Raw genomic sequence first — 86,887 nt, forward strand, 5'->3', positions numbered from 1 at the left:
CATCCCGCAGATCCTGGCCTTCATCCGGGAACTGGCCGAGTACGAGCGGGCCCTGGACGACGCCAGGGCCACCGCGGAGCAGCTGCACACCGCCCTGTTCGGCCCGCATCCGGCGGCCTTCGCCCACATCGCCGAGGACGACAGCACCGGCGAGCCGGTGGGCTTCGCGCTCTGGTTCCTCAACTTCTCGACCTGGAAGGGCGTCCACGGGCTCTACCTGGAGGACCTCTACGTCCGCCCGGAGGCCCGCGGCGGCGGCCACGGGAAGGCGCTGCTGGCCACCCTGGCGCAGATCTGCGTGGAGCGCGGCTACGGACGGCTGGAATGGTCGGTACTGGACTGGAACGAGCCCTCGATCGGCTTCTACAAGTCCCTCGGCGCCGTCCCCATGGACGAGTGGACCGTCTTCCGCCTTACCGGTGCGCCGCTCGCCGCACTGGGCACGGCAGGGAATTGACCACTCCCGGGCGATATCCTCACCCGCACTGCCACGCTTCGCAGCTGACGACTTACCATGAGTCATCCGAAGGGCGTAACGGACAAGCCGGTTCTCTGTGTGGCGACATCGCACCGAGGATCGCGATAGCGTCACCTCCCGGGCGGAATACGCCCGCACGAGCTGCACTTGCTGAGAACAACCGCTCGGCGGCGGTGTCCGCCGCGGCGGCGCAACACCAACGGAGGTGAGGGTGTCCCAGATCGACGGCGAGCCCGACGCGAAGGACTTCGTCGAAGTCCGGCTGCCCGCGGCGGGTGCCTACCTCTCGGTCCTGCGAACCGCGACAGCGGGTCTCGCGGCCCGGCTCGACTTCACCCTCGACGAGATCGAGGACCTGAGGATCGCGGTCGACGAGGCCTGCGCCATCCTGCTCCAGCAGGCGGTACCGGGCAGCGTGCTGCGCTGCGTGTTCCGCCTGGTCGGCGACTCGCTGCGGGTGACCGTGTCGGCGCCGACCACCGACGGCCGCGCCCCCGAGCGCGACACCTTCGCCTGGACGGTGCTCTCCGCACTGGCCGGCGAGGTGGAGTCGACCGTGGAGGAGGACCGCACGGTCACCATCAGCCTGCACAAGAAACGCGGCGCCGGGCCGGGCCAGCCTTGAGGGTCTTGCAGGTCGTGAGGGTCTTGAGGGTCTTGAGGGTACGGACAAGTTGATCCCGGAACGGAACGGAACGGGGGATCGCCGTGAGTGATCTGGACCGCGGCAGCGGCGCCGGGCTGCAGTCCGGTACGGGTAGGAGCGCCGGGAAAACCGTGCTGCCGGCACAGTCGGTGGGCGCGGCGTCAGAGCAGGCGGAGGACAGGGTGTTGGCAGACGATCCCGACCGTCCCGACGAGGTCCCGCCCCCGGTGGTCGGGGAGACGGACGGTCTGGACAAGGTCGAGGCGAAGGCGGAGGCCGAGGCCGACGGGGACAGCGACGAGCTGGACCCGGACGCCGCCGAGCTGGTCGCGGACATCGTCGGCGACCTCGCCGACACAGCGGCGGACGAGGACGCGGAGCACGCGGCCGCGCCCGAGCCGCATGTCTGGGGCGGCGGCCGGCCGACCCCGCAGCGGCACGGCGCGCCGGACCGCGAGGCGGCCAGGGCGCTGTTCGTCCAGCTCTCCGCGCTGGAGAAGGACTCGCCGGAACGGGTGGAGCTGCGCAACCAGCTGGTCCGGATGCACATCCCGCTGGTGGAGCACCTGGCCCGGCGGTTCCGCAACCGCGGCGAGCCGCTGGACGACCTGACCCAGGTCGCCACCATCGGACTGATCAAGTCGGTGGACCGGTTCGACGTGGACCGCGGCGTGGAGTTCTCCACCTACGCCACCCCCACCATCGTCGGCGAGATCAAGCGCCACTTCCGCGACAAGGGCTGGGCGGTGCGGGTCCCGCGCCGGCTCCAGGAGCTGCGGCTCTCGCTGACCACGGCCACCGGCGAGCTCTCCCAGCAGCACGGCCGCTCGCCCACCGTGCACGAGCTGGCCGAGCGCCTCGGCATCACCGAGGAGGAGGTGCTGGAGGGGCTGGAGTCCGCCAACGCCTACAGCACCCTCTCCCTGGACGTCCCGGACACCGACGACGAGTCGCCGGCCGTGGCGGACACCCTGGGGGCGGAGGACGACGCGCTGGAGGGGGTGGAGTACCGCGAGTCGCTCAAGCCGCTGCTGGCCCAGCTGCCGCAGCGGGAGCAGCGGATCCTGGTGCTGCGCTTCTTCCGGAACATGACCCAGTCCCAGATCGCCTCCGAGGTGGGCATCTCCCAGATGCACGTCTCCCGGCTGCTGGCCAGGACGCTGGCCCAGCTCCGGGACAAGCTGCTGCTGGAGGAGTAGGCCGGCCCGCGGCGAGGACAGCGCGGGCGGCGCGGACTGCTACTTGCCGTACCCCGCAGGCCACAGCGTCTCCGTGGTCCGCGGGTGCAGCAGCAGGACGATGCCGCAGATCCCGGCCAGGCCGACCAGGACGCCGACCGGGATCTGCAGGCCGCCGTTCTGGAAGGTGAAGTAGGTGACGGCCAGGCACAGGGTGTCCACCAGCACCGCCGGGCTGCGCCCCCAGCGCTTCAGCCGCAGCAGCGCCCGCCCGGCGAACAGCGGCAGCAGGCCGAGCAGCAGCACGATGAACCCGCCGAACTCGGTGAGCCCGACCCCGGTGTGGGTGTGCGTCACCAGCCCCTCGATCATCAGGTAGACGCCGTAGGCGGTGAGCAGGACTCCCTGGGCGACCGCTATGGCCGCACCGGCCGTCAGCGTCCAGGGTCGGGCCGCCGCGGAGGCCGGGGCGGCGGAGGCGGTACGGGCATTGAGCGGGGCGTCGGCAGTCACCTCACCAGGCTAGCCGCCCCGGCGGCGGCCCCGGTCGGGCCCTCCCCCTTCCGGCTCCCCCTTTCCGTTCTCCATACCTGCCGGTAGGTAAGCTGACGGTATGCGTGCGCTCCTGGTCGTCAACCCGAAGGCGACCACCACCAGCGGCCGGACCAAGGACGTGCTCGCCCACGCCCTGGCCAGCGACCTGAAACTGGAGGTCGTGGCCACCGAGTACCGGGGCCACGCCCGCGATCTGGCCCGGGACGCCGCCGCGTCCGGCAGCGTGGACCTGGTGGTGTCGCTGGGCGGCGACGGCACGGTGAACGAGGTCGTCAACGGACTGCTCTCGGACGGACCCTCCGAACACCTGCCCAGACTCGCCGTGGTGCCCGGCGGCAGCACCAATGTGTTCGCCCGCGCCCTCGGTCTGCCCAACGATCCGGTGGAGGCGACCGGAGTACTGCTGGACGCCCTCGCCTCCAAACGGGAGCGGACCGTCGGCCTCGGCCGGGCGGTGACCGAGGGCCTCCCGGAGCGCTGGTTCACCTTCACCGCCGGCTTCGGTTTCGACGCCGGCGTGGTCGGCCGGGTCGAGCAGCACCGGCGCAGCGGCAAGCGGTCCACTCACGCGCTTTACATCAACCAGGCGGTCCGCCACTACTTCGGTGAGCGGGAGCACCGCAAGGCGGGCCCGATCACTCTCCGCATCCCCGGCGCGGAACCGGTCGAGGGCTTGGTGGTGTCCATAGTGGCGAACACCTCGCCCTGGACCTTCCTGGGCAACCGCCCGGTCTACGCCTCACCCGAGGCGACGTTCGACACGGATCTGGACCTCTTCGGGATGACGAAGATGTCACTCCTGCAGACCCTTCGAACGATCCCCCAGCTCCTGGACGGTTCCGGGAGGGGTCCGCGGGGCAAACACGTGGTCGCTTACCACGACCTCCGGGAATTCACCTTGCATTCGCAGGAAACGCTGCCATTTCAGGTCGACGGAGACCACCTTGGAGAGCGGAACCAAGTCAGCTTCTCAGGCGTACGTCGCGCACTGCGTGTGATTGTGTGATCAGAAGGGCCTTGCGCCCTTCTTCTCGAACGCGCGACCCGCTTCACTCCATAGAAGTACAGGGTGTGACCTAGCAGACACCGACGAATCAAAAATTCCTTCCCGATAGGGGTTGTATCCGGAGTCGAGGTTTGCGAACCTTTACATGGCGATCGGGACGGACCGTTACCGGAGACCCGCCTGATTCGCCCGAATCCACTGCAACGTCGCAGGCATCCGCACGCCGACCCACCCGTTGGCCGCGCACCTGCCACAGGGTTCGTGAAAGCGTTCACATTCACAAGCCACCGATGAGCCGCGGGACATCCCCGTCGGCTGGAGGAGTTGGATCATCATGGACTGGCGCCACCGCGCTGTCTGCCGGGAAGAAGACCCCGAGCTGTTCTTCCCCATCGGCAACACGGGGCCCGCCCTGCTGCAGATCGAGGAAGCGAAGGCCGTCTGCCGTCGCTGCCCGGTCATGGAGAGCTGCCTGCAGTGGGCCCTGGAGACCGGTCAGGACGCCGGCGTCTGGGGCGGAATGAGCGAGGACGAGCGTCGTGCGATGAAGCGTCGCGCCGCCCGCAACCGCGCACGCACCGCCTGACGCACCGTCCGGCAGACAGAACTTCCTGCCTGGGGGACGCACCACCGCACCGCCCGCACCACGCACCACTTCTCGATCAGCACGTGATCAGGTGCCGAACGGCACTTTCCGAGGCAACGCACCGATCGCGGCGCTCGTCGGCCCCGACAGTTTGATACCGTCGGAGACGAGGGCAGCCGCCCGTGCGAAGCACGCGGGCACCGCCCGCACCCAGAGCCCCTGCTCCGGCCGACTCCCCCCGACGGCCGGAGCAGGCTTGAGAGGCCCTGTCGACCCTCCCCCCCGGTCGGCAGGGCCTCGTTCTGTCTCCTGCCCAACTGCTCAACTCCACTGCGCCACAGGGTTTCCCAGCCAGCGGGTGCCGGTCGGCAGGGTCTCGCCGCGCATCACCAGGGAGGCCGGGCCGACCACCGCGCCGTCCCCCACCGCCGCACCCAGCAGCACGATCGAGTGCGGTCCGACGGTCGCCCCGGCCCCGATGTCAACGCCGTCCATCCGCATCAGCCGATCGTGGAAGAGATGCGTCTGCAGCACCACCCCGCGATTGACCGAGCAGCCCTCCCCCAGACGGACCAGGTCCGTCTCCGGCAGCCAGTGGGTCTCGCACCACACCCCGGGGCCGATCCGCGCACCCAGACTGCGCAGCCAGACGGTGAGGAAGGGCGTCCCCAGCAGGGAGCCGCCGAGCCAGGGCATCGCCAGCTCCTCGACGAAGACGTCGAACAGCTCGTTGCGCCAGACGAAGGAACTCCACAGCGGCTGCCGCCCCTTGCGGAACCGGCCCAGCAGCAGCCATTTGGCCGCAGTGGTGAGCAGGCAGGCACCCACGCCGCAGCACAGCAGCAGCACGCCGCAGCCGAGCGCACAGACCGTCAGACCGTCCCGGCCCAGCAGTTCCTGGAGTCCGGCCACGGCCAGGTCGCCCAGCAGCACGGTCAGCGCCAGGGGTCCGAGGCGGCACAGTTCCACCGCCGCCCTGGCCAGTACCAGCCGGCGCGGCGGGTCGTAGGTGCGGGCCGCGTCCCCGGACTCGGCGACCCGCGGGATGCCGAAGCCGGGCCGCCCCAGCCAGGAGGCCCCCGTCTCGACCCGGCCCGCCGGGGGGACGTCGGAGAGCACGCCCACCAGCGAGTCGGCCGGCAACTGCCGTCCCGGGCCGACGATCCCCGAGTTCCCGACGAAGGACCGCCGCCCGACCGAGGCGGTGCCCAGCCGCAGCCAGCCGCCGCGGACCTGGAACGGGGCGAGCAGGGTGTCGTCGGCCAGGAAGGCGTAGTCGTCCACCCGGGTCAGCCCGGGCAGCGCGAGCACGGTGGACGCCTCCACCCGGTGGCCGACCCTGGCGCCGAGCAGCCGCAGCCAGGCCGGCGTGGCCAGCGAGGCGTACAGCGGGAACAGCAGCGAGCGGGCCGAGCCCATCAGCTGGTGGACCGCCCAGACGCTCCACCCGGTGCGGCCCACGGCGGGGTGCAGCCCCTGGGTGACGGACCGTGAGAGCAGCCGGACCAGGCCGGCCAGCAGCAGGGCGTACAGGCCCAGGGTGAACAGGGCCAGCGGCACCGAGGAGAACAGCAGCCGGTCGAACACGCTGGTCCAGCTGGGGTCCCGGCCCATCAGCAGGTAGAGCAGCAGCGCCCCGGGCGCGGCTGCGGCCACCGGCAGCAGTTGCAGCAGCGGCAGCGACAGCGCGTACGCGGCGTGCCAGCGGCGATGGTGGCCCGGGGGGAGGGCCGGGGCGGCGGCCGGCCAGCCCGGCCCGTCGGACCCCGGGGCCGCGCCGTCCGGACGGGCCGGCGAGCCGTGCCAGCGGGCCCGGGCGGGAACGGCTCCGGTGACGCAGCTGCCGGCGGCGACCTCGGCTCCGGGGCCGACCTCGGCACCGGGCATCAGCGTGGACCTGGTGCCGATCCTGGCGCCCGCGCCGACCGAGACGGCGCCCAGGTGCAGCCGGTCCCCCTCCAGCCACCACCCCGCCGCGTCCACCTCGGGTTCCAGCGAGCACCCCGGGCCGAACTCGGCCAGCCCGGTGACCGGCGGCATGGTGTGCAGATGGACGTCCTCGCCGACCCGGCAGCCGAGCATCCTGGCGTAGCGGCCGGCCAGCGGGGTGCCCAGCACGGCGGCCACGTTGAAGACGCCGACCAGGCGTTCGGCGGTCCACAGCCGCAGGTGCGCCGGGCCGCCGCGCGGATAGGTCCCCGGGCGCAGGCCCCGGGTCAGCAGCCGGGCGCCGGCCGCCCCGATCACGGTGCGCCCGAGGGCGCTGGAGAGCAGCAGCCAGCCGCCGGCGATCAGCCACCAGGAGGTGCGCTGGGTCCAGGGCAGCGAGGAGGGCAGCAGATTGTCGAGGGCGGCGAGGGCGAGCACCCAGCGCAGTCCGCCCAGGGTGTGCAGCAGCACCAGGACGGCCCCCTGGTAGAGACCGGTCCAGCCGCGGCCGGCAGTGGGGGCGGGCGCCGGTGCGGGCCGGGCGGCACGGCCGGAACGGTCCGGGGCGGGATCCTCCGCAGGCCGGTCCTGGCCCGCCCCGGTGCCGCCCCCGTCCAGGTACGCGGCGAGTTCGTCCAGCCGGGGCTGCCGGTAGAGGTCGGCCACCGAGAGGCCGGGGTGCCGCTGCCGCAGCAGCGAGACCAGCTTCGCGGCGGCCAGGCTGGTGCCGCCCAGCGCGAAGAAGTCGCTGTCCGGGCCCGGGTCGACGCCGAGCAGGTCGCGCCACTGCCCGGCGAGCCGGGCGGCGGTGCCGTGCAGCGCGGCCCTCGGGCCGGGGTCCTCGGTCCGGGGCAGCGGCCAGGGCAGCGCCTTGCGGTCCACCTTGCCCGAGGTCCTGGTCGGCAGTTCGGGCAGTTCCGCCAGCACCGGCACCAGCGCCGCCGGCAGCCGCCGCCGGACCAGCTTCCGCAGCAGCGCCAGATCCAGCAGCCCCGGTCCTGACCCGTCGTCAGCACCGGTGTCCCGTCTGGCCGCCGGCACCAGGTAGCCGACCAGCAGCTGGCCGCCGGCCGCCGTCTCCCGCACCGCCGCGGCCGCCGCGCCGACGCCGGGGAGGGCGGCCAGTGCGGCGTCGACCTCGCCCAGCTCGATCCGCCGGCCGCCGAGCTTGACCTGCTCGTCGGCGCGGCCGACGAAGGCCAGGCCGTCCGGATCGGCCCGGACCAGGTCGCCGCTGCGGTAGACCCGGGCCCCCGGGATGGCCGGGTGGGACTGGAACTTCTCCGCGTCCCTGGACCGGTCCAGGTAGCGCGCCGTGCCGACCCCGGCGATCAGCAGTTCTCCGGTGCCGCCCCAGGGGACCGGGCGTCCGGCCGGGTCCACCACCGCGATCTGCCAGCCGTCCAGGGGGGTGCCGATGCGCACCGGCTGTCCGGCCCGCATCCGTGCCGCGCAGGCCACCACGGTGGTCTCGGTCGGACCGTAGGTGTTCCAGAACTCCCGCCCCGGCACGTCCAGGCGCTGCACCAGTTCGGCCGGGCAGGCCTCGCCGCCGACGATCAGCAGCCGGACCGCGTCCAGGTCCTCGGCCGGCCAGAGCGCGGCCAGGGTCGGCACCGTGGACACCACGGTGATGCCGCGCCGGACCAGCCAGGGACCGAGCTCGGCCCCGGTCCGGACCAGCGCCCGGGGCGCCGGCACCAGGCAGGCGCCGTGCCGCCAGGCCAGCCACATCTCCTCGCAGGAGGCGTCGAAGGCCACCGAGAGTCCGGCCAGCACCCGGTCGCCGCGGCCCAACGGCGCGTCCCGGAGGAAGAGTTCGGCCTCCGCGTCGACGAAGGCCGCCGCCGAGCGGTGGGTGACGGCGACGCCCTTGGGACGTCCGGTGGTGCCGGAGGTGAAGATCACCCAGGCGTCGTCCCCCGGCGTCGGCGGGCCGCTCCGCGCCCTCGGCGCGGCGGCCCCGGGCCCGTCCAGCAGCGCGCCGCCGGCACCGAGGACCACCCGCACCCCGGCGTCCTGCCAGATGGACTCGGCCCGCTCGTCCGGGTCGTCCACGTCCACCGGGACGTAGGCGGCGCCGGCTCTGAGCACGCCGAGGATGGCCAGGTACAGCTCCGCCGTCCCGGACGGCACCCGCACACCGACCCGGTCGCCGGGGCCCACCCCGCGCCGGACCAGCCGGGCCGCCGTCGCGTCGGCCGCCTCCCGCAGCGTCCGGTAGTCCAGGACGGTGCCGTCCGCGTCCAGGGCGGGCGCCAGCGGCGAGCTCCGCACGGTGGCGTCGAGGACGTCCAGCAGGGTGCGGGCCGGCGCCGCGGGCCGCACCGGCCAGGCGGCCTGAGGGTGCGGCAGCGCTGCCGCGGGGGGTGCCACAATCTGGGGTTCCACGTGCCGCGCTCTCGTCAGGTGCCAGAGGGTCCAGGCTCATAGGGACTGACGAGCGGAGTGGGCTTTGAGTATGGAAGAACCGCGCAAAAAAACGGTAAATCCAGTTTTATCGTTACGAGTAGCACTCAAATGTACGATTACGGCGCAGCACTTCCGACCGGGACCTCCAGCACCACCCGGGTCCCGCCGGTCTCCCCCGGCACCATGTCGAAGCTGCCGCCCAGCTCCCCGACCACCAGCGTCCTGACGATCTGCAGCCCGAGGTTGCCGCCCCGCTGCGGGTCGAAGCCCTCCGGCAGGCCGACGCCGTCGTCGACCACCGTGATCAGCAGCTGCTCCTCGCCGCGACTGCCGCCGGCCGCCCAGCTGTTGCCCCAGCCGGCATCGGCCGCCGGCATCCGCCCCCGCACCGCACGCACCGTCACCTGGCCGCCGGCCTTGGGCCCGTAGGCGTGTTCCAGCGCGTTCTGCAGGATCTCGGTGAGCACCATCGCCAGCGGGGTGGCCACATCGGCCGACAGGATGCCGAAGCTGCCGCTGCGGCGCGCGGTCACCCGACCGTCCTGGGACAGCTCCATCACCATCGCCAGCACCCGGTCCGCGATCTCGTCGAAGGCCACGTGCTCGTCCAGGTTCTGCGACAGCGTCTCGTGGACGATCGCGATGGAACCGACCCGGCGCACGGCCTCGTCCAGCGCGCCGCGGGCGGCGTCGTTCTCCATCCGGCGGGACTGCAGCCGCAGCAGGGCCGCGACGGTCTGCAGGTTGTTCTTCACCCGGTGGTGGATCTCCCGGATGGTGGCGTCCTTGGTCATCAGCTCGCGCTCGCGCCGCCGCAGCTCGGTGACGTCGCGCAGCAGCACCAGCGAGCCGATGTGGTCGCCCTTGGGCTTCAGCGGGATGGCCCGCAACTGCACCACCCCGTCGCCGGACTCGACCTCGGTCTGCCGCGGCGCCCAGCCGCTGGCCAGCTTGACCAGGGCCTCGTCGACCGGGCCGCGGGACGGCGGGGCCAGCTCGGCGGTGGTCTTGCCCAGGTGCAGGCCGACCAGGTCGGCGTTGAGGCCGAGCCGGTGGTAGGCGGAGAGGGCGTTCGGGCTGGCGTAGGTGACCACCCCGTCCGCGTCGAGGCGGATCATGCCGTCGCCGACCCGGGGGGAGGCGTCCATGTCGGTCTGCTCGCCGGGGAACGGGAACGACCCCGCGGCGATCATCTGGGCCAGGTCGGAGGCGCTCTGCAGGTAGGTGAGCTCCAGCCGGCTGGGGGTGCGCACGGTCAGCAGGTTGGTGTTGCGGGCGATCACGCCCAGCACCCGTCCCTCGCGCCGGACCGGGATCGACTCGACCCGGACCGGGACGTCCTCGCGCCACTCCGGGTCGCCCTCGCGGACGATCCGGCCCTCGTCCAGCGCCACGTCCAGCATCGGGCGGCGGCCCCGTGGCACCAGGTGGCCGACCATGTCGTCCTGGTAGGAGGTCGGACCGGTGTTGGGGCGCATCTGCGCCAGCGACACGTACCGGCTGCCGTCGCGGGTGGGCACCCACAGCACCAGGTCGGCGAAGGAGAGGTCGGAGAGCAGCTGCCACTCGGACACCAGCAGGTGGATCCACTCCACGTCGGCGCTGTCCAGGTTGGTGTGGTGGCGCACCAGCTCATTGAGGGAAGGCATTCACCGAGCGTATCCGGTTCCTGCACCGATTCCGCTGCTCAGTGGGGATGGACAACGCAATTGGTCTAGTCCACAATGGAACTGCACCAAGGGAGGACCCACCGCGCTATCTGCCCTGACCGCGCACCGGGACCTTCCGCTTGATGAGAGTCGGCCTGACCGTCCCGCGCCTCCGGGCCCGCACACCCGCCGCGCGGAGACACCAGCCACCGACCATGCCTCGGGCCGCGGTGCCGGACAGGTTGAGGGTCCTGTCCCGGCGCCACGGCCCTTGTGCGTTCCCGGCAGCTTGCGTCCCCGGCAGCGGTGCCGGCGCGGTCAGCCCTGGCTGAGCCGCGAGGCCAGCTTGGCGTCGGCCGCCTTGGCAGCCCCCTGCGGGTCCTTGCCCTGCAGGATCGGGGTGAGGAACAGTGTGGTGATCGGGTTCGGCGTGTTCTCCACGTTCCCCCAGTTCGGGACGAGCGGGGTGAAGCCGGCGTTGGCCGCCTCCTCGGACGCCGCGGCGGCGTAGGCGTTGCCCTTGATCGCCGGGTAGAGCTTCGCCTTGTTCGGCAGGAACCCGGACAGCTTGGCGAAGAGGCCCTCGTTGGTGTCGTTGAGTGCGATCTTCAGAAAACCCAGGGCCAGGTCGGGGTTGACCGAGTTGGTCGCGACGGCGAGGTTGGAGCCGCCGAAGAAGGTCTTGGCCGGCTTGTCCGGGGTGGCGCCGGGGATGGGGAACCAGCCGATCTGGCCGGCCAGCTTGGGGTTGTCCTTGATCGCCGCGCTCTCCTCGTACCCCATCGCGATCATCGAGGCGACATCGCCCTTGGCGAAGACCCCGGACTCCAGCGGATGCGACTCGTCCTGGTCCACCGGGGCCGCGCCGAAACCGTTCAGCGTCTTGAACAGCTGGGCGGCCTGGAGCGCCTGGGGGCTGCCCAGGTCGCCGACCCAGCGGCTGTTCTGCTCGGTGAGGATGTCCGCCCCGGCGTCCTGGAGGAAGCCGTCGAAGGCGTACCAGTTCTGGCCGGGCAGGTAGAGCGCCGACTTCACCCCGGTGGTCTGCTTCAGCTTGGCCAGGTCGGTCAGCCACTCGGACATGGTGGTCGGCGGGGTGACCCCGGCGCGCGCCCAGAGCGTCTTGTTGTACATCACCGCGCGGCTGCCGGCGTACCAGGGCGCGGCGAACTGCTTCCCGCCGACCAGCGTCGACTTGTTCATCGACGGGGTCCAGTCCGCGCCGCCCAGCTGCGCCTTGTACTTGTCGAGGTCCATCAGGCCGCCGGTGGAGGCGTAGTACGCGGTCTGGGTGTTGCCGATGTCGAAGATGTCCGGCGGATCCACCAGCGAGAGCGCGGTGGTCACGGTCGCCTGGATGTCGGTCCACTGCTTGGTCTGGAAGTCCACCGTGGCGCCCGGGTACTGCTGCTCGAACTGCGCCTTCACCGAGGCCATCCAGCTCGGCAGGTCGTCCCCGGCCATCAGCCAGACCACCAGCTTCTTGCCCTGGTTCGAGTCGGCCGCACTCCCGGCCCCGCCCGAACCTCCCCCGCTGCACGCACTCGCGCCGACCATGACCACGGCCGTACCCAGTGCGGCGACCAACCGCCGACGGTTCACGCCATCCCCTCCTCGGACCCCAGGCTGCCCGGACCCCGCGCGCGGCAATTCACCCCGGGTTGGCCCCCGCCCCCGGACGCAACGGTGTCGGCGCCGATGAAATACACCAAAGGCCTTGCATAATGCGCGCGCCCAATTCACGGCCGAATCGCACTTGGCATAGACCAATTTCCGGAGTCTGGACCTCGGCGCGCACTCCGGTCAAGGAAAGGCAACCCCTGCGCGGCAAGGTGTTACCGGACCGACACCTCAGCGGCGATGCGCCCCGACTGTCCCTGTTTGCAGGGGTTTTGTGATCCTGACTGGTCCAGTCCTACCCCTGGCGTCCATCTGCGGCCACCCCGCTTGTCAAGCGTTGGTAACGGCTTGGCTCAGGCTGTCGAGAACTCTTGACGCTCCACATTGGTCCATGCCAATCTCCGATCACTGGTCTACACCAATCAGGTAGCTGCGTCGGAGCGACTGGCGCGGAATTCACAATTCCGCGCGGTCTCGGGCCGGTGCGGAAGCCACAGCTCCACCAGCACCACGCGAAGACGGCACAACCCCCATTGAGCACCTCACTCCAGGCACGGTCAAGCTCAGGAACACCTCCGAGACCGAACCGGTGCCCTCTCTCGCTCATCCCTCAGGAGGATGTTTTGAAGCGCAAGATCGCAGTCGCCGCGGCACTCGCCAGCGTGCTCACGGCCGCCGCCTGTTCCTCTTCTTCGACCGCCGGAAGCTCCAAGCAGGCCACCCTGAGCACGGACGGCAAGGGCAAGACCATCAACGTCTGGCTGATGCAGGACGCCCAGAAGGGCTGGCCGGGGGTTGTCGACGCGGCGAAGAAGCAGTTCACCGCCGAGACCGGTGCCAACGTCAACATCCAGTGGCAGACCTGGACCAACTACAGCACCAAGCTCGACACCGCGCTGCTCTCCGGCAACGCCCCCGACGCGCTGGAGCTGGGCAACACCCAGACCGCCAAGTACATCGCGGCCAACTCCTTCGTGGACCTGACCAGCGTCAAGGACAAGTTCGACAACTCGTCCAGCTGGCTGGACTCGCTGGCCGCCTCCGGCCAGAGCGCGGACCACACCAAGACCTACGCGATCCCGTACTACGCGGGCGCCCGCATCATGATCTACCGCAAGGACCTGTTCGCCGCGGCCGGCGTCACCACGCCGCCCACCACCCTGGACGAGCTGACCGCCGACCTGACCAAGGTCAAGGCCGCCAACTCCAAGGTCCCGAACTTCTCCGCGCTCTACCTGCCGGGCAAGAACTGGTACACCGCCGTCTCCTTCGGCGCGGGCACCTACGGCGTCAACAACGTCATCGCCAAGTCCGACGGCTCCAAGTTCACCGGCACGCTCACCGACCCGACGTTCATCCAGGGCATCCAGACCTGGGACACCCTGCAGAAGAACTTCTCGTCCGGCGGCACCACCGTGGACGAGACCACCCAGGACGCGCTGATGGCCAAGGGCAACATCGCCGCCATCATCGGCAACGGCTGGGAGGTCGGCTCGGTCACCGACCCGAAGACCGGTGACCCGTCCCTGGCGTCCAAGCTCGGCACCATCGCCGTCCCCGGCACCACCGCCGGCCAGCCGACCCCCGCCTTCCTCGGCGGCTCCGACCTGGCCGTCCCGACCCACGCCGCCAACCCGGGCCTGGGCGCCGAGTTCCTGCGCATCTTCACCAACACCGCGCAGCAGACCGCGCTGGCGAAGTTCGCCATCCCGAACAACAAGACCCTGCTGCCGACCTACGAGGCCGTCAGCGACGTCAACAAGGCCGCCGGTGCGGCCGCCAACGGCAAGACCTGGTTCATCCCGAACTCCCAGTTCTGGAGCCAGGCCTCCGACGAGGTCGCGCTGCAGACCGCCTTCAGCGCCATCGCCGCCGGCGGAGACCCGACGGCTGCCCTGACCACCGCCCAGACCACCATCATCGGTGACCTGAACGGCGGCTGAAACGCCTGATCGCGGGTCCGGCCCCCTCGGGCACCTCCGAGCGGGCCGGGCCCGCGGCCACTGAGCGCACCCAGGGCAGCCGGTGGAGCGTCTACCGGCTGCCCGCCCCATGCGCGCATGCTCCTTCAGTCAGCACCACGTCGGTGAGCAAGACCCAGTTTCAAAGGCTCCGGGGAAGGACCCTGATGAGTGTGATCGATTCCGACCGTCCAACGGCGAGCGCCGGTCGGCAGGACGCGTCCCCGAAGTCCCGATGGCTGAGCAGACGGGGTGTCGCCGACGGCTACATGCCGTACGTGCTGATCGTCCCGGCAGTCGTGGTGATGCTGGGCGTGATCGGCTACCCGATCTTCAAGCTGATCCAGCTGTCGTTCCAGAACGTCAACGCCTACCTCTACCTGGCCGCGCCGGCCCTGGTCCGCTACATCGGCTTCGACGGGTTCACCAAGGTCCTCAGCGACCCGACCTTCTGGCAGTCGGTCGAGCGCAGCGTGCTGCTGACCGTCGAGGTGGTGGTCCTCTCCATCGGCCTCGGCCTGGCCTTCGCGGTGCTGCTCAACCGGGTGTCCAACTGGGCCAAGGTCACCGTGGTCACCGTGCTGATGTTCGTCTGGGCCATCCCCGCCCTGGTCTCCGGAACGGTCTTCTCCTGGCTGTTCAACAACACCGGCGGCGTCGTCGACTACATCTGCTACGAGCTCGGCGGCAAGGGGATGCTGGACCACAACTGGTTCGCCAACCCCACCCAGGGCCTCTACGTGGTGGTCGCCGCCTGCGTGGTCTGGGGCGCGCTGCCGTTCCTGGTGATCGGCCTGAACGCGGCGATGACCCAGGTGCCCAAGGAACTGGTCGAGGCCTCCAAGATCGACGGCGCCTCCCCGTGGCAGAGCTTCCGGCACGTGGTGATCCCGGTGATCCGGCCGTTCCTGCTGCTCTCCACCGCGCTCAGCTTCATCTGGGACTTCCAGGTGTTCGCCCAGATCTGGGCGCTCCGCCAGAACTCGCCGGAGCCCGGCTACCAGACCATCGGCGTCTACCTGTACGCGCAGGGCGTGGCCAGCAGCCACTACAGCCGGAGCGCGGTGGTCTCCATCGCCATGATCGTGCTGATGCTCGGCGTCCTGGTGTTCTACATCCGCCAGGTCATCAAGATCGGAGAGCAGGACTGATGGCTTTCACCTCGTCGCAAAAGGCCGTGTCCACCCGGCTCCCCAAGCCGCTCAAGGCGTCCAAGGAGAGCCGCTCCGAACGGCCCGCCAACCAGAACCGCTGGATGACCGGCGTGTGGAACACCGTCGCCATCGGCTTCGCCGTGGTGATGGGCTTCCCGATCTACTGGGCGGCGCTGACCACGGTCAAGTCCAACCGGGACCTGCTCTCGCAGAACCCGACCTTCTGGCCCAGGCACTTCGACCTCGGCAGCTACAGCACCATCTTCAACGACCCCGACCTGCCGACCGCGCTGGAGAACACCGCGATCATCACGGTCGGCGCGGTGATAGCCGGTCTGCTGGTGGGCCTGCTGGCCGCCATCGCGGTGGCCCGGTTCCGGTTCCGCGGCCGCAACTTCTTCATCGTCACCATGCTGGTGGTGCAGATGGTGCCGCTGCTGTCGCTGATCATCCCGCTGTTCCTGATCCTCAAGAACATCGGCCTCTACAACACCCTGTTCGGCGTGATCATCGCCTACCTGGTGTTCACCATCCCCTACGTGGTGTGGACGCTGCGCTCCTTCATCGTCAACATCCCCAAGGAGCTGGACGAGGCCGCCATGGTGGACGGCTGCACCCGCTGGGGCGCCTTCTTCCGGGTGGTGCTGCCACTGACCGTCCCCGGCCTGGTCACCACCGGCGTCTACTGCTGGATCCAGGCGTGGAACGAGTTCATCATCGCCAACACCATGCTGTCGGACAACAACACCCACACCGGCATGGTCTGGCTGACCGGCTACTCCGCGGGCCCCACCCACGCCGCCGACTACGGGGCGCAGATGGCGGGCTCGCTGCTGATCTCACTGCCCGTGATCATCCTCTTCGTCATCTTCCAGAAGCGGGTGGCCTCCGGTCTCACCGCCGGCGCCGTCAAGGGCTGACCGGACCGTCGGCCCCACCGACCGACACCCGTATCTGCACGCACCTGAGCTGTACGCATCAAGACATGCAAGGAAGGAACCATGACGAATCCCGGCCCGGACACCGTCCAACTCCTCGCGGACGCCGGCGCGGTGCTCCAGCCGGGGTTCACCGGCCTCACCGCTCCCGACTGGGTGCGGCACCGCCTGGAGACCGGTGAGCTCGGCGGTGTCGCCCTGTTCGGGCGCAACATCGCCGACCACGAGCAGGTCGCCGCGCTCACCTCCTCGCTGTACGCGCTCAACCCCGACCTGCTGATCGCCACCGACGAGGAGGGCGGCGACGTCACCCGGCTGGAGGTGATGACCGGCTCCTCCTACCCGGGCAACCAGGCCCTGGGCGCGATCGACGACATCGAGCTCACCGAGGACGTCGCCCGCTCCATCGGCATCGACCTGGCCGCGGCCGGGATCAACCTCAACTACGCGCCGGACGCCGACGTCAACTCCAACCCGGACAACCCGGTCATCGGGGTGCGCTCCTTCGGCGGCGACGGCGAACTGGCGGCCCGTCACACCGCCGCCTACATCCGGGGCCTGCAGTCGGCCGGTGTGGCCGCCTGCGCCAAGCACTTCCCCGGCCACGGCGACACCGCCGCCGACACCCACCTCGGCCTGCCCAGGATCGACCTGCCGCTGGACGTCTTCGGCGCCCATCTGGCGCCGTTCCGCGCCGCGGTCGCCGCCGGGGTGAAGTCGATCATGACGGCGCACATCCTGTTCCCGGCCTACGACACCGACCTGCCGGCCACCATGTCCCGGGCCATCCTCACCGACCTGCTGCGCAAGGACCTCGGCTACGACGGGCTGATCGTCACCGACGGCATCGAGATGGGCGCCATCTCCGGCACCCACGGGATAGCCGAGGGCACCGTCAAGGCCATCGCCGGCGGCGCCGACGCCATCTGCGTCGGCGGCGGGCTCCAGGACGAGGCCACCTTCCTGTACCTCCGCGACGCCCTGATGTGGGCGGTCCGCGAGGGCCGGATCGCCGAGGAGCGGCTGCACGAGGCCGCCGAGCGCAACCGCGCGGTGGCCCGCTGGTCCGCCGGGGTCAGGGCGCAGCACGCCGCCACCGCCGTGCCCGACATCGGCCTCACCGCCGCCCGCCGCGCGCTGCGGGTCAGCGGCGAGCTGCGCCCGGTCGACGGCGTACCGCACGTGGTCGAGTTCTCCCCGGCCGCCAACTTCGCGGTGGGCGACGAGACCGCCTGGGGCCTGGCCGCGCCGCTCGGCAAGCTGATCCCCGGCACCACCGTCACCCGGGTCGGCGCACCGGCCTCGACGCTGCAGAGCGCCGGGCTGCTGCGGGCCACCGTGGACGACGCCGAGGGCCGGGTGGACACCACCCCGCTGCTCGGCGCCGCGGTCGGCCGCCCGCTCGTCATCGTGGTGCGCGACCTGCACCGCTACGCATGGATGAAGCGCGCGGCACTGGAGTTGACGGCGGCCAGGCCGGACGCGGTGGTCGTGGAGATCGGCACCGCCTACGGGCTGGAGGAGACCTTCTCGGGACGCGGAGTGACCGTGCTCACCACCTACGGCGGAGCCCGGGTGTGCGGCATCGCCGCGGCCGAGGCCCTTGCCGGACCGGGCACGGGCGCGGTCCGGGTCGCCTGAACACAGCGGACACCGGAGCCGCGGGGACACCTTCGGCGGACCCGGCATGTCACCATGAGTGCCGCAGCCGTACGGCTGATTCAGTAGTGGGCGGATCCAATGGCCATGACGCCGGTACGGGTCGGAGAACTGGGAGTAGGAGCGGCGATGACGACCGAAGGGGGTCCGGACGTGGAGACGTCTGGGGAGGGCGCCGTCACCGCACGCGTCCCCAAGTACTACCGGCTGAAGCGGCACCTGCTGCAGATCACCCAGACCCAGGCGCCGGGCACCCCGGTCCCGCCGGAGCGCACCCTCGCGCTGGAGTTCGAGACCTCGCGCACCACGGTGCGCCAGGCCCTCCAGGAACTGGTGGTCGAGGGCCGGCTGGAGCGGATCCAGGGCAAGGGCACCTTCGTCGCCAAGCCCAAGGTCTCCCAGGCCCTGCAACTCACCTCCTACACCGAGGACATGCGGGCCCAGGGCCTGGAGCCGACCTCACGGCTGCTGGAGGTCGGCTATGTGACCGCCGACGACCGGCTGGCCGCGCTGCTGGACATCCGCCCCGGTGGCAGGGTGCTCCGGGTCGAGCGGCTCCGGCTGGCCAACGGCGACCCGATGGCCATCGAGGCGGCGCACCTCTCCGCCAAGCGCTTCCCTGCGCTGCGCCGGAACCTGGTGAAGTACAACTCCCTCTACTCGGCCCTCAACGAGGTGTACGGGGTGCACGTGGCCGAGGCCGAGGAGACCATCGAGACCTCGCTGGCCACCCCGGCCGAGGCCGGCCAGCTGGGCACCGACGTGGGCCTGCCGATGCTGCTGCTGTCCCGGCACTCCTTCGACGCCGACGGCGAGCCGGTGGAGTGGGTCCGCTCGGTCTACCGCGGCGACCGCTACAAGTTCACCGCACGGCTGCGCCGCCCGGACTAGACGACGCACCGCGGCCGTCGCCAGTTCTACGTGGGGCCCCGGGGGTCGCCCCCGGAGTATTGGAGCACCGCGAGGCTGCGCCGCCCGGACCAGTGAGCCGGCCCGCGCCCGGCCCGGCTGTGTCCGGACTGTGGGACGGGGCACGTCCGTTCTGATGTGTTCCGCCCCACTGCGCGCCCTCTGCCCACCACCGCAGGCCGACAATCTGTGTATCCACCCGTGACGTGGACCGATCAACGGTCTACATTCCGTCTGGTCACCTGTCCGATTCCGGTGGCGCCTGGGGGAGGGCCGTCCTCGCGCGCGCCGTCGGCCTGCCTCCGGAGCCGCACCCATGGCCGAGCCCGCGACACCGCCCGCACCACCCCCGCCCCACCTGCCGCTGGTCACCCCGACCCGGGTGGTCTGCGCCTTCCTGCTGGGAGTGCCCTTCGTGGCGCTGCTCTGGGTCAGCTCCTACTCCCGGCTCACCCCGACGTTCATCGGGATCCCCTTCTTCTACTGGTACCAGCTGGCCTGGGTGATCGTCTCGGCGCTGTTCACCGCCGCGGTCTTCGTCCTGATCCGCCGTGAGGAGGCGTCCCGCAGGGCGCTGCTGACGGAGCGTGAGCCGTCATGATCCGACTGGCCTCCGGCGGCACCAACGCCGTCTCGCTGACCGTCTTCCTGATCCTGTTCGTGGCCGTCACCGGGGTCGGCTTCGTGGCCTCGCGCTGGCGCCGCGCCGAGAACGCGCTGCACCTGGACGAGTGGGGGCTGGGCGGCCGCGGCTTCGGCACGGTCGTCAGCTGGTTCCTGCTCGGCGGGGACCTGTACACGGCGTACACCTTCATCGCCGTCCCCGCCCTGGTCTACGGCGCCGGCGCGGCCGGCTTCTACGCGGTCCCGTACACCATCCTGGTCTGGCCGCTGGTCTTCCTGTTCCTGCCCCGGCTGTGGTCGGTGGCGCGCAGCAAGGGCTACGTCACCCTGGCCGACTTCGCCCGCGGCCGTTACGGCTCCCGCAGCCTGGCGCTGGCCGTGGCGCTCACCGGCATCCTGGCCACCATGCCCTACATCGCGCTGCAGCTGGTCGGCATCCAGGCGGTGCTGGACACCATGGGCATCGGCGGGTCCAGCGGCTTCGGCAAGGACCTGCCGCTGCTGATCGCCTTCGCGGTGCTGGCCGCCTACACCTACTCGTCCGGGCTGCGCGCCCCGGCGCTGATCGCCTTCGTCAAGGACACCCTGGTCTACATCGTGGTGATCGTGGCGGTGATCTACATCCCGATCCGCCTCGGCGGCTACGGCCACATCTTCCACGACGCCGCCACCTCGCTGGCGCAGACCAGCCCGGCCACCGGCAAGCCCAAGGGCTCGCTGATCACCGGCCCCAAGGCGCAGTGGTCCTACGCCACGCTGGCGCTCGGCTCGGCGATGGCGCTGTTCATGTACCCGCACTCGGCCACCGGCGTGCTGGCGGCCAAGAGCCGCACCACGGTCCGCCGCAACCTCGCCGTGCTGCCGGCCTACTCGCTGATGCTGGGCCTGCTGTCGCTGCTGGGCTTCATGGCGATCTCGGCCGGCGTGGGCAAGGGCGTGAAGGGCTTCAACGCCCAGCTGGCCGTCCCGGAGCTGTTCCAGCAGATGTTCCCGTCCTGGTTCGCCGGGGTGGCCTTCGCGGCCGTCGGCATCGGCGCCCTGGTCCCGGCCGCGATCATGTCGATCGCCGCGGCCAACCTGTTCACCCGCAACATCTACCGCGAGTACTTCAAGCCCGACGCCACCCCGGCGCAGGAGACCGCGGTCGCCAAGATCGTCTCGCTGGTGGTGAAGCTGGGCGCGCTGGGCTTCGTCCTCGGCATCGACAAGCAGTTCTCCATCAACCTGCAGCTGCTGGGCGGCATCTGGATCCTGCAGACCTTCCCGGCGATCGTCGCGGGTCTGTTCTCGCGCTGGTTCAACCACTGGGCGTTGCTGGCCGGCTGGGCCGCCGGGATGGCATACGGGACGTACGAGGCCTACAACGTCGCGGCGGCCGGCAAGCCGCACTCGCACTTCGGCGGCAGCGCCGCCAACATCCCGGTCATCGGCCAGATCGGCTACATCGGGGTGACCGCCTTCGTGCTGAACCTCGCCGTCTCGGTGGTGCTCACCCTGGCGGTCAGGGCGGCCAAGCCGCGGGAGCTGCCGGACGAGACGGTCCCCGGCGACTACCTGGTCGAGAGCGCGCCGCTGGCCCCGCTCACGCCGGAGATCACTCCTTCCGCGCCCTGAATTCACCCCCTTTGCGCCCCCTGCACGGGCCGCCGCTCCCGCACACTGGGACCGGCGGCCCGTGCGCAGTCCCGCGCCGGGCCGGGCCGAAGAACCGCTCAGGGGGACTCGTGGAGCTCACCGACCACCACCTCAGCCCGTCCGAATCCGGGTCCGACCGACCCGTGGAATCCGTTCCCGTCCCGCCCCGCCCGCTCTCGCTGACCGTCACCCGGCACGGACAGTCCACCGCCAACGAGGCGTTCGCCGCCGCGGAAGCCGTCGGCGCCCTGGACACCGGCATCACCTGCCGCGACGCCGACCTCTCGCTCACCACGCTGGGCCGGGCCCAGGCGACCGCCCTGGGCCGCTGGCTGGCCTCCCGCGCCGACGGCCCGCTGCCGCACAGCGTGTGGGTCTCCCCGTACCTCCGGGCCCAGGAGACGGCGGAGCTGGTCCTGGTCGAGCTGGACCGGGCCGGGCTGCCGCTCCCGGTGGTGCGCACCGACGAGCGGCTGCGCGACCGCGAGCTGGGCATCCTGGAGATGGTCACCAAGGCGGCCATCGAGCTGCACCACCCCGAGGAGGCGGCCCGCCGCCGCCGGCTCGGCGAGCTGCGCTGGCGGCCCCCGGGCGGCGAGTCGCTGGCCGACGTCGCGCTGCGGCTGCGCAGCCTGCTGCGCGACCTCTACGAGACCGAGGCGTCCCGTCGGGTGCTGCTGGTGGCCCATGACGCGGTGGTGGTGATGCTGCGTCACATCCTGGACGACCTGGACGAGGAGGCCTACCTCGCCCTGGAGCGCGAGGGCGCCGTCGGCAACGCCTCGATCACCCGCTGGTCCCGGACCTCCTCGGGCCAGCTCAAACTGGACTGCTACAACACCGTGGCGCACCTCGGCCTGGACTGACCGCCACGCCGCCGGCACCCCGCCGCGGATGACCCAAGCGGTCGGGCTCACTACCGAGAGCGATCCTGCGCGACACAACATGTAGGGGTGCTTCGAGAAAGCACCCCTACATGTATGCTCACTCTCGCTGTCGACGCAGGGGAACCCGGTGCGATTCCGGGACTGCCCCGCAGCGGTGAGCGGCTTCTGCCGCGAGTCCGAGTACCTGCCGACAGCGCGCTCCGCGCTGCCCTTCCGCCGCGCCCGGAGCGCTGCACGTCCGGGCCTCGCGGGTGGGCCGGGGACGCGCTCCGTGCTGCCTTCGCATGCCCGGATGCGCCCCCGCTCCTCCAGCCGCCGGCCCGCCGCCGACCGGCCGCCAACGAGGAGCGCACAGTGACAGTGATCGACACGACAGTCCCCCAGCAGACCGCCGTCCCCCGGCCGGTGCCGGGCGACGGCCCCGGAGCTGCCCTGCTGCGCACCCTCACCGAGCGGTCCACCGACCTCGCCAGCGTCGACCCCGGCCGGGTCGCCGCGGCGGCGCTGCGCGGCCGCAGCTCCGTCTCCGACTACGCCGAACTCCGCGGCCTGGCCGTCGAGGCCTCGGCCGCGCTGATCGCCGAGGACCCGGAGTACTCCCGGCTGGCCGCCCGACTGCTCGCCGAGGAGATCCGCGAGGAGGCCGCCGGCCAGGGCGCGACCTGCTTCGCCGCCTCCATCGCGGTCGGCCACCGCGAGGGCCTGGTCGGCGACGCCACCGCCGCCTTCGTCGCCGAGCACGCCGCCGCCCTGGACGCGGTGGTCGACGTCTCCGCCGACGACCGCTTCGAGTACTTCGGCCTGCGCACCCTCTACTCCCGCTACCTGCTGCGCCACCCGATCACCCGTCAGGTGATCGAGACCCCGCAGCACTTCATGCTGCGGGTGGCGTCCGGGCTGCAGGTCGGAGGAGACGCCGCGTCGGTGGCGGAGGTGGCCTCGCTCTACGCGCTGATGAGCCGGCTGGAGTACCTGCCCTCCTCCCCCACCCTGTTCAACTCCGGCACCCGGCACCCGCAGATGTCCTCCTGCTACCTGCTGGACTCCCCGCTGGACGAGCTGGACTCGATCTACCAGCGCTACGCCCAGATCGCCCGGCTCAGCAAGCACGCCGGCGGCATCGGCCTCTCCTACAGCCGGATCCGCTCCCGCGGCAGCCTGATCCGCGGCACCAACGGCCAGTCCAACGGCATCGTGCCGTTCCTGCGCACCCTGGACTCCTCGGTCGCGGCGGTGAACCAGGGCGGCCGGCGCAAGGGCGCGGCCTGCGTCTACCTGGAGACCTGGCACGCGGACATCGAGGAGTTCCTGGAGCTGCGCGACAACACCGGCGAGGAGGCCCGGCGCACCCACAACCTCAACCTGGCGCACTGGATCCCGGACGAGTTCATGCGCCGGGTCGACGCCGACACCGAGTGGTCGCTGTTCTCCCCCGGCGACGTGCCCGAGCTGGTCGACCTGTGGGGCGCCGAGTTCGACGCCGCCTACGCCAAGGCCGAGGCGGCCGGCCTGGCCATCCGCACCATCCCGGCCCGCACCCTGTACGCCCGGATGATGCGCACCCTGGCGCAGACCGGCAACGGCTGGATGACCTTCAAGGACGCCTCCAACCGCGCCGCCAACCAGACCGCGCTGCCCGGCCGCACGGTCCACTCCTCCAACCTCTGCACCGAGATCCTGGAGGTCACCGACGACAGCGAGACCGCCGTCTGCAACCTCGGCTCGGTCAACCTGGGCGCGCACCTGGGCGCCGACGGCGAGATGGACTGGGACCGGCTGGACGCCACCGTCCGCACCGCGGTGACCTTCCTGGACCGGGTCGTCGACATCAACTTCTACCCGACCCCCGAGGCCGGCGCGTCCAACGCCCGCTGGCGCCCGGTCGGCCTGGGTGTGATGGGCCTTCAGGACGTCTTCTTCAGGCTCCGGCTGGACTTCGACTCCGCCGAGGCCAAGGCGCTGTCCACCAGGATCTCCGAGCGGATCATGCTGGCCGCCTACGAGACCAGCGCCGACCTGGCCGAGCGGCTGGGCCGCCACGTCGCCTACGAGGAGACCCGCGCCGCCCGCGGCCAGCTGCACATCGACCACTTCTCCACCGAACCGACCTGGCCCGAGCGCTGGGACGCGCTGCGCGCCCGGATCGCCGCAACCGGCCTGCGCAACTCGCTGCTGCTGGCCATCGCGCCCACCGCCACCATCGCCTCCATCGCCGGCGTCTACGAGTGCATCGAGCCGCAGGTCTCCAACCTCTTCAAGCGGGAGACCCTGAGCGGGGAGTTCCTGCAGGTCAACCCCTACCTGGTGGCCGACCTCAAGGCCCGCGGGCTGTGGAACGCGGAGACCCGGGAGTCGCTGCGGGCGTCCAACGGCAGCGCCCTGGACATCCCCGGCCTGCCCGCCGACCTGGCCTCGCTCTACCGCACCGCCTGGGAGCTGCCGCAGCGCGCCCTGATCGACCTGGCCGCGGCCCGGATGCCCTACCTGGACCAGAGCCAGTCGCTGAACCTGTTCCTGGCCTCGCCCACCATCGGCAAGCTCAGCTCGATGTACGCGTACGCCTGGAAGGTCGGCCTGAAGACCACCTACTACCTGCGCTCCCGCCCGGCGACCCGGATCGCCCGGGCCGCGGCGGCAGCGCCTGTCGTCCCCGTCATCGAGGAAGAGGCGGTCATCGCCTGCTCCCTGGAGAACCCCGAGTCCTGCGAGGCCTGCCAGTAATGAGCTCCACCGAAAAGAATCTTCTCGACCCGGGCTTCGAACTGACGCTCCGTCCGATGCGCTACCCGGACTTCTACGAGCACTACCGCAACGCCATCAAGAACACCTGGACCGTGGAGGAGGTGGACCTGGTCTCCGACGTCGCCGACCTGCCCAAGCTCAGCGCGGACGAACGGCACATGCTGGGCCGGCTGGTCGCCTTCTTCGCGACCGGCGACTCCATCGTGTCCAACAACCTGGTGCTGACCCTCTACAAGCACATCAACTCGCCCGAGGCCCGGCTCTACCTCTCCCGCCAGCTGTTCGAGGAGGCCGTCCACGTCCAGTTCTACCTGACCCTGCTGGACACCTACCTGCCCGACCCGGAGGACCGCAACGCGGCCTTCGCGGCCGTGGAGAACATCCCCTCGATCCGCGAGAAGGCGCAGTTCTGCTTCCGCTGGATGGACCAGGTGGAGCAGCTCGACAGCCTGCAGACCAAGGCGGACCGGCGCCGCTTCCTGCTCAACCTGATCTGCTTCGCCGCCTGCATCGAGGGCCTGTTCTTCTACGGCGCCTTCGCCTACGTGTACTGGTTCCGCAGCCGCGGCCTGCTGCACGGCCTGGCGACCGGCACCAACTGGGTGTTCCGCGACGAGTCCATGCACATGGACTTCGCCTTCCAGGTGGTGGACACCGTCCGCGCCGAGGAGCCCGACCTCTGGGACGAGGATCTCGGCAAGCAGGTCACCGCCATGCTGGAGGAGGCCGTCGAGGCCGAGCTGCAGTTCGCCCGCGACCTCTGCGGGGACGGCCTGCCGGGCATGAACACCGAGTCCATGCGCGAGTACCTGCAGTGCGTGGCCGACCAGCGGCTGGCCCGGCTGGGCCTGCCGGTCCGCTACGGCTCGGAGAACCCCTTCGGCTTCATGGAGCTCCAGGGCGTCCAGGAGCTCACCAACTTCTTCGAGCGCCGGGTCTCCGCCTACCAGGTCGCCGTGGAGGGCTCGGTCTCCTTCGACGACGACTTCTAGAGCGGCATGTTCTAGAGCAGCGTCTTCCAGTACGACCAGAACCTGATCAGCACCATCCCGCCGACCACCAGGTACCACAGCAGCGGCCCGAACCAGTGCAGCGTCAGCACCGCGTCCAGCCCCTCCCGCCAGCGCTCGGGGAAGGGCAGGACGCGGTGCTTCAGGTTGTGCAGGGTGACGTACCAGAACATCGGGAAGATGATCACCCAGACCACCATGCAGTACGGGCAGAGCGCCCCGATGCTGTAGAGCGACTGGGTGATCAGCCAGCAGATCAGCACCAGCCCCAGGGTGACCCCCAGCTGCAGCCCGGCCCAGAACCACGTCCGGTAGCGCGCGCCGGCCAGCAGGCCCGCGCCGACGGCCAGCACCACCGCGAAGCCGGCGATGCCCATCAGCGGGTTGGGGAAGCCGAAGACCGCCGCCTGCGAGGTGGTCATCACATTGCCGCAGCTGATGATGGGGTTGATGCTGCAGCTCGGCTTGTAGCCGGGGTCGGTGAGCAGCTTGAAGCGCTCGTAGGTCAGCGTGAAGGAGGCGATGAAGCCCAGCACCCCGGTGACCACCAGGAACCAGGTCATCGCCCGGCCCGCACCGATGCCCGTCCCGTCCTGGTCGGCGTCGTCGTTCATGCCTCCCAGCATCACCTACCGGCGCTTCCGCCGCTCAGTCATTGGGCTGGACCTCGTAGCGGGGCGTGAGCTCCGCCATCTGCCGCAGCGCGTCCTTGCGGTCGCGCTTGGACAGCCGGTCGATGTAGAGGTAGCCGTTCAGGTGGTCGGTCTCGTGCTGGAGGCAGCGGGCGAAGAAGCCGGTGCCCTCGACGACGACGTCCTGACCGTCCTTGTCCTGGCCGCGCACCACCGCGTAGTCGGGGCGGGCCAGGTCCGCGTAGGCGCCGGGGACGGAGAGGCAGCCCTCGGCGGACTCGTCCAGGGTGCGGCGCGCCGGGTCGAGTTCGTCCAGCACCGGGTTGACCACCACGCCGACGTGGCGCACGCCGTCGTCGTCCGGGCAGTCGTAGACGAACACCCGCTGGGCCACCCCGATCTGATTGGCCGCCAGGCCGACGCCGTCGGCCCCGTACATGGTCACGAACATGTCGTCGATCAGCGCGGACAGCTCCGCGCCGAACTCGCTGACCGTCTCGCACGGGCGGTGCAGCACCGGGTTGCCGACGACGGTGATCGGGCGCACCGAGCCCCGGCTGGTGTCCGGCTCCTCGCCGATCACCGTCATCGGGGCCCGCTGCTCCTCGACCTGCTCCTCGCCCTGTTCCTGGTCGCTCCGTACCGCCTCGACCTGCTGCTCCGACATGCGCTCGCCTTCAGTCCGTACCGGGGTCAGCCACCAGGGTACGGGCTGCGGGCCTCAGCAGACCTCTTCAAGATCCCGGTAGGCCCGCCCGGACCGGTTCCCGGCCACCCAGCGGTCCAGCAGGGTGCGGACCACCCCGCTGGGCGCGGCCACCCCGCACTCCCGCTCCGGGATCCACAGCGCCCCCGCGCTGCGGTGGCTGAGGTGCCCGTCGTCGTGCGGGTCGTGGTGCTCGCTGTGGCCGTCGTCGGCCGGCATCCGGCTCTCCGAGCAGTCCCGGCAGAGCAGCCGCACCGACGAGGTCCAGTCCTCGGCCGCGTAGCCGGCCTCGGAGACCAGCCGCTCCAGGGCGTCCCGATCGGCCTCGGTCTCGGCCTGCAGCAGCACCACGTACGTCGGTACCGGGGACGGCGCCCACAGCTCGATCTCGTCGAACACCGGGTACGGGACGCCGCCGGCCACCCGTTCGCCGTGCGGGCTGCCGTCGTGCAGCACCACCTCGCCCCAGCGCCGTCCGGAGGAGGGCAGCGGGATGGAGAGCACCTCGACCCGGGCCGGGTCCAGCCGGCGGCCCCAGACCACCTCGGACTCGCCCTCCGGGGAGAGCCGCACCGGGGTGGTGCCGTAGTCCAGGCTGACCGGCCCCTCGCCGGGCGCCAGCCGCAGTCCGTAGGCCTGCCAGCAGCGCCGGGCCAGCGCCCAGTCCTGCAGCGCGGTGGCGGCGATGCCCAGGTTCCACCAGTCGGGGGCACCGGGGTTGCGGTCCAGCAGGGCCACGGCGCGCAGGCCGGCGGCGCGCGCCTGCTCCCAGTCCCTGCGGAACTTGTGCAGCAGCGCCAGGTTGAACCAGGAGTCGGAGAGCCAGGGCTCGAGATCGGCGGCCCGGACCAGCAGGGCGCCCGCGTCCTCGAAGCGTCCGTTGCCCATGAGCGTGAAGGCCCGGTCGGTCGTCTGCCGCCAGCTGGCGGACGGCCTCTGCCGTGCCCGATTGAAGATCTTCACCTCGGCCTGCCACTTGTCCGATTCCACCCGGCGGTCCGGGCTGGGTTCCTTCGGTGCGGTGCTCTTCCCCTGCGACGGCGCAAGGGACGATGGCGCTGTGAACGGTGGGGCCCGATGCTGCTGCCCCCGGATGCACGCTACGTCCCCCCGCGCCCCGACGCCATGCGCAGCCGTCCGCCCTTGCGGCCCGACGTCCGTCATCGACTCCATGCCCACTGGGCGGCGCACCACACGCCCGCTGCCCGCCCTTCTGCTGCATCCAACCACGACTGGGGCCCGCTCCACTCCGCACCTGCGGATTCACCCCCGGAGGTGCTATGGATCGGCCGGTTCGCGCAGGCACACCCGTGCCAATGCCTCCACCGCGTGCGGTTCGTACTCACGGGCGGTGTTCCGTCGCAGCTGCTCCACCACCTCCTCGTGCTGCTCCCTGCCCCCTCCGTCACAGCCGAGGTCGTCGAAGGCGTTGGCGACCCGGATGATGGCGGCGGCGCGCGGCAGTGCGGGGTCCCGGCTGCCGTCCTCGCGGCGGTACGGCTCCGGGATCGCCGCCACGATCTCGGCGACCTCCGGCGGTACGCCGGTCTGCCGGATCACCTCACTGCCCAGCCTGCCGATCCGGCGCTGCTCCGGCAGCGGAAGCAGCGCGGTGGCCCCGCCGGGGACCGGGTCGACCAGCGAGAGCTGGCCGATGTCGTGCATCAGCGCGGCGCATTCCAGCAGTTCCAGTTCCTTTGCCCCGAGACCGAGTTCGCGCCCGATCCCGGAGGCCAGGTCGGCGACCCGGCGGGCGTGCCCGGGGAGGGTGTATCCGGCCACCTCGGTGGAGCGGGCCAGCGAGGCCACGGTCTGCCCGCGGGTGGCCCGGATCGCCCGGTAGCGGCGGAAGGACAGCTGGCTGAGCAGCAGCGGCAGCGAGAACAGCGGCAGCGCCCACCAGCCCGCCTCACGCACCGCCAGACCGACGCAGACCACCGCCACCACCGCATGCACCACCCGCACCACGGCAACCCCCCGGGAGGCCCCCAGCACCGGCCCTACCGCCCCCGCCGGGCCTTCCGGCTCCGCTGACCCGGGCCCCCGCCCGGTCACCGCCGCCACCACGGCGACGCCGGCGGCGTGCGCCCGCCCGCACCGCCACCCACGCGCCCCGCGCCCCGCACCCCTGAGAACGCCGCCCCCGCGGCGGGTGCGGGCACCCGCGGCAGCGGCTCGCGGGCGCCCAGCGGCACCTCCGGGGCCTGCTCGTCGCCCTCGTGCCCCAGCAGCGTCGGCTGCCAGCGGGTCCGTTCCAGCGCCCGGACCAGCGCGGTCACCATCGCCGGGTCGAACTGGCTGCCCGCGCACCGCTCCAGCTCGGCCAGCGCCTCGGCGACCGGCCGGCCGCGCCGGTAGGAGCGGGTGGAGGTCATCGAGTCGAAGGCGTCGGCGACCGCGATCACCCGGGCGAACTCGGGGATCTCCGCCCCGGCCAGGCCGTGCGGGTAGCCGCGTCCGTCCATCCGCTCGTGGTGGTGCAGGATCCCGGCGCGGGCCTCGCCCAGGAAGCCGATCCCGCGGACCAGTTCGTGGCCGTACTCGGGATGCAGCACCACCTGCCGGTACTCCTCGTCGGTCAGCGGCCCGCTCTTGCGCAGCAGCCGGGTCGGCACCCCCAGCTTGCCGACGTCGTGCAGGGTGCCGGCGACCCGCAGCGAGGCCACCCGCTCGGTGCCCATCCCCAGCTCACCCGCCATCAGGACGGCGGCGTGGCCCACCCGTTCGCTGTGGCCGCGGGTGTAGCCGTCCTTGATCTCGACCGCCTGCACCAGCGCGCGCACGGTCGCCTGATGCGCCGCCCGCTCCCGCTGCGACTGCGCCGCCATCCAGCTGGAGACGCCCAGCGGCAGCAGCGCCAGCACCCCGGCGAAGGCGCCGTAGGGACCCTCCCAGAGCACCGCCATCATCAGTCCGACCAGGCCGTGGCCGAAGGCCGGGAGCGGGGAGTGCAGCAGGCTCCGGTACCAGTGCCGGCGCCGTCCCCCGGGCTCCGCCGCCGCCAGGATGCCCGCCATCAGCGCCCCGTTGACCAGGCAGAAGGCCAGCGCGGCCACCCCGGCGGGCAGCAGCAGGGCCGGCAGCCGGACCCCCATCAGCAGCCGGTGGCCGTCCAGCGCCCGGAACACGCAGGAGGCGACGAAGGCGGACAGGCCCAGCTGGGCCGCGTTCCAGCACCTGCGGACCGCCCGCGGCGGCGCGGCGGGCGCGAGCAGCGTCCCGGGGAGCGCGACCAGCGCGGCGGCGGCGGGCGGCAGCAGCACCACGCCCGCGAGCAGCACCGGGAAGTGCGCCGCGGGGGCGACCCCCTCCTCCCCCTCGCCGGCGTTGCGGGCGGTGATGTCGCAGCCCAGGAAGAGCAGCGCGAGCACGGCGACCCGGGACCAGGCCTCGGCCGTCCGCACCTGCGGCAGCGCGGGCAGCACACAGCCGAGCGCCGCCGCCAGCACCAGGGCGACGTACGCCCGGGCGACGGTCGGAAGCGCGCGGCGGCGCTGCTCCACTGCTGCGGTAGAGATCTCGGCCTCCGCGCTCGTCCGGTACCCGTCACGGAGGATATGTCCCCGAACCCGTCATAACCGGCCTTCAACGGTACTGCCGCGTTCGGCGGAGGCAGACTCACACGATCAGGTGACGCATCTGTGATTCGCCCCGTCAATACCCGTGGCCCCGGGGGATCAAGCCCCGGGGCCACGAATTCATGCCTACCTTTTTGTGACGCAGCGTCAGCGACTCTCGGCCTCCGCCGGCGCCGCGCCGGCGCCCACCGGGTCGTCCCCGACCAGGTCGCCCTGGACCGGGACCCCGGCGCGGATCTGCTCGATCCGCGCGAGCACCTTGCCGCGCAGGTCGGACGGGGCGGTGTCGCAGCAGGAGCGCTTGACCAGCGCCTTGATGGCCTGTTCCAGGCCGTACTGCGCGAGGCACGGGGAGCACTCGTCGAAGTGCTGCTTCAGCTTGGCGCAGTCCCCCTCGCCCATCTCGTTGTCGAGGTACTCGTACAGATGATCGAGCACCTCACCGCACGCGGTGTCGTGGTGGTTGCCGCAGCTCATGAGCCCGAGCCTTTCGCCTGGTCCTGCACGCCCCGGAGAATGGGAGTACCGGTCCCGGCACCGCTGCCGGCCGGGACCAGCCCACGGTCGCGGGCGTAGTCCTCCAGCAGGTCGCGCAACTGGCGGCGACCGCGGTGGAGACGGGACATCACCGTACCGATGGGTGTCCCCATGATGTCGGCAATCTCCTTGTAGGCGAAGCCCTCGACGTCCGCGAGATACACGGCGATCCGGAACTCCTCCGGAATCGACTGCAGCGCGTCCTTCACGTCGCTGTCCGGGAGGTGGTCCAGCGCCACCGTCTCGGCGGAGCGCAGACCGGTCGACATGTGCGACTCGGCGCGCGCCAGCTGCCAGTCCTCGATCTCCTCCGCGCCGGTCCGCTGCGGCTCGCGCTGCTTCTTCCGGTAGGAGTTGATGAAGGTGTTGGTCAGGATGCGGTACAGCCACGCCTTGAGGTTGGTGCCCTCACGGAACTGGTGGAAGGAGGCGAACGCCTTGGCGAACGTCTCCTGCAGCAGGTCCTCGGCGTCGGCCGGGTTTCGGGTCATCCGCAGCGCGGCGGAGTACAGCTGGTCCAGGTAGCCCAGGGCGTCCCGCTCGAAGCGCGCCGAACGCTCGGACTCGGTCTCCTCGGCGGCAGCCCTGAAGGTGTCGCCGTCGAAGTCGTCGTCCGGCTTCGGGTCGACCACGGCCCCCGTCTCGTCCTCGGTCCCGGTGACCGGACCCACCTCCTCAGCGACAAACGGACGGTCCACAAGAGTGGACCCGCTCGCAAGGGAGACTATCGGGCCCGCGCTCTTGTCGCCCGCCACCGGCCACTGCGGCCAGGACAGAACGGAGCTCGCCACGCCCTCGGACCGGGCGGGGCATGCGGCTGAAACCATGAGCACTGCCTTCCACTGACGCTTTGATGCCGACAATGGTGTGAACCGGGAGAGGCCTGTGCGCATTCCCGGGTCTGTGCACATGCATCAAAAAAAGTGCACACGCGTCAGAAAAGGTCAGAAAAGTCCGTCGGGCTCCAGCTCACGGGTCAGTTCCGGACCGTTGTTGCGGATGTTGCCGACCGCCGCCCCCACCGGGCGGGCCTCCATCAGCCCCGGCGGCGGGGGCGCCAGCAGGGCGCGGGCCTCCTCCGGGTCGGTGAGGCCCGGGTCCAGCCAGTCGTCCCAGCGGTCCCGGGGCAGCACCAGCGGCATCCGGTCGTGGATGCCGGCCAGCGCGGGCTCGGCGGCGGTGGTGACGACCGTGCAGGTGCACAGCCAGGCGGCCGGGTCCTCGGAGGGGATGTCGCGGTTCCGCCAGAACTCGTAGAGGCCGGCCATCGCCATCACCGAGCCGTCGGCGGGGGTGATAAAGAACGGCTGCTTCCGCACCCGGGACTTCGGGGTACCCGGGGGGACCTCGGGTGTGAACCACTCGTAGTAGCCGTCGGCGGGGAGCAGGCAGCGGCGGGCGGTCAGGGAGCGGCGGTAGGCGGGCTTCTCGTGGGCGGTCTCGGCCCGGGCGTTGATCATCTTCGCGGCCGACCCGGGCGACTTCGCCCAGGAGGGCACCAGGCCCCAGCGCAGCGCCCGCAGCTGCCGTACCGTCCCCGCTTCCCCCTTCTCCCCCCTGGGCGCCCGCTCCAGCACCGCGTACACCGGGTCCGTCGGCCCGATGTTCCAGTTCTGCGCCAGGGCCTCGGTCGGGTCCCAGGAGGCGACGTCGAAGAGGCCGGCCAGGTCCTCCGGCTTACGACTCGACGCATAGCGACCACACATGCCCCAACCATGCCACCGGTCTCTGACAGCCGTGGTCCGAACCGGTGACTACCCGTTCCGCGTCCCTCCGTGCGAGGCTTCCACCTCTCGCTCCGAATCCTGTCCGTCGACGGCCCACCGAAGGCACTCCACTCCATGCATCCGCAGAGCATCAGCCAGGTCTGGGACCAGGTCACCGGTGTCCAGGCCGCCCCGTCGGGGCCCATCGTCTGGGCGACGGCGGCCATAGCCCTGCTGGCCGTCTGGCCACGCTTCAGCTGGCACTACACCCGCAATGTCGTGACCATCGCGCACGAGGGCGGCCACGGCCTGGCCGCCGTGCTGACCCGGCGCAAGCTGCACGGCATCCGGCTGCACTCGGACACCTCGGGACTCACCGTCTCCTCCGGCAAGCCGCACGGCCCCGGCATGGTGCTCACCGCCGCCGCCGGCTACTCCGCACCACCGCTGCTGGGCCTCGGCGGCGCCTGGCTGATCTCCGGCGGCCACATCACCGCCCTGCTGTGGGCCGTGGTGGTGCTGCTGATCGCGGTCCTGGTCATGATCAGGAACGCCTACGGGGCGCTGACCGTCGTGATCACCGGCGGCATCTGCTTCGCCGTGTCCTGGTTCGGCAGCGAGCAGGTCCAGGGCGCCTTCGCCTATCTCAGCGTCTGGTTCCTGCTGCTCTCCGGCGTCCGGCCGGTGGTCGAGCTGCAGCGCAAGCGCCGGCACGGCGGAGCGCCCGACTCCGACGCGGACCAGTTGGGCCGGCTGACCCGTACCCCGGCACTCCTCTGGGTGACCCTGTTCTTCATCATCGGCCTGGCCTGCCTGGCCGCCGGAGCCCGCTGGCTGCTCACCCGCTGAGCGAGCCGATAGGCTCGGGACCCATGACCGGCACTCTGGAACCCCTGTGGCCCGCACCGACCGCGACCGACCCCGTCGACGCGGTCGTCACCGTTCCCGGATCCAAGTCGGCGACCAACCGCGCCCTGATCCTGGCGGCCCTGGCCGACCAGCCCGGCTATGTCCGCCGTCCGCTGCGCAGCCGGGACAGCCTGCTGATGGCCGAGGGGCTGCGAGCCCTGGGCGTGGGCATCGAAGACACGCTCAACAGCAGCAGCGGCGTGTCCGGCGGCGGTGACGCCTGGCACGTCTTCCCCAGTCAGGGCGCCTTCCCGGGCAAGTACAGCCTGGCCGGTCCGCTCGGCGGCACGGCCAGGGTGGACGTGGGCAACGCCGGCACGGTCATGCGCTTCCTGCCGCCGGTCGCGGCCCTGGTCGACGGCGAGGTGCAGTTCGACGGCGACCCCCGTTCGTACGAACGCCCGCTCGGCGGTGTGATCGGCGCGCTGCGCGCACTGGGCGCGCGGATCGAGGACGAGGGCCGGGGAGCGCTCCCGCTCACCGTCTACGGCACCGGCGGCCTGGTCGGCGGAACCGTCACCGTGGACGCCTCGTCCTCCTCCCAGTTCGTCAGCGCGCTGCTGCTGTCCGGACCGCGCTTCCAGCAGGGCGTGGAGGTCAGGCACTCCGGCGACCCCGTTCCCTCGCTGCCGCACATCCGGATGACCGTGGAGATGCTCCGCGCCGCCGGCGCCCAGGTGGACGCCCCCGAGGACGGCGGCGAGCCGGACGTCTGGCGGGTCACCCCCGGCGCGCTGCTGGGCCGGGACGTGGTGGTCGAGCCGGACCTCTCCAACGCCGCGCCCTTCCTGGCCGCCGCGCTGGTCACCGGCGGCACGGTCACCGTCCGCGACTGGCCGGAGCGCACCAGCCAGCCCGGGGACCAGCTGCGCGGGCTGTTCACCCGGATGGGCGGCACCTGCGAACTCACTCCGGACGGCCTGCGCTTCACCGGCACCGGACGCGTCCACGGACTCGACGCCGACCTGCACGACGTCGGCGAGCTCACCCCGGTGATCGCCGCGGTCGCCGCGCTGGCCGACTCCCCGTCCAGGCTCAGCGGCATCGCCCATCTGCGGATGCACGAGACCGACCGGCTCAAGGCCCTCGCCGACGAGTTCAACGCCCTGGGCGGCGACGTCACCGAGACCGAGGACGGCCTGGTGATCAAGCCGCGGCCGCTGCACGGCGGCGTGTTCCACACCTACGAGGACCACCGGCTGGCCACCGCCGCCGCGGTGATCGGCCTCGCCGTGCCCGGGATCCAGGTGGAGAACGTCGCCACCACCGCCAAGACCCTGCCGGACTTCCCGGGGCTCTGGAACGCCATGCTGGACAGCGCCCCGATGTCGGCGAAGGGCTGAGCCGCCGCCATGCGCCGCTACGGCAAGGACGCCGACGAGGACGACATCCGCGCCCGCCCCTCCCGCAAGGGCTCCCGTCCGCGGACCCGGACCAGGCCCACCCACGAGGACGCCGCCGAGGGCATGGTCCTCACCGTCGACCGGGGCCGGTTCACCTGCCTGGTCGAGGCCGACACCAAGCGCGAGCGGGAGATCTCCGCGATGAAGGCCCGGGAGCTGGGCCGCAAGGGCGTCGTCGTCGGGGACCGGGTCGGCCTGGTCGGCGACCTGTCCGGCGAACCGGGCGTGCTGGCCAGGATCGTCCGGGTCGAGGAGCGCGCCTCGGTGCTGCGCCGCACGGCGGACGACGACGACCCCTACGAGCGGATCGTGGTCGCCAACGCCGACCAGCTCGCCATCGTCATCGCCCTGGCCGACCCGGAGCCCCGGGCCCGGCTGATCGACCGCTGCCTGGTCGCCGCCTACGACGCCGGGCTGCGGCCGCTGCTGGTGCTCACCAAGTCCGACCTGGCGGCCCCCGAGCCGCTGCTGGACATCTACGCCCCGCTGGGCGTCGACCACGTGGTCACCCGCAGGGACGACCTGGCCGGCGAGGGCGCCGAACGGGTCCGCGAGCACCTGCGCGGGCTGTCCACCGTGTTCATCGGCCACTCCGGGGTGGGCAAGACCACCCTGGTGAACGCCCTGGTGCCGGAGCACCAGCGGTCGACCGGCCACGTCAACGCGGTCACCGGACGCGGACGGCACACCACCACCTCGGCGCTGGCGCTGCGGCTGCCGCCGGCCCCCGGCGCCAAGAAGGGGGACCCGCCCGGCTGGGTCATCGACACCCCCGGTTTCCGCTCCTTCGGCCTCTCCCACATCGAGCCGGGCCGGGTCATCCTGGCCTTCCCCGACCTGGTGCCCGGTACCGAGGGCTGCCCCAGGGCCTGCAGCCACGACGAACCCGACTGCGCGCTGGATGCCTGGGTCGCCGAGGGCCACGCCGACCCGGCCCGGCTCTACTCCCTGCGCCGGCTGCTCTCCACCCGGGAGACCCGCGAAGGTGACTGACGACTCGCAGCAGCGCCCACTCTGACCGACGATGGTGATCACCGAGCGACCTTGGGAGGAACCGTGGCCTGGCTGATGGTGGTCGTCGCCGGCTTCCTGGAGACCGGCTTCGCCGTGTGCCTCAAGCTCAGCGAGAACTTCACCAAGTTCTGGCCGGTGGTCGGCTTTGCGCTCTTCGGCATCGGCAGCTTCGGCCTGCTGTCCCTGGGCCTGAAGACCCTCGACATCGGCCCCGCCTACGCGGTCTGGACCGGGATCGGCGCGGCCGGTACAGCGATCTACGGCATGGTCTGGCTGGGCGACGTGGTCTCGGTGATGAAGATCCTCTCCATCAGCTTCGTCCTGATCGGCGTCGTAGGACTCCAACTCAGCGGATCCACCCACTGACGACGCAGCACCCCCGCGCCCCTATGGGCTGCAACTGAACCACCGCGAGCAAGTTGCAGCCCCCCAGGGGCGCGGGGAACTGCGCGGCCAACCACCCCCGACCCGCACCCGAGAATCACACAGCCCCCCGCTGCGCCTCACTCGCATCCCGCAACACCCGCATCAACGAAGCCAACTCCCCCGCCCGCCGCACCCCCAGCGGAGCGAGAAAGTGCTGCCGCAGCGCCACCACGTGCAGCCGCTGCGCCTCCTCCCCAACCGCGACCCCCTGCTCGGTCAGCACCGCGAACACCACCCGGCGGTCCTCCACCGACACCTGGCGCTCGATCAGACCGGCCCGCACCATCCGGTCGGCCAGCTTGGTGAACCCGCCGCTGCTCAGTGCCACGTCATGGGCCAGCTGGGTCATCGGCAACTGCCGCCCCGGCGTCCGCAACAGCCGCAACAGCACCTCGAACCAGGGTCCGGGGATGTCCACCCCGGCCACCGGCCCGACCTGCAGCAGCGGAGTCGTCCGCGCATAGGCCTCGACCACAAGACCCCACCAGGTGACCAGTTCCCGGTCGTCCACCGCTGATTCAGCTGCCATACGGCCAGAGTAGAGGTGCCGACGCTGCTGGCCCTGCCCCCTCCTGATCGTTACTGTGCAGGGCATGGCCGACTACCACGACGATCTCCGCCTCGCCCATGTCCTCGCCGACCACGCCGACTCGGTGACGCTGGAGCGGTTCAAGGCGCTCGATCTGAAGATCGACACCAAGCCGGACCTGACCCCCGTCAGCGACGCCGACAAGGCCGTCGAGGACCTGCTGCGCAACGACCTCAAGCGGGCCCGCCCGCGGGACGGGGTGATGGGCGAGGAGTTCGGCAGCACCGGCCACGGTCCGCGCCGCTGGGTGATCGACCCCATCGACGGGACCAAGAACTACATCAGGGGCGTCCCGGTCTGGGCCACCCTGATCGCGTTGATGGAGCTCGGCGAGGGCGGTGAGCGCCCGGTCGTCGGGATGGTCTCCGCACCCGCCCTGAACCGCCGCTGGTGGGCCGCCAAGGGCACCGGCGCCTTCACCGGGCGCAGCCTGACCAAGGCGTCGCGGATCCAGGTCTCCGACGTGTCCGGCCTGGAGGACGCCTCCTTCGCGTACTCCTCGCTCACCGGCTGGGAGGAGCGCGGCCGGATCGACGCCTTCCTGGAGCTCTCCCGCACCGTCTGGCGCACCCGCGCCTACGGGGACTTCTGGCCCTACATGATGGTGGCCGAGGGCTCCGTGGACATCTGCGCCGAGCCCGAGCTCAGCCTCTGGGACATGGCCGCGACCTGCGTCATCGTCGAGGAGGCCGGCGGCCGCTTCACCGGCCTCGACGGCGTGCCCGGCGTCCACAGCGGCAACGCCGCGGCCTCCAACGGCCTGCTGCACGGCGAGTTGCTGCAGCGACTGGGCTGACCCCGGCGGAACCATCCGCCCTTCAGGTGACGTTGCCCAGGTACGGTTTGGACTGCTCTTTACCTTCCCCCGCCTGGAGGCTCACCGGTGTCCTGGATCAGCGACCATCTGCTGGCGCTCAACGGCACCCTGGTGCTGCTGGCCGTTTTCCTGCTGCCGGCCCTGGAGTCCTCGGTCTTCCTCGGCTTCGTGATCCCCGGCGAGACCGCCGTGGTGATCGGCGGGGTCACCGCCTACAACGGCAGGAACGAGCTGTGGGCGGTGATCGCAGTCGCTATCGCGGGAGCGATCATCGGCGACAGCATCGGCTACGCGGTCGGCAAGCGCTGGGGGGACAGCCTGCTGGGCCGGATCCCGCACCGGCTGATCAAGCCGGCCCATGTGAACCAGAGCAAGGACATGATCGCGCGGCTGGGCGGCCGGGCGGTCTTCGCCGGCCGCTTCGCCGCGGCGCTGCGCGCCCTGGTCCCGGGCCTGTGCGGGGTCTCCGACATGCGGTACCGCACCTTCGCGCTGTGGAACGTGCTCGGCGGGGCGTTCTGGGCCACCGGCTTCGTCCTGCTCGGCTACTTCGCCGGCGCCGGCTGGCACCAGGTGGAGCACTACGCCAGTGTGGCCAGCTGGATCTTCGTCGGCGTCATCGTGGTCGTCATCGGCGGGCTGCTGTACCTCAAGCACCGCGCCGAGAAGCGCGCCTCGGCCCGCTTCGAAGAGGCTCCGGAGGCCCAGGAGGCCGTGCTCGACACGGCGCAGCAGACCAATTAGACCGGGTCCAATTCAGTACATCCACTAACTTCAAACCTGCTCCGACCCCCTGTTATCCTTCCGGGTATGAGTGACCTGCTGGAACGACTCCGGGATCGAGGCTGGCGGCTCACCGCGCAGCGGCGAGTCGTGGCCCAGGTACTCGACGGGGACCACGTCCACTTCACCGCCGACGAGATCCACGCCCGCGCGGTCGCTCTGCTGCCGGAGATCAGCAGGGCGACGGTCTACAACACCCTCGGCGAGCTGGTGACCCTGGGCGAGGTGCTGGAGGTCAGCACCGACGGCCGGGCCAAGCGCTACGACCCCAACGCCCACCACGCCCACCAGCACCTGGTCTGCTCGTCCTGCGGCTCGATCCGCGACGTCCACCCCACCGAGGACCCGATCGCCGCCCTCCCCCCAGCGGAACGTTTCGGCTTCACCATCTCCACCGTGGAAGTGACCTACCGAGGCCTCTGCCCCGACTGCACCTGATCGCGTCGCGCCCCGTCAGGGGCGCGGGGAACTGCGCGGCCGACCACACACCAACCTGACCGGTTGCGAAGACCCACGCCCGACACCCCGCCCAGGTTCCTCCCCCTACGCCGTCAGATCAGCCCGCAACGCCTCGATCAACCGCACCGCCCGCTCGGTGACACCCCCGGGCCCGTACTCCGCCGCCCGCTCGCACCACCGGTGCGCCTGCGCCAGCTCCCCCCGCCGCGCCGCCACCAGCCCAAGCCGCAGCGCCGCCCGCCCGTGCCCGGCGTCGGCCGCCCGGGTGTACCAGAGCATCGCCTCGGACTCGCTCCCCTCCCGTGCCAGCAGCAGCCCCAGGTTGAACGCCGCACTGCGGCTCCCCCCCTCCGCCGCCCTGCGGTACCACTGCTCGGCCGCCACGGTGTCCCCCCGCTCCGCGGCCCGCACGCCGACCCGGACCTGCGCCCGTCCGTGCCCGGCCTCCGCCGCCACCGCGTACCAGCGGTCGACCTCCTCGTCGAACCGCTCCTCCGCGGCCCGCTCCAGCAGCACCGCCAGCCGGAAGGCCGCCTCGGCGGACCCCCGCTCGGCCGCCTGCCGGTACCGGGTGGCGGCCGCAGAAACGTCTCCGCGCCGCTCCTTGGCGACGGCCAGCTGCAGCGCCGCCTCGGCGTGCCCCTGTCCGGCCGCGCGGGCGTACCACTCCTGGGCGTCGTGCTGCTCGCCGCGGCCGGCGTGCAGGATGCCCAGGTTGAAGGCGGCGTCCACGCTCCCGGCCTCGGCCGCCTTGGAGAACCACGGCTCGGCGCCGGGGGTGTCCCCGCGCTGCAGCAGCATCACCGCCAGCGCGTTGCTGGCCTCCCGGTGCCCGGCGTACGCGGCGCGCCGGTACCACTGCTCGGCCTGGGCCTCCCGGCCCTCCGCGGCGCAGAGCAGGCCGAGGTTGAAGGCCCCGTTGTGGTCGCCTGCCTCCAGCGCCACGCGGTACCACTGCTCGGCCATGTCGGTCTCGCCCCAGGACGCGTGCAGCGCGCCCAGCGCGTTGGCGGCGTTGCCGTCGCCGGCCTCGGCGGCCTCGCGCCACCAGTCGGCCGCGGCGACCTCGTCCCCGCCGTCGCGCAGCAGGAAGCCCAGCGCGCAGGCGGCCCGCGGCTCTCCGCCCTGCGCCGACTGCCGGTACCAGCGCGCGGCCTCCTCACGCTCGCCGCGCCGCTCCAGCTGGACGCCCAGCCGCAGCGCGGCCCGGGCGTGGCCGCGCGCCGCCGCCTGGCGGTACCACTGCTCGGCGCCCTCGCCCTCCTTGGACGTCTCCTTGAGCCGGCCCAGGCGGTAGGCCGCCTCGCGGTGCCCGGTCTCCGCCGCGGCGCGGAACCAGCGCTCGGCGCGGACCGTCTCCCTGCGGTGCTCCAGCAGGTCCGCCAGGGCGTAGGCACCACCGGTGTGGCCCTGCTCGGCGGCCTGGTGCAGCCAGTACTCGGATCCCGGCTCGTCGCCGTGGTCGCGCAGGTGCAGGCCGAGGGCGTGCGCCGCCGGCGCACTGCCCGCGACCGCGGCGGCCCGCCACCACTGCGCGGCCTCCTCGCGGTGGCCGCGCTGGTGCAGCAGCACGCCGAGGTTGTTGGCCCCGGCCCTGATCCCGGAGGCGGCGGCGCGGCGCAGATAGGGCTCGGCGTCGTCCGGGTCCCCGCGCCGCAGCAGCATCGCGCCGAGCAGGCTGCTGGCGCCGGGGTCCTCCTCGGCGGCCAGCCGGAGGCGGGCCTCCAGCGCCGCCTCCTCCTGGGCCTCCAGGGCGGACTCGAAGCTGTGCCGGTCCGCGCCGTCGTCCCCGGCGGCCGCCTCGGTCCCGGTCGCGTCGTACGGCGACCGCTCGGGACGTGACGGCTCCGGGCGCGACAGCTCCGGCCGCAGTCCGGCGGCCTCCTGCTCGGCCTCCTCCGCGGCGCCCCGGATGCCCTCGTCGGGACCGTTCGGCACCTCGTCGGGGACGCGTTGCAGGGGCAGCCGTCCGACCTGCGGGTCGTCCTGATCGACGCCCGCTCCTCCTCCAGCGACTACCGACATGTCGACTCCTGCGTCAGCCGGATTCCTGGGCATCCCTGGTACGCATCGGAGCTGACGGCCGTTTTCCGGCCACGCACCGTCCCCCATGGGGTTCATCGTCGCACCACCCGCAACCCGCGTACACCTGGTATACCCCAGCTGATGAGGTTACTTCAGCGCTTTGTCGATATCGCGACACATCAACCTCGCACAGTCGCTACCAGGGCCCGGTGCTGACTCCGTCTCACCGGCGTCACCTGCCCCTCGGGCCCCAGTCTCCCCACTTGAGGCAGTAGTAGACAGACCGTCAGATTCACTACCGGATCGGACGATTGAAGCGACAACCAGATTGCCCTACGGGTCCCGAGCGCCCCGCACCGACCCCCTCGGCACCCTAGTGCTTCGCCTCGTTCCCGCCGATCACCCGTAGGAGTGAGACGCAGGACACACCGTCAGAAATGCGGCCAGGACGCACAGGAGGCCCGGTGCGCTATGCACCGGGCCTCCTGACAAGGAGTAGCGGGGACAGGATTTGAACCTGCGACCTCTGGGTTATGAGCCCAGCGAGCTACCGAGCTGCTCCACCCCGCGTCGTTGTGCCCTCACCCTAGATCACTGGCGACCGGCACCGCAAATCACTTCCGCGGCTGCGGCCTCCGGCCCCGGCCGCAGTCCCGGCAACGGCAGAAGGCCCGGCACCTGGGTGCCGGACCTTCTGACTTCGCGAGTAGCGGGGACAGGATTTGAACCTGCGACCTCTGGGTTATGAGCCCAGCGAGCTACCGAGCTGCTCCACCCCGCGTCGTTGTGTCCTCACCGTAGCACGGGGTGACCCGGCCCGAAGAATCCCTGCTCAGCGGCGGCTGCCCAGCATGTCCTGCTGCAGCGCGAACAGCTCCTGCGGGTACCGCAGCTCGGACTTGAGCTCGTCGTCGAGCGTGGCGTAGGGACGGACCGTGCCCGGGAAGGCCCGCATCCAGGTCCGCAGCACCGGGTCGACGGTGTCCCACTGGTACAGCGCCACCGCCCCGGTCGAGACGTCGACGGTGGCCTTGACCGAGTCGCGGATGTAGTCGACCGCGCCGCCGCCCATCGCGGTGCCGGTCCGCGCGGCGAAGGGATAGCTGTCGCTGGTCGTGTAGCCGTCCACCACCCACTCGGTCCGGCCGCCCACGGTGACCTGGTACGGGCTGGCGCCGGTACGGAGCCAGGGGGCGACGGCCTGCACCCGCTGCCGTGCGTCGTCGGCGGCCACCCGCACCGCCGCCTCCGAGGAGGACCCTGCGGAGGACCCATCGGACGCCCCGGAGGCCGACGGCGACGCCTGCAGCGCCCCGGCCCTGGGCGCGGCCGCCGCGACGTAGCCGCTCATGCCGTACGCGGCCGCGGTTGCGGCGCTGTTCCGGGCCACGTACGGCGCCTCCTTGGCCTGCTCGTCCGGCTTGACCTGGAACTGCTGGACCAGGGCCGGGCAGATCGAGCCGATCAGCACCGAGGAGAAGGCCATCAGGGCCAGCGCGGCCAGCGGCAGCGCCCAGGTCCGGCGCAGCGGGGTCGCCAGGAACAGCACCGCGCAGATGACCGCGATACCGCACATCACCGCCTTGGCTGGCAGCACCGCGTTGGCCTCGGTGTAGCCGATGCCGTTCCAGCCGCCGGCCGCCCGGTCCGCCCCGGCCTTCACCGCCAGCGAGTAGCGGTCCAGCCAGTACGCCACCGCCTTCAGGCCCACCAGCAGGCCGAGCAGCACCCCCAGATGGCCCTGCGCGGGGTAGGACAGCAGCCGGCCCGGGCCCTGCGTCCGGATCCCGCCGTACAGGTAGTGCACCAGCGCCGCGGTGAACGCCGAGACCGCCAGCGCGACCAGGCCGAAGTCGACCAGGAAGCGGTACCAGGGCAGCCGGAAGACGTAGAAGGAGAGGTCCCGGTGGAACTGCGGGTCGGCGCTGCCGAACGAGGTGCTGTTGGCGGCCGCCAGCCAGGTCTTCCAGGCGGCGGCGGCCACCGTCCCCGCCGCCAGCCCGGGCAGCATGGCCACGGCGACCAGCGCCCGGGCCCGGTGCCGGGCCACCGAGGTGCGGTAGCGCTCCAGATGCCGCTGCTCGAAGGACATCGCGCTCAGCGGCGGCCGCAGCCGGTACGCCAGCCAGGCGTTCAGCGCCGTGGCCAGGGCCATCAGCAGGCCGAAGGTCACGAAGAGCATGCCCTGGGTCCGCAGCCGGACCGTGTAGACGCTGGAGAAGCCGACCGACCGGTACCAGACCCGCCCGGTCCACAGGTCGAAGGCGATCAGCGAGAGCAGGAACAGCAGCAGCAGCACGAACACGGTTCCCAGCAGCACCCGGGCAGCAGCACGCACGCCGGTACGTCCACGGAGGACGCCCGGCGGCCTGCAGCCGCCGTGGTCGGGCATCTGGAAGACCAACGCACGCACCTCACGACAGTTCACGACAACGGGTCCTACCGGGCGCGGCGGGAGCAGCACCCCAGAAGGCAACTGAAGGGACCCCGCTTCTGGTTCCCGGCCGCGGCCACCGGCGGCGGTCCGTGATGAGGTCGTAGCCTCCGGCGTGTGAGGATGGATGCCATGTCGGAAACCCTCGAGGAGAGCCTTCCTCCCGCCGCCCGCCCGATCACCCGCGCCGTCCTGGAGATCGACGAATACGCCTCCGGTCTCGGCTGGGACCAGCCCGCGCGGCTGTTCGCCCTGGTGGACACGGCCGCGCTGCTGAAGAACGAGCCGGCGCTGGCCCGCCAGCTCGGACTGGAGCCGGGCACCACGGACCAGTTCACCCCGATCGAGCAGGACGAGGTGCCCAAGGGCACCCCGCTGGACACCTTCCTGGGCACCATCGCCTGGCCCGACGCGGTGGCCGGCTGCGCGCTGGTGGTGGAGCGGCTGATCCTGCCGCCGACCGCCGAGGCCAAGCTGCCGGAGGGCGTCTCGGAGAAGGAGCTGACCGCCTGGGTCGCCAAGCACCCGGAGCGGCAGGAGGTCCGGATGACCGTCGCGGTGCTCCGGGACGGCACCAGGGAGACGGCGCTGCGGCTGCGCCAGAAGGACTCCCCGCGCGAGGTGCTGACCGGCCCCTCGCTGGTCCCCGGACTGGCCGAGGCGCTGCTCACCACCTTCGCCTGATCCGCCGCCGACCCGCTGCCGACGCGCTGCCCGCCCGTCCCGCCTGCGCGGAGCTACTTGCTGCAGGCGGGCAGCGCGGACAGGTCCCCGGAGCGGATGTCGGCCAGGTCCTGCACCGCCTGCGACAGCTTGTCGACCTTGATCAGCCGCAGTCCTGACGGAGTGTCGGCGGCGGCCTCGGAGCAGTTGGACGACGGGGTGAAGAAGTACTGGGCGCCCGCGTTGCGCGCCGCGATGATCTTCATCGAGATGCCGCCGATCGGCCCGACCGTGCCGTCGGCGTCGATGGTGCCGGTCCCCGCGATGAACTTCCCGCCGGTCAGGTCGGTGGACTGGAGCTTGTCGACGATGCCCAGCGAGAACATCAGCCCCGCGCTGGGGCCGCCGACGTCACCCAGGTTGATGTCGATGGCGAACGGGAAGGTGTGCTCGGTGCCCGGCTGGATGCCGACCATCGCCTTGCCGGTGTCCGGGTTCTTCGCCGTGGTGATGGTGACCTGCTGCAGGTCGCTGCTGGTCTTCCCGGGCGGGATGACCGTGAAGACCACGTCCTGCCCCGGCTGGTGCTTGGTGACCTGCGTCGCCACCTGGTCCGGGTCGGTCACCTTGGTGCCGTCCACCGCGACGACGACGTCGCCGGCGTGCAGCTTGCCCACCGAGGGACTGCCCTCGACCACCGCGGACACCACCACCTCGGTGCCGACCGGGATGCCCAGCTGGGTGAGGGCCGCCGCCTTGGCACTGTCCTGGGAGGCCGAGAACTCCTCGGCGTTCTGCGCCTCGGCCTGCTTCTCGGTCTGGTTGTCCGGGTACAGGTTGCTGTGCGGGATCACCGCCTGGTCGTGCCGCAGCCAGCCGGTGACCGCCTCCACCAGGTTCAGCGTGTAGTCCGCGCTGGTCACCTCGACCGTGGTCATGTTGAGGTTCCCGGAGGTCGGGTAGGTCTTGCGGCCGCTGATGGTGATCACCTGCTTGCCGTTCTGGGTGCCCAGCGTGTTGTACGTCGGGCCCGGACTCATCTCCGAGTAGGGCACCTTGATCAGCACGGCGGCACAGAACAGCGCTATCAGCAGCAGCGTGGAGGCGAGCATCGTCGCGGAGCGGCGTGGCATGGCACGACACTACGGGACGTGATCCCCGGCCCGCCCGGCGGACTGCTGCTCCCGGGTACGGCCCGGACCCGGAACCGGGCACCGCGCCTAGGACTTGGGCGGGTTGGTGCCCCGTTCCATGGCCTCGCGGAAGCGCTGATGCCCCGCCAGCGAGTCGTGGTCACCGGTCGTCCTGGTCCTCCCGGACCAGATCACCCAGAGGGTGGCGAGGACCCCGGCCACTACGGGGATGACCAACCATGCGAGAGCGCCCATGTCGTACTCCCAGCTCATCGTCTGTCAGAGCAGACTATCCGCTCATCGTGACAACGATCGCGGGGCCGTTCGGGTCACGTCCCAGCAGCCGCCCGGGCCGGCGGCGACGCGACCGGTCCGGCAGGGGGACCGTTCGGGTGACGACGCGTCACCGGTCGGCGGCCCGCAGGCCGGACGGCGGGCGGCGTCAGCAGGAGGCGACCCACTCCTCGGTGCCGTCGGCGAAGTGCTGGTGCTTCCAGATCGGGACGGTGTGCTTGAGGTCGTCGATCAGCCGGCGGCAGGCCTCGAACGCCTCGCCGCGGTGCGCGCAGGACACGGCGACGATCACCGCGGCATCCGTCACCTGCAGCCTGCCGACCCGGTGCACCGCGGCCAGGGCGACCACCGGGAAGTCGGCGACGACCTTCTCGGCGACCCGGCGCAGCTCCTGTTCGGCGCTGGGATGGGCGCTGTACTCCAGCGCGGTGACCGGCCTGCCGCCGTCGTGGTCGCGCACCGTTCCGACGAACAGCGCCGTACCCCCGGCGTAGGCGTCCCCCACGGCGGCGTGCACCTCGTCCAGGGAGAGCGGGGTCTCGCGCAGCGCGAGCAGGCGGATCGGGTCGGCGGCAGCGGCTTCCTTCATACCGTCCATCATGACCGATCGCGGCAACACCCTCCGCATCGATTCCGCATCGCGGATATTACATTCCACGTAAGAATTGGTTCTGGGATCTAGATCCGCCGCCGCTTGCGCGCCCTGCGCACCAGGGCCGCCGTGCCGACCAGCGCCACCGTGGCACCCGCGGCGCCCAGCGTGGTGGCTGCGTCCTTGCCGCCGAGCCTGCGCCCGGCCACCGCGTGGTTGCCGGAGACCTGCTCCAGCAGCTCCCCCAGCACCTCCTCGTTGGTGTGCAGCGGACGCCACCCCGCTTCGTGCAGCCTGCTGCCGGACACCACCCAGGGGTACATGGTGTAGGCCAGGTCCCCGGCCGGGGCCGGGGTCAGCCCGAGCCGGTGCAGCCGGGCCGCGGTGCCCAGGGCCAGCGAGGCCGGGAGCTCCATCCGGCGGATGCCGGTGATCTCCTCGACCTCCTCCTGCTCCAGCCAGCCGTCGCAGCCGACCGTGACCTCGCCCTCGACCAGGCCGAGCGCCGCGTACTCCAGTGCCGCCGTCAGATCGTCCACGTGGCAGAACTGCCAGCACGGCCGGGAGCCCGCGACCACCAGCAGCCGGGGGGCCTCGAAGTGGCGGGTGAGCACGGTGTCCACGCCGGGGCCCACCACGACCGCGGGGCGCAGCACGGTCACCGACAGGCCGGGGTGCGCGTGCGGCGCGCGCCGGCCGAGCCGCTCGATCTCCAGCAGGTCCCCGACCAGGGAGGCCTCCTCGGTGGCGCGCAGCGGAGCGTCCTCGTCCAGCGGGACCTCGTTGTCGTCCAGCGCCCCGTAGACCATGGCGGAGGTGCACAGGACCACCCGGTGCACCCCGGCCGCGGCCGCGGCGGTGAGCACCGTCTGCGTCCCGCGCACGTTGTAGGCGCTGCGGGTCTTGGGGTCGGTGTCCATGCCCAGGTCCTGGGCCAGGTGCACCACCACGTCGACGCCGGTCAGCCGCTCGGCCACGGCCGGGTCCCGGACGTCCAGGACCCGCCACTGCACTCCGGGCACGTCGCCGCGGCGCTCGTCGATCGCCAGCACCCGCTTCACCGCGGTCGAGGCGGCGAGCCTGGCGGCCAGCCTGCTGCCGATGCCGGAGGCCGCGCCGGTGACGGCGACCACGAGCGGCGGCCCGTCGTACTCGGGCGCCGCGACCTCCGCGTCCGCCGGGCCGTACTGCTCGACGGTCGGCCCATCGGCGGTCAGCCCAGAGCGAACGTGCGAAGGTGGGGAACTCACCGGCTCTCCTTCACGGTTAATTTTGATGCGTACGTGTGATGCGTACGTGCGTGTCACGTATCGACCATCCTGCCCGAGGCAAGGGTGCGGCGGTGCACCCGGCACGGTGGTGCCCGGCAGTGACCGGAAACCACCCGCCCCGTTGCAGCCGCCGCGGGCCCGGGCGCACCCTCCCCGCCGCTCGGACGCGACGGCCGACGAGATCGAGGCAGCTCGTGAACGACTTCCCCTTCGGCTTCGGCCCCACAGGCAGCAACGAGCCTGATGAGGGACCCGAGGACGGCAAGGAGAGCGGCAAGGGCTCCGGCTCGGGCGGCTCAGGATCAGGCTCGGGGTCGGACTCCGGATCGGGGTCGGGCTCCGGATCGGTACCGGGTTCGGGTTCCGGCGGATCGGGCCCGGGCGGCCCGGCCAACCCGTTCGGGTTCTTCGGCGGTCTGCCCGGGATGCCCGGCGGCGGATCGGGCAATCCGCTCGAAGGCCTCTTCGGCGCGATGAACCCCGGTGACCTGGGGGCGGCCTTCCAGCAGCTGGGCCAGATGCTCTCGTTCGACGGCGGCCCGGTGAACTGGGACCTCGCCAAGGACCTGGCCCGGCAGGCGGTGGTGCAGGGCGCCGAGGACGGCTCGAAGGACCGTTCGGTGGGTGAGGCCGAGCGGACCGCGGTCGCCGAGGCGATGCGGCTCGCCGAACTCTGGCTGGACTCCGCCACCTCGCTCGCGGTGGGCGCCAACAGCGCGGTCGCCTGGAGCCGGGCGGAGTGGATCGAGGCCACCCTGCCGGCCTGGAAGGAACTGGTCGACCCGGTGGCCGAGCGGGTCGCCAACGCCATGGGCGGGGTGGTGCCCGAGGAGATGCAGGCCATGGCCGGCCCGCTGCTCGGGGTGATGCGCAGCATGGGCGGCGCGATGTTCGGCTCGCAGATCGGCCAGGCGCTGGGCGCGCTGGCCGCCGAGGTGGTCGGCTCCAGCGATGTCGGCCTGCCGCTCGGCCCGGCCGGCAAGGCCGCGCTGCTGCCGCAGAACATCGAGGCCTTCGGCGAGGGGCTGGAGGTGCCGGCCGACGAGATCCGGCTGTACCTGGCCCTGCGCGAGGCCGCCCACCAGCGGCTCTTCGCCCATGTCCCGTGGCTGCGGCAGCACCTCTTCGGCGCCGTCGAGGCCTATGCCCGCGGGATCAAGGTCGACGCGAGCCGGCTGGAGGACCTGGTCGGCCAGATCGACCCGAGCAACCCGGAGTCCATGCAGGAGGCGATGGCCGGCGGTCTGTTCCAGCCCGAGGACACCCCCGAGCAGAAGGCCGCGCTGGCTCGCCTGGAGACCGCGCTGGCCCTGGTCGAGGGCTGGGTGGACGCGGTGGTGCACGCCGCAGCGGCCCCGCACCTGCCGCACGCCGCCGCGCTGCGGGAGACCCTGCGCCGCCGCCGGGCCACCGGCGGGCCGGCCGAGCAGACCTTCGCCACCCTGGTCGGGCTGGAGCTGCGGCCGCGCCGGCTGCGGGACGCCGCCCGGCTGTGGGCCTCGCTCGCCGACGCCCGGGGCACCGACGGCCGGGACGCCCTGTGGGAGCACCCCGACATGCTGCCGACCACCAAGGACCTGGACGACCCGGACGGCTTCGTGCACCGCGACGACCAGTCCGCCGCCGAGGACGGCATCGACTTCAGCAAGCTGGACGAGATGCTGGGCAAGGCCGCTGCCGCCGACGACAGGAACGCCGGCAAGGACGAGCACGGCGACGACGGCGGCAAGGACGACCAGGGCGACGGGGGGAAGGCGTGAGCGGTCAGCTGCATGCCGACACGGTCCGCACCCTGCGGGAGTGGGCCGCTCCCGACGACGAGGAGGAACTGCTCCGGCGCGACTACCTCGACCACCTGGAGGCCCGGCCGGAGGGGGTCTGGCGGTCCTGCCGCCCGGCGCACATCACCGCGAGTGCGCTGGTGGTGGACGTCGAACGCGGGCGCGTGCTGCTGACGCTGCATCCGAAGGTGGGGCTCTGGCTCCAGCTCGGCGGCCACTGCGAGCCCGAGGACGACACGCTGGCCGGGGCGGCCCTCCGGGAAGCCGTCGAGGAGTCGGGGATCGCATCGGGCCTGACGCCGTATCCGGTCGGCGCCCCCGCCCCGGTGAAGCTGGACCGCCATGCGGTCCGCTGCGCCGGCAAGGACCAGCCCGAGAACACCCATCTCGACGTCCAGTACCTGGTCCTGGCCCCGCCGGACGCGGTGGAGCGGATCAGCGAGGAGTCACTGGAGCTGCGCTGGTTCGGCTACGACGAACTGCCCGAGCTGACCGACAGGTCGGTGCGGGTCCTGGTGGCACGGGCCCGCAAGCTGCTGGGCTGAGCCGGCCGGGGCACTGAACCGCCCCGGTCCGGAGTCTCAGCCGCAGTCGCCGAGGCCCTGCGGCTCGGACTCCTGCCGGGGTCCGGGCACGTGCGGCAGGCGGGCCGCCGCCACCACGCCCTCCAGGTATCCGCGGGCCCGCTCGGTACGCGGATACCCGGCGAGCAGCGCCCAGAACCGGGGGCCGTGGTCGGCCACCAGCAGATGCGCCAGCTCGTGCAGCAGCACGTACTCGACGACGTACTCGGGCATCCCCTGCAGCCGGTGGGACAGCCTGATGGTGCCCTCCACCGGGGTGCAGGAGCCCCAGCGGGTGTTCTGGTTGGTGACCCAGCGAACGCTCACCGGGACGGCCCGGCCGTCCAGGTAACGGGACGAGAGGTCGGCGGCCCGGGTCACCAGGGCGTCGTCGCCGAGGACCTGGCGACTCTCCTGAGCTGCGAGTTTGTCCAGCATCTGGGCGACCCAGCGCTTCTCCTCGGCCGCCGACATCCGGGCCGGGATCAGCACCACGGTCCGGTCGCCCTCGCGATAGGCGGACACGGTGCGGCTGCGGCGTGCGCTCCGGCGCACCTCTACGTCCTGCGCCGCGGCGCTCTCCCCCGAGGCTTCCGGAGCGCGCCGACGCGGCACAGGAGGACGGGAATCCGGTCCGGCTGCCACCCGCCAGACGTTACCCGGTGGCAGTGACAGAAGTCCTCCCTCCTGGCCGAATTGAGACCCCAGCGTCGGCGGTCTCACACCCTTAAATCCGGACAGATCTCGCCAGATCCGACAGACCGGTCCACAGTTCCTCCGATCATCATCCCGAGGCTGTGGATAACTTTCCGCACGATCGAGCCGTCCCGGGCATGCTCGGGGCACCGAAGAACCGCCGCGAACCACGGAGGAGTGCCATGCGCCCCTGCCTCAAACCCGCTCTGCGCCGGGCCTGGCGCGACCGCAGCACGCTGCAGTTCGGCGTCGGCCGGGCGCACACCTCCCTGGTCACCGCGGCCGATCCGGGCGAGGCCGCTTTCCTGGACCTGCTCGACGGCACCAGGGAGCTGCCGGCCCTGGCCGACGAGGCGGCCAGGCTGGGGATCCCGCCGGAACGGGTCGACAGTCTGCTGTCCGAGCTGGGCGCCTCCAGCGTGCTGGACGACACCTCGGCCCATCGCGACCTGCTGGAACTCCCCCCGCCGGAACTGGCCCGGCTGCAGCCCGACCTCGCCGCGCTCTCACTGGCGCACCCGGCCCCCGGCAGCGCCCCGGCACTGCTGCTGGCCCGGCGCAGGGCCAGGGTCCAGGTCCGCGGGGCCGGCCGGATCGGCGCGGCCGTCGCCGCGGTCCTGGCCGCGGCCGGGGTCGGCCAGGTGGAGGTGGTGGACGGGGGTCGGGTCAGGGAGCAGGACACCTCGCCCTGCGGACTGCTGGTCGGCGACACCGGCCGCTACCGGGCCGCGGCCGCCCGGGCGGCGGTGCGCCGGGCCGCCCCCGGGCGCCCGGACGACCGCAGCGGCGGCGAGGACGGCGACCGCGCTCCCGACCTGGTCGTGGTGGCGCCGCGCGGGGACTCCGCCGGGCTGCTCGCCGACCCGGAGGTCGGCCGGGAACTGCTCACCTCCGGCATCCCGCACCTCTACGCCGGGGTGCTGGAGACCCTGGGCACGGTGGGCCCGTTCGTCCTGCCCGGCAGCACCGGCTGTGGCCGCTGCCTCTCCCTGCACCGGGCCGACGAGGACCCGGCCTGGCCCCGGCTGCTGGCGCAGCACTGCTCGGGGCGGAACGGCGGACCCGGCAGCGGGGGCAGCGGCGGCAGCGCCCCCTGCGACACCGCTCTCGCCACGACGGTGGCCGGGCTGGCCGCCCTGCACTGCCTGATGTTCCTCGACGGCGGATCACCCCCTAGCCTGGGCGGGTGGGCCGAGGTCTCCATGGTGGACGGCTCGATGCGGCGCCGACCGCTCGACCCGCACCCGGACTGCGGCTGCCGCTGGGCCGACCGAAGCACTGGGGGACAATGATGGCAACCCTCGCCCATCGACTGGGAGGCATGCGTGAGCGATCTTCCGCGTAAAGCCGTGACCCGTACGGCCAAGCTCGCCGCCCTCCCGCTGGGGATGGCGGGTCGGGCCACGCTGGGCCTCGGCAAGCGCATCGGCGGTCGCCCGGCCGACGTCGTCGCCGCCGAGATGCAGCAGCGCACCGCCGACCAGTTGTTCCGCGTCCTCGGCGAGCTCAAGGGCGGGGCGATGAAATTCGGCCAGGCCCTGTCGGTCTTCGAGGCCGCGCTCCCCGAGGAGGTGGCCGGACCCTACCGGGCCGCGCTGACCAAGCTGCAGGAGGCCGCGCCGCCGATGCCGGCCGGCTCCGTCCACACCGTGCTCGCCGAGCGGCTCGGTTCGGACTGGCGCGATCTGTTCCTGGAGTTCGACGACAAGCCGGCCGCCGCCGCCTCGATCGGCCAGGTGCACCATGCGATCTGGCACGACGGCCGCGAGGTCGCGGTGAAGGTGCAGTACCCCGGGGCCGGCGACGCACTGCTCTCGGATCTGACCCAGCTCGGCCGGGTGGCCCGGCTGATCGGGCCGCTGATCCCCGGGCTCGATGTGAAGCCGCTGATCAGCGAGCTGCGCAACCGGGTCACCGAGGAGTTGGACTACGGCCTGGAGGCGCAGTCCCAGCGGATCCACGCCGAGGAGTTCGCCGACGACTGGGACATCCGGGTCCCCGGTGTGGTGGCCCAGGGCGACCAGGTCCTGGTCACCGAGTGGATGGACGGCGTCCCGCTGTCCGAGGTGATCAGCAACGGCACCCGGGAGCAGCGCGACCGGGCCGGGCAGCTGCTGGCCCGCTTCCTCTTCGCCGGACCCGCCCGTACCGGACTGCTGCACGCCGATCCGCACCCGGGCAACTTCCGGCTGCTGGTCGACGACGGCCCGGCCGAGGACTGGCGGCTGGGCGTGCTGGACTTCGGCACCGTGGACCGGCTGCCCGAGGGGCTGCCGCTGCCGATAGGCACCGCCCTGCGGATGGCGCTCGCCGGGGACGCCGCCGGGGTGCTGGAGATGCTGCGGCAGGAGGGCTTCGTCAAGGCGTCGATCGACCTCGACCCGGCGGCCGTGCTCGACTACGTGCTGCCGATCATCGAGCCGGCCGCGGTCGACGACTTCCACTTCACCCGCAGCTGGATGCGCTCGCAGGCGGCCCGGGTCGGCGACCCGCGCTCGCCCGCCTACGCCCTGGGCCGCCAGCTGAACCTGCCGCCGGCCTACCTGCTGATCCACCGGGTGACCCTGAGCACCATCGGCGTGCTCTGCCAGTTGGACGCGACCGCACGGCTGCGCGGCGAGCTGCTGGAGTGGCTGCCGGGCTTCGCCGAGGCCGAGGACTGGGCCGAGGCCGACGCCTGAGGGCTCGCCGACAGCCCGCAGGCCCGGAACCGCGGTGGGTTCCGGGCCTGCTCGGTAGTGATGTGGTGTGTGTCGTGCGTACTGCTCTTCTGACTGCTGTTCTCGTGGGTACTGCTGTTACTGCATGACCACGGCGGCGAGCGCCTTGCGCGCCTTCAGGGTCATCCGCTCGGCGCGCTGTCTGAGCTGGACGGCGCGCACCAGCCGTTCGTGCTCGGCCTCCTGGAGGCGTTGCTGAGTATGGAGACGAGCCAGGGCTTCGGGCATGAGTTGCATGTGGAGGGTCCTCAGGGGAGTGGTGGCCGGGTCGGTACCCGGGCGGGTGTCGGTGGCGGAGCTGCTGGGCTGGGACATCAGGGCCTGCTTGTCGGACGTCGGATCGATGGACGGATGGAAGGCTGCGGGTGCGGCCTGGTCGGACTTGGCGGTTGCCTCCCGCACGGACCTCCGCAGAGCGTTCGCGGGGGTGTGCCGGGCGGTCACGCGACGACCTCGTTCTTGCGCGGACGGCCACGGGGCCGCTTCCGGGCGACCACGACGCCCTGGACGAAGAGCTCGCCGCCCCAGACGCCCCAGGGCTCGCGGCGCTCGAGCGCGCCCTGCAGGCAGGACGCCTTGACCGGACAGGTCCCGCAGAGGGACTTGGCGTACTCGACGTCGGCGGGGGTCTCGGCGAAGAAGACCTCGGGGTCGAGCGAGTGGCACGGGATGGGGGCGCCGAGGGTGTCGGCGTCGTCGAACGCGGTGAGCTGCATAGGTGGTACCTCCGGGGGGTGAGCCTGCTCGGTGGGCGAAGCGGTGGGCGCGTACGGGGCGGTCGGGCTGGTCACCGGTGACACGTTGTCCTCTTTCTCGTTGCTCAAAAAACAGAAGGGCCGCGGTTCCCGAGTGGGAATCCGCGGCCCTGGAAGGCGACCTGACACATGATCAGGGTCGATCTCTCCAGGGTTCAGGCCCGCGGAAGGCCTTGCTTGCGTGGTACTGCTGGTGGTTTCCGGCACCCGCTGCATAGACGCGACCGTTATTGGCCTCGACTGCTGCTACGGATGCCGACATCGGTCGCTCATCGCGCATCGTCATCCACGTCGCCAGTCCGCCTTCGACACCGGTGGTGTCGGAGCCGGCGCCAAAGCCACCAAAACCGCCCAGAATCGGGGCAGGGATGGACAGCAGGGCGGCGGGCACGCCAAGGCAGGCGGCGGTCATGGGCCGACCAGTCAGTTTGATCAGGGTTGTCTTCACAATGTCCGCCTCCTCTCGGCGTGCTCGGATCCGGGCGGGCCAGGATCCTCGATGGTCAGTTGTCTTGGTGGTGCGATGGTGCTGTGGTGCGGTGTTACTGGTGGTGCCAGTGGTGCTGGTGACGGCTTCGTTCTCAACCGTCTCCGGCACGCTAGTGTGCTCCGCGCTGCGGGCGCAAACTATTTTTCCGGCGAGTTCTCTCCGGTGTCTTTCTCGTCCCAGAGGTCCGGAATGTCGTCCGATTCGTCTGGTTCTTCCGGCTGCCCCTCAACGGGCGCGGAGGCGTCCGGAGACTCCCCGCGACACAACGACAGCACGGCGGCCCCGTACTTGTCCAGCTTCGCCCGGCCCACTCCTGCGATTCCGGCCAGTTCGGCGACCGATCCGGGGGCGTCCTCGGCGATGGCGACCAGCGTCGCGTCGGTGAAGACGCAGTAGGCCGGGAGGCTCTGCAGCCTGGCCTGCTCGCCGCGCCAGTCGCGGAGCCGCTCGTACAGGCCCTCGTCCAGCTCGGACGGGCAGCCCTCGCAGCGGCGCAGCTTGCGCTCCACCGCCTCGGTGAGCACCCGGCCGCAGACCCGGCACTTCAACGGGGCCCTGTTCCGGCGGACCGCGGCCGGACCGCGCCCGTTGCCGCCTTCGACGATCGACCCGCGGCCGCCGCCGACCCCGCGCGCGGCCCGCGCCGGAGTGCCGGGGCGCAGCCCGTCCAGGAAGCGCGACGGCTGGCGGCTGGCCCGGCCGCCGGGCGAGCGGGCCAGGGCCCAGGACAGGCCGAGGTGCGCCCGGGCCCGGGTCACCCCGACGTAGAGCAGCCGGCGCTCCTCCTCGATCTGCTCGTCGGTCCTGGCGTAGGTGATCGGCAGCATGCCCTCGGTGAGTCCGACCAGGAACACCGCGTCCCACTCCAGACCCTTGGCCGAGTGCAGCGAGGCGAGGGTGACCCCCTCGACGGCCGGGGCGTGCTGGGCCGCGGCCCGGGCGTCGAGCTCGGTGACGTAGGCCGACAGGTCGGCGGGCAGCCCGGCCGCCGACTGGGCCGCCTCGAACTCCTCGCCGAGCCGGACCAGCGCGGCCAGGGACTCCCAGCGCTCGCGCACCGCGCCCGACCCGCTCGGCGGCTGGGCGGTGAAGCCCCGGGTGGAGAGCACCGCACGGACCTGCTCGGCCAGGCTCTCCGGGGCGCCGTCGAGCAGCGGATCGGTGCTGCCCCGGGCCGCGCCGCGGAGCAGCATCCCCGCCTCGCGCACCTCCGGGCGCTCGAAGAAGCGCTCCGCCCCGCGCAGCTGGTAGGCGATGCCGAGGTCGGCAAGGGCCTGCTCGTAGACCGCGGACTGCCCGTTGATCCGGAACAGCACCGCGATCTCGCTGGCCCGCACCCCGGCGGCGAGCAGGGCCTGGACCTTCCTGGCGGTGCCCTCCGCCTCGGCCGGCTCGTCCTGGTACTCGCTGTAGACCGGGTCCGGGCCGGCCTCGCGCTGCGAGACCAGCTCCAGCCGGCCCGCCGCGGCCCGCCCCCTGGCCTGGGCGAGCAGTCCGTTGGCGAGGTGCACCACCTGCGGGGTGGACCGGTAGTCGCGGACCAGCTTCACCACCGTGGCGTCGGGGTGCTTCTCCCGGAAGCCGAGCAGGTAGGACGGGGTGGCGCCGGTGAAGGAGTAGATGGTCTGACTGGCGTCGCCGACCACACAGAGGCTGGAGCGCGGGCCGAGCCAGAGGTCCAGCAACCGCTGCTGCAGCGGCGAGACGTCCTGGTACTCGTCCACCACGAAGTGCTGGTACTGGGCCCTGACCTGCTCGGCGACCTCGGCCCGGTCCTCCAGCACGCCGACCGCGAGCAGCAGCACGTCCTCGAAGTCGATGACGCCGCGGTCCCGCTTCAACTCCTCGTAGACCTTGTAGACCTGGCGGATCTCGGCCGGATCCCGCGGCGCCTCGCGGCCGGCCAGGCGGGCCGCGGCCGGATAGTCCTCGGGGACGGTCTGGGTGACCTTGGCCCACTCGATCTCGCCGGTCAGGTCCCGCAGTTCGGTGCGCTCCAGCCGGAGCCGGCAGCGCGCCGCGGCCTCGGCGACCAGCTGGACCTTGCGCTCCACCAGCCGCGGCAGCTCCCCGCCGACCACCCGCGGCCAGAAGTACTGCAGCTGGCGCAGCGCGGCCGAGTGGAAGGTCCTGGCCTGGACCCCCTCGGCGCCCAGCTGGCGCAGCCGCCCGCGCATCTCCCCGGCCGCCCGCGCGGTGAAGGTGACCGCGAGCACCCGCTGCGGCTGCATCACCCCGCTGCGGACGCCGTAGGCGATCCGGTGGGTGATCGCCCGGGTCTTCCCCGTCCCGGCGCCGGCGAGGACGCACACGGGACCGCTGAGGGCGGTGGCGACGGCACGCTGCTCCGGGTCGAGCCCGGCCAGCACGGCGTCGGCGTCCTGCGGGGGGAAGGGCTGGGCGCCCGGGAGCTGAACCTGCATGCGCCCATCCTCTCAAGTCCTGCCGACGGCCCCGCCCTGTTGTCCACAGGCCCGGTGTGTAGATAGGAAGTGGAATGTTCCACCCGCCGCAGGCGTTGGACGGACGTCTGTCGACCGAATGACGAAGGAGCGACCTCGATGCCCGCCACGATCACCATGTACAGCACCACCTGGTGCGGTTACTGCCGTCGGCTGAAGACCCAGCTCGACCGCGAGGGCATCGGCTACACCGAGGTCAACATCGAGCACGACCCGGACTCGGCCGCCTTCGTCGAGAAGGTCAACGACGGCAACCAGACCGTGCCGACCGTACTCTTCCCGGACGGCTCCGCGCTGACCAACCCCTCGCTGGCCCAGGTCAAGGCCAAGCTCGCGGCCTGAGGCCGCGCCCGGAGACACACCAGCCCCGCCGCGCGGCCGTGCCGCGGCGGGGCTGTTCGCTGCCCGGTGACCGGTCGGCTACTCCCCGGTCCGTCGTCCGAGCGAGTACACCAGGCGGTTGCGGTCGGCGCAGTAGCGGGTCTCGGTCACCCGGATCGGGCCCGACTCGGTGAAGCCGGTCCGCAGCTGCACCAGCAGCGGGACCCCGGGGCCCGCCTGGAACCACTGCGCCTCCTCCGGATTGGGCATCCGCGCGGCCAGTTCGTCCACGCAGCCGATCTCCACATGGCCCGCCGACCCCAGCGCGACCTCGTCGCCGCCCTCGACCGGGTCCGGGTCCATCAGCGCGGTACTGGCGGCGAGGGCGACCGGGTAGTGGCTCTCCTCGATGGACCAGGGTTCGCCGTCCATGTGCCGCAGCACCCGCCGGAGCACCACCGCCTCACCGGCCTTGATCCGCAGCCGATCGGTGATGTCAGTGGTCGCTCGTACGATCAGCATCTGGAAGTCGGCCGTCAGTTTCCGCCCGGCCCGCTCCGCCTCCTGCGCATACGACTGGGAGGGCGGAGTGAGCGGAGTTTCGAACGCCGGATCGACCGGAGCCCGATATGCGTGGTGATCCAGGACCGGATGGTCCTTGAGATAGGTGCCTTTTCCCTGGACCCGGACCAGAAGACCCTCATTGACCAGCACATCAACTGCTAGTCGGACAGTATTACGAGCTACCCCGTATTGATTTTCCAGCTCGCTTTCCACCGGCAGCGGCTCCCCGCCCTGCCACTCTCCGGTCATGATCCGGCGACGCAGATCCGCAGCCAGTCGCTGGTATTTGGGGGCCTGTCCCGGGCCACGAGAAATGTTCACTCAGCGAATGTAGCCATTCGGCTTGCGCGACATCCGAGAAACCAGCCAACATAAGTCAAGATTGGCGTAATACCACTCCATCCAACCACTTGCGTGCTATCCCTATCCATGCCCCGAATGCAGCAATCCGGGGCAGTCCCCAGCCATCAGCCACCTCGCACGGCCGGAGCAGCCACGATGACCAACCGGAGAGCCTGGGCCGCGATCGCCTCCTTCCCTCCCCACCTGCAGAACGTCCGCCACGCCCGGCGGATCACCCGTACCGCACTGGCGGCCTGGGACGCGCACGACCTGGTCGACAGCGCGGAGACGGTGGTCTCCGAACTGGTCACCAACGCCCTGCAGTACGGCCGCGGTCCGGTAGACCTGACGCTGGCGCTGACCGGCCGGCACCTGCGGATCGCCGTCACCGACGAGGGCACGTCGCTGCCGGTGCCCAGGGACGCGGCCGAGGACGCCCAGAGCGGACGCGGACTGGCCATCGTCGGGATGCTGGTCGAGAGCTGGGAGGTGGTGGTCCGGCTCACCGGGAAGACGGTGACCTGCGTCCTCGCCGTGCAGCCGACCGACCCCGACGCGGAGCCGGGCACCGGCGAGGCGGTCCCGGAGTTCGCTCCCGAACCCGCCGTCGTGGGCGGAACCCGGCGACGCCGTGTCCGCCCTTCGGGTGAACACGGCGCCTGAAGCACATCAGGGGCGCGCACCCCTGACTCTCACTACCCCACTAACTGACTACCAGCCACTACCCGACTACCAGCGGGCGGACTCCGGCAACGGGCCGCCGTACCAGAGCTCCACCAGCCGACGGGCGATCGAGATCCCGGAGGGCGGCAGCACCGTGCCGTCCTCCATCCCCGTCCTGAGCTCCTCGCGGCTGAACCAGCGGGCCTCGGAGAGCTCCTCGCCGTCGACGGTGATCTCGGTGCCGCCGTCGCTGTCGTCGGCGCGCCCCATGAAGCCCAGCATCAGGCTGGACGGGAACGGCCAGGGCTGGCTGGCCACGTAGTTCACCGAGTCGGGGTCCACCCGGACCCCGGCCTCCTCGGCGACCTCGCGGGCCACCGCCTGCTCCAGCGACTCGCCCGGCTCCACGAAGCCGGCCAGGGTCGAGTAGCGCCCCTCCGGCCACAGCGCCTGACGGCCCAGCAGGGCCCGGTCCTGCCCGTCGGTGATCATCATGATCACCGCCGGGTCGGTGCGCGGGTAGTGCTCGTGCGCGCAGGAGGTGCAGCGCCGCACGTGCCCGGCCAGCGCCGGGACGGTGGGGTGCCCGCAGCGTGAGCAGAAGCGGTGCGAGCGGTGCCAGTTCTCCAGCGCCACGGCGTGCACCAGCAGTCCCGCGTCCCGGTCCGCCAGCAGCGCGCCGACCTCGCGCAGGCCCGCGGTACGGGCGTCGCCGTCCAGCCGTCCGGGCAGCGTGCCGCCGGTCAGCGCGACCGCGAAGTAGGCCGTGCCGTCCCCGTCGACGCCCAGGAAGTAGCGCTCGCCGCCCTCCGGTGCCTCGAAGCTGGGCAGCAGCACCAGTTCGGTGCCCTGCTCGGTGTCCATCACGAACGCCTGGCCCTCGGCGACCGCCAGCACCTTGGTGTCCGGGTGGCTCCAGGCCGCCGCCAGCCAGGGTTCGTCCTGGCGGTGCTCGGCGGCACGGTCGACCCCGGCCCTGGACAGCGCCAGCGGCGGGTACGCGTCCGGCCGTCCCTGCTGCTCGGTCCCCGCCTTCTCCTGCACGGTCACGTGGTACCCATCTCCCCGATCATCACTGCTCACCATGGTGTTCCAACCACTGCGACTTATTCCGCCGGCGGTACAAGTCAGGAAGTCCCGGCCGGGTTCCAGTGCTCCGCGAGATCGCCCCAGAGGTAGGCCGAGGTCTCCACGCCCTTGGCGAGGAGGTCGAGCTCGACCTTCTCGTTGACCGAGTGCCAGCCGTCCGAGGGGACCGAGATCCCCAGGAACAGCACCGGGGCGCCGAGCACGTCCTGCAAATCGGCCGCAGGTCCGGACCCACCCTCACGGGTGAACCTGATCTTCTGTTCGAAAGCGCGCCCCATGGAGCGGACCACCGACTGCAGCGCCGGGTGGTCCAGCGGCGTCAGGCAGGGGCGGGTGGTCCCGGTGAAGGTGATGCTGTGCCGGATACCGGCCGGCAGCCGGTCGGCCACCCAGTCCGCCACGGCCTGCCGCACCCGCTCCACGTCCTGCCCGGCGACCAGCCGGAAGGACAGCTTGAGGTGCGCCTCGGCCGGGACGATGGTCTTGCCGCCCGGTCCGGTGTAGCCGCCGTAGACCCCGTTGACCTCGGCGGTCGGCCTGGCCCAGATCCGCTCCAGCGTGCTGAACCCCTTCTCCCCCAGGGTGGCCCGGGACTTCGCCACCCCCAGCCACTCCGACTCGTCGAACGGCAGCTCGGCGAAGAGCCCGCGCTCCTCCGCGGTCAGCTCGACCACGCCGTCGTAGAAGCCCGGGACGGCCACCCGCCGGTCCTCGTCGTGCAGCCCGGCGACCAGGCGTGCGGCCTCGGTGGCCGGGTTGGGCACGGCGCCGCCGAAGGAGCCCGAGTGGATGTCCTGAGCCGGGCCGAACAGGTCGATCTGCAGCTCCACCATGCCGCGCATACCGGTGCAGACGGTCGGGGTGGTCTCGGCCCACATCCCGGTGTCGGAGATCATCACCACGTCCGCCGCCAGCCGGTCGGCACGATCCCGGATCAGCGCGCCGAAGTTCGGCGAGCCCGACTCCTCCTCGCCCTCGATCAGCAGCTTGAGGTTGACCGCGGGGGCGGTGCGCCCGGTCGCCGCCAGATGCGCCCGCACCCCCAGGGTGTGGAAGAAGACCTGGCCCTTGTCGTCGGCGGCGCCCCGGGCGAACATCCGCCCGTCCTGCACCACCGGCTCGAACGGGTCGGTCGCCCAGCCGTCCTCGCGGGCGGCCGGCTGCACGTCGTGGTGCCCGTAGACCAGCACGGTCGGCGCGTCGGCGTCGCCCGAGGGCCACTCGGCGAAGACCGCGGGCAGACCGCCGTCCCGGGTCTCCCACACCTCGGCCACCGGGAAGCCGGTCTCACCGAGCTTCGCGGCGAGCCACTCGGCGGACTGCCGGACCGCGGCGGCCCGGTCCGGGTCGGCGGAGACCGAGGGGATGCGCAGCCAGGCCGCGAGGTCGTCGAGGAAGGCGGTGCGGTGCTCGGCGATGAAGTCGCGGACCGCGCTGTCCGGGAAAGTCGTCATGGGTCGACTCTAGTTCGATCTCCGACCGGGCCCGTCATCGCGCCGGTCGACCGTGGCCACCGTCACGTCCGGCGGCCGGACCCCGGCCTGCGGTCCGGGCCCGCTCGGAGCGGTGGGCCCCAGGCGCTAGGTTCTAGGCGTGAGCCCTCTCCGCATCGCGACCTTCAACCTGCTCCACGGGCAGCCGCTGGACGAGGACGGCAGCCCGCTCCCCCTCCCCGAGGACCCCGGCGCACCCCTCGCCGAGGCCGTCGCCGCCCTCGACGCCGACGTCCTGGCCATGCAGGAGGTCGACCGCTACCAGGAGCGCTCCGGGCTGGTCGACCAGGCGGCCGTCGCCGCCAAGGCGCTGGGGGCCGGCGACTGGCGCTTCGCCGCCGCGCTGCACGGCCGGCCCGCCCCCGGCGCGGGCTGGATCCACGAGAACGCCCCCTCGGACCGGCTGGCCTACGGTCCCGAGGATCTCGACACCGGCGCCGACCTGCCCTCGTACGGGACGGCGCTGATCACCCGGCTGCCGGTGCACCACTGGCGGGCCCGGCGCTTCGCCCCGGCACCGTTCGGCCTGCCGCTCCGGGTCGCCGGGCGGCGCGGGCTGATCCCGGTGCCGGACGAGCCGAGGGCCGCGCTGGCCGCCGTCCTGGAGGGCAGCCACGGTCCGTTCACCGTGGTCGCGGCGCACCTGTCGTTCGTCCCGGGCTGGAACATGGGCCAGCTCGCCGGCATCCGCCGCTGGATCTCCGACCTGCCGGCGCCCTACCTGCTGCTGGGCGACTTCAACCTGATCGGCCCGGTGCCCCGCACCGTCCTCGGCGGGGCCGCGATCGTCGACGGCCTGGGCCGCGAGCGCTGGCGCCGGGACGGGGTGCCGCGCCGGGAGCACGGACGGGAGGCCCGCGAGGCCAGGCGGATCCAGCGCCGGCTGCGGGTCCGCCGGGGCGTGCAGCTGCGACCGCGCCCGGCGACGGCGCTGCCGCAGCGGGCGCTGCTGCAGGGCTGGCGCGACCTGGCCAGGACGCCGACCTATCCGGCGCACCGGCCCTCGGTGCAGTTCGACCACGTGCTCGCGGTCGGGGTGCCGCGCAGCGCCGTGCTCGGCAGCGACGCCCCGGCGCTGGGGCTCTCGGACCACCGCCCGCTGCTGGTACGGGTGGACCTCTGAGCTGCGGCTCCTGAGCTGCGACTGCTGACGTCCGGTCAGTGTCCGTAGGTCCGTTGGGAGGTGCGGCCGCGCGGGTGGCCGACGAAGCCGAACCGCCCCGGGTGCTGCGGGCGCGCTGCCTGCGCCGTGCCGTCGACCTGCCGCTCGCCGTCGACCTGCGCCGGGACCGGGCCGATCGCCCGCGGGACCGTCGGCGCGTACTGCAGCAGCAGCATGGCGGCGTCGTCGCCGAGCTGACGGCCGACGTGCCGCCGGATGTCCGCGTGCAGCCGCTCCAGCAGTTCGGCCGGGTCGTCGGCGACGGCGACCGCCGGCAGCCGGTCGACCAGGGGGTAGAAGGTGCCCCAGCGGTCGCGGGCCTCGATCACCCCGTCGGTGAACAGCAGGATCCGGTCACCGTCGTGCAGCGGGAGCTCCAGCACCGGCGGGTCGACCTCCCCCGGCTCCAGCACGCCCAGCGGCGGGACCGGGGTGACCGGGTCCAGCGCCCGCACCGGCGCGCCGGTGCGCAGCAGCAGCGGGGCCGGGTGGCCGCAGTTGACGATCTCGACGACCTGGTCGGGACGGACGCTGACCAGCACCAGGGTGACGAACTCCTCCTCGGTGCCCTCGTGGTCGTTCTCGTGCAGGGCGCGGTGCAGGCTGTCGGCGAGCCAGGCGGCGACCCGGTCCAGGGCCGGCTCCTGGTGCGCCGCCTCCCGGAAGGCACCCAGCACGGCGGCGGCCGTCTCGACCGCCCCCAGCCCCTTGCCGCGCACGTCGCCGATCACGGCGCGGACGCCGTAGCGGGTCTGCACCACCTCGTAGAGGTCGCCGCCGATCCTGGCGTGGGCCGCGGCCGCCGCGTAGTGCACCGCGGTGCGCATCGGGCCGACCCGGGGCGGGATGGAGCGCAGCAGCACCCGCTGGGCGACCTCGGAGACCAGCCGGGCGTCGGCCAGCGCCTGCTCCTGACGGTTGCGCAGCAGCACGCTGGTGGAGCCGATCGCGGCGATCAGGATCACCGCGAAGACGCTCGCGGAGTGCACCGACTGGCTCAGGGTGCCGTCCGCCGCGGCCAGCCCGAAGGCCGCGGCGACGGTGACCCCGCCCACCGCGAGCGGGTACCAGGTGCGGCTGCTGACGACGGCGGCGAGGGCCGGGCCTGCGGTGAGCGCGGGTTCGAAAGTGACGTCGGGGTTTCCGCTGGCACGGTCGAGTGCGATCACCAGGGCAATGCCGAGGAAGGGCAGCACCAATATGGCGCGGCTCCAATTGGTCAGACGGCGAAACCTTCCGGCGGCACTCAACGTCATTATCTCCTGCGGGCACGGAGGATCTGATCACTTGTTTACAGTGAGCTGGAGCGGGGCTGGAGTTGACCGGTTCTGACTCCACATTAGGCACGAAAAGGACATGCTGCACAGCCCTTTCACAAATCTTCCGTGGCTCCCCCACCCATGGACAGCCCATTTGGAGTAATGCCGCTCATCAGAGCCTCCAGTTCCGGCCGTCCCGGCAGTGACTCCGGTCGCACCACGCTGCCGCTGCGAACGTACAGAAATGCGGCGGAGACCTGTTCGAGCGGGGTGCCGGTGGATTCGGCCCAGGCCAGCCGGTAGACGGCGAGCTGGAGCGGATCGGCGGTCTCGCGCTGGTTGGTCTTCCAGTCGACCACGTCGAAACCGCCGTCCGCGGTCCGGTAGACCGCGTCGATTCGGCCGCGCACCACCCTTCCCGCGAGAAGCAACTGGAACGGCGCCTCCACCCGGTACGGGGTCGCGGTCGCATAGGGGGTGCGCAGGAAAGCCTCTTTCAGCCGGGCCAGATCCCGCTCGTCCTCGATTCCGTCGTCGTCGGCGCCGGGGAGGTCGTCCTCGCCGAGCAGCATCAGCGGTTCGAACCGCGACTCCACCCAGGCGTGGAACCGGGTGCCCCGGCGGGCGGCCGGCTGCGGCGGTCGCGGCATCGGACGGGCCAGTTCGCGGGCGAAGCCGTCCGGATCGGCGGCCAGCCGCAGCACCTGGGAGGCGGTGAGCGCGGCCGGCAGCGGGACGTCGCGGACCCGGGCACGGGCCCGCAGCAGCTCGCCGCTGAGCGCTTCCAGGTCGCGGTCCCAGGCGGCGACCAGCCGCTGGTCCTCGGGGGCCAGCCCGGCGCCGGGGGCGGGGGCGGCCTGGCGCTCGGCCCCGTACTCCTCCTCGTACATGGGGTCCCACTCGGGCTCGGGCTCCCAGCCGTCCGGCTCCGGGGGCTCCGGCTCGGGCTCAGGCTCGGCCGCCGCCGTGGCCAGGCCGGCCAGGACCCGCAGCCCGGCCTCGCGGCGGGCCGCCTGGGCGGCGCCGTCCAGCGGCAGCGGCCAGGGGTGCTCGGCGGTACGGGTCAGCGAGGGGTTCTCGGCGTCCTCCTCCGGGGCCTCGGCCCAGGCCTCGATCTCCCCGCCGGTACCGCCCTCGCAGTACTCGCGCAGCTCCTCCAGGAACGGCGAGGGCCCCCTGCGCCGCTTCTGGGTCGGCCCCCACCAGTGCCCGGAGGCGAGCAGCAGGTTGCGCGGCCGGGTGAAGGCGACGTACCCGAGCCGCAGTTCCTCGGTGGCGGCGTGCTCCTTCATCTCCGCGGTGAACGCCTTCATCCCGGCGGCGGTCCACGGCGGCGTGCCCGGCAGGGTCGCGCCGTCGCCGCGCAGCTCGTGCGGCAGGGCCTCGGCCCGGCTGGTCCACCGCTCCCGCCCCTTCTCCCCCGGGAAGACCCCCTTGACCAGACCGGGAACGGCGACGACATCCCACTCCAGGCCCTTGGAGCGGTGCGCGGTGAGCACCTTCACGGTGTCGTCCCCGCCCGGCAGCGAGTTGTCCAGGCCCCGGTCGTACTCCTGGGCCGCGCGCAGGAAGCCGAGGAAGGCCGAGAGCGAGGGGTCGCCGTCCAGGTCGGCGAAGCCGGCGGCGACGTCCAGGAAGGCGTTCAGGGTCTCCTTGCGCCGGGCGGCCAGCGCATGCGGCGAGGCCGACAGCTCGACCTCCAGGCCGGTCACGGACAGCACCCGGTGCAGCACGTCCATCAGCGGCTCGGCCAGTGAGCGGCGCAGATCGCGTATCTCGGCGGCGATCCGGGCGAAGCGGGCCCGGGCCTCCTCGGAGAACGGCAGCTCCGGCGCCCCCTCGCGGTCGCCGCGGTCGGCGCGCAGAAAGGTCTCCAGCGCGTCGGCCAGGGAGACCACCTCGGTCGGGTCGGTGCCGGCGACGGCGCCGGCCAGCCGGTCCTGCTCGTCGGCGCCGCCGACCCGGACCAGGTCGGCGGCGAGCCGGCCGAGCAGGGCCAGGTCCCGCGGGCCGATCCGCCAGCGCGGGCCGACCAGCAGCCGGACCAGGGCCGCGTTGGCGGTCGGGTCCTGGAGCACCTCGCAGACCGAGACCAGGTCGGCGACCTCGGGCAGGTTCAGCAGCCCGGACAGGCCGACCACCTCCACCGGGACGTCCCTGGCCACCAGCGCCGCGTGGATGTCGGGGAACAGCTCCCGGCCGGCCCGGCAGAGCACCGCGATCCGGCCGGGCGCCGTCCCGGTACGCACCAGATGGGCGATGGAGTCGGCGAGCCAGGCGACCTCCTGGTCGTAGGTGTCCAGCAGGGCGCAGCGCAGCAGGCCGTCCCGCTCGGCGCCGGGCGCGGGGCGCAGCGCCTCGACGCCCTCGTGCATCTCGCGGAGCGGCGCGGCCAGGGTGTTGGCGAACTCCAGCAGCCGGCCGCCGCTGCGGCGGTTCTCGCTGAGCGAGTAGCGGGCGGCGGAGACCCCCGAGTCCGACGGGAAGTGCACCGGGAAGTCGTCCAGGTTGGCGACCGAGGCGCCGCGCCAGCCGTAGATCGCCTGGCAGGGGTCGCCGACGGCGGTGACCGGGTGGCCGCCGGCGTAGTGGTCGCTTGCGCCGAAGAGCCCGGCCAGCAGCAGCCGCTGGGCCACCGAGGTGTCCTGGTACTCGTCCAGCAGCACCACCCGGAACTGCTCCCGCAGCAGCCGGCCGACCTCGGGGCGGGTCTGGGCGAGCCGGGCGCAGGCGGCGATCTGGTCGCCGAAGTCCATCAGCCCGGCCTCGGCCTTGCGGCGGCGGTAGCGGACCACCAGGTCCGCCAGCTCCAGCCGGGCGGCGGCGGCCCTGGGGACCTTGCGCAGCTCCTCGTTGGTGATCTTGGCCGTGGCCAGCTCGGCCAGCAGCGCGGTGTCGTACGCCTGGAGCCGGTCCGGTTCGACCAGGTGCTCGGAGAGTTCGCCGTCCAGGGTCAGCAGTTCGGCGATCAGCGTGGAGAAGCCGCTGGTCAGCGCGGGGTAGGGGCCGGGGGCCTGGCGCAGTACCCGGGCCGCCAGCTGGTAGCGGGTGGCGTCGGCGAGCAGTCGGACGTCCGGCTCCAGGCCTATCCGCAGCCCGTGCTCCTTGAGCAGCCGCCCGGCGAAGGAGTGGTAGGTGGAGATCTCCGGCTCACCCAGTACGTCCTCGGCGTCCGCCGGCTCCAGGTCCACCACCCCGGCCTGCACCAGTGCCCGGCGCACCCGCTCGGCCAGCTCGCCGGCGGCCTTGTTGGTGAAGGTCAGCCCCAGCACCTGCTCGGGGCGGACCTGCCCGGTGCCGACCAGCCAGACCACCCGGGCCGCCATCACCGTGGTCTTGCCGGAGCCCGCGCCCGCGACGATCACCGCGGGGGCGAGCGGCGCCGTGACGGCGCGCAGCTGCTCCGCGGTGAAGGGGATGCCGAGCAGCTGCTTGAGCTGCTCGGGACTGCTGAGGGGAGGTTCGGCGGGGTCGGCGGTGCTCGGGCTCACCCCAGGAACGCTATCCGGCCCCACTGACAGCGGACCACCCGCTCGCGAGGCGCCCTCACTCCACCACCTGCCGTCCCTCCGGATGCCCGGAGCAGCTGCGGCGGAAGGAACAGGTGGCGCAGCCGGGCCCGACGGTCGGGGTGAACCGCTCATTGACGATCCGGTCGGCGGCCTCGGCGAGCAGGTCCTCGACCCAGCCGGGGTCACCGGCCAGTGACGCCTGGGCCTGGACCTTGGGCCGGTCCTCCTTGCCCCGGCCGGCCGGCTGCCGCAGCTGCACCAGTTCGGCGCCGCCCGGCTCCGGGCGTTCCCCCTCGAACGCCTCGACGTCGTCCACCGCGCCCTCGGCGACGGCCAGCTGGTAGACCCCGAGCTGGGGGTGGGTCAGCAGTTCGGGTCCGCTGACCACGTGCTTGCCGGTCTTGAAGTCCACCACGAAGGCCGCGCCGGTCTCGGTGTCGCGTTCGACCCGGTCCATGCTGCCGCGGATCCTGATCACATGGTCGCCGACCTTCAGCTCGACCTCGAAGGGGTGCTCGGTGGCCACCGGGACCCGTCCGCGCTCCGCGGCGTGCCAGGTCAGGAAGCGCTCCAGGGCGGCCCGGGCCTCGCCCTTCTCCTGCTCCGACTTCCACGGCGCGTCGAAGGCCAGCGCGTCCCAGACCGTGTCCAGACGCTCCATCAGCACGCCCAGATCGGCCGGGGTGCGCCCGGAGCCCACCTCCTCGGCCAGCACGTGCACCACGTTGCCGAAGCCCTGGGCCCCGCTGGACGCCTGCTCGGCGTGCACCTCACGGCCGAGGAACCACTGCAGCCCGCAGGAGTTCACCTGGTCCAGCGCACTGCCCGACAGCCGCAGCGGCTGCGCGGGATCGCGGACCGGCACGGTGTTCACGGTCGGGTCGGCCATCCCCCACCAGCGCTGCGGATGGGCCGAGGGGACCAGCGGGTAGCCGTCCTCGTCGGTGAGCGCCGCCAGCCGCACCAGCCGCTGCGCCGCCGCCTCGCGCAGGGCGGGGTCGGCGGCCGGGTCCACGGTGGTCGCCCGCAACTCGGCGACCAGGGCCGCGACCGCGAGCGGGCGGCGCGGACGGTGGGTCACGTCCTCGACCCGCACGGCCGGGACCCGGCTGCCGTCCGGACGCTCCCGGTAGAGCTCGCGCAGGAAGCGTGACGGTTCGTCACCGTCCTCGGCCGGGGCCTTCACCGCGGTGACCACCAGCCGCTCCCTGGCCCGGGTGGCGGCGACGTAGAACAGCCGGCGCTCCTCGGCCAGCAGCGCACCGGGGGTCAGCGGCTCGGCGATGCCGCTGCGGCCGATCCGGTCCGCCTCCAGCAGCGAACCGCGGCGCCGCAGGTCGGGCCAGAGCCCCTCCTGCACCCCGGCGACCACGACCAGTCCCCACTCCAGGCCCTTGGCGCGGTGCGCGGTGAGCAGCCGCACCGCGTCCGGCCGAACCGTGCGGCCGGACAGGGTGTCGGCGGCGATGTCCTGCTGCTCCAGTTCGGCCAGGAAGTTGAGCGCGCCGCGCGGACCCTTCACCCGCTCCTCGGCCCGGGCCGCGGTCTCGAACAGGGCGCAGAGCGCGTCCAGGTCGCGGTCGGCGTTGCGGCCCGCCGTGCCGGGGCGCAGCGCGGCCGTCTCCAACCGACGCCGCCAGCGCTCGGAGCCCTCCCACAGCGCCCACAGCGCCTCCTCGGCGGAGGCCCCGCCGGAGATCATCTCCCGTACCTTGCGCAGCAGCTGGCCCAGGTGCAGCGCCCGGCCGGCGAAGGAGCGGTCGTGCGTGACCAGCCGCTCGGGCTCGGCCAGCGCCTCCCGGACCAGCACCTCGGCGGGACGGACCGCCCGCGGCTGGTCCGCCTCCAGGGCGGCCTCCCGGCGGAGCTGGGCGCGCTCCTCCTCGCGCAGCGCCCGACCCAGGCGGCGCAGGTCGGAGCCGTCCAGGCCGCCCAGCGGGCCGGTGAGCAGGGTGTGCGCGACCTCGGTGGTGAGCGGGTCGGCGGCGTAGGGCCCCTCGGGGTCCTCGGGGCCGTCCCGGTCCGCAGCGCCGGTGCGGCGCCGGTCCCTGACCGCGCCGACCGCGCACACCCGCAGTGCGGTGAGCAGCGGGGCCACGGCCGGCTCCAGGTGCAGCGGCAGGTCGTCCCCGTCGATCTCCAGCGGCACCCCGGCGGAGCTCAGCGCCCGCCGGAAGCCGGGGATGGAGCGGCCGCCGGCCCGGACCAGCACGGCCATGTCGCTCCAGGGCACGCCCTGTTCCAGATGGGCGCGGCGGAGCAGGTCGGCGATGTTGTCGATCTCGGAGCCCGGGGTCGGGTAGGTGTAGACCTCGACCCGGCCGCCGGGACGGCTGGGGATCAGCCTGCGGTGCTGCTCCAGCGCCTGCGCCGGGAGCCGACCCATCGGCATCCGCTCGGTGAGGGTGCGGCTCGCCGCCAGCAGCACCTCGCCGGAGCGGCGGGACACCCGGAGCACCTTGATCGCCGCCGGGCTGCCGTCCGCCTGCGGGAAGTCCTGGGGGAAGTCGAGGATGCCGTTGATGTCGGCGCCCCGGAAGGCGTAGATCGACTGGTCCGGGTCGCCGACCGCGACCAGCTCCCGGCCGTCGCCGGCCAGCGCGTGCAGCAGCCGGACCTGGGCCGGGTCGGTGTCCTGGTACTCGTCCACGTAGACCACCCGGTACTGGCGGCGCAGCTGCTCGCGGATCTCGGGGCGCTCGGCCAGCAGCACCGCGCGGTGCACCAGCTCGGCGTAGTCCAGGACGCCGTAGTTGTCGAGGACGTCCAGGTACTGCGCCAGGAAGTCGGCGGCGGCCTGCCAGTCGGGCCGGCCCACCTCGGCGGCGAAGCGGCGCAGCGCGTCCTCGCCCAGCCCCAGCTCACGGGCGCGGGCCAGCACGGCGCGGACCTCGTCGGCGAAGCCCCTGGTGGTCAGACAGGCGCGGAGCTCGTCCGGCCAGCGGATGCCCAGGCCCTCGCGGGCGTCCTCGGCGCCGCCGGCCAGCAGGTCGCGCACCATCACGTCCTGCTCGGGACCGGAGAGCAGCCGGATCGGGTCGGCGAAGAGGTCGGCGTCCTGGTGGGCCCGGACCAGGGCGTAGCAGAACGAGTGGAAGGTGGTGGCCTGCGGGACGGACACCGCGGCCCCGGAACCCGCTGTGCCCGCCGTGCCCGCCGCACCCGCCCGCGCGGTCATCCGGTCGCGCAGCTCGACCGCGGCCTTGCGGCTGAAGGTGAGGACCAGGATCTGCTCCGCCGGAACGCCCTCGGCGACCCGCCGGGTCACCGCCTCCACCAGGGTGGTGGTCTTACCGGTGCCCGGGCCGGCCAGGACCAGCAGCGGCCCGCCCCGGTGGTCCACGACGGCCTGTTGGTAGGCGTCGAGCACGGGGGGCTCGGGCGTGGCGAGCGGGTCGCGCACCAGGCGGTACGCGCCCCCGCGCACCGGGGGGTCGGGCAGGGAGCTCATCGGGCGGTCCAGGGGCAGTACATGCGGGAGGGCAGCGGAAGCCGGGGGCGTGGCTGGTCGGAGTGGCTCGTCCGGTCAGGCGTCCCAGACGTCGTCCGCTACCGCGAGCCTACGATCCTCCACCGTCACTCACGCTGCTGTCCCGGGTTCACGGGAACCTCGACCCGCCGCTCCGAAATTGTCGGACCCCTGTGCTAACGGCCCTACCGCCCGTCCCAGCGGGCCCGGGCGAGGTCCACCCTGGGCAGGTCCTCGGCCGCCGCCGAGCCCCGGGCCGGGCCGCGTCCGCGCACGCTGCGCAACGGCGTGCCCTCCACCCGGTACTGCTCCAGCGCCCGCAGTTCGTGTCCGGGCAGCAGCGCCCCGTCCGCCCGCACCACCCGCCACCAGGGCACGGCACCGCCGTACAGCGCCATCACCCGCCCCACCTGGCGCGGTCCGCCTTCTTCCAGGTACTCGGCGACGTCACCGTAGGTCATCACCCGACCCGTCGGGATGCGCTCGGTCAGCTCCAGCACCCGCTCCGCGAAGGGCGGCAGCTCGGCCGGCTCCACATGCGACTCATGGTCCTCACTCACCTGTCGCATTGTGTCCCATCACACTGAGAGGTCCGACACGTACGGGTGGAGCCGTCCGGGAACCTCCTCGCCCACCCGGGCGGAGGAATGTAGCATCCGCCAGGGACCCGAACCGGGGTACCTGACACCGACACGCATCCTCCACCCATGCCACCCTTGAGGGGTCGGTGACAGGCGACCAGAAGGCACAGACATTCAGATGACCGGATCGAGCGCGAGCGCCGACCAGGCAGCGGACGCCTCCGGCACCATGCCCGACGCCTCCGGTCCGTCACCCTCGGCCGCCTCCGGACCCGGTTCCGAGCCGATCAGCGGCGGCGAACGCGCCGCCGAGCCGGCCTCCAGGCCGCCCGCCCCGCCCGTCGAGGCCCCCGTCGAAGCCCCCGTCGTCGACCTGGTCAAGGTCCCCGGCCTGCAGCACCGCTCGACACTGCCGGCCGAGACCCGTGCCAGCTCGCACGTCGCCGTGGACGAGCCGCTGCTGGCCGCCCGGGTGCACCGCCCCTCCGACCTGATCCGCTTCCTGCTGGGCATCCTCGGCGTCGCCGCCGTCCTGGTGCTGGCCAGCATCGCCACCTCGACCACCACCGGGCTGCAGAGCGACATCTCGGCGGGCGTCACCAAGGTCCCCAGCTTCCTCACCACCATCACCGGCGTCATCTCCACCGCCGCAGTGCTGATCGTCCCGCTGGCCTTCGCGGTGGAACGGCTGATCAAACGGGACGGCCTGCGGGTCGCCGACGGCGTGCTGGCGGCGGTGCTGGCGCACGGCATCTCGCTGGCGGTGGACCTGTGGGTGGTCAAGGCAGCGCCGGAGTCCATCACCGCCGCGCTGACCCAGCAGATCCCCAACACCACCACGCTCACCGACCCGGTGCACGGCTACCTCACCCCCGTCATCGCCTACATGACGGCCGTGGGCATGGCCAGCCGTCCGCGCTGGCGGGTCGCGCTCTGGGCCGTGGTGCTGCTGGACGGGCTGTCCGAACTGATCAGCGGACACACCACCCCGCTGTCCATTGCAGTAACCATCCTGCTGGGCCTGACCGTGGCCTACGGCACCCTCTACGCCGTCGGCACCCCGAACGTCCGCCCCACCGGCGAGACCCTGCTGCTGGGGCTGCGCAAGGTCGGCTTCGCCCCGCTCAGCGCCCACCGCTCCACCGACGGCCCCGAGGGCACCCGCCGCTACCTGGTCATCCAGGACCACGCGCTGCCGCTGGACGTCCATGTCATCGACCGCGAGCAGCAGGCCTCCGGCTTCTTCTACCGGCTCTGGCGGCGGCTGCAGCTGCGCACCGTCACCGTCCGCTCCAGCCCCCAGTCGCTGCGCCAGGCCCTGGAGCAGGAGGCCCTGATCGCCTACGCGGCCAACGCGGCCGGGGCGCACTCCCCCAGGCTGATCGCCACCTCCGAGCTCGGCCCGGACGCGGTGATCCTGGTCTACGAGCGGGTCGAGGGCCGCTCCTTCGACCTCGCCGACGACTCCGAGCTCACCGACGAGGTCCTCGCCGACGCCTGGACCTCGGTCAAGGCGCTGCACGACCGCCGGATCGCGCACCGCCGGCTGACCAGCGAGTCGCTGCTGGTCACCCCGCCGTCGGCGGCCTCGCCCAGCAGCGGCGTCTGCCTGATCAACCTGGCCGGCGGCGACATCGCCTCCGGCGACCTGACGCTGCGGATGGACCTGGCCCAGCTGCTCACCACGCTGGCACTGCGGGTCGGGCCCGAGCGCGCGGTGGCCTCCGCCAACAAGGTGCTGGGCTCGGGGCGGACCGCGAGCGCCATGCCGCTGCTGCAGCCGGTCGGGCTGCACCGCTCCACCCGGCTGGCGCTGAAGCACCACAACAGCGAGCACAAGGCCGCGGTGGCCGCGGCCCGCGCGGAGCAGATGAAGGCCGGGGTCAAGGTCGAGGACGCGCTGACCGCCAACCCCGATCCGCAGGACTTCCTGTCGCAGATCCGCGAGCAGATCCTGGAGGTCGCCCCGCAGGCCCCGGTGGAGCCGGCCAGGCTGCAGCGGCTCAAGCCGAAGACCCTGATCACCCTGGTCGCCGGCGCCTTCGCGGCCTACCTGCTGCTGGGCCAGCTCGCCGCCGCCAACCCGGCCAGCGCGTTCAGCCACGCCAAGTGGGCCTGGGCGCTGGCCGCGCTGGCGGCCTCCGCGCTCAGCTACGTCGGAGCGGCGCTCAGCCTGGCCGGCTTCGTGCCCGAGCAGCTGCCGTTCTGGCGGACCCTGTGGGCCCAGGTGGCCGGCAGCTTCGTGAAACTGGTGGCCCCGGCCGCGGTCGGCGGAGTCGCCCTGAACGCCCGCTTCCTGCAACGGGCCGGGGTGCGCCCGGGCCAGGCCGTGGCCAGCGTCGGCGCCTCCCAGCTGGTCGGTCTGGGGATGCACATCCTGCTGCTGCTGGGCTTCGGCTTCGTGGCCGGGACGGGCAGCGGCAAGGGCTCGGACATCCCCTCCTCGCGCACCGTGATCGCCGGGCTGCTGGTGGCGGCGGTGCTGGTGCTGGTGGGCGCGGCCGTCCCGCCGGTCCGGCGCTGGACGGTGACCCGGCTGCGGACCCTGTTCATCGGCGTGATCCCGCGGATGCTGGACCTGCTGCGCTCCCCCACCAAGATCGCCACCGGCTTCGGCGGCATCGTGCTGGTCTCGCTGGCCTTCGTGGCCTGCCTGGACACCAGCATCCGGGCCTTCGGCGAGTCGCTGCCCTTCGCCACCATCGCCGTCGTCTACCTGGCCGGCAACGCGGCGGGCTCGGCCGTGCCCACCCCGGGCGGGATCGGCGCGATCGAGACACTGCTGATCGGTGGGCTCACCGGCGCCGGGCTGCCGCTGACCGTGGCGACGCCGGCCGTGCTGCTGTTCCGACTGCTGACCTTCTGGCTGCCGGTGCTGCCGGGCTGGATCGCCTTCAGCTACCTGCAACGCAAGGAAGCCCTGTGACGGGACGTCACAGGGCTTCCTCGACCGCCGTTGGCTGCTGGTCCGCCGGCGGCTAGTGGCTAGTAGACCGGCTTCTCGGGCTCGATCTGGTTGACCCAGCCGATCACGCCGCCGCCCACGTGGACCGCGTCGGCGAAGCCTGCGGAGTGCAGCACGGCCAGCACCTCGGCCGAGCGGACACCGGTCTTGCAGTGCAGCACGATCTTCTTGTCCTGCGGCATCCGCTCCAGAGCGTCGCCCATCAGGAAGTCGCCCTTGGGGATGAGGGTGGCACCCGGGATGTTGACGATCTCGTACTCGCCGGGCTCACGCACGTCGACCAGGAAGATGTCCTCCTTGTCGTCCTGCCACTGCTTGAGCTGCTTGGGCGTGATGGTGGAACCGATGGCCGCCGCCTGCGCCTCGTCGCTGACGACGCCGCAGAAGGCGTCGTAGTCGATCAGGTCGGTGACGGTGGGGCTCTCGCCGCAGAGCGCGCAGTCGGGGTCCTTGCGGACCTTGACCTGGCGGTACTGCATCTCCAGGGCGTCGTAGATCATCAGTCGGCCGACCAGCGGCTCGCCGACGCCGGCCAGCAGCTTGATGGCCTCGGTGACCTGGATCGAGCCGATCGACGCGCACAGCACGCCGAGCACGCCGCCCTCGGCGCAGGAGGGCACCATGCCGGGCGGCGGGGCCTCCGGGTAGAGGCAGCGGTAGCAGGGGCCGTGCTCGGCCCAGAACACGCTGGCCTGACCGTCGAAGCGGTAGATCGAGCCCCAGACGTAGGGCTTGCCGAGCAGCACGGCGGCGTCGTTCACCAGGTAGCGGGTGGCGAAGTTGTCGGTGCCGTCGACGATCAGTTCGTACTGCGCGAAGATCTCCTTGACGTTGTCCACGTCGAGGCGGGTCTCGTGCAGGATGACGTTGACGTAGGGGTTGATCTCCTTGACCGAGTCACGGGCGGACTCGGCCTTGGAGCGGCCGATGTCGGACTGGCCGTGGATGATCTGGCGCTGGAGGTTGGACTCGTCGACGGTGTCGAACTCGACGATGCCGAGGGTGCCGACACCCGCCGCGGCGAGGTACATCAACGCGGGAGAGCCCAGGCCGCCGGCGCCGACACACAGCACCTTGGCGTTCTTCAACCGCTTCTGCCCGTCCATCCCGACGTCCGGGATGATCAGGTGGCGGGAGTACCTGCGGACCTCGTCCACGGTGAGCTCAGCGGCCGGCTCGACCAGGGGTGGCAGCGACACGGGGGACTCCGTTAGTCGTCATTACGGGTTTTCTCCGCCAACAGTGCCACGTCGGTGGCTATTCCACGGCCCCCGGTCCGAGGTACGAGACGCCTGGTGAGACGGATCTCCCTCCGGGCTGCGGCGTCTGCATGGCTGGTGGCGCAGTTCCCCGCGCCCCTGTGGGTCTGCAACTGGCTCAGTTGCAATTGGTCAGGGGCGCGGGGAACTGCGCGACAAACCATGCACGACCCGCAGCCGAAAATCCCCCCGGCGAGTTCCCTAGACCCTGCAGGCCGTCTCCATCCAGATGTCCGCCAGCGACTCCTCCAGCGGCACCCGGGGCCGCCAGCCCAACCGCTCCCGCGCCGTGCGGATGTCGGCCTGCCGCCACAGCACCTCACCGGGGCGGTCCGTGCCGTCCGCGCCGGGGATGGGGCTGCGGGTCTCCTCCATCAGCCGTCCCTCGAAGCCGGACGCGCGCACCAGCAGATGCGCGGCGTCACGCATCCGCACCCCGCTGCCGCCGCCGATGTTGATCACACCGGTGGCCGCCGACACCGCGGCAGCCTGCACCGACCTGGCCACGTCGCGCACGTCGACGAAGTCCCGGAAGGCGGACAGGTCGGCCGAGCGCACCTGCGGCTCGCCGCGCTCCAGGGCCCGGCGCAGGCCCTCGGAGAGCCGTCCGAACAGCGAGCCGGCCGGGACCCCGGGGCCCACCGCGTCGAAGATCCGCAGCACCACCGCGTCCAGGCCCGAGGACAGCGCGAGTTCGGTGCCGGCCAGCTTGGTGACCCCGTAGGGGCCGATCGGGCGCGGTTCGGCGCTCTCCGCGGTGGAGGTGCCGATCGGCACCGGGCCGTACTCGGCGGCCGAGCCGACATGGACCAGCCTGGCCGGGTCGTGGCTGCGCCGGATCGCCTCGCAGACGGTGGCGACGGCCTGGGTGTTGGCCTTCACCAGGTCGCGCGGGGTGCCGTAGGTGACGCCCGCGCAGTTCACCACCACCCGGGGCATCACCGCGTCCAGGAACCGGGCCAGCGCACCGGGGCTGCCCGCGGCGAGGTCGAAGCGGATGTCCGCGGTGTCCCGCCGGCCCAGCACGGTCACCTGCAACTCGGGGTCGGCGAAGAGACGGTCGGCGACACGGCGGCCGATGAATCCATCGGCGCCCAACAGCAGCACCCTCATGGTGCGGTCCTTCCTTGAGCGGGCCCACAGGGGCCCGCGGTGTGCAGGTTGATGGGTGGTGGGGTGGTGGTGACCGGCGCCTGACGCGCCCTCAGCCGACCGCGCCCGCAGTCGACGGCGCCCTCAGTCGTCCGCGCCTTCGTCCGTCCCCGGCCGGACGGCGTCCCGGTGCGACTCCGGGCGCAGCAGCACCACCCAGGCGTAGGGCAGCAGCAGCGCGGCGGTCGTACCGAAGCCCCACAGCAGGGCGGTGTCGAACCCGGCCGCCGCTCCGCTGCCGCCGAACCCGGCGCCGCCGGGCAGCACGGCGTGCACGGCGGCTGCGGCCACGCCCAGCCCGGAGAGCCCGCAGAGCAGGCCGGCCAGCGCGTCCGCGGTCCTTCCGCACCGCCACAGCAGCACCACCAGCAGCAGGACGGTGCCGACGCACTCCTGGGCCGCCCAGGCGGTGCCGTCGGCCCCGTGGACCGCGGGGGTCAGCACGCCGGCCGCCAGAGCGCCGTCGCCGCCCCGGGACCGGTGCAGGGTCAGTGCGGCGAAGGTCAGCGCGGACAGCCCGGTCAGGAACAGCCCCAGCGCGACCGGCAGCACCGGACGCATCCGCTCGCGGAAACCGGCCCGGGACCGGGCCGCGCCGAGATGGCCCCAGCCGATGTGCCGGAACCAGCGCGCGCACCAGTCGGCCGCCCCCAGCCCGCAGGCCAGGGCGGTGGCCAGGGCCGGGTCGGTCCCACCGGTGACGCACAGGCCGAGTACCAGGGCCATGCCGACGGCATAGCCGAAGCGGGCGCCGAAGGAGCGCTCGGCGCCGGACGGCGCGCCCTGACGGCGGCCTGCGAGCAGGCGGCCGCCGCCCGCGGTCCCGGCCGCCACCAGAGCGAGCAGGACCACCACGGTCAGGTCCACCCCGATGCCGCGGCCGGCCCCACCGGTCCGTCGCGCCAGCCACAGCCCGGTGCAGGGCAGCAGGTAGAGCACGGCGACGAGCAGCGCCAGCCCGGCCCGCCGCCGCCAGGGGCTCTCCGGCGGCGGTGCCCGGTGCGCCTCGGGCCGCCGCGGCACCCGCGCGTAGAGCTCCTCGGCCAGCGAGAAGACATCGGCGTGCCGGTAACGGCCCGCCGTCCCCGGTCCCATGCCGGCCGCCTCCAGCTCGGCGGCGATCTCCAGCGGGTGCACCGCCGTCTCGCACAGCGCCAGATGACGGACCAGCAGATCGTGGACCGGATCGGCGGTGGCACGGTCCGCGGACAGCACCGCGCCGGATCGCCCGCTCATCCGGCCCCCGCCTCCTCGGCCCCGGACAGCGCCCCGACGAGTTCCGCACCGGTGCCGACACCGGAACCCTCGGCGAAGTCAGCGCCGAGCCCGGCACCGATCCCCGCGCCGACCGGGACCGGCTCGGGCGACGGCGCCCGTCGCTGCTCCGGGGCCTCGGGCCCCGGACGCACCGCCCTGCGCCGCAGCTCGGCCAGCATCGCGCCGGCCCGGCGCGGCCGCCCGGTGACGGCCTCCGGATCCGCGGGCGGGACCAGGGCCGAGGCCGGCACCGGGCTCTCGGCCGCCACCCGGACCTCCGCGGTGCGGCCGAAGGGCCGCCGCGCCGCCGGCGCGCCGAAGGGGGTCTCCGCGTTCGGCAGCCGGGAGGCCAGCTCCAGGTACAGGTCGCGGAAGGCCACCGCGGCCGGCTCCACCGCGTAGAGCTCCTGGGCCCGCAGCCGTCCGGCATTGCCGAGCCGGGCGCGGCGCTCCGGGTCCCGCAGCAGCGCCGAGCAGGCCGCGGCCAGCGCCTCCGGGTCCTCGGCCGGCACCAGCAGCCCGGTGGGACCGACCAGCTCCCGGGCCGCGCCGACGTCCGTGGCCACCACCGGCCGCCCGCTGAGCATGGCCTCGGCGACCAGCATCGGGCGCGGGCCCTCGGTACCGGAGAAGACGATCACGGTGCCCTTCCCATGGGCGTCGCGCAGCCGCCCGGCACCGCCCCGGGACCCGCCACCGCCCTGGAAGCTGACCGCCTCCGGCTGCTTCGGGAACAGCTCCGCGGCCAGCTCGCGGCAGTGCCGGGCACCGGCCTCGGCCGCGCGCGACCCGCCCGCCGGAGCGCTGTGCACCAGCAGCCGCACGCCCTCGTGCTCCGCCCTCAGCCGCGCGAAGGCCCGCAGCACGGTCTCCAGGCCCCCGTACGGCTCGGCCGGGCCGATCCAGACCAGGGTCTGCACCTCCGGTTCGGCACCGGCGGCGGGCAGGTCGGCGCCGGGAGTGCCCTCGTAGACCACCCGGACCGTCGCCGGGTCGGCGCCGCAGTGGACCTGCCAGCGCTGGTCGAAGCTGCTCCCGGGCGTGATCAGCCCGGCCTGCCGGTAGGCCTCGCGGGCCAGCAGGCGGAAGAAGGTGAGCATCAGCGCCCTGACCGGTCGCCGGTAGGGCGCGTCACGGTAGCCCCGGGCGCGTTCGCGCAGGTGCAGGCTGTGCTCGGTGATGATCAGGGGTATTCCGTAGAAGTGCTTGGCCAGCAGCCCGGGCAGTACGGCCAGACCGCCGCCGAGGGCGTGGCAGAGGTCAGCCGCGCCCAGCCCCTCGGGACGCCGCTCGTCGTACCAGGGCGCCGACAGCGCCCGCAGGCAGTTGGCCAGCAGGTCGGCCGCCACCAGGGCGTCCCGCACCAGCGGCTCGCCCGCCGATCCCGAGCCGCTGACGGCGACCGCACCCGGCGCCTTCCAGGCCGTCTCGATGATCCGCAGCGCCGCCCCGGAGCGGAGTAACGCCGCCAGTCCGCCACCGCGGCCGGCCTCGGCCAGGGCGTACAGCGCGGGGCCGAACCCCTCCGCGGCCGCCGGTTCGACCAGCGAGCGCAGCAGCTCCCGGTAGGCGGCCAGCGCCCGCCGCCTGGCCCGGCCGTGCAGCACGGCCGGGCGCGGATCCGCACGGCGCAGCCCGGACAGCCGCCCCGGCAGCGGCTCGGTCCCGGCGTGCACCGACCCGGCCCGCACCGACCCCAGGGCGTACAGCTCGAACTCGTGCTCGGCGAGCTCCCGGGTCAGCCGGTCGCACCAGCCGCCCTCGGCACTCCCGGTGCCGACGGACGCACTCTCGGTGAGCAGGGCGATGCGCATGGAGACCTCCGCGGCAGGGACGGTGATGGAGAGGCCCGTGGGCAGCGGTGGTCAGTGACCCCGCCCCCCGACGTCTGTTCGGCCCGACGGGATGAAACTACGACCGGCCACTGACAGCCACTCGACCATCCGGCCGCCTACCACCCGAAGGAGTGAACCCCCGAAACCCCTGGCGGGCTGCGGCGTTGTCGCACGTCGCCCCACCTGTCCCGGCCGTCCCGGTAACCCGCTGCCGCCCTCGGTCGTTGCGCCGGACGTGATCGGCACATTCCCCCGGGGTACGCCCGGCGCCCCGCTCGGACGGCTGTCGGCCGTCCTGCTGGCCCTGGCGTGCACCGGCGCGCTCGCCACCGCGTGCTCCCCCGACCGCCACCCCGCCGCCCCGAACCCGCCCGGAGCACCGCCGCCGGCCGCGCCGCTGGCCGGACCCCCGGCCGCACCGCCCGCGCCCGGGCCCACCCCGGGCGTGCCGCGCCGGGTCCTCGCCGTCGCCGATCCGCCGAGGGCCTCGGTACCGGCCCCGAGCCCGGCGCCGGCGGGCCGCGGGCCCGACCGCCCCGCCGGATCCGCTCCCGCGCCGCGTAGCGCGGCACCCCGCAAGGCCCACCCGACCCCGGGGCGGCCGTCTGCCGGCTCCCCCGGGCTCTGCGCCCTGGGCGAGCAGTACGGCGGCTGGGCCCCGGGCAGCAGCCAGGACGACAGCTGCCGCGCGGTCTACGGCTGAGCCGGACCACTGAGGCGGACCGCCCAGCCGGACCGCCGACGAGGCCGACTACCCCCGGGCCGCCGCAGCCGACGCAGTAGCCGCAGTCGCCGGAGCGGCCGGGGCCGCCGAGGCCCCTGCGGCCCCCGCGGTCTCCGCCAGCAGCTCCCGGAACTGCCCCGCGACCAGGTCCGGGTACTCCATCATCGCCACGTGCCCCGCCTCGGGCAGGACCAGCAGCCGGGAGTCCCGGAAGGCCAGCCCGGCCCTCCTGGCCATCCGGTAGGAGACCAGCTTGTCCCGCAGCCCGTACACCAGCAGCACCGGCGCCGTCACCTGCTCCGCCTGCCGCCAGAGCGCCTGCGGACCGCGCTCGGTGTAGGCCCTGACGATCCCCCGGGCGGTCCTGGCCAGCACGTCCATCGAGTACGGCAGCGCCATCCTGCGCTGGTACTCGGCGACCATCTGCCGGCGCCGCTCGGCGTCGATCAGCCCCGGGTCGCCGTAGCAGAGGTCCAGCAGCGCCTCGGTCTGCTGCTCCACCGGCTGGCCCTTGGTGAGCTTGCCGAAGACCGCGGGGACGCCCGGCATGGCCAGCAGCCCGGTCGGCAGCGCGGTGGGTTGCGGGGGCAGCTCGGGCAGGGCCGGGGAGATCAGCGTCAGCGAGCGCACCAGGTCGGGGCGGAGCGCGGCCAGCCTGGTCGCCACCGCGCCGCCCAGCGAGTTGCCGAACAGGTGGACCGGACCGCGTCCGGACAGCTCCAGGTAGTCCACCACCGCCCGCATGTGGGCCGAGACCGACAGGTCGGCGTCGTCCGGCGGCGGGGACTGGCCGAAGCCCGGCAGGTCCACGGCGTGGCCGTCGACATCGCCGGCCAGCCGGTCCATCAGCAGCGACCAGTTCTGCGTCGATCCGCCCAGCCCGTGCACGAAGACGGCGGGCGGCAGCCCGTCACGCTCCGGCGCGACCGCCTCCACGCTCAGCGCGCACCCGGGAACGGACACCGGCTCCAGCGCCCGCAGGCCCCCGCCGGCCACCTCCCCTTCGGCCACGTCGGGGATCGCCGCCTCGGGCACCACGGACTCTGACATCTCGCGCAGTCCACTCATGCGTCGATGCTACGAGCCGGCGCCGGCCAGGTCTGCAGTGGCCGTCCCGCCGGTGTGCCGGGGCGCGGTCCGGGGCAGGCGCTCCTAGGCTCGAGACAGCCGCACCTATCGCACCGGGAGCCAGCATGACCGAGCCCGTGAACCCCGAGCCCGTCGACCCCGACCTGGACGGGACCGACCTGGGCGACGACGACCCCGAGGCGGCCGGGAACGGCTCGCTGGAGGAGGAGGACCTCGACCTGGAGGCCCCGGAGGCCGATGTCGCCGAACAGCAGCGGGTGGTCCGCATCGACGAGGACGAGTACCGCGAGTGATTTGCCGGGTATACACCACTGGGTACCGGTCTGAACCCGACCGCATTGTTGACTCCTCACAAGAGTCGGCCAAGAGTTTCTTTCGGCGACCTGCGGCGCAAAGGATTACCGACAAGTAGGATGGCCGCCTGGAACCACCACCCGCACGGCCTCGGCCGCGCACGGCCCACGCCGCGCACCCGGAGCCCCACAACCGTGAGTGAGGAGCGCCGTGACGGCCAGTCAGGACACGGACGAGCGCCCGCGCACAGGCAAGACCAGCACCGGCCGCCTGCCGCGAAGCGCCCGACGGAACCAACTGCTCGGCGCCGCCGAGGAGGTGTTCGTCGCGCAGGGCTACCACGCTGCCGCGATGGACGACATCGCCGAGCGCGCCGGGGTCAGCAAGCCGGTGCTCTACCAGCACTTCCCCGGGAAGCTGGAGCTCTACCTCGCACTGCTGGACAAGCACTGCGAGGCCCTGGTCGAGGCGATCCGCGGGGCCTTGGAGGCCACCACGGACAACAAGCTCAGGGTGCAGGCCACCACCGAGGCCTACTTCGCCTACGTCGCCGCCGAGTCCGGCGCCTTCCGGCTGGTCTTCGAGTCGGACCTGACCAACGAGGCCGCCGTGCGCGAGCGGGTCGAGGCGGTCACCCGGGCGACGGCCACCCTGGTCAGCAAGGTGATCGCGGAGGACACCGACCTCCCCGAGGAGGAGGCCATGCTGCTGGCCGTCGGCGTCTGCGGCCTGTGCCAGATCACCGCCCGCTTCTGGCTGGCCCAGGGCGGCACGATCCCCAAGGACGAGGCGGTCCGCCTGGTCTCCAGCCTGTCCTGGCGCGGCCTCAAGGGCTTCCCCATGCACGGCGGCGATGGCGTCACGCACTGAATGCCCCCCGCTCGGTCTAAGGTTGGCGGCGTGCGGGCAGTTTCCGCACGGCAGTGACAGAGCCGGAAGAACCAGCGTCACAAGAACCAACATGCGCCTTGAGGGGCCGGAGGGACGTAGCCGTGGAGGTCAAGATCGGCGTGCAGAACGCGGCTCGGGAGATCGTTCTCGAGAGCTCGCAGTCTGCTGATGAAGTCGAGACCGCGGTCGCCGCGGCGCTCGACGGCAGCTCCAAGCTGCTGAAGCTCACGGACGAGCACGGCCGCAAGGTCCTGGTCCCCGCCGAGCGGCTCGCCTATGTGGAGATCGGCGAGCAGGCCGCGCGCAAGGTCGGCTTCGGCGCGATCTGAGGCCGCAGCCCCTGGTGCCCCGTTCCCGCCCCGGCGGGGGCGGGGCACCGCTGCGTCGGGCCCCGTGCACCCCTGCCGCGCAGCCGCCCCGGCCGCATTACCCGATCTTGGACCGCGGCGCACCGCACGGCCGCCCTGCCGAGTGATTCCGGCCAGGCTCGTGTGCAGATCCCCGCATTCCGCATGCGCCGAACGCTCCCTGGGTACGTCCTGGGTGTCCTGTCCGCCACCCGGGCCGGACCTGGTACCGCACGAGCTGCGAGGAGGCGCCGATGCTGCTGGAACTGCTCGCTTTCGCCCTGGTCGGACTGGCTGTCGGGGGCGGCGCGGCGCTACTGCTGCCGCACTACTTCCAGGTGCACCGAGCAGTCACCCTGCTGACCGGACTCTGCTCGGCGCTGCTGATCGGAGTGCTGGCCCGCGCGGTCGTCGGCGGCGGCCACGTCGCGGTGACCGTCACGCTCTCGGCCATCGGGGCCTGCCTGCTGGTCTCGCTGCTGGCCCACCCCGAGCGACGGCGCCCGGAACAGCGCCACCGGGAGCAGCGGCATCCCGAGGAGCACGGTCCCGAGCAGCGATCATCCGCAGCGGTCACCCGGGAACCGCACCACGTCTGAACCCCCGAACCGCCGGCTCCGGCCCGGGCGCCGGCTCAGGAGGCCAGACCCAGCGCCGCCATCCGCCGGGTGTGCGCCTCGGTGATCCGGTTGAACATCTTGCCGACCTCCACCAGGTCGAAGCCGCGCACCTCCACCCCGCCGATCAGCAGGTTGGACAGCGCGTCCCGCTCCGCGACGACCCGCTGGGCCTGGCTCAGCGCCTCGCCCATCAGCCGCCGGCCCCACAGCGCCAGCCGCCCGCCGATCTTCGGGTCGGCCTCGATGGCGCCGCGCACCTTCCCCACCGCGAACTCCGCGTGCCCGGTGTCGGCCATCACCCGCAGCACCAGCTCGCGGGTGTCGTCGTCGAGCCGCACCGCGACCTCGCGGTAGAAGTCGGCCGCGATGGAGTCGCCGACATAGGCCTTGACCAGGCTCTCCGGCCAGTCCGCCGGGGCGGTCATGCGGTGGAAGGAGTCCAGCGGCTCGGCGAACGGCTGCATCGCCGCGCCGGGGTCGGCGCCGACCTCGACCAACCGGTCGTGCAGCTGCCGGTAGTGGTGGAACTCGGCGGCCGCCATCCCGGCCAGCGCCGCCTTGTCCTCCAGCGTCGGGGCCAGCTTGGCGTCCTCGGCGAGCCGCTCGAAGGCACTGAGCTCGCCGTACGCCAGCGCGCCGAGCAGGTCGAGCACCGCGGCCCGGTACTCCGGGTCCGCCGCGCAGCTGTTCCAGTCCCCGATCGAGGGGTACGACTCGCCGGTACCGGCTCCGCCTGTCGCTGCTGCTTCCTGAGGAGTCTCCATATCGGGAACCCTAGTGCTCCCGCGAGCAGGGATTCCGCGCCGGGAGAGGGCTTTGTCGCCCGCGTCACATGTTCGATCTTTCGCTTGACGGTATGGTGGTAGTGAGGACTGGCGTATGCGCCGCAAGGCTCGCGCCCCGGTCCTCACGTATACGGATGCCCGGTCGGTGGAACGATCGGCTCCGACCGACCCGCCCTTCCGATTCCGGTGACGGACCACGAAGGGCCCGCAGTGGCTGAGCGAGGGCCGCCGCAGACCGCACCTACGCGGTCCCGCGCCGGGCCTCCCACCATGGCCGACCCGCAGTGCCGCCCGTGCGTACGCGACCCGAGTGTCCGTACGAACCACGGAGCCGGCGCGCGGCCCGGCCGCGAGGACGCCGGTTGCGGTCCGCGCGCCCGTACGAGTCGTACAGGCGCCCGGCCGCCCCCCGCATCGGCCGCACACACCGGAAGAGGCATCGTCCTGACTACGTTCCGAGAGCTCGGGCTCCTGCCCGAGACAGCAGAGGCCCTCGAGGCCGTCGGCATCATTGAAGCTTTCCCGATCCAGGAGATGACCCTCCCGGTCGCCCTCAGCGGCCACGACGTCATCGGGCAGGCCAAGACAGGTACCGGTAAGACCCTGGGCTTCGGCCTTCCCATCATCGACCGGGTGCGCGTCCTCGCCGACGTCGACGCCGGGCGCACCACCGCCGCCGAGCTGCCCAGCTCGCCGCAGGCCCTGGTCGTGGTGCCCACCCGCGAGCTGTGCACCCAGGTCACCAACGACCTGCAGACGGCCGGCAAGGTCCGCAACGTCCGGGTCCTCGCCATCTACGGCGGCCGGGCCTACGAGCCGCAGGTCGAGGCGCTGCAGAAGGGCGTCGACGTGGTCGTCGGCACCCCGGGCCGGCTGCTCGACCTGGCCCGCCAGCGCAAGCTGGACCTCTCCGCCGTGCGCTGCCTGGTGCTCGACGAGGCGGACGAGATGCTCGACCTGGGCTTCCTGCCCGACGTCGAGAAGATCATGACCATGCTCCCGGCCAAGCGGCAGACCATGCTGTTCTCGGCCACCATGCCGGGCCAGGTCATCAGCCTCGCCCGCCGCTACATGAGCCAGCCCACCCACATCCGGGCCGCCGCCCCCGACGACACCGGCGCCACCGTGGCCTCGGTCGAGCAGCACATCTTCCGGGCCCACTCGCTGGACAAGGTGGAGCTGGTCTCCCGGATCCTGCAGGCCGAGGGCCGCGGCCTGGCGATGATCTTCTGCCGGACCAAGCGGACCGCGGCCGACGTCGCGGACCAGCTGACCCAGCGCGGCTTCGCGGCCGGCGCGGTCCACGGCGACCTGGGCCAGGGAGCGCGCGAGCAGGCGCTGCGCGCCTTCCGCAACGGCAAGGTCGACGTCCTGGTCTGCACCGACGTGGCCGCCCGCGGCATCGACGTCGAGGGCGTCACCCACGTCATGAACTACCAGTGCCCCGAGGACGAGAAGACCTACCTGCACCGCATCGGCCGCACCGGCCGCGCCGGCGCCTCCGGCACCGCGGTGACCCTGGTCGACTGGGACGACATGCCCCGCTGGGCGCTGATCAACAAGGCGCTGAGCCTGGGCCTGGGCGAGCCGGAGGAGACCTACTCGACCTCGCCGCACCTGTACGAGCTGCTGCACATCGCCCCCGGCACCAAGGGCGTGCTGCCCCGGGCCGACCGCACCCGCGCGGGTCTGGGCGCCGAGGCGATCGAGGACCTGGGCGAGCCGGGCGGCGGCCGCAAGTCCGCCGACCGCGGTGCCACCGGGCGCGGCGGCCGGGACGGGGGCGGTCGCGGCGACAGCCGTCGTCCCGCCGCTGCCGAGGCCCCGGCCGAGGAGGCGCGTCCGCGCCGCGAGCGCTCGCGGCGCCGCACCCGTGGCGGTGCCGCCGACGCCGTGCAGGTCGTCGAGACGGTCGGAACCGCCGCTGCGGCGCCCGTGGCCGAGGCTCCGGCCGACGCCGTGACCGCCGTGACCGAGGAGACCGCGCCGCGCCGGCGCCGCCGCCGCACCGGCAAGGCCGCCGAGGCCGTGGAGACGGTGGAGACCCTCGCCGGGACCCCCACCGCCGAGGCACCGGCCGTCGAGACCCCCGCAGCTGAGGCTCCCGCCGCCGAGGCCCCCGCGCCGCGCACCCGCCGTCGCCGTACGGCTGCCGCTGCGGAGGCACCGGCCGTCGAGGCACCGGCTGAGGCTCCCGC

Annotated in this window: 74 protein-coding genes, 2 tRNA genes, 1 pseudogene and 1 riboswitch (1 of these 78 running past the window's edge); of the genes and pseudogenes, 37 read left to right on the forward strand and 40 right to left on the reverse strand. The window is 72.5% G+C overall.

What is annotated here, in order from left to right; translation table 11 throughout:
* From ABUW04_RS23750 to ABUW04_RS23760, 3 genes are all read left to right on the forward strand, one after another.
* Window positions 1–457: the 3' portion of a GNAT family N-acetyltransferase gene (locus ABUW04_RS23750; protein ID WP_380566515.1), read on the forward strand. It extends 26 nt beyond the left edge of the window; 457 of the gene's 483 nt are visible here — the last part of the coding sequence; the start codon falls outside the window, past its left edge; its stop codon occupies window positions 455–457.
* 232 nt (window positions 458–689) lie between these two features.
* The gene (locus ABUW04_RS23755) at window positions 690–1,103 is read left to right on the forward strand and encodes an ATP-binding protein (RefSeq protein ID WP_030257444.1); all 414 of its coding nucleotides are present in this window, start codon (window positions 690–692) and stop codon (window positions 1,101–1,103) included.
* Between the two features lie 206 nt (window positions 1,104–1,309).
* Entirely contained in the window at window positions 1,310–2,323 is a 1,014-nt protein-coding gene (locus tag ABUW04_RS23760) for an RNA polymerase sigma factor SigF (protein ID WP_380566516.1), read from the forward strand.
* Window positions 2,324–2,362: 39 nt separating this feature from the next.
* On the opposite strand, the gene ABUW04_RS23765 is transcribed toward ABUW04_RS23760, so the two are convergent.
* A complete protein-coding gene (locus ABUW04_RS23765) occupies window positions 2,363–2,815 on the reverse strand; it encodes a hypothetical protein (RefSeq protein ID WP_051725612.1) in 453 nt (150 codons plus the stop codon).
* A gap of 100 nt (window positions 2,816–2,915) precedes the next feature.
* Between ABUW04_RS23765 and ABUW04_RS23770 the strand changes: the two genes are divergently transcribed.
* Both ABUW04_RS23770 and ABUW04_RS23775 read left to right on the forward strand, forming a co-directional pair.
* The gene (locus ABUW04_RS23770; RefSeq protein ID WP_030257452.1) at window positions 2,916–3,863 is read left to right on the forward strand and encodes a diacylglycerol/lipid kinase family protein; all 948 of its coding nucleotides are present in this window, start codon (window positions 2,916–2,918) and stop codon (window positions 3,861–3,863) included.
* A 334-nt stretch (window positions 3,864–4,197) separates the two neighbouring features.
* Window positions 4,198–4,449: a WhiB family transcriptional regulator gene (locus ABUW04_RS23775; protein ID WP_030257455.1), complete on the forward strand. Its 252-nt coding sequence runs from the start codon at window positions 4,198–4,200 to the stop codon at window positions 4,447–4,449.
* Between the two features lie 321 nt (window positions 4,450–4,770).
* On the opposite strand, the gene ABUW04_RS23780 is transcribed toward ABUW04_RS23775, so the two are convergent.
* The 3 genes from ABUW04_RS23780 to ABUW04_RS23790 form a co-directional block, all read right to left on the reverse strand.
* Window positions 4,771–8,769 (reverse strand): Pls/PosA family non-ribosomal peptide synthetase, encoded by a 3,999-nt coding sequence (locus tag ABUW04_RS23780; RefSeq protein WP_380566517.1) that lies wholly within the window; start codon window positions 8,767–8,769, stop codon window positions 4,771–4,773.
* A gap of 137 nt (window positions 8,770–8,906) precedes the next feature.
* The gene (locus ABUW04_RS23785; protein ID WP_380566518.1) at window positions 8,907–10,439 is read right to left on the reverse strand and encodes a sensor histidine kinase; all 1,533 of its coding nucleotides are present in this window, start codon (window positions 10,437–10,439) and stop codon (window positions 8,907–8,909) included.
* A 318-nt stretch (window positions 10,440–10,757) separates the two neighbouring features.
* On the reverse strand, window positions 10,758–12,041 hold the full coding sequence (locus ABUW04_RS23790; RefSeq protein WP_380566519.1) for an extracellular solute-binding protein: 1,284 nt from the start codon (window positions 12,039–12,041) through the stop codon (window positions 10,758–10,760).
* A 641-nt stretch (window positions 12,042–12,682) separates the two neighbouring features.
* On the opposite strand from ABUW04_RS23790, the gene ABUW04_RS23795 reads away from it, so the two are divergent.
* From ABUW04_RS23795 to ABUW04_RS23840, 10 genes are all read left to right on the forward strand, one after another.
* Complete coding sequence (locus ABUW04_RS23795) at window positions 12,683–14,002, forward strand: extracellular solute-binding protein (protein ID WP_380566521.1); 1,320 nt, start codon at window positions 12,683–12,685, stop codon at window positions 14,000–14,002.
* A 185-nt stretch (window positions 14,003–14,187) separates the two neighbouring features.
* Window positions 14,188–15,171: a carbohydrate ABC transporter permease gene (locus ABUW04_RS23800; RefSeq protein WP_030257468.1), complete on the forward strand. Its 984-nt coding sequence runs from the start codon at window positions 14,188–14,190 to the stop codon at window positions 15,169–15,171.
* A complete protein-coding gene (locus ABUW04_RS23805; protein ID WP_380566523.1) occupies window positions 15,171–16,094 on the forward strand; it encodes a carbohydrate ABC transporter permease in 924 nt (307 codons plus the stop codon). The genes ABUW04_RS23800 and ABUW04_RS23805 overlap by 1 nt, the downstream gene beginning before the upstream one ends.
* An 81-nt stretch (window positions 16,095–16,175) precedes the next feature.
* A complete protein-coding gene (locus tag ABUW04_RS23810) occupies window positions 16,176–17,753 on the forward strand; it encodes a glycoside hydrolase family 3 protein (RefSeq protein WP_030257473.1) in 1,578 nt (525 codons plus the stop codon).
* 147 nt (window positions 17,754–17,900) lie between these two features.
* Entirely contained in the window at window positions 17,901–18,662 is a 762-nt protein-coding gene (locus ABUW04_RS23815; RefSeq protein ID WP_030257475.1) for a GntR family transcriptional regulator, read from the forward strand.
* A 334-nt stretch (window positions 18,663–18,996) separates the two neighbouring features.
* The gene (locus ABUW04_RS23820) at window positions 18,997–19,281 is read left to right on the forward strand and encodes a DUF3311 domain-containing protein (RefSeq protein WP_030257477.1); all 285 of its coding nucleotides are present in this window, start codon (window positions 18,997–18,999) and stop codon (window positions 19,279–19,281) included.
* Complete coding sequence (gene mctP, locus ABUW04_RS23825) at window positions 19,278–20,918, forward strand: monocarboxylate uptake permease MctP (protein ID WP_380566524.1); 1,641 nt, start codon at window positions 19,278–19,280, stop codon at window positions 20,916–20,918. Before ABUW04_RS23820 ends, mctP begins: the two co-directional genes overlap by 4 nt.
* A gap of 164 nt (window positions 20,919–21,082) precedes the next feature.
* The gene (locus ABUW04_RS23830) at window positions 21,083–21,805 is read left to right on the forward strand and encodes a histidine phosphatase family protein (RefSeq protein WP_051725700.1); all 723 of its coding nucleotides are present in this window, start codon (window positions 21,083–21,085) and stop codon (window positions 21,803–21,805) included.
* Between the two features lie 108 nt (window positions 21,806–21,913).
* Window positions 21,914–22,032: riboswitch (cobalamin riboswitch) on the forward strand.
* Window positions 22,033–22,189: 157 nt separating this feature from the next.
* Window positions 22,190–24,547 (forward strand): ribonucleoside-diphosphate reductase subunit alpha, encoded by a 2,358-nt coding sequence (locus ABUW04_RS23835; protein ID WP_380566562.1) that lies wholly within the window; start codon window positions 22,190–22,192, stop codon window positions 24,545–24,547.
* Window positions 24,547–25,560 carry a ribonucleotide-diphosphate reductase subunit beta gene (locus tag ABUW04_RS23840; protein ID WP_030257487.1) on the forward strand — a complete coding sequence of 338 codons (1,014 nt, stop codon included), beginning with the start codon at window positions 24,547–24,549 and terminating at the stop codon, window positions 25,558–25,560. The genes ABUW04_RS23835 and ABUW04_RS23840 overlap by 1 nt, the downstream gene beginning before the upstream one ends.
* Window positions 25,561–25,571: 11 nt before the next feature.
* Here the strand turns inward: ABUW04_RS23840 and ABUW04_RS23845 are convergent, their stop codons facing one another.
* From ABUW04_RS23845 to ABUW04_RS23880, 8 genes are all read right to left on the reverse strand, one after another.
* Window positions 25,572–26,192, reverse strand: a complete 621-nt coding sequence (locus tag ABUW04_RS23845) for a vitamin K epoxide reductase family protein (RefSeq protein WP_030257493.1) — start codon at window positions 26,190–26,192, stop codon at window positions 25,572–25,574.
* A 34-nt stretch (window positions 26,193–26,226) separates the two neighbouring features.
* On the reverse strand, window positions 26,227–26,799 hold the full coding sequence (def, locus tag ABUW04_RS23850; protein ID WP_232242367.1) for a peptide deformylase: 573 nt from the start codon (window positions 26,797–26,799) through the stop codon (window positions 26,227–26,229).
* Between the two features lie 132 nt (window positions 26,800–26,931).
* Window positions 26,932–27,879, reverse strand: a complete 948-nt coding sequence (locus tag ABUW04_RS23855) for a tetratricopeptide repeat protein (protein WP_030257498.1) — start codon at window positions 27,877–27,879, stop codon at window positions 26,932–26,934.
* A gap of 315 nt (window positions 27,880–28,194) precedes the next feature.
* Window positions 28,195–28,881 (reverse strand): HD-GYP domain-containing protein, encoded by a 687-nt coding sequence (locus ABUW04_RS23860; protein WP_380566525.1) that lies wholly within the window; start codon window positions 28,879–28,881, stop codon window positions 28,195–28,197.
* An 86-nt stretch (window positions 28,882–28,967) separates the two neighbouring features.
* The gene (locus ABUW04_RS23865; protein WP_380566526.1) at window positions 28,968–30,419 is read right to left on the reverse strand and encodes an HD-GYP domain-containing protein; all 1,452 of its coding nucleotides are present in this window, start codon (window positions 30,417–30,419) and stop codon (window positions 28,968–28,970) included.
* 222 nt (window positions 30,420–30,641) lie between these two features.
* Window positions 30,642–30,971 carry a mycothiol system anti-sigma-R factor gene (gene rsrA, locus ABUW04_RS23870; protein WP_030257504.1) on the reverse strand — a complete coding sequence of 110 codons (330 nt, stop codon included), beginning with the start codon at window positions 30,969–30,971 and terminating at the stop codon, window positions 30,642–30,644.
* Window positions 30,968–31,858 carry a sigma-70 family RNA polymerase sigma factor gene (locus tag ABUW04_RS23875; protein ID WP_084714731.1) on the reverse strand — a complete coding sequence of 297 codons (891 nt, stop codon included), beginning with the start codon at window positions 31,856–31,858 and terminating at the stop codon, window positions 30,968–30,970. The genes rsrA and ABUW04_RS23875 overlap by 4 nt, the downstream gene beginning before the upstream one ends.
* Window positions 31,859–31,975: 117 nt before the next feature.
* On the reverse strand, window positions 31,976–32,737 hold the full coding sequence (locus tag ABUW04_RS23880) for an SOS response-associated peptidase (protein ID WP_380566527.1): 762 nt from the start codon (window positions 32,735–32,737) through the stop codon (window positions 31,976–31,978).
* A gap of 135 nt (window positions 32,738–32,872) precedes the next feature.
* Here ABUW04_RS23880 and ABUW04_RS23885 point away from each other — a divergent pair, with 135 nt between their 5' ends.
* The 4 genes from ABUW04_RS23885 (at window position 32,873) to ABUW04_RS23900 (ending at window position 36,429) form a co-directional block, all read left to right on the forward strand.
* Entirely contained in the window at window positions 32,873–33,586 is a 714-nt protein-coding gene (locus ABUW04_RS23885) for a M50 family metallopeptidase (RefSeq protein ID WP_380566528.1), read from the forward strand.
* A gap of 23 nt (window positions 33,587–33,609) precedes the next feature.
* Window positions 33,610–34,989 carry a 3-phosphoshikimate 1-carboxyvinyltransferase gene (aroA, locus tag ABUW04_RS23890; protein WP_380566529.1) on the forward strand — a complete coding sequence of 460 codons (1,380 nt, stop codon included), beginning with the start codon at window positions 33,610–33,612 and terminating at the stop codon, window positions 34,987–34,989.
* 9 nt (window positions 34,990–34,998) lie between these two features.
* Window positions 34,999–36,042, forward strand: a complete 1,044-nt coding sequence (gene rsgA / locus ABUW04_RS23895; protein WP_030257514.1) for a ribosome small subunit-dependent GTPase A — start codon at window positions 34,999–35,001, stop codon at window positions 36,040–36,042.
* A 63-nt stretch (window positions 36,043–36,105) separates the two neighbouring features.
* Window positions 36,106–36,429: a DMT family transporter gene (locus tag ABUW04_RS23900; protein ID WP_030257517.1), complete on the forward strand. Its 324-nt coding sequence runs from the start codon at window positions 36,106–36,108 to the stop codon at window positions 36,427–36,429.
* Between the two features lie 115 nt (window positions 36,430–36,544).
* Here the strand turns inward: ABUW04_RS23900 and ABUW04_RS23905 are convergent, their stop codons facing one another.
* Window positions 36,545–37,018, reverse strand: a complete 474-nt coding sequence (locus tag ABUW04_RS23905) for a MarR family winged helix-turn-helix transcriptional regulator (protein ID WP_030257519.1) — start codon at window positions 37,016–37,018, stop codon at window positions 36,545–36,547.
* Window positions 37,019–37,082: 64 nt separating this feature from the next.
* On the opposite strand from ABUW04_RS23905, the gene hisN reads away from it, so the two are divergent.
* The 3 genes from hisN (at window position 37,083) to ABUW04_RS23920 (ending at window position 39,116) form a co-directional block, all read left to right on the forward strand.
* Window positions 37,083–37,874 carry a histidinol-phosphatase gene (gene hisN / locus ABUW04_RS23910; protein ID WP_030257522.1) on the forward strand — a complete coding sequence of 264 codons (792 nt, stop codon included), beginning with the start codon at window positions 37,083–37,085 and terminating at the stop codon, window positions 37,872–37,874.
* A gap of 87 nt (window positions 37,875–37,961) precedes the next feature.
* The gene (locus ABUW04_RS23915; RefSeq protein WP_380566530.1) at window positions 37,962–38,639 is read left to right on the forward strand and encodes a DedA family protein; all 678 of its coding nucleotides are present in this window, start codon (window positions 37,962–37,964) and stop codon (window positions 38,637–38,639) included.
* A 66-nt stretch (window positions 38,640–38,705) separates the two neighbouring features.
* A complete protein-coding gene (locus tag ABUW04_RS23920; RefSeq protein WP_030257528.1) occupies window positions 38,706–39,116 on the forward strand; it encodes a Fur family transcriptional regulator in 411 nt (136 codons plus the stop codon).
* 105 nt (window positions 39,117–39,221) lie between these two features.
* On the opposite strand, the gene ABUW04_RS23925 is transcribed toward ABUW04_RS23920, so the two are convergent.
* The 4 genes from ABUW04_RS23925 to ABUW04_RS23940 form a co-directional block, all read right to left on the reverse strand.
* The gene (locus ABUW04_RS23925) at window positions 39,222–41,162 is read right to left on the reverse strand and encodes a tetratricopeptide repeat protein (RefSeq protein WP_380566531.1); all 1,941 of its coding nucleotides are present in this window, start codon (window positions 41,160–41,162) and stop codon (window positions 39,222–39,224) included.
* Window positions 41,163–41,658: 496 nt separating this feature from the next.
* Window positions 41,659–41,732 (reverse strand) — tRNA-Met (locus tag ABUW04_RS23930).
* 137 nt (window positions 41,733–41,869) lie between these two features.
* Window positions 41,870–41,943 (reverse strand) — tRNA-Met (locus tag ABUW04_RS23935).
* A gap of 51 nt (window positions 41,944–41,994) precedes the next feature.
* Window positions 41,995–43,500 carry a UPF0182 family protein gene (locus ABUW04_RS23940; RefSeq protein ID WP_380566532.1) on the reverse strand — a complete coding sequence of 502 codons (1,506 nt, stop codon included), beginning with the start codon at window positions 43,498–43,500 and terminating at the stop codon, window positions 41,995–41,997.
* 228 nt (window positions 43,501–43,728) lie between these two features.
* Here ABUW04_RS23940 and ABUW04_RS23945 point away from each other — a divergent pair, with 228 nt between their 5' ends.
* On the forward strand, window positions 43,729–44,280 hold the full coding sequence (locus ABUW04_RS23945) for a PPA1309 family protein (protein ID WP_030257539.1): 552 nt from the start codon (window positions 43,729–43,731) through the stop codon (window positions 44,278–44,280).
* Between the two features lie 53 nt (window positions 44,281–44,333).
* Here ABUW04_RS23945 and ABUW04_RS23950 read toward each other — a convergent pair whose 3' ends face one another.
* From ABUW04_RS23950 to ABUW04_RS23965, 4 genes are all read right to left on the reverse strand, one after another.
* Window positions 44,334–45,392: a YlbL family protein gene (locus ABUW04_RS23950; protein ID WP_030257542.1), complete on the reverse strand. Its 1,059-nt coding sequence runs from the start codon at window positions 45,390–45,392 to the stop codon at window positions 44,334–44,336.
* Between the two features lie 87 nt (window positions 45,393–45,479).
* Entirely contained in the window at window positions 45,480–45,647 is a 168-nt protein-coding gene (locus ABUW04_RS23955) for a hypothetical protein (protein ID WP_198037524.1), read from the reverse strand.
* A gap of 187 nt (window positions 45,648–45,834) precedes the next feature.
* Window positions 45,835–46,275 (reverse strand): molybdenum cofactor biosynthesis protein MoaE, encoded by a 441-nt coding sequence (locus tag ABUW04_RS23960; protein ID WP_232242328.1) that lies wholly within the window; start codon window positions 46,273–46,275, stop codon window positions 45,835–45,837.
* Between the two features lie 89 nt (window positions 46,276–46,364).
* Window positions 46,365–47,411 (reverse strand): NAD-dependent epimerase/dehydratase family protein, encoded by a 1,047-nt coding sequence (locus tag ABUW04_RS23965; RefSeq protein WP_232242369.1) that lies wholly within the window; start codon window positions 47,409–47,411, stop codon window positions 46,365–46,367.
* 332 nt (window positions 47,412–47,743) lie between these two features.
* Here ABUW04_RS23965 and ABUW04_RS23970 point away from each other — a divergent pair, with 332 nt between their 5' ends.
* Together ABUW04_RS23970 and ABUW04_RS23975 are read left to right on the forward strand one after the other, a co-directional pair.
* Window positions 47,744–49,309: a zinc-dependent metalloprotease gene (locus ABUW04_RS23970; protein WP_380566533.1), complete on the forward strand. Its 1,566-nt coding sequence runs from the start codon at window positions 47,744–47,746 to the stop codon at window positions 49,307–49,309.
* The gene (locus tag ABUW04_RS23975; RefSeq protein ID WP_232242330.1) at window positions 49,306–49,875 is read left to right on the forward strand and encodes an NUDIX hydrolase; all 570 of its coding nucleotides are present in this window, start codon (window positions 49,306–49,308) and stop codon (window positions 49,873–49,875) included. Before ABUW04_RS23970 ends, ABUW04_RS23975 begins: the two co-directional genes overlap by 4 nt.
* Window positions 49,876–49,911: 36 nt before the next feature.
* Here ABUW04_RS23975 and ABUW04_RS23980 read toward each other — a convergent pair whose 3' ends face one another.
* Window positions 49,912–50,508 (reverse strand): M48 metallopeptidase family protein, encoded by a 597-nt coding sequence (locus ABUW04_RS23980; protein WP_051725621.1) that lies wholly within the window; start codon window positions 50,506–50,508, stop codon window positions 49,912–49,914.
* 263 nt (window positions 50,509–50,771) lie between these two features.
* On the opposite strand from ABUW04_RS23980, the gene ABUW04_RS23985 reads away from it, so the two are divergent.
* Window positions 50,772–51,881 (forward strand): ThiF family adenylyltransferase, encoded by a 1,110-nt coding sequence (locus ABUW04_RS23985; RefSeq protein WP_380566534.1) that lies wholly within the window; start codon window positions 50,772–50,774, stop codon window positions 51,879–51,881.
* A gap of 33 nt (window positions 51,882–51,914) precedes the next feature.
* On the forward strand, window positions 51,915–53,270 hold the full coding sequence (locus ABUW04_RS23990) for an ABC1 kinase family protein (RefSeq protein ID WP_030257555.1): 1,356 nt from the start codon (window positions 51,915–51,917) through the stop codon (window positions 53,268–53,270).
* A 117-nt stretch (window positions 53,271–53,387) separates the two neighbouring features.
* Here the strand turns inward: ABUW04_RS23990 and ABUW04_RS23995 are convergent, their stop codons facing one another.
* The 4 genes from ABUW04_RS23995 to ABUW04_RS24010 form a co-directional block, all read right to left on the reverse strand.
* Entirely contained in the window at window positions 53,388–53,711 is a 324-nt protein-coding gene (locus ABUW04_RS23995) for a hypothetical protein (RefSeq protein WP_380566535.1), read from the reverse strand.
* Window positions 53,712–53,749: 38 nt separating this feature from the next.
* On the reverse strand, window positions 53,750–54,025 hold the full coding sequence (locus ABUW04_RS24000; protein WP_380566563.1) for a WhiB family transcriptional regulator: 276 nt from the start codon (window positions 54,023–54,025) through the stop codon (window positions 53,750–53,752).
* Window positions 54,026–54,197: 172 nt separating this feature from the next.
* Window positions 54,198–54,512 carry a hypothetical protein gene (locus ABUW04_RS24005; RefSeq protein ID WP_157623862.1) on the reverse strand — a complete coding sequence of 105 codons (315 nt, stop codon included), beginning with the start codon at window positions 54,510–54,512 and terminating at the stop codon, window positions 54,198–54,200.
* A 179-nt stretch (window positions 54,513–54,691) separates the two neighbouring features.
* Window positions 54,692–56,977 carry an ATP-dependent DNA helicase UvrD2 gene (locus ABUW04_RS24010; RefSeq protein ID WP_380566536.1) on the reverse strand — a complete coding sequence of 762 codons (2,286 nt, stop codon included), beginning with the start codon at window positions 56,975–56,977 and terminating at the stop codon, window positions 54,692–54,694.
* 138 nt (window positions 56,978–57,115) lie between these two features.
* Here ABUW04_RS24010 and ABUW04_RS24015 point away from each other — a divergent pair, with 138 nt between their 5' ends.
* Window positions 57,116–57,358, forward strand: a complete 243-nt coding sequence (locus tag ABUW04_RS24015; RefSeq protein WP_030257565.1) for a mycoredoxin — start codon at window positions 57,116–57,118, stop codon at window positions 57,356–57,358.
* Between the two features lie 78 nt (window positions 57,359–57,436).
* Here the strand turns inward: ABUW04_RS24015 and ABUW04_RS24020 are convergent, their stop codons facing one another.
* Entirely contained in the window at window positions 57,437–57,859 is a 423-nt protein-coding gene (locus tag ABUW04_RS24020) for a UTRA domain-containing protein (protein WP_030257567.1), read from the reverse strand.
* Between the two features lie 153 nt (window positions 57,860–58,012).
* Window positions 58,013–58,222 (reverse strand): annotated as a pseudogene (locus ABUW04_RS24025) (GntR family transcriptional regulator); the annotation flags it as partial.
* 177 nt (window positions 58,223–58,399) lie between these two features.
* On the opposite strand from ABUW04_RS24025, the gene ABUW04_RS24030 reads away from it, so the two are divergent.
* Window positions 58,400–58,906 (forward strand): ATP-binding protein, encoded by a 507-nt coding sequence (locus tag ABUW04_RS24030; RefSeq protein WP_380566537.1) that lies wholly within the window; start codon window positions 58,400–58,402, stop codon window positions 58,904–58,906.
* A gap of 66 nt (window positions 58,907–58,972) precedes the next feature.
* On the opposite strand, the gene nudC is transcribed toward ABUW04_RS24030, so the two are convergent.
* Together nudC and ABUW04_RS24040 are read right to left on the reverse strand one after the other, a co-directional pair.
* Window positions 58,973–59,896 (reverse strand): NAD(+) diphosphatase, encoded by a 924-nt coding sequence (gene nudC, locus ABUW04_RS24035; protein ID WP_232242371.1) that lies wholly within the window; start codon window positions 59,894–59,896, stop codon window positions 58,973–58,975.
* A gap of 137 nt (window positions 59,897–60,033) precedes the next feature.
* The gene (locus tag ABUW04_RS24040; RefSeq protein ID WP_380566538.1) at window positions 60,034–61,449 is read right to left on the reverse strand and encodes a dipeptidase; all 1,416 of its coding nucleotides are present in this window, start codon (window positions 61,447–61,449) and stop codon (window positions 60,034–60,036) included.
* 139 nt (window positions 61,450–61,588) lie between these two features.
* Between ABUW04_RS24040 and ABUW04_RS24045 the strand changes: the two genes are divergently transcribed.
* Window positions 61,589–62,611 carry an endonuclease/exonuclease/phosphatase family protein gene (locus ABUW04_RS24045; RefSeq protein ID WP_380566539.1) on the forward strand — a complete coding sequence of 341 codons (1,023 nt, stop codon included), beginning with the start codon at window positions 61,589–61,591 and terminating at the stop codon, window positions 62,609–62,611.
* Between the two features lie 35 nt (window positions 62,612–62,646).
* On the opposite strand, the gene ABUW04_RS24050 is transcribed toward ABUW04_RS24045, so the two are convergent.
* The 4 genes from ABUW04_RS24050 to ABUW04_RS24065 all read right to left on the reverse strand — a co-directional run bounded on the left by ABUW04_RS24050 (window position 62,647) and on the right by ABUW04_RS24065 (window position 71,450).
* The gene (locus ABUW04_RS24050) at window positions 62,647–63,819 is read right to left on the reverse strand and encodes a PP2C family protein-serine/threonine phosphatase (RefSeq protein WP_198037526.1); all 1,173 of its coding nucleotides are present in this window, start codon (window positions 63,817–63,819) and stop codon (window positions 62,647–62,649) included.
* Window positions 63,820–64,022: 203 nt separating this feature from the next.
* Entirely contained in the window at window positions 64,023–67,430 is a 3,408-nt protein-coding gene (locus ABUW04_RS24055) for a UvrD-helicase domain-containing protein (RefSeq protein WP_380566564.1), read from the reverse strand.
* Window positions 67,431–67,455: 25 nt separating this feature from the next.
* Complete coding sequence (locus ABUW04_RS24060; protein WP_380566540.1) at window positions 67,456–70,872, reverse strand: ATP-dependent helicase; 3,417 nt, start codon at window positions 70,870–70,872, stop codon at window positions 67,456–67,458.
* 203 nt (window positions 70,873–71,075) lie between these two features.
* On the reverse strand, window positions 71,076–71,450 hold the full coding sequence (locus ABUW04_RS24065; protein ID WP_380566541.1) for an MGMT family protein: 375 nt from the start codon (window positions 71,448–71,450) through the stop codon (window positions 71,076–71,078).
* A gap of 199 nt (window positions 71,451–71,649) precedes the next feature.
* Between ABUW04_RS24065 and ABUW04_RS24070 the strand changes: the two genes are divergently transcribed.
* A complete protein-coding gene (locus ABUW04_RS24070) occupies window positions 71,650–74,397 on the forward strand; it encodes a flippase-like domain-containing protein (RefSeq protein WP_380566542.1) in 2,748 nt (915 codons plus the stop codon).
* A 59-nt stretch (window positions 74,398–74,456) separates the two neighbouring features.
* On the opposite strand, the gene moeZ is transcribed toward ABUW04_RS24070, so the two are convergent.
* The 4 genes from moeZ to ABUW04_RS24090 form a co-directional block, all read right to left on the reverse strand.
* Window positions 74,457–75,635 (reverse strand): adenylyltransferase/sulfurtransferase MoeZ, encoded by a 1,179-nt coding sequence (gene moeZ / locus ABUW04_RS24075; protein WP_380566543.1) that lies wholly within the window; start codon window positions 75,633–75,635, stop codon window positions 74,457–74,459.
* Between the two features lie 261 nt (window positions 75,636–75,896).
* Window positions 75,897–76,808, reverse strand: coding sequence for an NAD-dependent epimerase/dehydratase family protein (locus tag ABUW04_RS24080; protein WP_030257616.1), 912 nt, complete (start codon window positions 76,806–76,808; stop codon window positions 75,897–75,899).
* Window positions 76,809–76,931: 123 nt separating this feature from the next.
* Window positions 76,932–78,083 (reverse strand): hypothetical protein, encoded by a 1,152-nt coding sequence (locus ABUW04_RS24085; protein ID WP_380566544.1) that lies wholly within the window; start codon window positions 78,081–78,083, stop codon window positions 76,932–76,934.
* Window positions 78,080–79,918: a DUF3492 domain-containing protein gene (locus ABUW04_RS24090; RefSeq protein WP_380566545.1), complete on the reverse strand. Its 1,839-nt coding sequence runs from the start codon at window positions 79,916–79,918 to the stop codon at window positions 78,080–78,082. Before ABUW04_RS24090 ends, ABUW04_RS24085 begins: the two co-directional genes overlap by 4 nt.
* 256 nt (window positions 79,919–80,174) lie before the next feature.
* Here ABUW04_RS24090 and ABUW04_RS24095 point away from each other — a divergent pair, with 256 nt between their 5' ends.
* Complete coding sequence (locus ABUW04_RS24095) at window positions 80,175–80,642, forward strand: hypothetical protein (protein ID WP_380566546.1); 468 nt, start codon at window positions 80,175–80,177, stop codon at window positions 80,640–80,642.
* 48 nt (window positions 80,643–80,690) lie between these two features.
* On the opposite strand, the gene ABUW04_RS24100 is transcribed toward ABUW04_RS24095, so the two are convergent.
* Window positions 80,691–81,731 carry an alpha/beta fold hydrolase gene (locus tag ABUW04_RS24100; RefSeq protein WP_380566547.1) on the reverse strand — a complete coding sequence of 347 codons (1,041 nt, stop codon included), beginning with the start codon at window positions 81,729–81,731 and terminating at the stop codon, window positions 80,691–80,693.
* A 125-nt stretch (window positions 81,732–81,856) separates the two neighbouring features.
* Between ABUW04_RS24100 and ABUW04_RS24105 the strand changes: the two genes are divergently transcribed.
* The 4 genes from ABUW04_RS24105 to ABUW04_RS24120 all read left to right on the forward strand — a co-directional run bounded on the left by ABUW04_RS24105 (window position 81,857) and on the right by ABUW04_RS24120 (window position 83,883).
* Entirely contained in the window at window positions 81,857–82,045 is a 189-nt protein-coding gene (locus ABUW04_RS24105) for a hypothetical protein (protein WP_030257629.1), read from the forward strand.
* 211 nt (window positions 82,046–82,256) lie between these two features.
* Window positions 82,257–82,916: a TetR/AcrR family transcriptional regulator gene (locus ABUW04_RS24110; RefSeq protein ID WP_380566548.1), complete on the forward strand. Its 660-nt coding sequence runs from the start codon at window positions 82,257–82,259 to the stop codon at window positions 82,914–82,916.
* A 122-nt stretch (window positions 82,917–83,038) separates the two neighbouring features.
* Window positions 83,039–83,266, forward strand: a complete 228-nt coding sequence (locus ABUW04_RS24115; protein ID WP_030257634.1) for a DUF3107 domain-containing protein — start codon at window positions 83,039–83,041, stop codon at window positions 83,264–83,266.
* A 272-nt stretch (window positions 83,267–83,538) separates the two neighbouring features.
* Complete coding sequence (locus ABUW04_RS24120) at window positions 83,539–83,883, forward strand: hypothetical protein (RefSeq protein ID WP_051725638.1); 345 nt, start codon at window positions 83,539–83,541, stop codon at window positions 83,881–83,883.
* A 35-nt stretch (window positions 83,884–83,918) separates the two neighbouring features.
* Here ABUW04_RS24120 and ABUW04_RS24125 read toward each other — a convergent pair whose 3' ends face one another.
* Window positions 83,919–84,668 (reverse strand): ferritin-like fold-containing protein, encoded by a 750-nt coding sequence (locus tag ABUW04_RS24125; protein WP_380566549.1) that lies wholly within the window; start codon window positions 84,666–84,668, stop codon window positions 83,919–83,921.
* Window positions 84,669–85,223: 555 nt separating this feature from the next.
* On the opposite strand from ABUW04_RS24125, the gene ABUW04_RS24130 reads away from it, so the two are divergent.
* A partial coding sequence (locus ABUW04_RS24130) for a DEAD/DEAH box helicase (RefSeq protein WP_380566550.1) occupies window positions 85,224–86,887 on the forward strand: 1,664 nt, incomplete at its 3' end.

This window comes from Streptacidiphilus jeojiensis, from assembly GCF_042510965.1.
Classification (GTDB): domain Bacteria; phylum Actinomycetota; class Actinomycetes; order Streptomycetales; family Streptomycetaceae; genus Streptacidiphilus; species Streptacidiphilus jeojiensis.

What these genes read in the sequence shown, in the direction of transcription:
- ABUW04_RS23960 (WP_232242328.1), bottom strand. Translation starts at nt 46,275, where the DNA reads ATGAAGGAAGCCGCTGCCGCCGACCCGATCCGCCTGCTCGCGCTGCGC.
- ABUW04_RS24040 (WP_380566538.1), bottom strand. Translation starts at nt 61,449, where the DNA reads ATGACGACTTTCCCGGACAGCGCGGTCCGCGACTTCATCGCCGAGCAC.
- ABUW04_RS23955 (WP_198037524.1), bottom strand. Translation starts at nt 45,647, where the DNA reads ATGGGCGCTCTCGCATGGTTGGTCATCCCCGTAGTGGCCGGGGTCCTC.
- rsgA (WP_030257514.1), top strand. Translation starts at nt 34,999, where the DNA reads ATGCGCCGCTACGGCAAGGACGCCGACGAGGACGACATCCGCGCCCGC.
- ABUW04_RS23880 (WP_380566527.1), bottom strand. Translation starts at nt 32,737, where the DNA reads ATGTGTGGTCGCTATGCGTCGAGTCGTAAGCCGGAGGACCTGGCCGGC.
- ABUW04_RS24030 (WP_380566537.1), top strand. Translation starts at nt 58,400, where the DNA reads ATGACCAACCGGAGAGCCTGGGCCGCGATCGCCTCCTTCCCTCCCCAC.
- ABUW04_RS23845 (WP_030257493.1), bottom strand. Translation starts at nt 26,192, where the DNA reads ATGAACGACGACGCCGACCAGGACGGGACGGGCATCGGTGCGGGCCGG.
- ABUW04_RS23815 (WP_030257475.1), top strand. Translation starts at nt 17,901, where the DNA reads ATGACGACCGAAGGGGGTCCGGACGTGGAGACGTCTGGGGAGGGCGCC.
- ABUW04_RS23805 (WP_380566523.1), top strand. Translation starts at nt 15,171, where the DNA reads ATGGCTTTCACCTCGTCGCAAAAGGCCGTGTCCACCCGGCTCCCCAAG.
- ABUW04_RS23770 (WP_030257452.1), top strand. Translation starts at nt 2,916, where the DNA reads ATGCGTGCGCTCCTGGTCGTCAACCCGAAGGCGACCACCACCAGCGGC.
- ABUW04_RS23800 (WP_030257468.1), top strand. Translation starts at nt 14,188, where the DNA reads ATGAGTGTGATCGATTCCGACCGTCCAACGGCGAGCGCCGGTCGGCAG.
- ABUW04_RS24010 (WP_380566536.1), bottom strand. Translation starts at nt 56,977, where the DNA reads ATGCAGGTTCAGCTCCCGGGCGCCCAGCCCTTCCCCCCGCAGGACGCC.
- ABUW04_RS23785 (WP_380566518.1), bottom strand. Translation starts at nt 10,439, where the DNA reads ATGCCTTCCCTCAATGAGCTGGTGCGCCACCACACCAACCTGGACAGC.
- ABUW04_RS24060 (WP_380566540.1), bottom strand. Translation starts at nt 70,872, where the DNA reads ATGAGCTCCCTGCCCGACCCCCCGGTGCGCGGGGGCGCGTACCGCCTG.
- ABUW04_RS23875 (WP_084714731.1), bottom strand. Translation starts at nt 31,858, where the DNA reads ATGGTTTCAGCCGCATGCCCCGCCCGGTCCGAGGGCGTGGCGAGCTCC.
- ABUW04_RS24090 (WP_380566545.1), bottom strand. Translation starts at nt 79,918, where the DNA reads ATGCGCATCGCCCTGCTCACCGAGAGTGCGTCCGTCGGCACCGGGAGT.
- hisN (WP_030257522.1), top strand. Translation starts at nt 37,083, where the DNA reads ATGGCCGACTACCACGACGATCTCCGCCTCGCCCATGTCCTCGCCGAC.
- ABUW04_RS24080 (WP_030257616.1), bottom strand. Translation starts at nt 76,808, where the DNA reads ATGAGGGTGCTGCTGTTGGGCGCCGATGGATTCATCGGCCGCCGTGTC.
- ABUW04_RS23775 (WP_030257455.1), top strand. Translation starts at nt 4,198, where the DNA reads ATGGACTGGCGCCACCGCGCTGTCTGCCGGGAAGAAGACCCCGAGCTG.
- aroA (WP_380566529.1), top strand. Translation starts at nt 33,610, where the DNA reads ATGACCGGCACTCTGGAACCCCTGTGGCCCGCACCGACCGCGACCGAC.
- ABUW04_RS23945 (WP_030257539.1), top strand. Translation starts at nt 43,729, where the DNA reads ATGTCGGAAACCCTCGAGGAGAGCCTTCCTCCCGCCGCCCGCCCGATC.
- ABUW04_RS24015 (WP_030257565.1), top strand. Translation starts at nt 57,116, where the DNA reads ATGCCCGCCACGATCACCATGTACAGCACCACCTGGTGCGGTTACTGC.
- ABUW04_RS24120 (WP_051725638.1), top strand. Translation starts at nt 83,539, where the DNA reads ATGCTGCTGGAACTGCTCGCTTTCGCCCTGGTCGGACTGGCTGTCGGG.
- ABUW04_RS24105 (WP_030257629.1), top strand. Translation starts at nt 81,857, where the DNA reads ATGACCGAGCCCGTGAACCCCGAGCCCGTCGACCCCGACCTGGACGGG.
- mctP (WP_380566524.1), top strand. Translation starts at nt 19,278, where the DNA reads ATGATCCGACTGGCCTCCGGCGGCACCAACGCCGTCTCGCTGACCGTC.
- ABUW04_RS23985 (WP_380566534.1), top strand. Translation starts at nt 50,772, where the DNA reads ATGCGCCCCTGCCTCAAACCCGCTCTGCGCCGGGCCTGGCGCGACCGC.
- ABUW04_RS24070 (WP_380566542.1), top strand. Translation starts at nt 71,650, where the DNA reads ATGACCGGATCGAGCGCGAGCGCCGACCAGGCAGCGGACGCCTCCGGC.
- ABUW04_RS23905 (WP_030257519.1), bottom strand. Translation starts at nt 37,018, where the DNA reads ATGGCAGCTGAATCAGCGGTGGACGACCGGGAACTGGTCACCTGGTGG.
- ABUW04_RS23820 (WP_030257477.1), top strand. Translation starts at nt 18,997, where the DNA reads ATGGCCGAGCCCGCGACACCGCCCGCACCACCCCCGCCCCACCTGCCG.
- ABUW04_RS23840 (WP_030257487.1), top strand. Translation starts at nt 24,547, where the DNA reads ATGAGCTCCACCGAAAAGAATCTTCTCGACCCGGGCTTCGAACTGACG.
- ABUW04_RS23920 (WP_030257528.1), top strand. Translation starts at nt 38,706, where the DNA reads ATGAGTGACCTGCTGGAACGACTCCGGGATCGAGGCTGGCGGCTCACC.
- ABUW04_RS24020 (WP_030257567.1), bottom strand. Translation starts at nt 57,859, where the DNA reads ATGCTGATCGTACGAGCGACCACTGACATCACCGATCGGCTGCGGATC.
- rsrA (WP_030257504.1), bottom strand. Translation starts at nt 30,971, where the DNA reads ATGAGCTGCGGCAACCACCACGACACCGCGTGCGGTGAGGTGCTCGAT.
- ABUW04_RS23925 (WP_380566531.1), bottom strand. Translation starts at nt 41,162, where the DNA reads ATGTCGGTAGTCGCTGGAGGAGGAGCGGGCGTCGATCAGGACGACCCG.
- ABUW04_RS24100 (WP_380566547.1), bottom strand. Translation starts at nt 81,731, where the DNA reads ATGAGTGGACTGCGCGAGATGTCAGAGTCCGTGGTGCCCGAGGCGGCG.
- ABUW04_RS24000 (WP_380566563.1), bottom strand. Translation starts at nt 54,025, where the DNA reads ATGCAGCTCACCGCGTTCGACGACGCCGACACCCTCGGCGCCCCCATC.
- ABUW04_RS24125 (WP_380566549.1), bottom strand. Translation starts at nt 84,668, where the DNA reads ATGGAGACTCCTCAGGAAGCAGCAGCGACAGGCGGAGCCGGTACCGGC.
- ABUW04_RS23810 (WP_030257473.1), top strand. Translation starts at nt 16,176, where the DNA reads ATGACGAATCCCGGCCCGGACACCGTCCAACTCCTCGCGGACGCCGGC.
- ABUW04_RS23885 (WP_380566528.1), top strand. Translation starts at nt 32,873, where the DNA reads ATGCATCCGCAGAGCATCAGCCAGGTCTGGGACCAGGTCACCGGTGTC.
- def (WP_232242367.1), bottom strand. Translation starts at nt 26,799, where the DNA reads ATGACGGTGATCGGCGAGGAGCCGGACACCAGCCGGGGCTCGGTGCGC.
- ABUW04_RS23950 (WP_030257542.1), bottom strand. Translation starts at nt 45,392, where the DNA reads ATGCCACGCCGCTCCGCGACGATGCTCGCCTCCACGCTGCTGCTGATA.
- ABUW04_RS24085 (WP_380566544.1), bottom strand. Translation starts at nt 78,083, where the DNA reads ATGAGCGGGCGATCCGGCGCGGTGCTGTCCGCGGACCGTGCCACCGCC.